The sequence below is a fragment of the Streptomyces sp. WAC03905 genome, from assembly GCF_057371075.1.
In genome coordinates this window covers 7061258-7170161 of sequence record NZ_JBXYDZ010000003.1, presented here as the reverse complement: position 1 = coordinate 7170161, position 108904 = coordinate 7061258, and the positions used below count along the sequence as shown (strand labels likewise).

Annotated in this window: 106 protein-coding genes and 5 pseudogenes (2 of these 111 cut by a window edge); 50 read left to right on the top strand and 61 right to left on the bottom strand. The window is 73.9% G+C overall.

Annotated elements, in window-relative coordinates:
* From AC2RP6_RS34890 to AC2RP6_RS34860, 7 genes are all read right to left on the bottom strand, one after another.
* Window positions 1-110: the beginning of a TcmI family type II polyketide cyclase gene (locus AC2RP6_RS34890; RefSeq protein WP_486449822.1), read on the bottom strand. Its footprint begins 232 nt before the window's first position; 110 of the gene's 342 nt are visible here — the first part of the coding sequence; its start codon is at window positions 108-110; its stop codon lies off the left edge, out of view.
* Window positions 111-137: 27 nt separating this feature from the next.
* Complete coding sequence (locus AC2RP6_RS34885) at window positions 138-617, bottom strand: SRPBCC family protein (protein WP_486449821.1); 480 nt, start codon at window positions 615-617, stop codon at window positions 138-140.
* Window position 618: 1 nt separating this feature from the next.
* Complete coding sequence (locus AC2RP6_RS34880; protein ID WP_486449820.1) at window positions 619-873, bottom strand: acyl carrier protein; 255 nt, start codon at window positions 871-873, stop codon at window positions 619-621.
* A 43-nt stretch (window positions 874-916) separates the two neighbouring features.
* Window positions 917-2155 carry a beta-ketoacyl synthase N-terminal-like domain-containing protein gene (locus AC2RP6_RS34875; protein ID WP_486449819.1) on the bottom strand — a complete coding sequence of 413 codons (1239 nt, stop codon included), beginning with the start codon at window positions 2153-2155 and terminating at the stop codon, window positions 917-919.
* The gene (locus AC2RP6_RS34870) at window positions 2152-3459 is read right to left on the bottom strand and encodes a beta-ketoacyl-[acyl-carrier-protein] synthase family protein (protein WP_486449818.1); all 1308 of its coding nucleotides are present in this window, start codon (window positions 3457-3459) and stop codon (window positions 2152-2154) included. Before AC2RP6_RS34870 ends, AC2RP6_RS34875 begins: the two co-directional genes overlap by 4 nt.
* Window positions 3420-3863, bottom strand: a complete 444-nt coding sequence (locus AC2RP6_RS34865) for a cupin domain-containing protein (protein ID WP_030848318.1) — start codon at window positions 3861-3863, stop codon at window positions 3420-3422. Before AC2RP6_RS34865 ends, AC2RP6_RS34870 begins: the two co-directional genes overlap by 40 nt.
* Before the next feature lie 126 nt (window positions 3864-3989).
* Window positions 3990-5087: a SchA/CurD-like domain-containing protein gene (locus AC2RP6_RS34860; RefSeq protein ID WP_486449817.1), complete on the bottom strand. Its 1098-nt coding sequence runs from the start codon at window positions 5085-5087 to the stop codon at window positions 3990-3992.
* Window positions 5088-5360: 273 nt separating this feature from the next.
* Between AC2RP6_RS34860 and AC2RP6_RS34855 the strand changes: the two genes are divergently transcribed.
* The gene (locus AC2RP6_RS34855; protein WP_486449816.1) at window positions 5361-6995 is read left to right on the top strand and encodes an FAD-dependent oxidoreductase; all 1635 of its coding nucleotides are present in this window, start codon (window positions 5361-5363) and stop codon (window positions 6993-6995) included.
* Between the two features lie 50 nt (window positions 6996-7045).
* Here the strand turns inward: AC2RP6_RS34855 and AC2RP6_RS34850 are convergent, their stop codons facing one another.
* On the bottom strand, window positions 7046-7291 hold the full coding sequence (locus tag AC2RP6_RS34850; RefSeq protein WP_486449815.1) for an acyl-CoA carboxylase epsilon subunit: 246 nt from the start codon (window positions 7289-7291) through the stop codon (window positions 7046-7048).
* A gap of 227 nt (window positions 7292-7518) precedes the next feature.
* Here AC2RP6_RS34850 and AC2RP6_RS34845 point away from each other — a divergent pair, with 227 nt between their 5' ends.
* The gene (locus AC2RP6_RS34845) at window positions 7519-7770 is read left to right on the top strand and encodes a hypothetical protein (protein ID WP_486449814.1); all 252 of its coding nucleotides are present in this window, start codon (window positions 7519-7521) and stop codon (window positions 7768-7770) included.
* Window positions 7771-7863: 93 nt separating this feature from the next.
* On the opposite strand, the gene AC2RP6_RS34840 is transcribed toward AC2RP6_RS34845, so the two are convergent.
* The 3 genes from AC2RP6_RS34840 to polX form a co-directional block, all read right to left on the bottom strand.
* Window positions 7864-8457 carry a GNAT family N-acetyltransferase gene (locus tag AC2RP6_RS34840; protein WP_486449813.1) on the bottom strand — a complete coding sequence of 198 codons (594 nt, stop codon included), beginning with the start codon at window positions 8455-8457 and terminating at the stop codon, window positions 7864-7866.
* A 41-nt stretch (window positions 8458-8498) separates the two neighbouring features.
* Window positions 8499-9047, bottom strand: coding sequence for a MepB family protein (locus AC2RP6_RS34835; protein WP_486449812.1), 549 nt, complete (start codon window positions 9045-9047; stop codon window positions 8499-8501).
* 99 nt (window positions 9048-9146) lie between these two features.
* Complete coding sequence (gene polX, locus AC2RP6_RS34830) at window positions 9147-10874, bottom strand: DNA polymerase/3'-5' exonuclease PolX (protein WP_486449811.1); 1728 nt, start codon at window positions 10872-10874, stop codon at window positions 9147-9149.
* A gap of 193 nt (window positions 10875-11067) precedes the next feature.
* On the opposite strand from polX, the gene AC2RP6_RS34825 reads away from it, so the two are divergent.
* Window positions 11068-11610, top strand: a complete 543-nt coding sequence (locus tag AC2RP6_RS34825; protein WP_486449810.1) for a hypothetical protein — start codon at window positions 11068-11070, stop codon at window positions 11608-11610.
* A 1-nt stretch (window position 11611) separates the two neighbouring features.
* Complete coding sequence (locus tag AC2RP6_RS34820; protein WP_486449809.1) at window positions 11612-12235, top strand: hypothetical protein; 624 nt, start codon at window positions 11612-11614, stop codon at window positions 12233-12235.
* 39 nt (window positions 12236-12274) lie between these two features.
* Here the strand turns inward: AC2RP6_RS34820 and AC2RP6_RS34815 are convergent, their stop codons facing one another.
* The gene (locus AC2RP6_RS34815; RefSeq protein WP_486449808.1) at window positions 12275-14731 is read right to left on the bottom strand and encodes a PP2C family protein-serine/threonine phosphatase; all 2457 of its coding nucleotides are present in this window, start codon (window positions 14729-14731) and stop codon (window positions 12275-12277) included.
* A gap of 126 nt (window positions 14732-14857) precedes the next feature.
* Between AC2RP6_RS34815 and AC2RP6_RS34810 the strand changes: the two are divergent.
* The 4 genes and pseudogenes from AC2RP6_RS34810 to AC2RP6_RS34795 all read left to right on the top strand — a co-directional run bounded on the left by AC2RP6_RS34810 (window position 14858) and on the right by AC2RP6_RS34795 (window position 17925).
* Window positions 14858-15695 (top strand): annotated as a pseudogene (locus AC2RP6_RS34810) (class II glutamine amidotransferase).
* A gap of 142 nt (window positions 15696-15837) precedes the next feature.
* The gene (locus tag AC2RP6_RS34805; protein WP_486449807.1) at window positions 15838-17025 is read left to right on the top strand and encodes a carboxylate-amine ligase; all 1188 of its coding nucleotides are present in this window, start codon (window positions 15838-15840) and stop codon (window positions 17023-17025) included.
* A 42-nt stretch (window positions 17026-17067) separates the two neighbouring features.
* Window positions 17068-17313 carry a hypothetical protein gene (locus tag AC2RP6_RS34800; RefSeq protein ID WP_486449806.1) on the top strand — a complete coding sequence of 82 codons (246 nt, stop codon included), beginning with the start codon at window positions 17068-17070 and terminating at the stop codon, window positions 17311-17313.
* Between the two features lie 9 nt (window positions 17314-17322).
* Window positions 17323-17925, top strand: coding sequence for a hypothetical protein (locus AC2RP6_RS34795; RefSeq protein WP_486449805.1), 603 nt, complete (start codon window positions 17323-17325; stop codon window positions 17923-17925).
* Window positions 17926-17963: 38 nt separating this feature from the next.
* Here AC2RP6_RS34795 and AC2RP6_RS34790 read toward each other — a convergent pair whose 3' ends face one another.
* Window positions 17964-19070 carry an NAD-dependent epimerase/dehydratase family protein gene (locus AC2RP6_RS34790; protein ID WP_486449804.1) on the bottom strand — a complete coding sequence of 369 codons (1107 nt, stop codon included), beginning with the start codon at window positions 19068-19070 and terminating at the stop codon, window positions 17964-17966.
* A gap of 237 nt (window positions 19071-19307) precedes the next feature.
* Here AC2RP6_RS34790 and AC2RP6_RS34785 point away from each other — a divergent pair, with 237 nt between their 5' ends.
* The 3 genes from AC2RP6_RS34785 (at window position 19308) to AC2RP6_RS34775 (ending at window position 21852) form a co-directional block, all read left to right on the top strand.
* Window positions 19308-19694, top strand: coding sequence for a PRC-barrel domain-containing protein (locus tag AC2RP6_RS34785; RefSeq protein ID WP_486449803.1), 387 nt, complete (start codon window positions 19308-19310; stop codon window positions 19692-19694).
* Between the two features lie 9 nt (window positions 19695-19703).
* A complete protein-coding gene (locus tag AC2RP6_RS34780; RefSeq protein WP_486449802.1) occupies window positions 19704-20714 on the top strand; it encodes a glutathione S-transferase family protein in 1011 nt (336 codons plus the stop codon).
* A gap of 94 nt (window positions 20715-20808) precedes the next feature.
* Complete coding sequence (locus AC2RP6_RS34775) at window positions 20809-21852, top strand: LacI family DNA-binding transcriptional regulator (protein ID WP_486449801.1); 1044 nt, start codon at window positions 20809-20811, stop codon at window positions 21850-21852.
* A gap of 42 nt (window positions 21853-21894) precedes the next feature.
* Here the strand turns inward: AC2RP6_RS34775 and AC2RP6_RS34770 are convergent, their stop codons facing one another.
* Window positions 21895-22551 carry a DUF4360 domain-containing protein gene (locus AC2RP6_RS34770; RefSeq protein ID WP_486449800.1) on the bottom strand — a complete coding sequence of 219 codons (657 nt, stop codon included), beginning with the start codon at window positions 22549-22551 and terminating at the stop codon, window positions 21895-21897.
* 269 nt (window positions 22552-22820) lie between these two features.
* Here AC2RP6_RS34770 and AC2RP6_RS34765 point away from each other — a divergent pair, with 269 nt between their 5' ends.
* Window positions 22821-24623 carry a galactose oxidase early set domain-containing protein gene (locus tag AC2RP6_RS34765; RefSeq protein WP_486449799.1) on the top strand — a complete coding sequence of 601 codons (1803 nt, stop codon included), beginning with the start codon at window positions 22821-22823 and terminating at the stop codon, window positions 24621-24623.
* A 27-nt stretch (window positions 24624-24650) separates the two neighbouring features.
* Here AC2RP6_RS34765 and AC2RP6_RS34760 read toward each other — a convergent pair whose 3' ends face one another.
* From AC2RP6_RS34760 to AC2RP6_RS34745, 4 genes are all read right to left on the bottom strand, one after another.
* A complete protein-coding gene (locus tag AC2RP6_RS34760) occupies window positions 24651-24992 on the bottom strand; it encodes an alpha-amylase (RefSeq protein WP_486449798.1) in 342 nt (113 codons plus the stop codon).
* Between the two features lie 132 nt (window positions 24993-25124).
* Window positions 25125-25703, bottom strand: a complete 579-nt coding sequence (locus AC2RP6_RS34755) for a HutD/Ves family protein (RefSeq protein ID WP_486449797.1) — start codon at window positions 25701-25703, stop codon at window positions 25125-25127.
* The gene (locus tag AC2RP6_RS34750) at window positions 25700-26089 is read right to left on the bottom strand and encodes a DUF4180 domain-containing protein (RefSeq protein WP_486449796.1); all 390 of its coding nucleotides are present in this window, start codon (window positions 26087-26089) and stop codon (window positions 25700-25702) included. The genes AC2RP6_RS34755 and AC2RP6_RS34750 overlap by 4 nt, the downstream gene beginning before the upstream one ends.
* Window positions 26090-26100: 11 nt before the next feature.
* Window positions 26101-26538: a MarR family winged helix-turn-helix transcriptional regulator gene (locus AC2RP6_RS34745; RefSeq protein WP_486449795.1), complete on the bottom strand. Its 438-nt coding sequence runs from the start codon at window positions 26536-26538 to the stop codon at window positions 26101-26103.
* A 153-nt stretch (window positions 26539-26691) separates the two neighbouring features.
* On the opposite strand from AC2RP6_RS34745, the gene AC2RP6_RS34740 reads away from it, so the two are divergent.
* Window positions 26692-28206, top strand: a complete 1515-nt coding sequence (locus AC2RP6_RS34740) for an MFS transporter (RefSeq protein WP_486449794.1) — start codon at window positions 26692-26694, stop codon at window positions 28204-28206.
* A gap of 80 nt (window positions 28207-28286) precedes the next feature.
* Entirely contained in the window at window positions 28287-28805 is a 519-nt protein-coding gene (locus tag AC2RP6_RS34735) for a mycothiol transferase (RefSeq protein ID WP_486449793.1), read from the top strand.
* Between the two features lie 30 nt (window positions 28806-28835).
* Here AC2RP6_RS34735 and AC2RP6_RS34730 read toward each other — a convergent pair whose 3' ends face one another.
* The 3 genes and pseudogenes from AC2RP6_RS34730 to AC2RP6_RS34720 form a co-directional block, all read right to left on the bottom strand.
* Window positions 28836-29252: a hypothetical protein gene (locus AC2RP6_RS34730; protein ID WP_486449792.1), complete on the bottom strand. Its 417-nt coding sequence runs from the start codon at window positions 29250-29252 to the stop codon at window positions 28836-28838.
* A 173-nt stretch (window positions 29253-29425) separates the two neighbouring features.
* On the bottom strand, window positions 29426-30088 hold the full coding sequence (locus AC2RP6_RS34725; RefSeq protein WP_486449791.1) for an NADPH-dependent F420 reductase: 663 nt from the start codon (window positions 30086-30088) through the stop codon (window positions 29426-29428).
* A gap of 122 nt (window positions 30089-30210) precedes the next feature.
* Window positions 30211-31571 (bottom strand): annotated as a pseudogene (locus AC2RP6_RS34720) (ferredoxin--NADP reductase domain-containing protein).
* A gap of 217 nt (window positions 31572-31788) precedes the next feature.
* Between AC2RP6_RS34720 and AC2RP6_RS34715 the strand changes: the two are divergent.
* From AC2RP6_RS34715 to AC2RP6_RS34705, 3 genes are all read left to right on the top strand, one after another.
* Window positions 31789-31980 carry a DUF5302 domain-containing protein gene (locus AC2RP6_RS34715; RefSeq protein WP_030654357.1) on the top strand — a complete coding sequence of 64 codons (192 nt, stop codon included), beginning with the start codon at window positions 31789-31791 and terminating at the stop codon, window positions 31978-31980.
* A 175-nt stretch (window positions 31981-32155) separates the two neighbouring features.
* Window positions 32156-32569, top strand: coding sequence for a rodlin (locus AC2RP6_RS34710; RefSeq protein ID WP_486449790.1), 414 nt, complete (start codon window positions 32156-32158; stop codon window positions 32567-32569).
* 141 nt (window positions 32570-32710) lie between these two features.
* The gene (locus AC2RP6_RS34705) at window positions 32711-33628 is read left to right on the top strand and encodes a glycoside hydrolase family 19 protein (RefSeq protein ID WP_486449789.1); all 918 of its coding nucleotides are present in this window, start codon (window positions 32711-32713) and stop codon (window positions 33626-33628) included.
* Window positions 33629-33646: 18 nt separating this feature from the next.
* On the opposite strand, the gene AC2RP6_RS34700 is transcribed toward AC2RP6_RS34705, so the two are convergent.
* The 3 genes from AC2RP6_RS34700 to AC2RP6_RS34690 form a co-directional block, all read right to left on the bottom strand.
* Window positions 33647-36415: a helix-turn-helix transcriptional regulator gene (locus tag AC2RP6_RS34700; protein WP_486449788.1), complete on the bottom strand. Its 2769-nt coding sequence runs from the start codon at window positions 36413-36415 to the stop codon at window positions 33647-33649.
* Between the two features lie 235 nt (window positions 36416-36650).
* Entirely contained in the window at window positions 36651-38417 is a 1767-nt protein-coding gene (locus AC2RP6_RS34695) for a S8 family peptidase (RefSeq protein ID WP_486450554.1), read from the bottom strand.
* Between the two features lie 444 nt (window positions 38418-38861).
* On the bottom strand, window positions 38862-39629 hold the full coding sequence (locus AC2RP6_RS34690) for a DUF1838 family protein (RefSeq protein ID WP_486449787.1): 768 nt from the start codon (window positions 39627-39629) through the stop codon (window positions 38862-38864).
* 202 nt (window positions 39630-39831) lie between these two features.
* Between AC2RP6_RS34690 and AC2RP6_RS34685 the strand changes: the two genes are divergently transcribed.
* The 3 genes from AC2RP6_RS34685 (at window position 39832) to AC2RP6_RS34675 (ending at window position 42272) form a co-directional block, all read left to right on the top strand.
* Complete coding sequence (locus tag AC2RP6_RS34685) at window positions 39832-40839, top strand: DUF1996 domain-containing protein (RefSeq protein ID WP_486449786.1); 1008 nt, start codon at window positions 39832-39834, stop codon at window positions 40837-40839.
* 99 nt (window positions 40840-40938) lie between these two features.
* Window positions 40939-41550, top strand: a complete 612-nt coding sequence (locus AC2RP6_RS34680; protein WP_486449785.1) for a sigma-70 family RNA polymerase sigma factor — start codon at window positions 40939-40941, stop codon at window positions 41548-41550.
* Window positions 41547-42272: an anti-sigma factor family protein gene (locus tag AC2RP6_RS34675; RefSeq protein WP_486449784.1), complete on the top strand. Its 726-nt coding sequence runs from the start codon at window positions 41547-41549 to the stop codon at window positions 42270-42272. Before AC2RP6_RS34680 ends, AC2RP6_RS34675 begins: the two co-directional genes overlap by 4 nt.
* Window positions 42273-42692: 420 nt before the next feature.
* On the opposite strand, the gene AC2RP6_RS34670 is transcribed toward AC2RP6_RS34675, so the two are convergent.
* Window positions 42693-43424 (bottom strand): DUF7873 family protein, encoded by a 732-nt coding sequence (locus AC2RP6_RS34670; protein ID WP_030654325.1) that lies wholly within the window; start codon window positions 43422-43424, stop codon window positions 42693-42695.
* Window positions 43425-43628: 204 nt separating this feature from the next.
* Between AC2RP6_RS34670 and AC2RP6_RS34665 the strand changes: the two genes are divergently transcribed.
* The 4 genes from AC2RP6_RS34665 (at window position 43629) to AC2RP6_RS34650 (ending at window position 46878) form a co-directional block, all read left to right on the top strand.
* The gene (locus AC2RP6_RS34665; RefSeq protein WP_486449783.1) at window positions 43629-44558 is read left to right on the top strand and encodes an ATP-grasp domain-containing protein; all 930 of its coding nucleotides are present in this window, start codon (window positions 43629-43631) and stop codon (window positions 44556-44558) included.
* The gene (locus AC2RP6_RS34660; RefSeq protein WP_486449782.1) at window positions 44555-45358 is read left to right on the top strand and encodes an ATP-grasp domain-containing protein; all 804 of its coding nucleotides are present in this window, start codon (window positions 44555-44557) and stop codon (window positions 45356-45358) included. The genes AC2RP6_RS34665 and AC2RP6_RS34660 overlap by 4 nt, the downstream gene beginning before the upstream one ends.
* Window positions 45359-45459: 101 nt before the next feature.
* Window positions 45460-46314, top strand: a complete 855-nt coding sequence (locus AC2RP6_RS34655; protein WP_486449781.1) for a DMT family transporter — start codon at window positions 45460-45462, stop codon at window positions 46312-46314.
* A gap of 105 nt (window positions 46315-46419) precedes the next feature.
* The gene (locus AC2RP6_RS34650; protein WP_486449780.1) at window positions 46420-46878 is read left to right on the top strand and encodes a hypothetical protein; all 459 of its coding nucleotides are present in this window, start codon (window positions 46420-46422) and stop codon (window positions 46876-46878) included.
* Here the strand turns inward: AC2RP6_RS34650 and AC2RP6_RS34645 are convergent.
* The gene (locus tag AC2RP6_RS34645) at window positions 46875-47147 is read right to left on the bottom strand and encodes a hypothetical protein (RefSeq protein ID WP_486449779.1); all 273 of its coding nucleotides are present in this window, start codon (window positions 47145-47147) and stop codon (window positions 46875-46877) included. The two genes, AC2RP6_RS34650 and AC2RP6_RS34645, sit on opposite strands and share 4 nt — an antisense overlap.
* A gap of 351 nt (window positions 47148-47498) precedes the next feature.
* The gene (locus tag AC2RP6_RS34640) at window positions 47499-48629 is read right to left on the bottom strand and encodes a DUF2330 domain-containing protein (RefSeq protein ID WP_486449778.1); all 1131 of its coding nucleotides are present in this window, start codon (window positions 48627-48629) and stop codon (window positions 47499-47501) included.
* 85 nt (window positions 48630-48714) lie between these two features.
* Between AC2RP6_RS34640 and AC2RP6_RS34635 the strand changes: the two genes are divergently transcribed.
* From AC2RP6_RS34635 to AC2RP6_RS34625, 3 genes are all read left to right on the top strand, one after another.
* Window positions 48715-49230 carry a hypothetical protein gene (locus AC2RP6_RS34635; RefSeq protein ID WP_486449777.1) on the top strand — a complete coding sequence of 172 codons (516 nt, stop codon included), beginning with the start codon at window positions 48715-48717 and terminating at the stop codon, window positions 49228-49230.
* A gap of 236 nt (window positions 49231-49466) precedes the next feature.
* Window positions 49467-49670: a hypothetical protein gene (locus tag AC2RP6_RS34630; protein WP_486449776.1), complete on the top strand. Its 204-nt coding sequence runs from the start codon at window positions 49467-49469 to the stop codon at window positions 49668-49670.
* An 11-nt stretch (window positions 49671-49681) separates the two neighbouring features.
* Window positions 49682-51103 (top strand): hypothetical protein, encoded by a 1422-nt coding sequence (locus AC2RP6_RS34625; RefSeq protein WP_486449775.1) that lies wholly within the window; start codon window positions 49682-49684, stop codon window positions 51101-51103.
* Between the two features lie 7 nt (window positions 51104-51110).
* On the opposite strand, the gene AC2RP6_RS34620 is transcribed toward AC2RP6_RS34625, so the two are convergent.
* Together AC2RP6_RS34620 and AC2RP6_RS34615 are read right to left on the bottom strand one after the other, a co-directional pair.
* Window positions 51111-51842, bottom strand: coding sequence for a response regulator (locus tag AC2RP6_RS34620; protein WP_486449774.1), 732 nt, complete (start codon window positions 51840-51842; stop codon window positions 51111-51113).
* Entirely contained in the window at window positions 51839-52747 is a 909-nt protein-coding gene (locus AC2RP6_RS34615; RefSeq protein ID WP_486449773.1) for a sensor histidine kinase, read from the bottom strand. The genes AC2RP6_RS34620 and AC2RP6_RS34615 overlap by 4 nt, the downstream gene beginning before the upstream one ends.
* Before the next feature lie 146 nt (window positions 52748-52893).
* On the opposite strand from AC2RP6_RS34615, the gene AC2RP6_RS34610 reads away from it, so the two are divergent.
* From AC2RP6_RS34610 to AC2RP6_RS34595, 4 genes are all read left to right on the top strand, one after another.
* Window positions 52894-53604 carry an ABC transporter ATP-binding protein gene (locus AC2RP6_RS34610; RefSeq protein WP_486449772.1) on the top strand — a complete coding sequence of 237 codons (711 nt, stop codon included), beginning with the start codon at window positions 52894-52896 and terminating at the stop codon, window positions 53602-53604.
* The gene (locus AC2RP6_RS34605) at window positions 53601-55910 is read left to right on the top strand and encodes an FtsX-like permease family protein (protein ID WP_486449771.1); all 2310 of its coding nucleotides are present in this window, start codon (window positions 53601-53603) and stop codon (window positions 55908-55910) included. The genes AC2RP6_RS34610 and AC2RP6_RS34605 overlap by 4 nt, the downstream gene beginning before the upstream one ends.
* A gap of 86 nt (window positions 55911-55996) precedes the next feature.
* The gene (locus tag AC2RP6_RS34600; RefSeq protein WP_486449770.1) at window positions 55997-56410 is read left to right on the top strand and encodes a hypothetical protein; all 414 of its coding nucleotides are present in this window, start codon (window positions 55997-55999) and stop codon (window positions 56408-56410) included.
* 70 nt (window positions 56411-56480) lie between these two features.
* Window positions 56481-58052 carry a condensation domain-containing protein gene (locus AC2RP6_RS34595; RefSeq protein WP_486449769.1) on the top strand — a complete coding sequence of 524 codons (1572 nt, stop codon included), beginning with the start codon at window positions 56481-56483 and terminating at the stop codon, window positions 58050-58052.
* A gap of 28 nt (window positions 58053-58080) precedes the next feature.
* Here the strand turns inward: AC2RP6_RS34595 and AC2RP6_RS34590 are convergent, their stop codons facing one another.
* The 3 genes from AC2RP6_RS34590 to AC2RP6_RS34580 form a co-directional block, all read right to left on the bottom strand.
* A complete protein-coding gene (locus AC2RP6_RS34590) occupies window positions 58081-59301 on the bottom strand; it encodes an RNA polymerase sigma factor (protein ID WP_486450553.1) in 1221 nt (406 codons plus the stop codon).
* 68 nt (window positions 59302-59369) lie between these two features.
* Window positions 59370-59726: a YciI family protein gene (locus AC2RP6_RS34585; RefSeq protein ID WP_030654218.1), complete on the bottom strand. Its 357-nt coding sequence runs from the start codon at window positions 59724-59726 to the stop codon at window positions 59370-59372.
* A 150-nt stretch (window positions 59727-59876) separates the two neighbouring features.
* Window positions 59877-60146, bottom strand: coding sequence for a hypothetical protein (locus AC2RP6_RS34580; protein WP_486449768.1), 270 nt, complete (start codon window positions 60144-60146; stop codon window positions 59877-59879).
* A gap of 115 nt (window positions 60147-60261) precedes the next feature.
* On the opposite strand from AC2RP6_RS34580, the gene AC2RP6_RS34575 reads away from it, so the two are divergent.
* The 3 genes from AC2RP6_RS34575 to AC2RP6_RS34565 all read left to right on the top strand — a co-directional run bounded on the left by AC2RP6_RS34575 (window position 60262) and on the right by AC2RP6_RS34565 (window position 61617).
* Window positions 60262-60600: a thioredoxin family protein gene (locus AC2RP6_RS34575; RefSeq protein WP_486449767.1), complete on the top strand. Its 339-nt coding sequence runs from the start codon at window positions 60262-60264 to the stop codon at window positions 60598-60600.
* Window positions 60601-60667: 67 nt separating this feature from the next.
* The gene (locus tag AC2RP6_RS34570) at window positions 60668-61021 is read left to right on the top strand and encodes a DUF1304 domain-containing protein (protein ID WP_486449766.1); all 354 of its coding nucleotides are present in this window, start codon (window positions 60668-60670) and stop codon (window positions 61019-61021) included.
* A complete protein-coding gene (locus tag AC2RP6_RS34565) occupies window positions 61018-61617 on the top strand; it encodes a TetR/AcrR family transcriptional regulator (protein WP_486449765.1) in 600 nt (199 codons plus the stop codon). The genes AC2RP6_RS34570 and AC2RP6_RS34565 overlap by 4 nt, the downstream gene beginning before the upstream one ends.
* 109 nt (window positions 61618-61726) lie before the next feature.
* Here the strand turns inward: AC2RP6_RS34565 and AC2RP6_RS34560 are convergent, their stop codons facing one another.
* Together AC2RP6_RS34560 and AC2RP6_RS34555 are read right to left on the bottom strand one after the other, a co-directional pair.
* Window positions 61727-61933, bottom strand: coding sequence for a cold-shock protein (locus AC2RP6_RS34560; protein ID WP_486449764.1), 207 nt, complete (start codon window positions 61931-61933; stop codon window positions 61727-61729).
* 169 nt (window positions 61934-62102) lie between these two features.
* On the bottom strand, window positions 62103-62471 hold the full coding sequence (locus tag AC2RP6_RS34555) for an HGxxPAAW family protein (protein ID WP_486449763.1): 369 nt from the start codon (window positions 62469-62471) through the stop codon (window positions 62103-62105).
* Window positions 62472-62579: 108 nt separating this feature from the next.
* Between AC2RP6_RS34555 and AC2RP6_RS34550 the strand changes: the two genes are divergently transcribed.
* Both AC2RP6_RS34550 and AC2RP6_RS34545 read left to right on the top strand, forming a co-directional pair.
* Window positions 62580-63101 (top strand): MarR family winged helix-turn-helix transcriptional regulator, encoded by a 522-nt coding sequence (locus tag AC2RP6_RS34550; protein WP_486449762.1) that lies wholly within the window; start codon window positions 62580-62582, stop codon window positions 63099-63101.
* A gap of 43 nt (window positions 63102-63144) precedes the next feature.
* Window positions 63145-64639 (top strand): annotated as a pseudogene (locus tag AC2RP6_RS34545) (DEAD/DEAH box helicase).
* A gap of 35 nt (window positions 64640-64674) precedes the next feature.
* On the opposite strand, the gene AC2RP6_RS34540 reads toward AC2RP6_RS34545, so the two are convergent.
* From AC2RP6_RS34540 to AC2RP6_RS34520, 5 genes are all read right to left on the bottom strand, one after another.
* Window positions 64675-65436, bottom strand: a complete 762-nt coding sequence (locus AC2RP6_RS34540; protein ID WP_486449761.1) for a GNAT family N-acetyltransferase — start codon at window positions 65434-65436, stop codon at window positions 64675-64677.
* A 32-nt stretch (window positions 65437-65468) separates the two neighbouring features.
* Window positions 65469-65957 carry a hypothetical protein gene (locus AC2RP6_RS34535; protein ID WP_486449760.1) on the bottom strand — a complete coding sequence of 163 codons (489 nt, stop codon included), beginning with the start codon at window positions 65955-65957 and terminating at the stop codon, window positions 65469-65471.
* Entirely contained in the window at window positions 65954-66226 is a 273-nt protein-coding gene (locus tag AC2RP6_RS34530) for a hypothetical protein (protein ID WP_486449759.1), read from the bottom strand. The genes AC2RP6_RS34535 and AC2RP6_RS34530 overlap by 4 nt, the downstream gene beginning before the upstream one ends.
* 93 nt (window positions 66227-66319) lie before the next feature.
* The gene (locus tag AC2RP6_RS34525) at window positions 66320-66829 is read right to left on the bottom strand and encodes an SRPBCC family protein (RefSeq protein ID WP_486449758.1); all 510 of its coding nucleotides are present in this window, start codon (window positions 66827-66829) and stop codon (window positions 66320-66322) included.
* A 97-nt stretch (window positions 66830-66926) separates the two neighbouring features.
* Window positions 66927-67952, bottom strand: a complete 1026-nt coding sequence (locus tag AC2RP6_RS34520) for an NUDIX domain-containing protein (RefSeq protein WP_486449757.1) — start codon at window positions 67950-67952, stop codon at window positions 66927-66929.
* 361 nt (window positions 67953-68313) lie between these two features.
* Here AC2RP6_RS34520 and AC2RP6_RS34515 point away from each other — a divergent pair, with 361 nt between their 5' ends.
* A complete protein-coding gene (locus tag AC2RP6_RS34515) occupies window positions 68314-69465 on the top strand; it encodes a DUF418 domain-containing protein (RefSeq protein WP_486449756.1) in 1152 nt (383 codons plus the stop codon).
* Between the two features lie 20 nt (window positions 69466-69485).
* Here the strand turns inward: AC2RP6_RS34515 and AC2RP6_RS34510 are convergent.
* Window positions 69486-70425 (bottom strand): annotated as a pseudogene (locus AC2RP6_RS34510) (DNA polymerase III subunit beta family protein).
* Window positions 70426-70760: 335 nt separating this feature from the next.
* Here AC2RP6_RS34510 and AC2RP6_RS34505 point away from each other — a divergent pair.
* Window positions 70761-71798 (top strand): helix-turn-helix transcriptional regulator, encoded by a 1038-nt coding sequence (locus tag AC2RP6_RS34505; protein WP_486449755.1) that lies wholly within the window; start codon window positions 70761-70763, stop codon window positions 71796-71798.
* Window positions 71799-71822: 24 nt separating this feature from the next.
* On the opposite strand, the gene AC2RP6_RS34500 is transcribed toward AC2RP6_RS34505, so the two are convergent.
* From AC2RP6_RS34500 to AC2RP6_RS34485, 4 genes are all read right to left on the bottom strand, one after another.
* Entirely contained in the window at window positions 71823-72176 is a 354-nt protein-coding gene (locus AC2RP6_RS34500; RefSeq protein ID WP_486449754.1) for a UBP-type zinc finger domain-containing protein, read from the bottom strand.
* Complete coding sequence (locus tag AC2RP6_RS34495; RefSeq protein ID WP_486449753.1) at window positions 72173-73699, bottom strand: ATP-binding protein; 1527 nt, start codon at window positions 73697-73699, stop codon at window positions 72173-72175. Before AC2RP6_RS34495 ends, AC2RP6_RS34500 begins: the two co-directional genes overlap by 4 nt.
* On the bottom strand, window positions 73696-75372 hold the full coding sequence (locus AC2RP6_RS34490) for an NAD(P)/FAD-dependent oxidoreductase (protein WP_486449752.1): 1677 nt from the start codon (window positions 75370-75372) through the stop codon (window positions 73696-73698). Before AC2RP6_RS34490 ends, AC2RP6_RS34495 begins: the two co-directional genes overlap by 4 nt.
* Window positions 75373-75535: 163 nt before the next feature.
* The gene (locus AC2RP6_RS34485) at window positions 75536-76027 is read right to left on the bottom strand and encodes a hypothetical protein (protein ID WP_486449751.1); all 492 of its coding nucleotides are present in this window, start codon (window positions 76025-76027) and stop codon (window positions 75536-75538) included.
* Window positions 76028-76161: 134 nt separating this feature from the next.
* On the opposite strand from AC2RP6_RS34485, the gene AC2RP6_RS34480 reads away from it, so the two are divergent.
* Window positions 76162-78006 (top strand): RNA ligase family protein, encoded by a 1845-nt coding sequence (locus tag AC2RP6_RS34480; protein ID WP_486450552.1) that lies wholly within the window; start codon window positions 76162-76164, stop codon window positions 78004-78006.
* On the top strand, window positions 77993-80887 hold the full coding sequence (locus AC2RP6_RS34475) for a poly(A) polymerase (RefSeq protein WP_486449750.1): 2895 nt from the start codon (window positions 77993-77995) through the stop codon (window positions 80885-80887). Before AC2RP6_RS34480 ends, AC2RP6_RS34475 begins: the two co-directional genes overlap by 14 nt.
* 36 nt (window positions 80888-80923) lie before the next feature.
* On the opposite strand, the gene AC2RP6_RS34470 is transcribed toward AC2RP6_RS34475, so the two are convergent.
* Window positions 80924-81841, bottom strand: a complete 918-nt coding sequence (locus AC2RP6_RS34470) for an NADP-dependent oxidoreductase (RefSeq protein ID WP_486450551.1) — start codon at window positions 81839-81841, stop codon at window positions 80924-80926.
* A 180-nt stretch (window positions 81842-82021) separates the two neighbouring features.
* Window positions 82022-83098, bottom strand: a complete 1077-nt coding sequence (locus AC2RP6_RS34465) for an RNA ligase (ATP) (protein ID WP_486449749.1) — start codon at window positions 83096-83098, stop codon at window positions 82022-82024.
* Window positions 83099-83301: 203 nt separating this feature from the next.
* On the opposite strand from AC2RP6_RS34465, the gene AC2RP6_RS34460 reads away from it, so the two are divergent.
* A complete protein-coding gene (locus AC2RP6_RS34460; protein ID WP_486449748.1) occupies window positions 83302-84045 on the top strand; it encodes an SDR family NAD(P)-dependent oxidoreductase in 744 nt (247 codons plus the stop codon).
* 39 nt (window positions 84046-84084) lie between these two features.
* Here AC2RP6_RS34460 and AC2RP6_RS34455 read toward each other — a convergent pair whose 3' ends face one another.
* Together AC2RP6_RS34455 and AC2RP6_RS34450 are read right to left on the bottom strand one after the other, a co-directional pair.
* Entirely contained in the window at window positions 84085-84861 is a 777-nt protein-coding gene (locus tag AC2RP6_RS34455) for a peptidoglycan-binding domain-containing protein (RefSeq protein ID WP_486449747.1), read from the bottom strand.
* Between the two features lie 316 nt (window positions 84862-85177).
* Complete coding sequence (locus tag AC2RP6_RS34450) at window positions 85178-86308, bottom strand: MFS transporter (RefSeq protein ID WP_486449746.1); 1131 nt, start codon at window positions 86306-86308, stop codon at window positions 85178-85180.
* A gap of 476 nt (window positions 86309-86784) precedes the next feature.
* On the opposite strand from AC2RP6_RS34450, the gene AC2RP6_RS34445 reads away from it, so the two are divergent.
* Window positions 86785-87237: a hypothetical protein gene (locus tag AC2RP6_RS34445; RefSeq protein WP_486449745.1), complete on the top strand. Its 453-nt coding sequence runs from the start codon at window positions 86785-86787 to the stop codon at window positions 87235-87237.
* Window positions 87238-87239: 2 nt separating this feature from the next.
* Here the strand turns inward: AC2RP6_RS34445 and AC2RP6_RS34440 are convergent, their stop codons facing one another.
* Window positions 87240-87557 carry a hypothetical protein gene (locus tag AC2RP6_RS34440; protein ID WP_486449744.1) on the bottom strand — a complete coding sequence of 106 codons (318 nt, stop codon included), beginning with the start codon at window positions 87555-87557 and terminating at the stop codon, window positions 87240-87242.
* A gap of 90 nt (window positions 87558-87647) precedes the next feature.
* Between AC2RP6_RS34440 and AC2RP6_RS34435 the strand changes: the two genes are divergently transcribed.
* A complete protein-coding gene (locus AC2RP6_RS34435; protein ID WP_486449743.1) occupies window positions 87648-88118 on the top strand; it encodes a hypothetical protein in 471 nt (156 codons plus the stop codon).
* A gap of 396 nt (window positions 88119-88514) precedes the next feature.
* Entirely contained in the window at window positions 88515-89042 is a 528-nt protein-coding gene (locus tag AC2RP6_RS34430; RefSeq protein WP_486450550.1) for a GNAT family N-acetyltransferase, read from the top strand.
* Here AC2RP6_RS34430 and AC2RP6_RS34425 read toward each other — a convergent pair.
* Window positions 89033-89998 carry a helix-turn-helix transcriptional regulator gene (locus tag AC2RP6_RS34425; RefSeq protein ID WP_486449742.1) on the bottom strand — a complete coding sequence of 322 codons (966 nt, stop codon included), beginning with the start codon at window positions 89996-89998 and terminating at the stop codon, window positions 89033-89035. The two genes, AC2RP6_RS34430 and AC2RP6_RS34425, sit on opposite strands and share 10 nt — an antisense overlap.
* 104 nt (window positions 89999-90102) lie before the next feature.
* On the opposite strand from AC2RP6_RS34425, the gene AC2RP6_RS34420 reads away from it, so the two are divergent.
* Complete coding sequence (locus tag AC2RP6_RS34420) at window positions 90103-90513, top strand: DUF3224 domain-containing protein (protein ID WP_486449741.1); 411 nt, start codon at window positions 90103-90105, stop codon at window positions 90511-90513.
* 105 nt (window positions 90514-90618) lie between these two features.
* Here AC2RP6_RS34420 and AC2RP6_RS34415 read toward each other — a convergent pair whose 3' ends face one another.
* Window positions 90619-93351, bottom strand: coding sequence for a CBM96 family carbohydrate-binding protein (locus tag AC2RP6_RS34415; protein WP_486449740.1), 2733 nt, complete (start codon window positions 93349-93351; stop codon window positions 90619-90621).
* A 123-nt stretch (window positions 93352-93474) separates the two neighbouring features.
* A complete protein-coding gene (locus AC2RP6_RS34410) occupies window positions 93475-94098 on the bottom strand; it encodes a helix-turn-helix domain-containing protein (RefSeq protein ID WP_486449739.1) in 624 nt (207 codons plus the stop codon).
* A gap of 65 nt (window positions 94099-94163) precedes the next feature.
* On the opposite strand from AC2RP6_RS34410, the gene AC2RP6_RS34405 reads away from it, so the two are divergent.
* The gene (locus tag AC2RP6_RS34405; protein ID WP_486449738.1) at window positions 94164-95720 is read left to right on the top strand and encodes an MFS transporter; all 1557 of its coding nucleotides are present in this window, start codon (window positions 94164-94166) and stop codon (window positions 95718-95720) included.
* Here the strand turns inward: AC2RP6_RS34405 and AC2RP6_RS34400 are convergent.
* A complete protein-coding gene (locus AC2RP6_RS34400) occupies window positions 95644-97593 on the bottom strand; it encodes a glycoside hydrolase family 5 protein (protein WP_486449737.1) in 1950 nt (649 codons plus the stop codon). The two genes, AC2RP6_RS34405 and AC2RP6_RS34400, sit on opposite strands and share 77 nt — an antisense overlap.
* Window positions 97594-97847: 254 nt before the next feature.
* Between AC2RP6_RS34400 and AC2RP6_RS34395 the strand changes: the two genes are divergently transcribed.
* The 3 genes from AC2RP6_RS34395 to AC2RP6_RS34385 all read left to right on the top strand — a co-directional run bounded on the left by AC2RP6_RS34395 (window position 97848) and on the right by AC2RP6_RS34385 (window position 99925).
* The gene (locus tag AC2RP6_RS34395; RefSeq protein ID WP_486449736.1) at window positions 97848-98156 is read left to right on the top strand and encodes a hypothetical protein; all 309 of its coding nucleotides are present in this window, start codon (window positions 97848-97850) and stop codon (window positions 98154-98156) included.
* A gap of 278 nt (window positions 98157-98434) precedes the next feature.
* Window positions 98435-98896, top strand: a complete 462-nt coding sequence (locus AC2RP6_RS34390; protein ID WP_385912743.1) for a Crp/Fnr family transcriptional regulator — start codon at window positions 98435-98437, stop codon at window positions 98894-98896.
* A 585-nt stretch (window positions 98897-99481) separates the two neighbouring features.
* A complete protein-coding gene (locus AC2RP6_RS34385) occupies window positions 99482-99925 on the top strand; it encodes an SSI family serine proteinase inhibitor (protein WP_486449735.1) in 444 nt (147 codons plus the stop codon).
* Window positions 99926-100033: 108 nt separating this feature from the next.
* Here the strand turns inward: AC2RP6_RS34385 and AC2RP6_RS34380 are convergent, their stop codons facing one another.
* From AC2RP6_RS34380 to AC2RP6_RS34370, 3 genes are read right to left on the bottom strand one after another with little or no spacing between them, the layout of a single operon-like run.
* Window positions 100034-100888, bottom strand: coding sequence for a GNAT family N-acetyltransferase (locus AC2RP6_RS34380; protein ID WP_486449734.1), 855 nt, complete (start codon window positions 100886-100888; stop codon window positions 100034-100036).
* Window positions 100885-101844: an ATP-grasp domain-containing protein gene (locus tag AC2RP6_RS34375; protein WP_486449733.1), complete on the bottom strand. Its 960-nt coding sequence runs from the start codon at window positions 101842-101844 to the stop codon at window positions 100885-100887. The genes AC2RP6_RS34380 and AC2RP6_RS34375 overlap by 4 nt, the downstream gene beginning before the upstream one ends.
* Window positions 101845-101886: 42 nt before the next feature.
* On the bottom strand, window positions 101887-102339 hold the full coding sequence (locus AC2RP6_RS34370) for a hypothetical protein (protein WP_486449732.1): 453 nt from the start codon (window positions 102337-102339) through the stop codon (window positions 101887-101889).
* 162 nt (window positions 102340-102501) lie between these two features.
* Here AC2RP6_RS34370 and AC2RP6_RS34365 point away from each other — a divergent pair, with 162 nt between their 5' ends.
* Entirely contained in the window at window positions 102502-103236 is a 735-nt protein-coding gene (locus AC2RP6_RS34365) for an SIR2 family NAD-dependent protein deacylase (protein ID WP_486449731.1), read from the top strand.
* Here AC2RP6_RS34365 and AC2RP6_RS34360 read toward each other — a convergent pair.
* The 5 genes and pseudogenes from AC2RP6_RS34360 to AC2RP6_RS34340 form a co-directional block, all read right to left on the bottom strand.
* Window positions 103233-103716, bottom strand: a pseudogene (locus AC2RP6_RS34360) (VOC family protein). The gene AC2RP6_RS34365 and the pseudogene AC2RP6_RS34360 sit on opposite strands and share 4 nt — an antisense overlap.
* A 126-nt stretch (window positions 103717-103842) precedes the next feature.
* Window positions 103843-107418, bottom strand: coding sequence for a bifunctional glycosyltransferase/CDP-glycerol:glycerophosphate glycerophosphotransferase (locus AC2RP6_RS34355; protein WP_486449730.1), 3576 nt, complete (start codon window positions 107416-107418; stop codon window positions 103843-103845).
* A gap of 192 nt (window positions 107419-107610) precedes the next feature.
* Window positions 107611-107985 carry a hypothetical protein gene (locus AC2RP6_RS34350; protein ID WP_486449729.1) on the bottom strand — a complete coding sequence of 125 codons (375 nt, stop codon included), beginning with the start codon at window positions 107983-107985 and terminating at the stop codon, window positions 107611-107613.
* A gap of 113 nt (window positions 107986-108098) precedes the next feature.
* Window positions 108099-108464 (bottom strand): roadblock/LC7 domain-containing protein, encoded by a 366-nt coding sequence (locus tag AC2RP6_RS34345; RefSeq protein WP_486450549.1) that lies wholly within the window; start codon window positions 108462-108464, stop codon window positions 108099-108101.
* Between the two features lie 126 nt (window positions 108465-108590).
* On the bottom strand, window positions 108591-108904 hold the final stretch of the coding sequence (locus AC2RP6_RS34340; RefSeq protein ID WP_486449728.1) for a transcriptional regulator. 478 nt of this gene lie beyond the right edge of the window; 314 of the gene's 792 nt are visible here — the last part of the coding sequence; the start codon falls outside the window, past its right edge; the stop codon is at window positions 108591-108593.

Below are 108904 nucleotides of genomic sequence, written 5' to 3'. Positions count from 1 at the left end.
ACCAGGTGCGGCAGTTCACCCGCGTCCGAGTCCGCGAAGAGCTCGGCGATGTCGGGGCCCGAACCCGGCGCCATGCGGGCGACGATGAGAGCGCGGTGCGTGTCGTTCATCCGACTGCGTGCCTTTCGTTCCGGAGGTCAGAGCCGGCTGGCGGCGGGGACGCGGCCGTCGCGATCGCGCTGCTCGATCTTGTCGCGGATGAGCGCCATCTGGATCGGGGAGTTGCGGTTGATGTTGTCGGTCATCCAGGCGTCGTCCACGGGCGCGTCGGGCTTCATCGCGAAGTCCTGGGTCCACTTCATCCGGGTGCCGCCGGGCACCTTGAAGTACTGCCAGTGGATGTCCATGTGGGCGAAGGGGCCCGTCTCCACCCGGCGGGCGCGGACGGTGAGGCCCTTGCGGTCGACGGTGCGCTCCGAGACCCAGCTCCACACCTTCCCGTTCTCGTCGGGGTGCATGGTCAGGCGGAAGGTGGTCGTGTCCCCCTTCTGCTCCAGGATCTCCAGCGAGGCGTACTCGCTGAACAGCTCGGGCCAGCTGGGGAGGTCGTTGGTCATCTCCCAGACGAGCTCCACGGGTGCGTTGACGGTGATCTCGTTCTCGGTGTGTCCTGCCATGTCAGGCTCCGGTCATCAGGCTGTGGTTGACGAGGTCGAGGAATTCCCCGGGGGTCTTGCAGCGGTCGGCGTCGGTGGGCAGGGCCCGTCCGCGCCGGTTCTCCAGCTCACCGACGATGCCGAGCAGGCCCAGCGAATCGAGGCCGTACTCGTCGAAGGACGAGTCCGGACGGCTCGCCATCTCCAGGGGATCGACGGTGATACCGGCGGTCTTCATCAGGGCCGCCAGCTCCTCCACGGTCAGTCGGTCGGACATGTGGATGCTCTTTTCCTTGGGGGGACCGCTCGGGTCCGGCGGACTAGGAGTCCGTCGGGGGGCCCTTGCGGACGACGAGCGCGGAGTTCGACCCCATCCGGCCGCGGCTCAGCACGAGCGCCGTGCGCAGGTCCGCCTGCCGGGCGCTGCCCGTCACCACGTCGAGGTCGTGGCAGACGTCGTAGACGTTCGGGGTCGGCGGGACGACGCCGTGCTCCAGCGCCAGGACCGCGGCCGCGGTGTCGAGGGCGGGAGCGGCGCAGTACGCCCGGCCGGTACCGGACTTGGGCGCCGTGACCGGCACCTTGTGTCCGTGGTCGCCCAGGGCGTGGATGATCGCGGCGGCTTCGGCCGCGTCGGCCTCCGGGGTCCCGAGGGCGTCGGCGAAGACGACGTCGATGTCCTCGGGGGCGCAGCCGGCTTCCCGGAGTGCGCCGCGGACGGCGTGGGCCAGCCCCTCGCCGGCCTCGTCCCGTCGCCGGGTCCCGCTGAACGTCGCGGCGTGGCCCGCCAGTACGGCGCGTACGGTGGCGCCGCGGCGGCGGGCCTCGTCCTCGTCCTCGACGACGAACATGGCGCCGCCCTCGGCGGGGACGTAGCCGCAGGCCTGGTCGGTGAACGGCCGGTAGGCGCGCTCGGGGTCGTCCCGCAGGCTCAGTCCCTCGTACTCCAGCTGGCAGACGATGGAGTACGGCGCGAGGGGCGCCTCGGTCGCTCCGACCAGCATGGCCCGGCTGCCCTGGCGGATCGCCCGGTCGGCGTGCGCGAAGGCGTCGAGTCCGCCCGCCTCGTCGCTGCAGACGACCCCGCAGGGCCCCTTCAGCCCGCGGCGGATGGAGATCTGGCCGGTGCTCGCGGCGTAGAACCAGGCGATCGACTGGTACGGGCCCACGAAGCGCGGCCCCTGCTCCCAGAGGTGCTGCAGTTCGCGCTGGCCGAACTCACCTCCGCCGGAGCCGGCCGCGGTGACGACGCCGAAGGAGAAGGGGTCCCCCTCGTAGTCGGCGCGGCCTAGGCGTGCGTCCTCCAGGGCGAGGTCGGCTGCGGCGAGGGCGTGGTGGGTGAACCGGTCGGTCTGGACGAGGAACTTGTCCTCGACCAGGGACCCCGGTTCGAAGCCCCTGACCTCGCCCGCGACGCGCAGCGGCAGGTGTTCGCAGCCCGCCCTGGTGACGCGGTCCAGGACGCTGGTGCCGGACTGGGTCGCCTTCCAGAAGGCGTCGGCGCCGACGCCGTTGGGGGCGACGACCCCGATGCCCGTGATGACCGTACGGCTGGTCACGAGACCTCCTCCTTCGGCCGGGTCATGACCACGGCGGACTGGAAGCCGCCGAAGCCGCTGCCCACGGAGAGCACGCTGCGCAGTTTCCGGTCCCGGGCGACCTTGGGCACGTAGTCGAGGTCGCATTCGGGGTCGGGCGTCTCGTAGTTGGCGGTCGGGGGGACCACCTGGTGGACCATGGCGAGGACGCAGGCGGCGAGTTCGATGGCCCCGATGGCGCCGAGGGAGTGCCCCACCATGGATTTGATGGAGGTCATCGGCGTCTTGTAGGCGTGGTCGCCCAGGACCTTCTTGACCGCCGCGGTCTCGTGGCGGTCGTTCTGCTTGGTGCCGGAGCCGTGCGCGTTGACGTAGTCGATCTCGTCGGCGGTGATCCCGGCCTGGGCGAGGGCGGTTTCGATGGCCCGGGCCATCTCCAGGCCTTCGGTGGTCAGCCCGGTCATGTGGTGGGCGTTGCCGAAGGTGGCGTAGCCGCCGATCTCGCAGTAGACGGTCGCCCCGCGGGCGCGGGCGCGTTCCAGCTCTTCGAGGACGAGGACGGCGCCGCCCTCGCCGAGGACGAACCCGTCCCGGTCGGCGTCGAACGGCCGGGAGGCGTGGGCCGGGTCGTCGTTGTTCGGCGAGGTCGCCTTGATGGCGTCGAAGCAGGCCACGGTGATCGGCGATATCGGCGAGTCCGAGGCTCCGGCGATGCACACGTCCATCCGGCCCTCGGCGATGGCGTGCACGGCGTACCCGATGGCGTCGAGTCCCGAGGTGCAGCCGGTGGAGACGGTCTGGACGGGGCCGCGCGCTCCCGTCTGCTCCGCGACGGCGGAGGCGAGGGTGGCCGGCGTGAACGCCCGGTGCAGGTACGGGCCGGCCAGCTTGTGGTCGACGTCCCACCAGGAGCCGGACTGGCTCACGGCGACGTAGTCGTGCTCCAGGCGGGTGGTGCCGCCGACGGCGGTGCCGAGAGAGACTCCGGTCCGCCAGGCCTCGTCCGCGGTGAGGTCGAGTCCGGCGTCGCGCACCGCCTCGCGGGCGGCGACCAGGGCGAACTGGATGTACCGGTCCGCGCGGGCCGCCTCCTCCTCGTCGAGGCCGTGCTCGGCGGGGTCGAAGTCGACCTCGGCGGCTATCCGGGAGCGGAACCCGGTCGGGTCGAAGAGGCTGATGCCGCGTGTCGCCGTACGCCCGTTGGCCAGCAGGTCCCAGAAGTCGCGGACGCCGATGCCGCCGGGCGCGACGACGCCCACTCCGGTGACGGCCACCCGCCGGCGGGTCACGAGATTGCTCCCGTACGGTCCGGCGGCTGCTCCCATGCGGTTCCCTCCGGGTTCGGGGCCTGCTCGGTGTCCACGTGTCCCAGCTCGGGGCGCGGGGCGAGGGGGCCCAGGTGGAAGACCATGCGGGCTTCCGTGTCGCCGACGTTGCGGAAGCGGTGGCGCGTGTTCAGGGGCACGAGCAGTCCCTGGTCGGTGCGCAGCGGGTGGGGTTCCCCGTCGAGGTCCACCTCCAGCCGGCCGCTGACGACGTACACGAACTCCTCGGAGTACGGGTGGTAGTGCTCGGCGATCGACTCTCCGGGGGCCATGATGGCCAGGCCCATGAAGCCGCTGGTCGAACCCACCGAGGTCGGGGTGAGGACGGCCCTCAGGTCGCCTCCGCGCCGGCGGTTGGGCGGCGTCTCGCTCAGGTCCACGATGCGTGGGCGCTGTTGGGTCATGGTGGGTGCCTCCTGGCGTGTGGGGAGAGCCTCGACGGAGATCGGGGTGGGGGGGCAGGTCGGTGGGGGCCGGGTTCCGGGCGTGACCGGCGTGCGGTCGGCCGGCCGGAACGGCCCCGGGGAGGATCAGGACTGCGCGGGGGCCCGGCGGTCGGTGATCAGGTTCATGGTGCGGTGCGCGGCGGGACCCCGCCCGCCGGGCGTGAGGACGAGGCGGTCGAGCACCGCGGCCTTGTGCCGGCCCGAGATGCCGTAGACGGTCTCGGGGTCGGCCTCCAGCGGGCCGCGTACGTCGATCAGCCGGACGACGATGTCGTCGCGCTGGAAGATGCTGCTGCTCCGGACGGGGCTCTCGGGGCGGTGTGCGGCCGCCTCGTCCTGCCGGGCGAGGAACCTGGCGAGCGCCTGGCCGCAGCCGGGCTTCGCCGGGTAGAAGACCGCGTGCCGCTGCACCTCGGCGGACTCGGGCTCCGGGGCGGCGATGTGGTGGACGGCCGGGACGGCGGCGCGCATGAAGAACATGCGGGCCGATTCGGGGTCGCCGAGGTCGCGGTCCTGTTCGAGGTAGGGGTTGATGGCCTCCTCCACGGCGCGTACCTCGGGCTGTTCCGAGACGTGCCGCAGGGCTGCCATCAGGTCGCCCTGGACCTCGACCGTCCGGACCACCCGGTTGCCGTGCATGAACAGCGAGGTGCGGCACAGGCGGGTGTGGTCGTCGACGCGGGCCGCCGGTGAGGCGTAGCTGGAGAGGATGGAAGCCACGTCCTTCTCGCTGCCCGGCTTGACCGTGAAGGTCAGGGCGTGGCGCACGATCCCGGCGCCCAGCCGGGGCGTGGACTGCAGGCGTGCCGTGGACGGGCGGGCCGCCTGGTCGTACCCCCGTCCGGTCTCGCGCAGGACGGTGAACTTCAGCGGGCGCATGGAGCGCGCGCACGCGCCCAGCGGCCGCACCTGCTCGGCGTGGTGGTCGCTGTTGACCCAGGCGAGGTACTGCGGGGCGCTCTCCCACTCGCTGGTGATCAGCCACTGCGAGGGGTTCTCGAAGGACTGGCACAGCTGGTCGCTGATGTGGCCCGGTACCGACGCGATGTCGTTGCGGAGCTTTTCGTACGCCTCGAAGAACTGCTGCTGGGTCCCCTCGTGGAGGTCCATCAGAAGGACGACCCGGAGCATGGAGCCGTCGAAGGCTGACTGCGACACCCGTTCGGACAGGGTGGTTGTCATCTACTCACTCCTTCATGAGGGGGTGGAGATCCATCGCGTACGGACCCCTCGTCCGTCACCGGTGGCGTCCGCCCGGGCCGGCGGCCGCCTCGGGGGAACGACGGGCCGGCGCGTCTCAGGGGGAGCCGCTGTCGCTCATCGTCATCCGGACAGGGGCGTACCGCTACATGTCGGGATCAAGCGGGTGACAACCGGCGAATCAACTGGGCCTCATCGCGGATCGGGGGCATAAAGACTCCACTCCCCCACACAGAAAACAGGAGCCCGCAGCTGATGGAAGACAACGCCGATGTTCGCGTACCGGTTCTCGTCGTGGGCGGCTCCCTCGTGGGCCTGTCCACCTCGCTTTTCCTGAGCCGCCACGGAGTGAGGCACCTGCTGGTCGAGAAGCACTCCGGTACCTCCCCGCACCCGCGCGGCCGTGGCATCAACGCCCGGACGATGGAGCTGTACCGCACAGCAGGAGCGGAACACGCGATCCGCCGGGCGGCGTCCGTACTGGAGGGCATCCAGGGCATTCTGCAGGCGACCTCGCTGACCGACGCCGCCGGCCACAACTGGCTGATCAAGTCGATCGACCCGTCGGGGGCGCTGGCGCGGTTCAGTCCGACGCAGTGGTGCCTGTGCAGCCAGAACAACATCGAGCCCGTGCTGGCCGAGCAGAGCCGCGCGCAGGGCGCCGACATCCGCTTCGGCAACGAGCTGATGAGCTTCGACCAGGACTCCACCGGGGTGAACGCGGTGGTGAAGGACCGCACGACGGGCGAGCACATCACGGTCCGCGCGGACTTCCTGATCGCGGCGGACGGTCCGCGCAGCCCCGTCCGCGAGCAGCTGCGGATCCCCCAGACGGGCAACGGCGAGCTGTTCCACAACGTGAGCGTCACCTTCCGTTCGGAACGGCTCGTGAAGGTGCTGGGCGACCTGCGCTTCATCGTCTGCTACCTGATGCGTCCGGGCGCCGACGGGGCGCTGCTGCCGGTGGACAACGACACGCAGTGGGTCTTCCACGCGCCCTGGCACCCCGACCAGGGCGAAACCCTGGAGGACTTCACCGACGAGCGCTGCGTGGACCAGATCCGCGAGGCGGTCGGCGTACCCGACCTGGACGTGGAGATCGGCGGCAAGGCGCCGTGGCACGCGGCCGAACGGGTGGCGGAACGGTACTCGTCCGGACGGGTGTTCCTGGCCGGTGACGCCGCCCACGAGATGTCGCCCACCGGGGCCTTCGGCTCCAACACCGGCATCCAGGACGCGCACAACCTGGCGTGGAAGATCGCCGCGGTGCTGGACGGGGCGGCGGGCATCGAACTGCTCGACACCTACCAGGCCGAGCGGCTTCCGGTGGCCAGGGCCACGAGCGAGCGGGCGTCGGCCCGTTCGGCCGAACACAGCCACCCGGGGTACGCGCCCCCGCCCACCATGGGCGGCGGGCCGGGCAGCGGCGTCCTGACGACGGCGATGGCCTACGCCTACACGCAGGGCGCGCTCGTCGGCGGCGACCCGGCGCGGCCGGTCATCCCGGAGACGCTGCAGTCGATGGGCGACACCGGTACCCGGGCCCCGCACATGTGGCTGACCAGGGCCGGGGAGCGGATCTCCACCCTCGACCTGTACGAGCGTTCCTTCGTGCTGCTCAGCGGCGCGGGTACGCCGTGGCAGGCGGCCGCGGAGCAGGCGTCCCGACAGCTGGGGGTGCGCGTGGACGCGTACGCGATCGGCTCCGGGCCGGGTGCGGACCTGGTCCCGGAGGGCGGCGCGCCGTGGACCGAGGTCCACCGGCTGGGCGCCGACGGGGCCGTTCTCGTACGCCCGGACGGGTTCGTGGCCTGGCGCTCGGAAGGCGCCGTGGCCGACCCCGCGTCGGTGCTGTGCGAGGTCCTCTCGACGGTGCTGCGCCGGGCGTGACGACCCACTCCCCCCGTCCGCCGGCCGTGCGCGCGGCCGGCGGACGGGGTTCAGCGGCAGGTCCAGCAGCCTGCCCAGCAGCCGGCGTGGGGCCGGACGGTACGGCGGCGGCCGGTGCCGCTGCCGGGCCCCCGGCCGGCGCCGCCCGTCGCGCCGCGGTCACGGTCAGGGTCACGGTCGAGGGAGGTCCGGTGCGCGTAACAAGCGACGACGACCGCGATCGCGGCCACTTCCTCCGGGGCGGCAACGCCCTTCTCCACACGCAGCAGGCTCGCTATCGGAACGTCGTTCGACATCGGCACGGCCTCTCTCACGGGGGCTGCGCGTGCGCCCTGTCGCGTCGCGAGGGGCGGACCGGCTCGGCGTCGACGCGGGCGGCACACGGGTGGCTCGGCGCGCTGACGGGACGTGTTCCGCATGCGCGAACCGGCCTGTGGGGTCCTGTCGGAACCCGAGGACTCCTGTCGCGACCGACGGTACAAGCGCCCGGCGGTCGCGGCACGCCGGGATTCCGGCGCCCGGTGTGCTCCCCGGCGGTCCGCTCGGCGGGGCGCTCGTGAAGGGCCACCAGCCGCTGCTCTGCCGGGGCTGCGCCGGCCACTTGTACGCCGTCTGCACGACGGACCACACGGGCGGGAACAAGGTCGGGCAGTGGGAGGTCGATCACGAGATGCCCGTGTCGTGCCCGTTGGCGGGCCTGCTGCCGCTGACCGGCAGGGGCGTGTCCGTCCACGACCTGCCCGGTGCCGATGAGGTCCTCGGCCCGCCGCGCTGAAACGCGCGGCTCATTGGGCCGGCCGGGTGAGTCCTGTCCGCCGCGCACCCGGTCGCGGCGGACGGGCCGGCCGCCCGGGGCGGGCCCCGCCGCTCAGCCCGTCCGGCGGGCGCCGGGGTCGGCGGGGCCGGGCCGGCGGGTGCGCCATTGGTCCGGCGTCGTGCGCCAGATGACGTCGGTCCCCGATTCGCCGGGGGTGAGCGGGCCTTCGGGTGCCGGGACGCGTTCGATCTCGGTGAATCCCAGGCGTCGGGCGACTGCTCCGCTGGCGTGGTTGGCGGCGTCGTGGTGGATCTCGATCCGGTCGATGCCCGGCAGTGCGAAGCCCTGGCCCACGAGGGCCGTGCAGGCCATGGTGACCAGGCCGCGTCCGGTCCGGGCCGGGTGGAGCCAGTAGCCGATCTCCAGGCCGCCCGCTCCGATGCGGCGCATGAGGACGCAGGTGCCGACCACTTCGGCGTCCGCGGTGATGGCGTAGCCGTACGCCTTTCCGGTCTCCCACTCCTGCTGCATCCGGGTGAGGAAGTCCGCGGTCTGTCGGCGGCCGGGGTCGGCCGCCCAGGGCAGCCACGGCACCAGGTGGTCCAGCGACTCGTGGATCGCCCGGTCGAGGGCGTCGAGGTGGCCGGGGCGCCAGCGGATCAGGTCGACCTGGTCCGCGCGGAGGATTTCGGCGGGCGTTTCCATGCACCGGATGCTCTCCCGGCCCGGCTCCCGGCCACAACGGATTATGGGGTCGGCCCGGGGTGGTAGAGCGCGTGGGCGCGGGCCGTGTCCACCGGCGCCTCCCCGGACAGCCGGAAAAAGTGTTCCACCTGCCAGGCCTGTGTACGGCCCGCCTGGCGGCTGGTGGTGGCCACCCACGGTGGATAGACCCGGAACGCCCGCTTCCCGCCGTCGCCGTTCGTCGACAGGACGCCCCGTGCGCGGAGCACGTCCCGCGGGAAGACGAACTGCCCGAACCGCTCGTCCTCGCGGGTGCCGATGACGAACAGGTCGACGGGATCGGCGGCGTCGAAGGGCGCGATCGGCCCCTCCGCCGACCTCTTCCACACGGTGACGAACTGACCCGCCTTCGCCGGGGTCGTCCGGGCCACCCGGAAGCGGACCGCGAGCCCGTCCAGGGTGAATGCGCAGGCCCCGTAGTCGGCGCTCTCCGCCTCGGGCACGGGCGGCGTACACGTGAACCCGCACGGCTCGTACACCAGTTCCCTCGCCCGCAGCAGGTCGCCGGGGATGCCCGGCTCGCACGACCACGCTCCGCGTTCCCTCGCCATGCCCCCATCCTGCCAGGTTTCGAACGCATGCCCGAACATGAGCGGCGAGTCCGTGACGGGGAAAGGGCGAGTCCCTGACGGGGAAAGCCTGCTTCCCGGTCAGGCCGCCTTCCCGGCCAGGAAACGGCGCAGCCTCGTCAGCGGCCAGGCATTGATCACGTCGTCCGCCGTCAGCCAGCCGCGTTGCGCCGTTCCCACGCCGTACCGCATGTAGGGCAGGTGCGTGGTGGCGTGGGCGTCGGAGTCGACCGCGAACTTCACCCCGTACCGCTTCGCCCGCAGGACGTCCTCGTCGCACAGGTCGAGCCGCTCGGGGTGGGCGTTGATCTCCAGGGCCGTGCCCGTCCGTGCGCACGCCTCGAAGACGGCGTCGAAGTCGGCGTCGATGCCCGGGCGTTTGCCGATCCGACGGGTCGTCGGGTGGCCGATCACGGACACGTGCGGGTTCTCGCAGGCGCGGACCAGGCGGCGGGTCAGGTCCTGTCTGCTCTGGTTGAAGTGCGAGTGCACCGAGGCCACGCAGATGTCGAAACCGGCGAGGAACTCGTCGGGCCAGTCCAGCGAGCCGTCCGGACCTATGTTGAGTTCCGTGCCGTGCAGGAGCCTCATCCCGCGGCGTCTTCCGTCGAGTTCGCGCACCCGCTCGCGCTGGGCCAGCATCTTCTCCTTCGTCATGCGCTGCATGGCGAGGTCCGGGGCGTGGTCGGTGACCGCGTAGTACGCGTATCCCCGGGCGGCCGCGGCGGCGACCATGTCCTCCAGCGGGGCGAGTCCGTCCGTGAGGTCGGTGTGGGTGTGCAGATCGCCGCGGATGTCCTCGTCCGTGAGGAGGTCGGGGAGTTCGTCGCGCAGCCCGGCCGCGATCTCGCCGCGGTCCTCGCGCAGCGTCGGGGGTATCCAGGGCAGGCCGAGCCGTTCGTAGACGGCCTCCTCGCTCTCCGAGGTGACGCCCTCGCCGCTCTCGGCGTCGAAGAGCCCGTACTCGGAGAGCTTCAGGCCCTGGCGCACGGCGAGTTCGCGGGTTCGGATGTTGTGCGCCCTCGACCCGGTGAAGTACTGCAGGCCCGCTCCCCAGGAGGCGGGCGGGAGGACCCGCAGGTCCACCTGGAGGCCCGTGGCCGTCCGCACGGAGGTCTTCTTCGCGCCGCGTGCGATGACCTCGGCGACATACGGGAGGGACGTGAGGGCCTCCATGAACGGGGCCGACCGGCCCGCCGCCACCAGGATGTCGATGTCGCCGATGGTCTCCCTCATGCGGCGCAGCGACCCGGCGTAGGTGCACCGGACGCAGCCGCGGACGGCGGACAGCTCGGCGACGAGCTGCTCGGCCGCGTCCATGGCGGCGCCGAGGAGGATCCGGCCCTCGCCCGCCTTCTGCAGCAGGGCGATGCCGTGCAGGATGTTGCCCTCGGTCCGCTCGCCGAAGCCCTTGAGGTCGCGCAGCCGCTCCTGGTGGACGGCGTCGAGCAGCTGGTCGACGGAGGTGATGCCCAGTTCCTCGTAGAGGACCATGGCCTTGCGCGGTCCGAGGCCGGGGATCGCGATCAGCGCGCGCACCCCGGACGGTACCGAGGCCCTGGCCTCGTCGACGACGGACATGCGGCCGGTCCGCAGGAACTCCAGGATCTTGTCGGCGACCGACCGGCCGACGCCCGGGATCTCGCGCAGCCCCTCGACGTCCAGGGTCGCGACGTCCTGCGGGTGGCCGCCGACGGCGCGGGCGGCCTTCTCGTACGCGCGCGCCTTGAAGGCTTCCCCGCCCCGGATCGCGATGAGGTCCGCGTACTCCTGGAGCATCGCCTCGACCTGGTCGTTGGCTCGGGCCATGCCTCCAGGGTGCCCCGCGGGCACCGGACGGGCACGCCGGCCGGGGGATCGGACGACCCCGTCGGGCAGCCGGCTCTGGCGGCCGCGGGGGCAGCCGCGACCCGGGCGTGCCACGGCCGCCCCGGGTTTGCTCGACGGGAGCGCGGGCAGCCGCGAGACACACAGGCGAAGGCCCCGGAAATGGAGTGCGGACATGTCTACAACCACACTCGTAGTGGTGATCGTCATCGCGGCGGTCGTGGTGCTCGCGCTCATCGCGACGCTGTGGCTGTCGGCCCGGCGACGGCACCTGCGCGAACGCTTCGGCCCCGAGTACGAACGCACCGTGCAGCAGGAGGGCGGCGCGATGGCCGCCGAGCGCGACCTGCGGGCCCGCGAGCAGCGGCACGACCAGCTGGACATCAAGGAACTGCCCGCCGAACGGCGGCGCGAGTACGCCGAGGCCTGGAGCAGCGTCCAGGAGCACTTCGTGGACCGCCCGGAGAGTTCCGTGGCGGAAGCGGACGCGCTGGTCTCCAGGCTGCTGGACGAGCGCGGCTACCCCACCGCCGGGTACGAGGACCGGCTGCGCGACCTGTCCGTCGAGCACGGGCGCACCCTCGACCACTACCGGGCGGCGCACGACGTGAAGGAACGCAGTGGCGGGGGCCGGGCGACGACGGAGGAACTGCGCGGGGCGATGGTGCACTACCGCGCTCTGTTCGAGGAGCTTCTGACGGACCAGAGGAGTCGTTGAGATGCGTATACGAGGAGACCAGGAGGCCCGGGACACCGGATCCGGTCCGAGCACGGAAGACATCATGAACTCGGGCGCGGCCGAGGAACGGCAGTCCCCGGTGTACCCGGGTGAGGCCACTTCCCGGTCGGCGGACGAGTCGGCCGGGCCGGCGGACACGGCCGGGACGGCGGGCATGGCAGGAACGGCGGGTATGGCGGGAACCTCGGAGGCGGACGGGTCGACCGAGCGGTACGGGTTGTCCGACCCGAACGGATCGACCGAGCGGTACGGGTCGTCCGACCGGGACGGGTTGTCCGACCGGGACGGGTCGTCCGACCGGGACGGCGCCCCCGGCCCGATCGCCGCCGACACCGAGGAGCCGTTGCTCGGGACGTCGGAGACCGAGGAGTACCGCAAGAAGTGGAGCGAGATCCAGGGGCGGTTCGTCGACGACCCGCAGGACGCCGTGCGGTCGGCGGACACCCTGGTGGCGGAGGTCATGCAGGCCCTCGCCGGCAGCTTCTCCACGCGCAAGCAGGGCCTGGAGGGCCAGTGGGGCCGCGGTGAGCAGGTGGCGACGGAGGACCTGCGGGTCTCGTTGCAGCAGTACCGCTCCTTCTTCAACCGGCTCCTCAACACCTGAACCCCGCACCGGGGACCATGTCCCGGGCGACGCCGCACCTCACTCGGCGTCGTCCGGGACGTGGACGTCCAGGACGCAGATGTCGTCCAGGTTGCCCGCACGCTGCGCCGCCAGCGTGCGGGCGAGTTCGCCGTCCACGCCCTCCTGCAGCAGCTGCCGGGCGGTCTTCGCGAGTCTGTCCAGCCCGAGGTCTATGTCCTCGCCCGGCCGTTCCACCAGCCCGTCGGTGTAGAGCAGCAGGTGGTCGCCGGGTTCCAGGTCGATGACGGCCTGCCGGTACACGGAGTCGCGGGCGGCGCCCAGGAGGCAGCCGGTGGGCTGCGCCAGGAAGTCGGCGCGGCCGTCGCGGAGCAGCAGCGGCGGCAGGTGTCCGGCCCGCGCCCAGGTCAGGCGGCGGACCTCGGGCTGGTAGCGGCCGATGACCATCGTCGCGGTCGCGGACGGCTCCGTATCCGTGTGCAGCAGCAGGTTGTTGAGCCGGCGCAGGACGTCGATGAGGGGCGATCCGGTGGTGGCCATGCCCTTGGCGGTGAACCTCAGCTGCGCCATGGTGCCGACGGCGGGCAGGCCGTGGCCCGCGACGTCCCCGACGACGAAGAGGGCGCTCCCGTCGGGCAGTTCGATGGCGCTGTACCAGTCGCCGCCGACGTTCACCCCGCTGTCGGAGGGGATGTAGGCCACCTCGACGCAGAGTCCGGCGAGTTCCACGGACTGTTCGGGGATCGGCAGCAGCGTCGCCTGGAGGTGGGCGGCGAGGGCGCGTTCGGCCTGCAGCATGCCGGTCTGGACCAGGACGGCCCGCTCGCTCTCGCGCAGGGCGAGTTCGGCGTCCCGCAGTGCGGTGACGTCCTGGAAGAATCCGTGCACCTCGACGGGGGTGCCGTGGGCGTCCCTCTGGGCCTCGACGACGACCCGCAGGTGCCGCACGCCGTCGGCGGTGCTGATCCGGAACGGCTGGTCCAGGGCCTGCTGTCCCAGCCGCAGCAGCCGGTGGACGGCCGCGGCGACGCGCGGCTGGTCGTCGGGCAGGACGTGGCGGGGCAGTTCCTCCAGCTCGATCGGCCCCCTGGCGGGGTCCCGGTCGAAGATGGCGTAGACCTGTTCGGACCAGACGATCCGGTCCGTCGCCAGCTGCCAGCCGGCCCAGCCGAGGTTGCCCAGCCGCTGCATGTCGGTCAGTCTGCGGGCCTCGCGCTCGCTGATGTCGTGGCGGATCCAGGACACGACCAGGCGCTCTCCGAGCCGCGTCGCCCGGACGGAGTAGACGGACTCCTGGGGAAACCCGGCGCCCGTCTCCTGATAGGTGAAGGGCTCCCCCTCGTAGACGGCTCCGGTGGCCAGGGTGTTCGCGTAGCCGTCCCACACCGCGCTGCCGGCCACGGTGGGATAGGTCTCCAGGACCCGTCGGCCCACGAGCTCCTTGCCCCGGCGTCCCCGCACGTCGACGGATTCGGGCGCGGCGCCGTCGATCCGGTAGTCCTCGATCTCCCCGGTGGCCGTACGCAGCGGGGTGAGCAGGACGGCGGGCCCGGCCAGCACGTCCAGGACCGCCTGGACGGACGTGACGTCGTCGGGGACGGCCGGCTCCACCGCGTCGTCGCCGCCGGGGCCGCCGGACCGCAGCTGGGCGGTGCACAGCCGGACGGCCCGGCGCAGCACCGTACGGGTGTCCTGGTCGAAGGGGCCCGGACGGCTCCGCATGAAGCCGATGGCGCTGCGCACGCGTCCACCCGACGGTACGGGGATCCAGGCGCGGGAGGGCCACTGCCCGGGGGCCCCGCCGATCAGCAGGTAGCGGCGGGCGTCCGCCACCGGGTCCTCCAGCCACACAGCCTGTCGCGCGGCGATGGCTTCGAGGGCGGCGACGCCGCTGACCGGGGGTACGTGGCGCCACTGCTCGGCCAGGGACTCGGCGATGCCGGCGTGGCCCGTCAGCTCCAGGCTGCCCGCGGACGTCACGCTGTAGATCATCACACCGTCCACGCCCACCGGATCGCCCAGCACGGCCCGCAGGAGTTCCGCGATGCCCGCCGGGCCGTCCGCCTCGGCGAGGCCCTCGGCCAGCCGGGGCAGCAGGGCCCGCAGGCGGTCGTCGGCCGCCGCGGCGACGCCGTCGTCCTCGCCGTCACCGTCGGCCCCGGTGGCCGGCTGCGGCGTCCGCGGCCGCTGCCCGGCGCCGCCCGGCGCGGAGGCCGCCGCGGGCGGCGCGGCCGCCCTCGGCGTCGGACGGGTCCGGACCTGGCCCAGGGTGAGCCAGCACTCCTCCAGGAGGGTCCGGCCCCACCGGGTCCCGCGCGCGAGCAGCGTCTCGTAGGCCGCGTCGGCCGAAATGCCCGTCTGGGCCATCAGCACGCCCTTGGCACGCTCGATGACGGCGGTGGCCGCGGCAACGCCCTCCAGGTCCGCGATCTCCGAGCGCAGCCTGGCCACCACCTTGGCCAGCGCGAGCACCTCGGGCGAGGCGCCGCCGTCGGCCGGCACGGCGTCGTGCGTCATACCTTGAGGATGGCACGGCGGTGCGGGGGTACGCGCCCCACTGCAGGCGGGGGTGCCCGCGGGCCCCGCGGGAAGCGCGCGGCCCGCCGAGTTACCCTCGGAGAAGCCGCGAAAGGGATGGTGCGCATGTGTCGGTGGCTCGCATACTCGGGTACGCCCGTGCTCCTCGACACCGTGCTCTACCGCCCCGAGCACTCGCTGATCAACCAGAGCCTGAAGTCCCGGCTGGGCGTGGAATCGACCAACGGCGACGGGTTCGGGCTGGGCTGGTACAGCGCCGACGGCAACGGCACACCGGCGGTCTTCCGTGACATCGGTCCCGCCTGGAACAACCGGAACCTCCAGGAGCTGGCCGCGCACGTCCGCTCGCCGCTGTTCTTCGCGCACGTGCGGGCCTCCACCGGTTCGGCCATCCAGCAGACGAACTGCCACCCCTTCCGGCACGGCCGCTGGCTGTGGATGCACAACGGGGCCATCGGGGACTTCGCCCGGCTCCAGCGCGATCTGTGCATGGCCGTCGACCCGGCCCTGTTCTCGTGCATCGAGGGGTCCACGGACTCCGAGGTGATGTTCTACCTCGCGGTGACCTTCGGGCTCGACCAGGACGTCCCCGGAGCGGTGGCGCGGATGGCGGGGCTCGTGGAGCGGCTCGGCAAGGAGCACGGTGTGGCGGAACCGCTGCAGATGACCGTGGCCGTGAGCGACGGGGAGACCGTGTGGGCCTTCCGGTACTCCAGCCAGGGCAGGTCACGGTCGCTCTACTACAGCAGCAGGGCCGACACGGTACGGCACCTCTATCCCGAGCTCCCCCTACCTCAGGGAGGTCTCGGACGACACCCGCATCGTGGTCTCCGAACCGCTGGGAGACCTGCCGGGGGTGTGGAACGAACTTCCCGAGAGCAGCTACGCGGTCATCCCCTCCGGTCCCGAGACGGACTACCACCCCTTCATCCCGGAGTTCTAGCCGCGGTCGCGGCCCCCGAGTGAGGGGGGCTCCGACGGGTAGGCGCAGCACAGGAGGAGGGCCCGGAAGCACGGCAACACCGCCTCGGCCGACCGGTCGCACCCGGTCTCCGGCGGCGCCACCCTCGTCGAGAGGACCCCCGATGTCACTGGCCGTGTCCACGTCCACGCCCCACCGCGGGAGCAGTACTCCCTCGCCGCTCGGTTCGGGAAGCGGCCGCTCCGCCACGGCCGTCGTACCGACCATGGGCGTGGAGGAGGAGTTCCTCCTCGTCGACCGTCGCAGCAGGGCCCCCGTGGGGCGGGCGGCACGGGTCATCGAGGCGGCCGCGGGCAGACTCGGACCACTGGTCCAGCCGGAGTTCTTCACCGCCCAGGTCGAATCCTGCACGAGCCCCACGTCGAGCACGGCCGTACTGCGGGCCGAGCTGGCGTGGCTGCGGGCCGAACTGGTCCGTGCGGCCGACGCCCACGACTGCCTGCTCGTCGGAACCGGTACCGCGGTGATACCGCCGGAGCAGCCGCTGACCATCACCCCGGACGAGCGCTACCGGCGCATGGCGGTCCGCTTCGCGTCGGCCGTCGGGGGCCACGACCAGCCCGTCTGCGGATGCCACGTTCACATCGGCGTGTCCTCCCGGGCGGAGGCCCTGGACCTGGCCAACCGGCTCCGGCCCTGGCTGCCCACCCTGCAGGCGCTCAGCGCCAACTCCCCCTTCGACCGCGGCAGGGACACCGGCCACGCCAGCCGGCGGGCGGTCGAACACGCCCGCTGGCCCACCGTGGGGCCCGCTCCCTTCCTCGACGAGGCCTCCTACGAACGCATCGCCCACGACCTGGTGCAGTGCGGGGCCCTGCTGGACCGGCGGATGATCTACTGGTACGCCCGTCCGTCCGAGCACGTGCCGACCCTCGAGATCCGCGTCGCCGACGTGAACGCCCGCCTCGACACCGTCGTCCTGCTGGCCGCGCTCGTCCGCGGGCTCGCCGGTGTCCTGCTGCCGGAGGGGCGCGAGGGCAGGCCGCCGCCGTTCCTGGAGTGCGGACGGCTGCGCGAGGCCCACCGGCTCGCGGCCGTGCACGGGCTGTGCGGCGAAGGCCTCGACCCGGTCGGCGGAGCCCGGGTACCGGTGTGGGACATGCTGGAGCGGCTGCGTGAGCGGGCCGCTCCGGGCCTCGCCGCGGCCGGCGACCTGCTCCTGGTGGACACCCTGCTCGACCGGCTGCGCGCGGAGGGGGGCGGCGCCGCCCGTCAGTGGGCCGACCACGCCCGGCGCGGACGGCTGAGCGACGTGGTCGACGGCCTGGCGAGGACGACCGCGGCCGCCTGAGACGAGAAGACGGCCGGCTGGGACGAGACGAAAGGAACTGTCATGGACGACCAGGGCGGCGCAGGCGGAGTACCGCTGCACCACGACGACGACGAGGCCCGGCGCCGGGCTCCGCACACCGGGGCCCGCGGCAAGAAGCCGCGCGAGGACGACGGGACCACCCGGGCCGCGGACACGGACGAGGCGAGCCGCCTCGACCGGCCGGCGCAATCCGGTACGCCCGGCCCGGACACCCGCTGGAAGGGACCCGACGACGAGCGGCCCCCCGGCCGCGGCCACGCTCACTGAGGAGGCGGCGTGAACCGGAGCCACAGGCCCCCCACGGGCCGCGCCCCCAGCTTCCTGGCCATCTACCTCAACGACCACCTGACCGGTGCGAACGGCGGCGTCGAGCTGCTGCGCCGGGCCGCCGACGCCCATCGGGACGGTGTCCTCGGCACCTCGCTGCGGTCACTGGGCGAGCAGGTGGCGCAGGACCGGCAGAGCCTGCTCACCCTGATGGCCGATCTCGACGTGCCCGTCATGCGGGCCAGGGCCGCCCTCGGCCGGATCACCGAACGGGTGGGCCGGCTCAAGCTCAACGGCCGGGTCCTGTCCCGGTCCCCGCTCAGCGACGTCCTGGAGCTGGAGGCGATGCGCCTGGGCGTGGAGGGCAAGGCGGCCTGCTGGCGTTCGCTGCGGAGCCTGGCCCGCACCGACCCGCGGATCGACGTCGCCCTGATCGAGGAGCTCATCGGGCGGGCCGAGCAGCAGATCCGCGCACTGGAGGCCATGCGCAGTGCCTGCGCGTCGCAGCTGTTCGCCCGGGAGGCACGCGGCCGGGCCGCGACGCCCCACGCCGCGGAGGCCGTGTCGCGCCGTGGTCACCTGCGGGGGCTGCCGAGGACCGGCCCGGCCTGACCGGGCCCGGTCCTCCGGGAGAACAACGGCCCCGCGCCTCAGGCCCCCCGCCCGGACCGCGCGAAGCGGCGGGCGGGCCCGCGGTCCGGGGCGAGCGGGGCGGTGTCCATGCCCGCGCCCGTACGGAGGCCGTCGAGGAACTCCTCGACGGCCTCGACCGCGGTGCGGCGGGGTTGCCAGGACAGCTCGCGGCGCGCCCGCGAGGAGTCCAGCAGCGGGAGCCGCAGGACGGCGTCGAACAGGTCCGGCGACGCCGGGACCAGGTGCAGCCGCCAGGCCGCCGCCAGGGCGGCCCGTACGGGCGCCGTCGGCACGGGCAGGCTGCGGGCGTCGAGGATCCGGGACAGGACCTCCGCGTCCAGCGGCGGGTCGGCGGCCAGGTTGAAGGCTCCGCGGACGGGAAGGGCCGCGGCGGCCCGGTAGGCGGCGGCCGCGTCGTCGGTGTGCAGGGCCTGGAAGCGCAGCCCGGCCAGGTCGGGCACGGCGGGGAGCAGTTCGGGGCGCAGGAACCTGCTGGGGAGCAGCCGGCCCGCGAAGATGCGGCGCTGCTCGGAGGCGGCCTGCCGCTTGAAGAGGAAGCCCGGCCGCATGCGGACGACCCGGATGTGGGGGTGGGCCCGTTCGTAGGTGTCGAGGACCCGTTCGAGGTAGGCCTTCTCGCGGGTGTAGGCCGCCTGCGGCCAGCCGTGGGTGGGCCAGGACTCGTCGACGGTGCGGTCCTTCGGTCCCGGTGAGTAGGCGCCGACCGACGACGCGTGCACGAGGGCGGGGACGCCGGCGGCCGCCACGGCGTCGAAGACGCGGATGCTGCCCAGGACGTTGGTGCGCCAGGTCTCGGCGGGGTGGTGGGTGGGCTGGAACTTCCACGCGAGATGGATGACGGCGTCGGCGCCGGCGAAGAGGGGGGCCAGGTCCGCGCCGCCGGGCTCCACGTCCACGGCGTGCCAGCGCGTCTTCGGCGGCCGCCGCAGGGGCGTCCTGCGGGCCAGTCCGAGCACGGATCCGACCGAGGGGTCCTCGGCGAGGGCTTGCACGACACTGGTCCCGACGTTGCCGGTGGCCCCGACGACCACGACGTGGGAGCCCTCCCCGCGCCGTTCGGCTCTGCGTCCGGCGTTCTCCTCCGCCGGTGCCTGGTGCGTCATCGTGTCGGCTCCTCTCTGCGGAGGGCGGTGGGGCGCCTCGCCGGCCGGGCCGGCTCGGACGCCTCCTGGGCCTGCGGAGCGCCTACCCCTGCCGCCGCACCGCATGCGCGGGCCGGGCCGGGCGGGCCCGCGCGGGAGCGCGTCCGCTCCGGCATGCTGGGCGTGAGCCGGTCGTTTGTGGGGAGGCGCCCGGGTGCGACTTCCGTTCCGGCTCCCGGGGCGGGCGCGGGTACGGGCATGCGCAGGGGTACGGAGAGAGAGGCGAGAGCCGTGACCGACAAGGACATCTGGGGCTACCACGAGGACGCCGGCCATCACAGCGGGATCGATCTCGTCGGCTACAAGGTCGAGGCCACCGACGGACACATCGGAAAGGTGGACAGGCATTCGGCCGACTTCCGGGCCTCCCACATCGTCGTCGACACGGGAGTCTGGATCTTCGGCAAGCACGTCCTGCTGCCGGCGGGCACCATCGAACGAATCGACCAGGCCGAGGAGAAGGTCTACCTCGCCCTGACGAAGGAACAGATCAAGAACGCGCCCGACTACGACGAGGCCAAGTACGCGGGCGAGCCGAACTTCATGGACAAGTTCGGCCACTACTACGGCCAGTCCCACATGTAGGGGTTGCCCATGCGGTACGTGAATCCCGGCAGCGAGTACGCGCGGGACAGCCGCTACCTCACCACCCGGATCACCGCCGACGGGCAGGAGGGCTTCCCCGTGGAGCCCGGCCGCTACCGGCTGGTGGTGTCGCGGGCCTGCCCCTGGGCGAGCCGGGCCGTCATCGTACGGCGGCTCCTCGGGCTGGAGGAGGCGCTGCCGATGGCGGTGGCCGGCCCGACGCACGACGAGCGCAGCTGGACCTTCGACCTGGACCCGGGCGGCCGTGACCCCGTGCTCGGCATCGAGCGGCTCCAGGAGGCCTACCTCGCCCGCGACCCCGGCTACGACCGGGGCATCACGGTGCCTGCGATCGTGGACGTGCCGACCGGGGAGGTCGTCACCAACGACTTCGCCCGCATCACCCTCGACCTGTCGCTGGAATGGACGGCGCACCACCGGGAGGGGGCCCCTGACCTCTACCCGCGGGCGCTGCGGCCGGAGATCGACGCCGTGAACGAGGTGGTGTACCAGGAGGTGAACAACGGCGTCTACCGCGCGGGTTTCGCCGGGTCGCAGGAGGCCTACGCGTCCGCGCACGGTCGTCTGTTCGCTCGCCTCGACCTGCTCGCCGAGCGGCTCGCGGGGTCCCGGTACCTGGTGGGCGACACCATCACCGAGGCGGACGTACGGCTCTTCACCACCCTCGTGCGCTTCGACGCCGTCTACCACGGCCACTTCAAGTGCAACCGGAACAAGCTGTCCGAGACGCCGGTCCTGTGGGCCTACGCGCGGGACCTGTTCCAGACCCCGGGTTTCGGCGACACCGTGGACTTCGACCACATCAAGCGGCACTACTACCTGGTCCACGACGACATCAACCCCACCGGGATCGTGCCGGCCGGCCCGGACCCGTCCGGCTGGCTCGCGCCCCACGGCCGGGAGGCACTCGGCGGCCGGCCCTTCGGCGACGGCACCCCGCCCGCGCCGGTGAGCGCCGGGGAGAGGGTGCCGCCCGACCACACGCCGCTGCCCACCTGACGCCTTGCGGTGATCACCCGTTACCCTTCTGTTCGGCCGGGCCCGACGCTTTCGGATCTTGCCGGGCCCGCCTGTTGATCATGGAGGAATTCACGTGCCCGAACCGCGTTCCGGCAGCCGTCCCACCCTGGAGGCCGTCGCGGCGCTCGCGGGCGTGTCGAGGGCCACGGTCTCCCGCGTGGTCAACGGCGGCGACGGGGTCCGCCCGCATCTGGCGGACCGGGTGCAGACCGCCATCCAGGAGCTGGGCTACATCCCCAACCACGCGGCGCGCACGCTGGTCACCCGGCGCACCGGCGCCGTCGCGGTGATCATCCCGGAGCCCGAGGCGCGGATCTTCTCGGATCCCTTCTTCTCCCGTCAGATACGCGGTATCAGCCGGGAGTTGACCGCGCACGACACCCAGCTGGTGCTGCTGCTGGTCGAGGACCACTGCGACTACGACCGCATCGAGCGCTACCTGGCCGGCGGCCACGTCGACGGGGCGCTGGCCTTCTCCCTGCACACCGACGATCCGCTGCCGGCGATCGCCCGCCGCCTCGGCATGCCCATGGTCTACGGAGGCCGCCCCGGCTGGACGGCCGGGCCCGGGGAGCAGGACAGGGTGACGTACGTCGACGCGGACAACCGCGAGGGGGCACGGGAGGCCGTACGGCACCTGCTCGGTCAGGGCCGGCGGCGGATCGCGCACATCTGCGGCCCGCTGGACCAGACCTCGGCGGCCGACCGGCTGAGCGGCTACCACGACGTCCTGCCGGCCGCGGCGCCGGAGCTGGTCGCCGTGGGCGATTTCACCGCGGCGGGCGGGGCGCACGCGATGGCCGAACTGCTCGACCGGGACCCTTCGATCGACGGGGTGTTCGCCGGCAACGATCTGATGGCGACCGGTGCGCTGCGCGTGCTGCGGGAGCGCGGCCGGACGGTTCCCGGCGACGTGGCGGTGGTGGGCTTCGACGACGCCGAGCCGGTGGCGGAGAGCGCCGACCCGCCGCTGACGACGGTGCGTCAGGACATCGAGGGCATGGGCCGGATGATGGCGCGGCTGCTGATGGAGCGGCTGGGCGACGGCCGCGGGGGCCGGGACGTGCCGGGCCCGGTGATAACGGACACGGCCCTGGTGCGGCGCGCGTCGGCGTGACCCGGGGTCCGCGCGGGAGGCGCGTTCCCCGGGTCCGTGCGGTCAGCGCGCGGGGCACTGCTTCCAGGAGAAGTGGTAGACGCTGTTGATGCTCCCGTCCGTGGAGTCGAGAGCCATGAAGCTGGTCTTCGACGGGTCGGACGTGCCGACCTCCGCCCGCAGTTCGGTGTTGATGTTGAAGTTGCGCTGCTCGCCGCAGGGCGACCAGGCCAGGGCCTCGATGCCGGTGGTGTCGGTGGCCTGCCAGTTGTCGTCGAGGGCGCCGTCGAACCGGTGGGTGCGGTAGGCGGTCTGGCTCATGCCCTGGAAGTAGTAGCTGGCCTTCTGCGTGCCGACGGCGCCCGGCTGGAGGCTGCCGAAGCCCCGGTAGTCGACCCGCGCGATGGCGTAGGTGTAGCCCTGCGGGACGTGCACGACGAGGGACAGCAGGCAGTTCTTGCGGCCCTCGACGGCGGGGGCTCCGCCACCGGCCTGGGCCAGGTATTCGCTGTAGGTGACGGTGAAGGCCGAGTTGTCGGGTGACACGGCGACGGCGGCACTGCCGGGACGGCAGCCCGATCCGTTGACCGTGGCGACGTCCACGGTCACGCGGTCGGCGGGGGCCGAGGCGGTGGCGGTGGCGTCCGCGGAGGGACCGAGCGTGACGAGCGTGGCGGTCACGGCGGCTGCGGTGAATCCGGTACGGAGCGACTTGATCACACCACCATGGATAGCCGCCCGCCGCCGACGGGGCCGGCCGACGGGTGCGCGGTCTCACCTTGACGGCCGAAACGGTTCACCGCAGAAACGATAAGTCGGCTCATTTCGACCGGCCGAACGGCCCCAAGACGCCCTCGAAAAGCCCCCGTCGAGCCAGGTCGCAGCGGTTCTCACCTGCTCTTTGTCCTAGTATCGCCAGGTTCTTTCAGGTCATCAGCGGGCTCCGGCACCGACTTCGGCTGCGGGGCCCTCCTGCGGTCAGGAGTCCCATGTCCCGCGCATCACGGTCGGCCGTCCTGTCGGTGCTGGCCCTCGCCGCCGCCCTGGCCGTACCGGCGGCCGGGCCCGCGCCGGCGCGCGCGCTGGCCCACCACGCGGGCGACGAGGCCACCGTGCTCGGCGAGGACCACGCACGCGCCCACGCCCGGCTGCGCCGTGCCGCCCTGGGCACGCAGGGGTATCCGCAGGCGAAGCGGACGGCCGGCCTGGCCGCACTGGGGAAGTCCCAGCGCGAGGTCAACGCCCGTTTCGACGCGGCCCGGTTCGGCCGCTTCACGCAGTTCTTCCCCTCCCCCGACTTCGGCGTCCATGTGGCCCTGCTGCCCACCGGCAAGGTGCTGCTGTTCTCCTTCGAACGCGTCGAGGCCGACCCCACGAAGGAGACCGGGCCGACGAACACCGTCGGCCGGACCAACGCCGGCCGCGCCTGGCTCTGGGACCCCGCCAGGGGCACGGGAGCGCGGGCCTTCACGAACGTGCCGCCGCCGGTGGTCCTGGTGCCCGACGGCACCTTCTCCCCCCGTCCGGCGCCGTTCTTCTGCGCCGGGCACTCGTACCTGCCCAACGGGATGGTCGGGGTCTTCGGCGGCAACGTCGGCGGCAAGGGCGGCAGCGGAGCCAAGCTGTCCTTCGTCTTCGACCCGTGGACCGAGAAGTGGTTCCGCAACAGCGACATGGCCGTCGGCCGCTGGTACCCCTCCGTGGTGACCGGGGCCGACGGCCGGCAGATCATCATGTCCGGCCAGTCCGAACGCGGCACGGGCACCCCCACGCCCGTGGTGGAGCGCTTCCCCGCGCTGGGGCACCCCGTGCCCTGGCGGCCGTACGACATCCCGGCCGGCGTGCCCGCCGAGCGGCTCCGCAGCGACGCGCCCTTCCGCAACGACTATCCGCACCTCTTCTCGCTGCGCGACGGAATGATCTACGGCCTCGGCCGGGACGCCGACCAGCAGTGGCTCTTCGACCCGGTCCAGGACGTACGCCGCGACCTGCCGCGGCGGCCCGCCGACTTCCGCGGCTACGGATCGGCCGTGCCGCTGCCGGCCGGCTTCCGGGGGCCGGACTCCGTCCTGGTGCTCGGCGGTGACCCGCGCGACCCGCACACGTACCGGTTGTCCGGCGGGCGCTGGACCACCGAGGAGCCGAGGGCCTTCGGCAGGACCCAGGACGGCACCCTGATCCTGCCGGACGGCAGCCTGCTGACCGTGAACGGCGCCCTCGACACCCGGGACTACGGACACGGCCCGTTCAACCCGGAGGCGGACCTGAAGTACCGGCAGATCGAGGTGCGCGACGCGAAGGGCCGCTGGAGTCTGGGGCCCGCGCAGCGGCTGCCGCGCGGCTACCACTCCAACGCCCTGGTCCTGCCGGACGGCCGGATGATGGTCACCGGCGACGAGCTCCAGCAGATCGCCAACGACCCCGACATCAGGGACGGTATGGACGGCAGCATCGAGCTGTACGAGCCGGCCTATCTGCACCGGGGAGCCCGGCCGGCCCTCGACCGGGTGCCGGCGGGCGACCTCGGCTACGACGCCGCCTTCCAGGTGTCCAGCTCGACGGCGAAGGACGTCGGGCGCGCGGTCCTGCTGGCCCCGACCACCGTCACCCACTCGGTGAACACCAGCCAGCGCCACCTGGACCTGCGGCTCACCGGCATCCGGGGCGACCGGATCACGCTGCGGACCCCACCGACCGCCGCCGACGCCCCGCCCGGGTACTACATGCTCTTCCTGCTGGACGCCGAGGGCGTGCCCAGCACCGCGCGGTGGATCAGACTCGGCACCCGCTGAGCCCGCCCCCGGCCGGATCCCGTGGACTCAGGAGCCGTGAACGGGAACGACGGTGGGATCGCAGGTCCGCAGCGCCGTGACGTAGTTGCCTCCCGTCCCGTAGCCGGAGAAGGTCGCCCGGCCGCCGGATTCGATCACGCGGCACGGCGCCCACTGGCCATTCGTGTACTCGACCGTGACGGAGACGGTGGCGCCGCAGTCGTTGTGGACATCGGTGTAGCGCCAGCTCTGGACGTACTCCACGCACTCGGGAGCCGGCGAGCCGGTGGTCGCCCAGGCGGCCGGGGCGGAGGCGAGGGCCAGGTAACCCGCCGCCGCGGGCACGGTGACCATGAGGAGGGAACGCGGTATGCGCGTGTGGTGTGCCATGCCGCGCATCTTCGGCCCACGAGGGCATCCATGCAAGTTTCTGAAAGCATTTTCAGACAAGCCCCGCATGCCTGCAACATCCCGCAGTTCAGCGGGGGTTCCGATGCGTGCAAGCAAGTGCCGACGAGCGCCTCAGCGCAGGCGCACCACAGCGGCGTGACCTGCGGTGCGGACGGTACCGGCGAAGGCGCCCCGGACCAGGGCGGCGTCGTGGAGGCCGAGGGCGTGACCCGGGCCCCACGGCGCCCCGAGCGTCACCGTCCCGTCCAGGGCGACCACCAGCAGGGTCTCGCCCGCTTCGGCGGCGACGGCGAGCCGTCCCCGTACGACGGCGGTCTCGGCCGTCGCCGCTCCGCGGCGGTGCATCACGTTGAAGTTCACGACCGGGCCCGAGACGAGCCGGCAGTCGGTCGGCTCGTCCCCGGCGAAGTCCTGCGGCGCGAAGCGCTCGTCCACGATCCGGTGGGCGCCGCCCACCACGAGGTCCATCCCGGCGCCCTCGGCGAGCGTGAGGGTGCGGTCGATCCCGGGGAAGGCCGAGAAGGGGCCGTCCGCGGCCACTTCGGCCAGGCTCGCCCGCCAGCGGAAGGAGTCCATGCCGGCGCCCGCGGGCCACGCGGCGATCTCCCGGGTGACTCCCCCGCCGTTCTTCCACACCGTGGCGGGGCGGTCGGCCGCGCGCAGGACGTGGACCTCGCCGCCGCCGTTCACGCGCCGGTCCCGTTCCCGGTCCGCACTGCGGTCAGCCGCTCGCGCAGCTCCCAGGCGTCGGCGAGGAACCACGTCCGGCGCCCCCGGTTGCACTCGCGGACGAAGTCCCGCAGCGCCGTACTGGCTTCGATGTGACGGGAGATGTCACCGAGGACGACCACGCCCACCCGGTACTGGACGAACTTCTGGATGATGCCACCCGCGACCCCGGTGCTCAGCCGGAAGAACGACTCGTCGAGGCGCTCCACGGGGATCACGGCCCACTCGGCACCCTGGTAGGAGGCATTGCCGATGCAGTCGAGGGCCTCGCGTTCGCCCGCGATGGTCTCGCCCTCGGCCCCGCACATCAGGACGGGCACGTCATCGATCGCCTGAAGGGTGTCCACGGGGGTCGAGACTAGCTCCTCTCCATCGACGGGCGCAGGCGGGCCAGCAGGCCGTAGAGCGTGGCGCTCTCGGCTTCGTCGAGGCCGTCGAGCGCGCCGTGCGCCGCCTGCATCGCCTCGCGTACGCGGCGGATGACCTGTCGGCCCGCGTCCGTGGCCACCACGTTCTTCACGCGCCGGTCGGCGGGGTCCGGCTCGCGGCGCACCAGCTCACGGGCCTCCAGCCGGTCCACGATGCCCGTCACGTTGGAGGCGTCACACACCAGCAGGACGGCGAGGCCCCGCATGGGCACCGGGCCGTCCAGCTGGGCGAGGACCCGGGCCTGGGTGGGGGTGAGGCCGTGCTGGGCCGCGGCAGCGGCGAACTCGCGCCACTGGGCGGTACCGATGGCGGCGAGCAGCTCCAGCAGCTCGACCTTCGTGGGGGTCTGGGTGGCGGTCTCGCTCATACCCCGAGCCTACTCAGAATGCTTGACATTATCAATTGTTTACTTGACGACCTCAAATATCGACCTCTACCTTCGATCGAGTTACTTGATGACATCAAACATCGCCGTTCCGAAGCTCTGCAGCTCCGAAACACGAAGAAGGTCCCCGCAGCCATGAGCACCCCCTCCCCAGCCGCCCCGGCCTCCGGACAGCGCAACGAGACGGTCATCGTCTTCGCCCTGAGCCTCGCCGCGATGGTCGTGTCGATGATGCAGACCCTGCCGGTCCCCATCCTCGGCCTGATCCGCGACGATCTGGGTACCTCGACCGCCAACGTGAGCTGGGTGACCACCGCGACCCTGCTCTCGGCGGCCGTCTTCACCCCGCTGCTCGGCCGCTTCGGTGACCAGCACGGCAAGAAGCCCACCCTGGTCGCCGTCCTCGGCGTGATGGTCGCCGGCTCCGTCCTCACCGCGCTGGCCTCCTCGCTGCCGCTGCTCATCGTCGGTCGCGTCCTCCAGGGGGCCGCCACGGCGATCTTCCCGCTGGCGCTCTCGGTGCTGCGCGAGGAAGTCCGGCCGCAGAAGCTGCCCGGCGCGATGGCGCTGGTCAGCGGCACGCTCGCGTTCGGCAGCGGCCTCGCGCTCGTGGCGACCGGACTGCTCACCTCCGGGCCCGACGCCGACTACCGCAACGCCTTCTGGATGGCGACCGGCCTCGCGGCGCTCGCCCTGCTCGCGGTGGTCGTCCTCGTTCCCGCCACCCGCACCAAGACCGGCGGGCGCACCGACGTCCTCGGCGCGCTGACCCTCGGTGCCGCACTGCTGCTGCTCCTGCTGGCGATCTCGCAGGGCCACGAGTGGGGCTGGACCTCCGGCCGTACGCTGGGCAGCTTCGCCGGCGCCGCCGTCATGGCCGCCGTGTGGGTCGTCACCGAGCTCAAGGTCCGCGAGCCCCTGGTCGACATGGGGATGTTCGTGCACCGCCCCGTCCTCATGGCCAACCTGTCGGGTCTCCTGGTCGGCTTCGGAATGTTCGCGAGCTTCCTCGGGGTCTCGTACCTCGTGCAGATGCCCGAGGCCCTCACCGGCTACGGCTTCGACGCGTCGATCCTGCGCGCCTCGGTGGAGTTCCTGCTGCCCAGCGCGATCGTCTCGCTGCTCGCCTCGCCCGTCGGCGGCCAGATCGTGCGGCACCGCGGCCCCCGCGTGGCCCTGGGCGTGGCCGCCGTACTGGGCGCGGTCGGCTTCGGATGGCTCGTCCTGGACCACGGCCACGCCTTCTCGGTGATCGGATCCGGCCTGGTCGTCGGCGCTGCCGTCAGCTTCGGCTACGCCGCCATGCCCGCCGTGATCATGTCGAACGTTCCGCCGCACCAGAGCGGCATCGCCAACGGCATCAACTCGATCTCCCGCTCGACGGGCAGTGCGATCGGCAGTGCCGTCGTGACCACGATCCTGGCGTCCAAGACCATCGAGCACCTCCCCGCGGGCGTTCCCCCGCTGCCCGCCGAGTCGGGCTTCACCCTCACCTTCGGGATCGGGGCCGTGGCCTTCGCCCTGGTCGGGGTGATCGGCTGGCTCGGACTGCGCGGCGGACGGCCCGTCGCCGCCCCGGCCCCGGCGCCGACCGCCGCGGACGCGCCGGCAGCGGTCGCCGAGCCCGCCAAGGCCGACGCCGCCGGCTGACCCCGCGACCGCCGGCCCGGCGGCCCGCCCCCGCGTGTCGTTCGCGCCGGGCGGGCCGCCCCGCCTTGCATGGTGGGTGCATGAAGGCTACGGACGTCATCGCGGACGGGTTCGGTCGGATCCGGGAGGTCGTGCACGAGGCGGTGGAGGGTCTGCCGGCGGAGTTCCTGGACGCCCGCGTCGACCCGGAGGCGAACTCCATCACCTGGCTGGTCTGGCACCTGACCCGGATCCAGGACGACCACGTCGCGGCCGCCGCGGACCTGGAGCAGGTGTGGCTGACCGGGGGCTGGGCGGACCGGTTCGGGCTCCCCCTGCCCGCCGCGGCCACCGGCTACGGCCACTCCGCACGCCAGGCGGGCACCGTCCGGGTCGACTCGGGCGAGCTGCTCCTGGGCTACTTCGACGCGGTGCACGAGCAGACCCTGGGCTTCGTCCGGGGGCTGGCGGCCGCCGACCTCGACCGGGTGGTCGACGAGCGCTGGGACCCGCCGGTCACCCTCGGGGTCCGCCTGGTCAGCGTGCTCGCCGACGACCTCCAGCACGCCGGCCAGGCGGCCTACGTACGCGGCGTGCTGGAGCGGGGCCGGGGATCCTGAGCCCGCGGGTCCGGTCCCGCCGGACGCGGCTCAGAACGGGTCGATCGCCGTGCGGCCCGTGGTGGCAGCGCAGACGTCCCAGTGGTCCCCGGCGCGGCGCAGCTCCAGGAGCACCGCGACCGGGTCGCCACCGTCCGGCGTGAGGTCCACGTTGACGGCGGCGCTGTCGCCGGTCTCGGTGGAGGACACGATGTCGTGCCCGAAGCGGGGTGCGAGGCCGTGCAGGGTGTCCGCGGGGTCGGGGGCGCCGCCGGGGCAGCCGCTGTCCGGTCCCGCAACCGGTGCGGGCCCGCCGCCGCCCACCGCGTCGAGGTACTGGTCCACCGCCCGGTGCAGCGGGCTGCGCCCCACGGCCCCGGCCCCGGTGAACACGACCACCATGACGATCGCGGCCACCAGCAGCGGCAGCCCCACCGCCAGAGCCACCAGTCCTCGGCCTGTCCGCACAGCCCCGTCCTTTCGCCCCCGGCCGGTCGCTCCCGGTCCGGCCTTCCCCGTATGCCCGCACAGACGCCGCGGCACCGCCGGCCGTTCCCGCCCCCGGCCCGGACCGTCCGGTCGCCCGGACGGGGTGCGCACGGCCCGGAGCCGGGGCCGGGGGGAGGCGCGGCGCAGGGCGGTCAGCCGCGGAATTCCTCCGTGCGGACCGGAGAGGCCTCGGCGAGCGCCCGGGTGACGCCTTCGACGCCGTCGCGGAGTCCGTAGACGGGCGTGCCGGGCTGCTGCCGCCAGGAGTCGTCGAGGCCGCCGGAGTCGACCGAGTCGAAGCCGAGTTCCCCGATGAGGTCCCGTACCGCCTTCTTGGCCGTCTCGTCGTCGCCCGCTACGGGCAGCGCCATGCGGTCCGGGGCCCCGGCCGGGCGGTGCCGGTCGAGGATGTCCTGGGCGTAGGTGCCGTTGAAGGCCTTGATCACGGGGTGACCGAGCTGCCGCTCGGTCCAGCGGCTCTCCGTCAGGCCCTCGTCCTCCACGCCCGCGATCCGGCCGTCGCGCCGGCGCGGGTAGTAGTTGCCGGTGTCGATGACCACGAGGCCCGGGGCCGCCGCGTCGAAGAGGCCGGCGGGCAGGTCCGGCACGTTCTTGTACGGGATGGTCACGACGACGATCTCGGCGCCGCGCGCGGCCTCGGCCACGGGGACGGGGGTGGCGCCGGTCTCCTCCGCGAGGGCGGTGAGGGTCTCGGGCCCCCGCGAGTTGGCCACCGCGACCTCGTGCCCGAGGGCGGTGAGCCGGCGCGTGAGGTTGCCGCCGATGTTGCCCGCGCCGATGATGCCGATCTTCATGAGCTCTCCAGTGCCTGCGGGGTCGGTGTCGTGCTCGACTCCAACTCCCTTCGGCGGCTGGGCATTCCGCTCCGGAGGACGCCAAGGGGGCGGACACCCGTTCGGGTGTCCGCCCCTGGGGGTCAGGCTCCGCTCGCGTCGAGCATGTCCTCGCGCTCCACGATCTTCACGCGCGCACGGCCCTGCGGCTCTCCGAGCGCCTTCTCGGCCGCGTCCAGCCGGTACCAGCCCTCCCACGTCGTGCAGCGCACGCCGCGCTCGGCGAGGAAGGCCTCCACCGCGGCCGGCTCGGGCGACGCCGGCGTACCCAGGCGGCCCTCCGCGTGGTCGGCGAGCAGGTTCGCGACGGTCTCGTTCGCGTCGCCCTTGGTGTGGCCGATCAGACCGATCGGACCGCGCCGGATCCAGCCGGTGACGTAGATCGACTGCATGGGGCCGCCGGCGTCGATGACGCGGCCGCCCTCGTCCGGGACCGTGCCGGACTCGACGTCCCAGGGCAGCTTCGGCAGCTCGTCGGAGAGGTAGCCGACCGCGCGGTACACGGACTGCACGTCCCAGTCGGTGAACCGGCCGGTGCCCTTGACGTTGCCGGTGCCGTCCAGCTCCGTGCGCTCGGTCCGCAGGCCCACGACCTTGCCGTCCTCGCCGAGGATCTCGGAGGGCGACTCGAAGAAGTGCAGGAACAGCTTGTGCGGGCGGTCGCCGGTGTCGCGGATCGCCCAGTTCTCCAGGGTCTTCGCGACCATGTCGGTCTGCTTGTTGCCGCGCCGCTCGGCGATCGAGCCCTCGTCGTAGTCGATGTCCTCGGGGTTGACGATGACCTCGATGTTGGGCGAGTGGTCCAGCTCGCGCAGCTCCATGGGGCTGAACTTGGCCTGGGCCGGGCCGCGCCGGCCGAAGACGTGCACCTCGACGGCCTTGTTGGCCTTCAGGCCGTCGTAGACGTTGGCCGGGATCTCGGTGGGCAGCAGCTCGTCGGCGGTCTTCGCGAGGATGCGCGCGACGTCCAGGGCGACGTTGCCGACGCCGAGCACGGCGACCTTCTCGGCCTCCAGAGGCCAGGTGCGCGGTACGTCCGGGTGGCCGTCGTACCAGGAGACGAAGTCGGCGGCGCCGTAGGAGCCGTCCAGGTCGACGCCGGGGATGCGCAGCTCGCGGTCGGCCGTGGCGCCGGTGGAGAAGATCACAGCGTCGTAGAAGGACCGCAGCTCGTCGAGGCTGATGTCGCCCGGGTAGTCGACGTTGCCGAAGAGGCGGACCTGCGGCTTGTCGAGCACCTGGTGCAGAGCGGTGATGATGCCCTTGATGCGCGGGTGGTCGGGGGCGACGCCGTAGCGGATCAGGCCGAAGGGGGCGGGCATGCGCTCGAAGATGTCTATGGACACACCGGGCTCGACGGCGGCCTCGGACTTCAGCAGCGCGTCGGCGGCGTAGATGCCGGCCGGGCCTGCTCGACGATTGCTACCCGCAGAGGGCGAGGCATGGCAGGGGTTCCCTTCGAGCGACGGCAAGGTGGATCAAGGTGGATCAAAGGGAACCCTAAACGAAGGTAAGCCTAACCCAGCACCCGGTGTCGGTTTATGGCCCCATAACCACATCTTATGACTCCCCCAAGCGAGACTTGGGGTCTGCGGGAACTCGCTGGTCAGCCCGTACCGCGACTGACAGACTGGGTCGGCTTGATCACTCCAGGAGGACGAATGGCTGACGAAGCAGGCACACCGCAGGACGAGTCCCCGGCCGAAGCGGCCAAGCGCCGGTTCCGGGAGGCCCTGGAGCGCAACGCCGCGAAGGCGCACTCGCAGCAGTCCCACCAGAACCGGGCCAAGGTCCAGGGCTCCAGCAGCGCCGCGAGCGGCAAGAACAAGAAGGTCCGCCGCAAGAGCGGCTGACACCCGGGACGCCGGCCGGGCCCGGCCGCACGGAGGCGGTGGGCCGGGCCCGGCCCGGCGGACCATTGGGCCACACGGGTGAGGGGGCATAACCCCGGGCACCGTCAGCAGTTGATCAGCGCGTCCCGCCGTGGGCAGCTATCTCACGCGACAGTGCGACCGAAGGATCCCCCAGATGCTCAAGAAGTTCATGGCCACCGCCGCCGCCACCGCCGCCGTGCTCGGCGCGGGTGCCGCCGCCGCCTCGCCCGCGATGGCGATCGGCAACGACAACGGCGTCAACACCGTGAACGGCAACGACGCGGCGCAGATCTACGGCAACCAGGAGACCCGCGGCAACATGAGCCCGCAGCTGGCTCCGATCCAGGGCTCCCTCAACAAGCTCTGCGTCGGCCTGCCGGCGAAGGTCAACGCCCAGTCCCTGGTCGCGGTCCTCGCCAACGTCGGCGTCCAGGACGTCAACGTCCTGTCCAACCCGCAGAACCAGCAGTGCGCCGAGAACTCCACCCAGGCCAAGGGTGACGAGTCCCTCTCGCACATCGCCAGCAACATCCCGGTCCTCTCCGGCAACCTCTCCGCCGGCAGCTGATCGGATCTTTCGCGCCGGTGTCACGCGTCACGCGTGGCACCGGCGCTTTCCTTTGGTCTAGACCTTGACAGGTTCAGACCATTCCGTTTCAGTGGGCGTCATTGCCCCCACGGCAAGTCCCCCCACCGAAGGAGCAGTTACGTGATACGTGCGCTTCGCCGCCGCGCCCTCGGCCTGGTCGCCGCCGCGGCCGTCACGGCCGGTCTCGCCATCGCCCTCCCCTCCTCCCCCGCCGCCGCGGCGGCTCCCTGCGCCTCGCCCTGGGCCTCGTCCGCCGTCTACACGAACGGCATGAGCGCCTCGTACGGCGGCCGCAACTGGCAGGCCAAGTGGTGGACCCAGGGCGAGACCCCCGGCACCACCGGCCAGTGGGGCGTCTGGTCGGACCAGGGCGTCTGCGGCGGCGGTGGCCAGGACCCGGACCCGGATCCCGACCCGTCCGGATTCGTCGTCTCCGAGGCCCAGTTCAACCAGATGTTCCCGAACCGCAATCCCTTCTACACCTACAACGGCCTGGTCGCGGCGCTGTCCGCGTACCCCGGCTTCGCCAGGACCGGGGACGACACCGTGAAGCGGCGTGAAGCCGCAGCCTTCCTCGCGAACGTCTCCCACGAGACCGGCGGCCTCGTCCACATCGTGGAGCAGAACACCGCCAACTACCCCCACTACTGCGACGCGACGCAGCCCTACGGCTGTCCGGCCGGACAGGCCGCCTACTACGGTCGCGGCCCGATCCAGCTCAGCTGGAACTTCAACTACAAGGCGGCCGGCGACGCCCTGGGCATCAACCTGCTCGCCAACCCCTACCTCGTGGAACAGGACCCGGCCGTCGCCATGAAGACGGCCCTCTGGTACTGGAACACCCAGAACGGCCCGGGCACGATGACCGCCCACGCCGCCATGGTGAACGGCGCGGGCTTCGGCGAGACCATCCGCTCCATCAACGGCTCCCTGGAGTGCAACGGCGGCAACCCCGCCCAGGTCCAGAGCCGGATCTCGAAGTACCAGAGCTTCACCCAGCTCCTCGGCGTGACCCCGGGCAACAACCTCAGCTGCTGACGGGCGCCGCGGCCGCGGTCACCGCGTGCGCAGCGCGGTGGCCAGCTGGGCGCGGGAGCGCACGTCGAGCTTCTGGTAGATGCGGGTCAGCCGGGCCTCGACGGTCTTGACGCTGAGGAACAGCTTGGCCGCGGCCTCCTGGTTGCTGGCGCCCTGGCTCACGAGCACCGCGAGGCGCGTCTCGGCGTCGGTCAGGACCGCGGCCGCGGAGGCCAGGGGGCCGGCCCCGTCACCGGGTACCGGCTCCCGCGCCAGTTCGCTCCAGGGGGCGGCTCCGGCCCGTTCGAACACCTCGGCCGCGGCCCGGAGGGCGGCGCGGGCGGGTGCCCGGCGACGGCGACGGCGCTCCACCCGGGCGAGGGCGAGCAGGGTGCGGCCCCGTTCCAGCGGCAGCCGCAGGGCGTCGAAGCGCTGCGCGGTGTCCTCCAGGAGGCGGACGGCGGCGTCCGCGTCGCCCTGTGCGGACAGGCACAGCGCGGCGGCCCGGTCGAGGGCGGCGACGACTCCGGTACGGCCGAGCCCGAGGGCGACCGTACGGACGGGTCCGATCAGCTCGGCGGCCTCGCCGGGCGCGTCGGCGGCGATCAGGGCCTCGGCGAGTTCCCCGTGCCAGCGCAGGATCGACGGGTCCACCACCTGCTGGGCGGCCTCCAGTTCGGCGACCCGGCGCAGGGTGGCGACCGCTTTGGCGGCCTCACCCGTGGCCAGTTCGACGAGTCCGAGCGCGTGCAGGCTGCGGGAGAGGAAGACCTGGTCCTGTTCCTCCTGGGAGGCCTGGATGCCGCGACGCGCGTAGCCCTCGGCGCGCGCGAAACTTCCGCCCATGGTCTCGGCCGTCGCCGCGACGTACCAGGCGGGGCCGGGTGACAGGCCCGCCTCGATGGTCAGTTCCAAGGCGCGGCGGGCGTGGGCCGAAGCGGATTCGCAGCGGCCGCTGCGCAGTTCCACCTCGGTGAGGCTGCGCAGGACCTCGAAGACGTCCTCGGCGGAGCCGGTGCGCTGCACGGCCGGCAGCAGCACCATCAGCTGGCGCCGGGCGTCGTCGAGGCGGTCGTCGAAGAGGGCGTGCCGGACGGCGAGGTACTGCGGCGCGTTGCGCATGCCGAGCGGCACCCGGGGCGCGGGCAGGGCGAGCGCCTCGGCGAGGATCTCCTCCGCCCCGGCGTCGCCGAGGATGCGGCCCATGCGGGCCCGTACGGTCAGGGCCATGGCCTCGGCGGTCTGGTCGCCGCCGAGCGCGGCGAGGGCGCCGGCCTCGGCGGCGGCGTCCCGCGAGCGTACGGGGTCGCCGTCGCTGAGGTTGTGCTTCCAGGCGACCCGGAGCTGGACGGCGGCCTGCAGGGCGGGGTCCCCGGTCGCCTCGTCCATGGCGTACGCGAAGGTCTCGTCGAGCGCTCCGAGGGCCTGGCCGGCGGCGTCGATGACGGCGAGCCGGGCCCGTACCCGGTCGGCGGGCGAGGAGTCGCGGGCCAGGACGGCCCGGGTGGCGCGGCGGGCGAGGTCGGCGCGGCCGGCCCAGCCGGCGTCCTCGGCGGCGGTGACGAGGCGGGCCAGTTCCTCGCCGGCCAGCGAGGACGGCGTGCGTTCGGCGGCGAGCAGGCCCAGTTCGGCGGCGAGGGCCCGCTGACCGCGGCTGCGGCAGACCGCGGCCGCCTCGGTGATCTCCGCGGCGAGCCACTGGTCGGGGGTGTCGACGGCCAGCGCCCGGTGGCGTACGGCCTGGACCGGGTCGTCGACGGCGGCGGCCAGGGCCGCGTGTCCGGCGGCGCGTTCGGGCCAGCCTGCGTCGGCGGCGAGCGCGGTGGGCAGGGCGCCCGCGGTGAACTCGACGGACCCGTCCTCTCCCACCCTGACCAGCGCGGCCCGTTCCGCCTCGGCCAGCTCGGCCTCGGCGTCGGGGCGGCCGGCCCGCCGCAGCAGGGAGACGGTGGGGCGGGCGGCGAGGGCGGCGAGCAGCAGGGTGCGGCGGGCCTGGGCCGGGGCCCCGGCGAGGAGGCGGCGGGCGACCTCGCGGGCCTGCCCGGAGACGGGCAGGGGGTCGGCGTGGTGGGCGTTGCCGTCGCGGGCCTCGGCGGCTTCCGCGAGGGAGCGGCCGAGTGCGAGGGCGAGGCGCGGGTTGCCGCCGCTGGCCCGGTGGATCCGGCCGGCGAGGCGGGCGGGCAGTCCGTGGCGCAGGAGGAGTACGGCGACCTCGTCGGCGCCGAGCGGAGGAACGCGTACGGCGGGGACGCCGGGGCCGCAGAGGGGTTCGCCGACCGGTGCTCCGCCCTGGACGCGTTCGGCGGCCAGGACCCGCACGCGGGGCGGGGTGAGGCGCAGGGCGAAGCGGAGCAGGTCGGTGCTCTCGGCGTCGAGCCACTGGGCGTTGTCGATCACGAGGAGGACGGGTTGGCGGGCGGCGAGGGTGCGGAGCACCTCGACGAGGGCCAGGCGCAGCGCGACGTGGTCGCGGCCGGCCCGGGGGGCGTCGGCCTCGCGGCGCAGGAGGGCGATGGCGGTGCGCTGGGGCCCGGAGAGCTGTTCCACGTCGGCCGCGGGGACGGAGGCGAGGAGCGCCGCGGCGGAGGCCTCGGGTATCCACTGGTCGGCGGCCTCGGGGGCCAGGCGCAGTACGGTCTCGCGGCGGGACTCGGCCGCGGCCGCGACGGCGCGGACCACCTCGGTCTTGCCCGCGCCGGCGGGTCCGGTCAGGAGCGCCCGGCCGTGCGTGGTCAGCGCGCGGTCGACCGCCTTGATCAGTTCCTCGTGTCCGACACTTGTGTCAGCGTGCCCCGTCGCCGCCACCACGCACAGCCACCAGCCTTCCGGTCCCCAGCTCCTGTGCCCTTCCTGTGAGAGGCGAGAATACGAGGTCGGACGGCCGGTGGACCCGCTTTGTGACGCAGAATTCAGTCACAGGACGCGGAAAACCCGGCGGACCTGCCGATACCCGGAGTATCGGCAGGCCCGGGGATTCTATTGGTCCGTACTATCGCTCCGTCAGGCGGAGTTGGTGCCGGACCCCGAGGCGGCGGGAGCCGTCTCAGAAGGTGAGATTCCAGGAGTCGATCCTGCCGGTGTCGCCGCCGGCGTTGTCGTTGACCCGGAGCTTCCAGGTGCCGTTGGCGGCCTCGGAGGAGGCGTTGACGGTGTAGACCTGGTTGATGTTGTCGGTGCTGCCGCCGGCGCGGTTGTGCAGCGTGTAGACGGAACCGTCCGGGGCGACCAGGTCGACCTTCAGGTCACCGATGTAGGAGTGGACGATGTTCACGCCGACCTTGAGGGCGGCCGGGGCGTTGCCGGTCTTCCCGGTGACGGTGATCGGGCTCTCCACGGTGGTGTTGTCGCCGATGGTGAAGTCCGTGGTGTTCTCGAGGGCCGGGGTGGTGGGCGGCGTCGAGGTCACGGCGGCGACGGTCGCGGCGGCGTCGGCGAGGCCGGTGCCGCAGCCTCCGGTGCAGGTGCCGGCGAGCGGGCGGGCGTTGTTCTTGATCGCCGACTCGATCTGGGCCGGGGTCAGCGCGGAGTTCGCCGACTTCAGCAGCGCGGCGAGGCCGGCGACGTGCGGGGCGGCCATGCTGGTGCCCTGGTAGGGCTTGTAGATCTCGGCGCCCGGGGTGGTGGTGCCCGCGTTCAGGGACGAGAGGATCGCGTTCTCGGGGGTGGTGACGGTGCCGGGCGTGTCGGTGGCGCGGCGGGTCTCACCGCCCGGGGCGGCGACGTCGATGATCGCACCGTAGTTGGAGTAGTACGAGCGGTCCCCGGCGCGGTTGCTGGCGGCGACGTTGATCACGTTGTTGCAGCTGGCGGGCGAGTAGCCGGCCGCGTCGGCGTTGCTGTTGCCGGCGGCGACGACGACGGTCGTGCCGCGGGCGACGGCCGCGTTGATCGCGTTCTGGTAGCTGGTGCCGCAGGCGCCGGGGCCACCGAGGCTCATGTTGATGACCTTGGCCGGCGTGGCGTTGGCCGGCACGCCGGCGACGGAGCCGCCGGAGGCCCAGGTGATGGCGTCGACGATGTCCGAGGTGGAGCCGCCGCACTTGCCGAGCACGCGGACGGGCTGGATCTTCGCGCCGTAGGCGATGCCCGCGATGCCCTTGGAGTTGTTCGTGGCCGCGGCGATGGTGCCCGCGACGTGGGTGCCGTGCCAGGACGACGTGCTCGCCTTGGAGTTGAGGCCGCACTCGCCGTCGGTGGCGTTCCAGTCGCCCTCGTCGGCGGGGTTGCTGTCGCGGCCGCCGCCGTCACGGGCGTAGGCGGAGCTGCTGATGAAGTCGTAGCCGGCGACGATGTTCGGCGCGACGTCGGAGTGGGCGACGTAGCCGGTGTCGATCACGGCGACGGTGACGCCGGAGCCGGTGGTGGTGTCCCAGGCGGCCGGGACGTTCATGCCCGCGGTGGACTCGAAGAGGTCCCACTGCTTGGCGTACTCGGTGTCGTTCGGGGTCACGGCCGTGGCGTAGGCGCGGGTGTCGGGCTCGACGTAGGCGACGTCCGGGTCGGCACGGAACTGGGCCATCACGTCGGCGGCCTCGGCGGGAGCGACGGTTCCGCCGAGGTTCACGAGGGCGGCGCCGGTGCCGAGGCGGCGGTCGAACTTCGCCTTCTTGCCGGCCTTCTTGCCCTTGGCGGTGGCGTCGTCGGCGGCCGCGGAGTTGGAGCTGGCCTCGCTGGCGGACGACTTGTAGCCGACGATGAGGTTCTCGACGGGCGCCGTCGGGGCGAGCGCGGCGGCCGGGGCCGCGGCGGGGCCCTCGGAGGCCACGGCCACGGAGGCGGTGGCGGTGCCGGCGAGCAGGGTGACGGACATGGCCACGACGGATATGAGCCTGCGTCTCGTTGCGTGCACGTGTTCCCTTTCGAGGGCCGTTCCCGGGCAGACCGGAGCGGCCGGTCGGTGCAGTGTGGGGGTGGTTCCGGCGGCTGCGGGGCCGGGAGCGAGTTGGTCGGTCTCGCCCCGGCTGCCGCCGCACGCCACGTTGTCCCGGCCGCAACGGCGAGGCAGGGGCAACGGCGGTCCCGGCGGGCCTCCCCCGGCCGGTCGGTCTACACGCCATGTGGGGTTGGAGTGTGTACCGCCCGGTCCGGGGAAGATCGCCGGTGGGCAGACAGTAGGCAACGCGGGGATGAACTGGATACGGGGAAAACCCTTGTCCATCCCTCGCCGGTCCCCCCGGGGGCCCCTCAGTACGGGGTGTGAGCTGGTCTTTTGCGGTGCGCTCCGGGGCTCGTCGGGCCGCGGGCGCCGTGTCGGTCAGGACGCGCCGCGGGTCGGCGGGAAGAGCCTGCGGAAGGAGGTCCAGCTCGTCTCGTTCGGTTCGCTCCACTTCTCCGGTGCGTGGGCGAACTCGGGGTGGTGGTCGGCGATGTACGCGCGGGTGCGTTCGGGGGCCTGCTCGTAGGCGTCGAGCTTGCGGCCGCGGCAGTGGAAGGTGAGGCCTCCGGGACGAGCACCCTGCCGCATCCACGGCAGCCACGGGGACATACGGGTCCACGACATCGTCGCCGGGACGCTGTCCTCGTCGGTGCTCAGGGCGGTCGCGGGTGCGAAGAACTGGAAGAGTTCCAGCGCCCGGTAGGTGTCGTCGGCCGAGTGCTCCGGATACTCCTCGACCGGCAGCGGCGAGGGGTAGGCGAGCGGGATCTCCAGGCTGAAGCAGATCTGGTCGCCGAGGTCGGTCACGGGGATCGGGAAGGGGCGCCACTTCTGGTTGGCCGGGTCGTTCCAGACGTGGACGACGGTCTTGTCCTGCCAGGTCTCCATGATCTCGCGGGTGTCCGGGTCCAGGTAGAACGCGGCCTCGCGGGACAGCAGCCGGTAGCCGCCGTCCTCGTCCGCCACGAGACGGGAGACGTTGAGCCCCTCGAACCCGAAGAGCCGCCGGTAGGGCTCGCCCGGGGCCCAGGAATGCACGTCGCCGGTCCACCAGTAGGTGACCTCGCCGCCGTCGAGTCGGGCGCGGGTACGGGCGAACGCGTGCAGGAGCCCGGCGGGGGTCACGGCTGGTGTCACGGGTGTCATACGTCCACTGTGACCGCTCGTCGCACGGCCGGACAAGCAGCCCCACGGACAACCCCGGCCACTTCACGGCCGGTTGTACCGCCGGGCCGGTGCGCGCGGCTCCCGCCGCCGGCCGGTCCCGCCGGGACCCGCGCACGCGGCGGGCGACCGCGATGCGGATGCCAGGTTGACGGCGGGGTCGCCACCGGCGACGGTGACCGCCATGGGGAAAGAACGCCGACTGCTCACTCTGGTCGTCTGCCTGGTCCTGAGCGGTGGGCTGACCGCCGCGGTGCTCGGCGCCACGCGCGCCGCCGGCCCGCACGCGGGGGCGACCGCCGCCGGCCCCGCACCCTCCGACTACGTGGACATACGCGATGTTCCAGCCGCCCCGGCCGCCGCTCCGGCCCGGCCCGCCGAACCGGACGACAGCTCGCCGGGATCGATGGCGGTGGATTGCGGCCGCAACGAGGGGCGGCACTACAACGAGGACAACCTCGTCGTCTCGCCCGGCCTGCGGGGCGGTGCCCACCACACGCACTCCTACGTGGGCAACCTCTCCACGAACGCCCTGTCCACCCAGGCCTCGCTGGCCGCCGCCGCCACGAGCTGCGCGGGCGGCGACCGGTCGGCGTACTACTGGCCCGTCCTGCGCCGCCTGGACCGGCCGGGGGCCCGGCCGCACGAGACGTCCGCGGGACACGGGAACACGGGCGAGATCGTTCCCGAGGCGTCGGTCCGGGTGGAGTTCCGGGGCAACCCCGTCAGCAAGGTGGTGGCGATGCCGCCCTTCCTGCACGCGATGACGGGTGACGCGGTCGCCCGCACCGCGGGCGACGACGCCCACGTCCGGGCCCGCTGGGGGTGCTCCGGCTCCCCCGACCGCTCCACCACCGACTACCCGCGCTGCCCCCGGGGCGACCGCGTGACCCGCACCCTGGTCTTCCCCAGCTGCTGGAACGGCCTCGACACCCAGAGCGCCGGGCACCGCTCGCACCTGCTGTTCCCCGGCGGCAACGGCGTCTGCCCCACGAACACCTTCCCCGTTCCCGAGCTGCGCGTCTCCCTGGCCTACGAGGTGCCCGCCGGGGTGCCCGTGGCCATCGACTCCTTCCCGGAGCAGCGGCACAGCCCCAGGACGGACCACGCGATGTTCGTGAACGCGATGAGCGAACGGCAGATGGCCGCGGTCGTCGACTGCCTCAACGAGGGCCGCTCCTGCCGGACTTGAGCACCATCCGATGCGCGTGACGCAGGTCACATGAACCGGATCGGCCCCGCCCGCGTGTTCCGACCGCACCACGCAAGCGAGGAAGACGGAGAGGGTGAGATGGCCGGACCACTGTGGCCCCGCACTCGGCGGGGCTCGACCGATGAGGCACTGATCAAGTCGGTGTACGAGGAGCACGGCCACGCCCTGCTCGCGTACGCCACCCGGCTGACCGGGGACCGGGCCACCGCCGAGGACATCGTGCAGGAGACGCTGATACGCGCCTGGCGGCACTCCGAGGTCCTGGTCAACGGAAAGGGTTCGGTGCGCGGCTGGCTGCTCACCGTGGCCCGGAACATCATCACCGACCGGTACCGGGCCAGGGCGGCCCGGCCGCCGGAGGTCTCCGGTTCCTCGGCCGCTCCCCCGGTGGAGGCGGACCACGCCGACTCCGTGGTGGACAGCATGACGGTGCTGGGCGCCCTGGACCGGCTGTCCCCGGAACACCGTGACGTGCTGAAGGAGTTGTACTACCGGCAGCTCAGCGTGGCGGAGGCCGCCGACACGCTCGGCATCCCGGCGGGTACGGTCAAGTCGCGTTCGCACTACGCGCTCAAGGCCCTGCGCGACGTCTTCCGGGACGACGGCTTCCGGGAGAGCGGCACAAGAGACGGAAAACGATCGGGCAGGCCGCCCCAGCAGCCGGCCGGACTGCGTGAGGTGGTGGCATGAACCGGCAGCGGCACGAGGAGGAACTGCTCGGCCCGTACGTGCTCGGCGTCCTGGACGCCGAGGAGGTCCGCCGGGTCGAGGGACACATGAGCGGGTGCGTGCAGTGCCGGGAGGAGGTGGCCGCGTTGCGCGAGATGGAGGCGGCACTGGGCGAGGTGCCCGAGGAGGCGTTCCTCGACGGACCGCCGCAGGGCGGTGACCTGCTGCTCCAGCGCACCCTGCGGCAGATGCGGGGCGAGCGTGCCGGTGCCGCACGCCGGCGCGCGGCGTTCACGGGTCTGGCCGTCGCGGCGTCACTGGCCGCCGTGTTCTGGGCCGGTACGCAGCTGGGCTCCGGCGAGCCGGGAGGCGTCGCACTGCCCGCTCCCCCGTCCCCGACCGCTTCGGCGGACCCCTCGCCCCCGCCCAGGGGGACGACGCTCCACTCGGCGACCGATGCGCGCACGGGCGCGCGGATGACGGTGCAGATGACTCCGGCCACGAAGTGGGTGCGGTTGCGGGCGGCGGTCACGGGAGTGCCGCAGGGGGAGCGCTGCCGACTGATCGTGGTCTCGAAGGACGGTACGCGCACCACCGCGGGCAGCTGGGTCGTGGGCAGCCAGGAGAACGGCGAGGCCAAGGGCGCGGGGCTGGACGGTTCGGCGGCGGTCGACCGGTCGGACGTCAAGGCCGTCATGGTCGAGAACGAGGCCGGCCGGACGTTCGTGTCCGTGCCCGTGTGACGGTCCGCGGACGTGTGACGGTCCGCGGACGTGACGGAGCCCGGGAGCATATCCAGCTCCCGGGCTCCTGTTTGCCACCCAATTGCGCACACCGGCACGTTTAAGAGTCGCGGATCATTCTGAGATCGACGTGTTCTACCTTTGAACTACCGTGCCACGGAGAGGCACAGGAGGGACTTGAACCCCCGTCCATCGATGGTCGTCCACGCTCGGTCGATCCGGTGTTCGGCGGCGAATACTGAGACTGGAGCGAGAATCTGAGATTCAAGGGGCCGCCTCTGCCGACTTGGGCCACCCCGGCACGCAATGCCGGGGGAGGGATTCGAACCCCCAACTGACACCCCTGTTTCAGCTTCAACATCAGTTTCAGCTTGCGCTCTCGCGCACCTCCTGCAGACATACAGGAGGGGTTCGTAGGGGCTACCTGAACAGGTAGCCGAACACCGCGTCCCCGACCCGCTGGTCGGTGACCTCGGCGCTGTTGGCCTCCTCGCGGGCGAACTTGACGGCCTGCTGGAGCTTCTCGACCCGGTCGAGCAGCTCGTTCACCCTGCGGGCGGGCAGCGCGCCGGAGAACTTCACGGTCGTCCAGTACCCGACGGGCACGTCCTCGTAGTAGACCTCGACCTGCGCCGGGTGCTTCTCGGTGGCCTCGGCCTTGACGTGGTTGCGCGGCACCTTCTTCGTGCGGATCGTGCGCACGGGGTCCGTCTTCCAGGAGTCCGTCGAGGGGTCCAGGTTCCAGGACTCGGAGGCGTCCAGCACCGGCAGCTTCCGCACGAAGGTGTGCAGGTCGGTGAGCTGCTTCTCCAGGAAGAGCAGGTAGGGCACGGGCACTTGGGCCAGCAGGACCGTACCGTCCACGACCACGTCCGCGGCGGCGCTGCGGTTGGCGTAGTCCTTGGTGGCCGTCACGTCGAAGAGCCGCGTGAGCGTTCCCGCCGTCGCGCGCAGCACGTCCTCCGCCTTGACCTGCACCCGGGTGGACTCGGGCGGCAGCTGCTCGCCCTCCTCGTCCTTGGGCTGGTACGTCCGCGAGATCCCGGCCAGCAGGGCGGGCTTCTGCACGTCGTGGTGGGCCTGGGTGAGTTCCTGGAGCGACTTGGACTTGACGCCCTTTTCGACTGCGATGATCTGATTCAGCTTCGGCACGCGATCAACCTAGCAGCCGTTTGTCCGATCATTCACCCGGATTTCCGGCGCCTCCGCCCGGTCCGGCAGCGAACCGAGCCGGCCGGGTGGCGCGACAAGGAAGCCCACAGGCGGACCGATCATCACATTGCGGTCCATGACATCCTGTGGCGTCACAACTCGCCGGGCGGATTCGGCGGACGTCCGGGATTTTGGGGAAGGTCGATGAGGCTCTGCTTCCTGGTGGAGGAGCACTACCGCCACGACGGTATGCCGAACGAGGTGATCGGGCAGCTGACCGCGTGGGGGCACGACGTGGACGTCGTGCGGCCGGGCGGCTCGCTGCTGCGCATGACCGAGGCGGTGGACGCGGGTGCCCACGACGCCTGGGTGCTCAAGACGGTGTCGGGCGGCCCGGGGCTGACGCTCCTCGAAGCCGCCGCCGCGGCCGGGCTGACCACCGTCAACGACGCCCGTTCGATCCGGGGGGTACGGGACAAGGCACTGGCCGCCGCCATCGGGCGCAGCCGCGGGCTGCCGCTGCCGACCACGTACGCGGTGGCCCGCCCCGAGCTGCTCGGGGAGGTACCGGCGGCCGAGTACCCCCTCGTCGTCAAGCCCGCCGACGGCAGCTCCGGACGGGCGGTGCACCTGGTGTCCTCGCCCGGGTGCCTGGAGCGGCTGCTGCCCGCGCTGGCGGGCGAGGGCATGCTCATCGCCCAGCCGTACGTGCCCAACTCGGGTACGGACATCAAGGTGTACGCGGTCGGCGGTGAGCTGTTCGCCACCGAACGCTGCTCACCGCTGCACCCGGACCCGTCGGTGCGCGAGCGCCGGGTACCGCTGTCGGCGGAGGTGGCGGCGATCGCCGTCCAGGTGGGGGCGGTGTACGGGCTGGAGCTGTACGGGGTGGACGTGCTGCTCGGTCCCGACGGGCCGGTGGTGGTCGACGTCAACGACTTCCCGAGTTTCCGCCAGGTGCCCGACGCGGCGGCGCGGGTCGCCCGCGCCGTCCTGGGGCTGGCCCGGAACGGCGGTGCAGCGACGGCGATGGCGCCCGCGGCGCTCCCCCACACGCTCCCCCTGTCGATCCCCTCGCAGTCGTCGGCCCAGGTCACCGCGCAGGTCACCACCGCCGCGAGTGATGCCGTATGAGGATCGGCCTGATCACCCCGGAACCGGGACACCCGCTGCTGGCGGACACCACCGCCCTCCTCGCCGCGGAGCACGAGGTGGAAGTGCTCGATCCGGGCACGGCCCTGGACGTACCCCCGCCCCTGGCCGATGTGTACCTGCTGAAGTCGCGGACGCCGCGGGCGCTGGCCCTCGCGCGCGACCTGGAGCGGCGCGGGGCACCGGTGATCAACACGGCGGCGGCCACCGCCCTGTGCCAGGACCGGACGGAGATGGCGGCGCTCGCCCTGCGGGCCGGGCTGCCGTTCGCGGCGACCCGTACCGTCGGCGCCCTGGGGTCGTGGGCGCGGGAGGCACACCCGTCGGCGCCCCTCGTGGTCAAGAGCCGGCGCAGCCGGCGCGGCGACCTGGTCGCCCGCGCCGACGACGCCGCGGGGCTGCGGGAGTTGGCGCGGGTCTGGCCCCGGGAGCCCGTGGTGGTGCAGGACTACGCGCCCAACAACGGCTGGGACCACAAGCTCTGGGCCATCGGCGACCGGGTCTTCTCGGCCCTGCGCCGGTCCGAGCTCTCCCCCGGGGGGCGCGGCCCCACCCGTCCCCTGGCCGCGGACGAACTGCCCGCAGGATGGGCAGATCTCGTGCGCCGGGTCGGAGCGGTGTTCGCCCTGGACGTCTACGGCGTGGACGTCATCGACACCGGCGGCGGCGCCCCCCTGATCGTGGACGTCAACGCCTTCCCCGGCATCCGCGGCCAGTCCGGCGCACCCGCAGCCCTCGCGGCCCTGACCCTGGACCGGGCGGTCGCCGCCGCGCGCCGCTGAACCGCCCTCCGGCAGGTCCGGACGGGGGAATGCGGGCACCGCGACGCCCACGGCCCGGTGTCGCGGCACGGCCGGGCGGCGGGCGCGGTGAGGATCGGGACATGGGCGTCGTCCTGCCGGTCCTCTTCGCGCTGTTCGCGGCTTTCAGCAACGCGCTGGCCACCGTGCTCCAGCGGCGGGCCGCGCTCACCGTGCCGCAGGGCGAGGGCTTCCGCTTCGGCCTGGTCCTGGACCTGTTGCGCCGGCCGGTGTGGGTCGCGGGCATCCTGGCCGTGATCGCGGCCGGGGCCGGGCAGGCCGCGGCGCTGGCCACGGGCGCGCTGGCGCTCGTACAGCCGCTGTTCGTGCTGGAGCTGCCGCTGGCCCTGCTGATCGCCTCCCTGCTGACGCGGCAACGACTGCCGGGAGCGGTCTGGCTGGCCGTGGCGGGTGTGGTGGCGGGCCTCGGGGTCGCGCTCGTGGCCGCCTCGCCCGCCGGCAACCGCACCGACGTGCCCGCCGAGCGGTGGGTGGTGGCGCTGCCCGCCTGCGCGGTGATCGTGGCCCTGCTCGCCGTCGCCGGTCTCCGGCGCCCGCCCGGTCGTGCGCGGGCCGCCTGCCTCGGCGCGGCCACCGCCGTCTGCTACGCGCTCACGGCCGCCCTGATGAAGTCCTCCGTGCACGTCCTGGAGGACCGGGGCATCGGCGGTTTCCTGACCAGCTGGGAGACGTACGCGTTCGGCGTGAGCGGCATCTGCGCGCTGCTGCTGCTCGAACACGCCATGCAGGGCGGCCCGCTGGTCGCCTCGCAGCCCGCCCTGACCCTCGGCGACGCGAGCCTCAGCATCGCGCTGGGCGTGGTCCTGTACGAGGAGCACCTCCGGTCGGGCTGGTGGCTCCTCCCGCAGCTGCTGGGCGTCGCCCTGGTCTGCGCGGGGGTGTTCGCCCTCTCCCGTACGGGCGAGGACGCTCCTTAGGACGCGTGAGCAGGGGGTGGCCCTGGGACGGCTCCATGCCCGGAGGGCGGCGGGCGGCCGTAGGATCGGCCGGACGGACGGGCCGTGCGGGGAGGGTGGGTGGTGATGGTGGGCTTCAGCGAACGCCTTGCGGGCCGGGCCGGAGCAGGGGGTGACGCCGGGCGCGGCGTACGCAGCGTCACCGGTGCCGTGGTCGTGGCGCTGGCGGGGGCGCTGGCACTGGGCGGTTGCTCGGGCGAGGCGGCCGGTGCGAAGCCGGCAGCGCCGGTGCCCGCCTCCACTCCGGCCACCGCTCCGCCGGCTCCCTCCCCCTCGGAGCCGGCGGCCGTGCAGCCGTCCGCCGCGCCCTCGGCGCCGGCCGCCGGGCCGGGGCCGTCGGCCACCGGCGGGCCGGTACCGCAGCGGACGGCGCCCGGTGCGCCGGCCGTCCCGCAGAACCCCCACCGGGGCTCCGACCCGCCCCCCGCGCCCGACCGGCCGCCGCTCCCCACCTGGAAGCCTTCGCCCTTCGACCCGAAGGACCCGTCGATCCCGAACTACACGGTCCCGCCTCCCATGCGCTAGCGAGTGTCCGGCAGCGGGGACCGGGCGTGCGCGCCGGAGAGCAGGTGGCCCGCGCCCGGGACGAAGGCGTCCGAATTCAGGGCCCGGAGCAGTTGGTGGGCGGTGCAGACCGCAGCGGACACGACGGGCTTGCCCAGGAGCTGTTCGGTCTCCTCGATCGCGCCGAGTGAGGGCATCTGCACCCACGCCGAGAGCACGACCGCGTCCGCGTCCGAGTGGTCCAGGCCCGGGCGAGGCCCGGCAGGCGCCCGGGTCGTGGGCGGCGACATCGAGGTTGTCCGGGATCTCCAGGGCCTCGTCGTCCAGTACCTCGATTCCCTCGTGGGTGAGGTAGTCCACGACGGTCCGCGTGAGCGGCCGCATGCACGGCGCCAGCAGGGCGATCCTGCGGGCGCCCCCTGGGCGAGCGTCCGCTGACGCCGGGCCAGGTGGCGCTCGGGAACCGGATGAAGCGTTACTGGGGCGCGTTCGCGCGTTTCGGCGCCCCGGTCGTGCCGGGCCAGGCCGTGTGGCCGCCCACGGGCGCGGGCGCCGGTGGCGTTGCCGGTGCCGGTGCCGGTGCCCGCGACGCGGACGACCCGGGTGACCGGAGGAACGGGCACCGGCGCATTCGCCCTCGGCTACGCCCCGGAGTCCCCGCGCGGCATGTGCGCCGACCTGGCGGCCGGCCCGCGGCGGGCGCCACCGCGACGGCGACTGCGGCGGATCAGGGCGTAGGCGGTGGAGCCGAGCGCCGCGAGGGCCGCCGCGACCGTCAGGAGCCAGACGGGGATGCCGCCCACCGTGAGCAGTTCGTTGCGGTAGACGGCCCGGCGGTACGGGGTGTCCTTCGCCGTCGCGCGCAGTTCGTGGTCCGCGTCGATGCGGCCCGGATCCGGGAACTCCTGGTCGATCGCCGTCAGGAACACCGGCTTCCCGTCGGCGAGCGCGGCGAGCGGGGCGCCCTTCGGCTCGATGGTGCCCGCGAAGGTCACCTTCGGCGCGGAGCCGCCGATGGGGGTGGCGGGTTCCATCCGGTGGTCCGCCAGTACGTACAGGCCGAGTGACTGCGGTGTCTTCGCCATGCGGGACAGCCGCATCGGGTAGACCAGCCGGTCACTGTCGAAGCGGATCCTCAGCGGGTCCAGGTCGCCGCGGAGCACCTTGCCCTTTCCGGCGTCGCGCGGGGCGAGGCGTATCGCCACGTACTCCCAGTGCTGGTCGACGTACGGCTCGACCTCGGTGGCGAGGCGGTCGGGGAGCTCGAAGCCGTTGCTCTCCAGCCAGTTCCCGAGGGCGTCGGGGTCGGTGGCGGTCAGCCGGGCGACGTCGAAGTCTCCGAGCTGCTCGCGGCCGACGACGCCGACGGGCGGTGCGGCGCCCGGGGCGGGGGCGCCCGCGCTGTCGCCGTCGAGGTCGGAGAAGGGCCAGTCGCCGTTGCGCGGCCAGAAGTAGCTGCGGGTCCTGCGCTCGGGCCGGGTCAGCTCGCGCAGTTCGTCGAACATGTCGCCGTCGCCGAGCTCCACCGTGGCCCGGCCCGGTACCGGCATGATCCATGCGGCCCGCTGCGCGTTCCCGCCGACCGTGAAGCGCATGACGATCTGTTCCGTGCGCCCGTCCCAGCGCACGACGGAGGTCTCCCGGTGGACGCCGATGGCGGTCCGGCCGTCGGGGATCATCGCACCGCAGCCGCAGGCGTAGGCGGGGTCGACGAGCGCACCCACCTGGGTCGCGAGCAGGGCGAACAGCAGAAAAAGGATCCTTCGTTTCATCCACACGGCGTCTCAGACGGCCGTCCGTGTGATCCGGTTCCGCCCCCTCTCGCTGCGCGATCCGGCCTGGCTCATACTGTGGCGCATGAGGGGGAGTGAGAAGCAGCCGCACGCTCTGCGGCGCCTGAGCGCGCTACCGCGCAGTCCGATGGTTCCGGACTCCGTGATGGCGGAGATCGCACGGCACGACTGGGAGGGCATCGAGTGCGGCTGCGGCCGCTCGGCGGGTCATCTCGTGGACGCCGTGCGCGACGCCGCGGAGGGACATCCCGCGGCGTTCCACGCGCTGGAGGGGCATGCCTTCTTCGCGCAGCACCTGAAGCCGCCGGCTCCGGCGGTGTGTGCCGTGCTGATGGCGGTGTGGTCCGCGCGGCCGCCCCGGCGGGCCACCCGCGAGGCACTGCTGTGGACGCTGCTGGCGCTGCTGTGCACGGTGGACGACGGCGGTACGCACGAGGCCGGGCTGCACGGGCAGTGCGCCGCCTTCATCCGTACCGGGGTGGACGGCTTCCGGCTGGAGCTGGCGGCCGTCCCGGCCTCCGGCACGGCGGCGTACGCGGAGGGCATCCTGGAGATCCTCGGCCTGCCGGCGTCGTCCTGACCGGGTCACGCGGTCTCGGCAACCGCCCCGGGCAGCCGGTCGGCGACGCGGCCGAAGGTGAAGCCCAGGGCCCCGGCCCGGCCGTTGTCCAGGGCGTAGGCGCGGTCGTATGAGCAGGGCGAGGCGGCGGCACCCGCCCCGACGACCCGGTACCGGAGCCGCCGTCCGAGCCGTTCCCGACCGCGGCCTGGAGCGGCGAGGAGCAGACCTGGTCGACGACCACTCCGACTCTGCCGTTGGCCGGCTCCGCGGAGTCGGTCGCGGTTCGCGTCGGACCCCCGCGCCCGTTCCGGCACATCGGCCTGGTGCTGCCGCGCCGCCGTCGCACGGACCCCCGTACGGAGGTACTGGCCGAGGCCCTGGCGACGGCCGCCTCCTCGGCCCACCCGACTCCCGCCGGCCCCCGCCACCCCACCACACAACCCGGAGCCCACTCCTGAACCCCCTCGTCATGGGCCTTGCCACCCGCCCTGCGCTGCCGCCGGAGCTGGTCGACCGGCTGGTCGCGCTGACCGTGGCGGATCCCGACCCCTGCGACATGCTGGTGTGGACCCTGGCCGTGCGCGCGGACCTCACTCCCGCCCAGGTGGCGGCCCTGGCCTCGCTCGACGAGGACACCGCCGCACATCTGGCCCGCGCCGGACACCTGGCCGCCGCCGACGTCGACCCTGCGGTATCGCCGCCGGCAGCGCTCGCCCTCCTCGACGAGGGCCGCGGCCTCCCCGAGTGGGCGCGGCGGTTCGCCGCCGACCCGGACCCGGACCTCCGCCGGCGGCTCGCCTCCTGCCCCGGGCTGTCCCCGGAGGTCGAGGAAGCGCTGGCGGCCGACCCCGACCCGGAGGTGGCCGCCGAAATCGCGCTGTGGACGACGTCCACCCCGGTGGCGGCCCGCCTCGCCCGCCACCCGCACGCCGAGGTCCGGCACGCGGTGGCCTCCAACGAGGCCGTTCCGGCCGCCGCGCTCGCCGCCCTGCTCGTCGGCGACGGGCCGGAGCCCGCCCGGTGGGCGCACGGCTCGACCGTCCACGCGACATGGCAGCGGGCCCTGTCCAACCCGGCCGCTCCCCCGGACGCCGTGGCGGCCTTCGCGGAACACCCCTCCCCACTGCTGCGGCGGGCCGTCGCCGAGCACCCCGGTCTGCCCGCGCGCGTCTACGCCGGCCTCGCCGAGTCTCCCGAGCCCGTGATACGGGCCGCCCTCGCGCGGAACCCGGGGACCGGCCCCGAGGTGAGCCGCCTCCTGGCCGCCGACCCCGACGCCGAGGTACGGCGGGCCGTGGCACAGCACCCCCGGGTGCCGTTCGACGTCCTGGCCCGGCTGGCCCCCACGACCCGGCTGGGTCCGCATCCACTGCCGCGGATCTCCGCCGCCACCGCGGAGGAGCTCATCGAGGCGGCCGCGTCGGCGCTCGGGAGCGTACGGAAGCTCGTGGCGCACCGGCACGACCTGCCGGCCCAGGTGCGCGACGCACTGGCGGCCGACCCCGACGCCTCCGTGGCCAAGGCCGTGGCCCCGCACCCGGGCCTGTCGGCGGGGCGGCTGCGGGCCATGGTGGCGTTGCACGGCCGACAGGTCCTCGCGGGGGTGGCGGCCAACCCGGACGCGCCCGGGGACCTGTTGGCGGAGCTGGCCCGGCACGTGCCGTCGGCGCGGCGGGCTCTGCGGGAGATCGCCTCGCACCCGAACGCGACCGCCGAGGCCCTGCTGCACTGCCTGGCCGACGGAAAGGCGCGGGTACGTGCCGCCGCCCATCCGGCCCTCCCGGCGTCGGTCGTCGCCGCCCTCCTCGCCGACCCTGACCCGGCGGTGGTCGAGGCGGCCGTCGGGAACCCCGCTCTGCCGCTCGACGTCGTGGCCGGCCTGGTGCCGTGAGGGCCCGTCAGCTCGGGCCGGGCCTGCCGGTGGGGGTGCCCGGAGTCACGAGGCCCGTCTCGTAGGCGAGGACCACGGCCTGCGCCCGGTCACGCAAGGACAACTTCGCGAAGATGCGCGCCACATGGGTCTTCACGGTGGCTTCGCTGAGGGTCAGCTCCCGCGCCAGTTCCGAGTTGGACAGCCCTTGGCCCATCAGGGTCAGCACCTCGCGCTCGCGGGGCGTCAGGGCGGCCAGTTCGCGGTGGGTGTCCCCCGCCGTGACGCGGTCCCGGGCGGCGGCATTCGGGGCGCAGCGCTCCACCAGGCGCCGGGTGATCGACGGGGCGAGCAACGCGTCACCGGTGCCGACGAGGCGGACGGCCGCGGCGAGGTGCTCGGGGGTGACGTCCTTGAGGAGGAAGCCGCTGGCGCCCGCGGCGAGGGCCGCGTACACGTACTCGTCGAGGTCGAAGGTGGTCAGCATGATCACCCGGCAGTGCGGCGTCTCGGCGAGGATGCGCCGGGCGGCTTCCAGGCCGTCCATGACGGGCATGCGGATGTCGAGCAGGACGACGTCCGGACGCAGCCTGCGTACCTGCGCCACGGCCTCCGCGCCGTCGGCGGCGACGCCCACCACGTCGATCCCGCGGGCCGTCAGGATCAGTCGGAAGCCGGTGCGGACCAGGTCCTGGTCATCGGCGATCACGACGCGGGGCGCCGGCCCGGCGGCCGCGCCGGGGGCGGCGGGGCTGGTCACGGCCGGTCCAGGGGGAGGCGGGCGCGGACCCGGTAGCCTCCGCCGAGGCGGCGGCGTGCGTCGAGGTCTCCGCCGTAGACGGCGACCCGTTCGCGCAGGCCGAGGAGGCCCCGCCCGGTCCCCTCGGCCTTCGGCCCGGTCCGGCGCGCGGGTCCGGGCCGGGACCCGTCCGCTGCTCCCGCTGCTCCCGCTCCTCCCGCTGCTCCGGTCCCTGCTGCCGCTCGTCCCGCGAGGACGCTCGTTCCGCCGTTCAACACCTCCACGCGCAGGGCGTGTTCCGCGTACCGCACCGACACCTGTGTCCTGCCTCCCTCTCCGTGTTTGAGGGCGTTCGTGAGCGCCTCCTGGATGATCCGGTACGCCGTGACGTCGATCCCGGCCGGGAGCGGGCGGGGGTCGCCGGACACGCGCACCTCCACCGGGAGGCCCGCGAAGGCGAAGCGGTCGACGAGCGCGCTGAGCCGGGCCAGGCTCGGCTGCGGCGACAACCGGGTGGCGGCGTCCACCTCGGTCCCGTACGGGGCGTCCGCGCCGTCCTGCGCGGGTGCGAGCAGGCCCAGCAGGTGCCGCAGTTCGGTCATGGTGTTCCGGCCGGCCTGCTCCACGGCGCCCATCGCCGCCGCGGCCTCCTCCGGCATGGTGGCGAGCACCTCACGGGCCGCCCCGGCCTGGACCACCATCAGGCTGACGTTGTGACTGACGATGTCGTGGAGTTCGGCGGCGATCCTGGCCCGCTCGGCGTCGACCGCGCTGCGGGCCGCGTTCTCCCGCTCCCGCTCCAGCAGCCAGCCGCGCTCCTCGAGCGCCGCCCGGTGGCCGCGCCGGGCGCGGACCAGCGCCACGCCCAGTGCGGCGGCCGCGGCCGCGCAGAGGCAGCTCGCGATGACGGCGGCGAACAGCCCCACCCGCAACTCCCCACCCGTAGCCGGTCCATGCCCGTGATCGGCTCCATTGTGCCGGACGGGTCTCGTACATCCCCAGGATGACCTGCCCCGGCCTTTACATCCGGGGGCTGACGTCCCGCCCCCGGCTCCCGCCCTAGGTTCGGGGCATGACAACCGATCATGGCAGTTCACGGCAGGCCGTCGTACGACTGGGCGGCGTGCACAAGGAGTACGGCGACGCGAAGGCCCTGGACGGCGTCACCCTGGAGATCCGCGCGGGCGAGGCGGTGGCCGTCATGGGTCCCTCCGGCTGCGGCAAGTCCACGCTGCTCAACATGGTGGCCGGGCTGGACCGGCCGACGTCGGGCACGGTCGAGGTACAGGGGCAGGACCTGGCCGGCCTCAACGAGACCGGGCTGGCGCTGTTCCGGCGCCGGCACATCGGCATGGTCTTCCAGTTCTTCAACCTCATCGACGACCTGCCCGCCCTGGACAACGTGGCGCTGGCGGCCCAGTTGACGGGCGTCCCCTCCCGGCAGGCGCGGCGCCGGGCCCTGGAGCTCCTCGACGAGCTCGGCGTGGCCGACCGCAGGAACAGCTATCCGGCGACGCTGAGCGGGGGCGAACGTCAACGCGTGGCCGTCGCGCGGGCCCTGATGAACCGTCCGGCGATCCTGCTCGCGGACGAGCCGACCGGAGCCCTCGACAGCCGGTCGGGAGAGCAGGTGATGGACCTGCTCATCGACCTGAATCAGATCGGCCAGACACTGCTGATCGTCACGCACGACCCGGAGTTGGCCAGCCGATGCGCCAGTCGCCTGGTCGAGGTCGCCGACGGCCGGATCGCCCGGCAGAGCGCGCTGGAGGCGACCGCATGAGCGCCGTGTGGCGGGCCTCCCGCGCCGCTGTGAAGCGCCGCAGGCTCCAGACCTTCGTCATCGGACTGGTCGTGCTCTGCTCCACCACGACCGTCCTGCTCGCGCTGGGGCTGCTCGACGCCGCCTCCGGCCCTTTCGACAAGGCGTACTCCGCCCAGCGCGGGGCCCATGTCGTGGCGACCTTCGACACCTCGCGGGTCACCCCGGAGCAGCTGGCCCGGACCGCCCGGCGCCCGGGCGTCGAGGCGGCGGCCGGGCCGTTCGGGCAGGGCGTCGTGGACGTTGCCGACGGCCGGCTCTGGATGCCGGGCGGTTCTCTCACGGTGGTGGGCCGGGCCGATCCGGGAGGGCCGGTCGACCGGGTGGAGGTTCTGGAGGGGCGGTGGGCGACCGCTCCCGGGGAGATCGTCGTCGCCTGGCCGTCCGGGGGCACTCCGGGACCCGAGCTGCTGGGAACCGAACTGGCGGCGCCGGGGGGTGCGCCGCTGCGCGTCGTGGGCTTCGCGGCCAGCATGTCGAAGTCGGCGGAAGGGTGGGTGTCGCCCGAGCAGATGGCGGCGATGGGGCCCGTGGGCGCGCAGATGCTGTACCGCTTCACGGACGCCTCGACGGAGGCCGGGTTGCGGTCCTCGGTCGCCACGGCGACCGCCGGACTGCCCCAGGGGTCGCTGACCCACCAGCAGAGCCACCTCACGCTGAAACGGGCCTTCTCGGCGCTGGCCGACACCTACCTGCCGTTCATGACGCTGTTCGGTGTCCTGGGCCTGCTGGTGTCCGCCCTCATCGTCGGCAACGTCGTCAGCGGCGCGGTGGTTTCCGGGTACCGCCACATCGGCGTGCTGAAGGCCCTGGGCTTCACCCCGAACCAGGTGGTCGCGGTGTACCTGACGATGATGGCCGTGCCGGCCGGCGCCGGCTCCGTCCTCGGCACTCTGCTCGGCACCTCCCTGGCCGAGCCGATCCTCAAGGTCGCGTTCTCCGGCATCGAGACCGGAAGGGCCTCGGTCGGCGGCGTGGGCGCGTGGGTCTCGGTCGCGTGCCTGCTCGGCATGCCCTTGCTGGTGCTGCTCGCCGCTCTGGTCCCCGCCCTGCGGGCCCACAGGCTTCCTGCTGCCCGGGCCATCAGCGCGGGCGGCGCCCCCGCCGCGGGCCGCGGACTGCGCGTCCAGCGCGCACTCGGCGGAAGCCCGCTGCCGCGCGCCGTCAGCCTGGGCCTGGGACAGCCTTTCGCCCGCCCCGGCCGCACGGTACTGACCCTGGCGGCGATCGTTCTCGGAGTGACCACGGTGACCCTGGCGACCGGGCTGACCAGCACCATGCTCGCCTTCGACGAGGCCGGGCGGGGCAGCGGCGGCCCCGTCGTCCGGGTGGAGGCGGGGGCCCCGGGCAACGGCCGGCCCGCCCCCGGACTCACCGACGACCAGGTCGAGGAACGCCTGCGGTCCCTGCCCGGTGCGCAGCACGTACGGGCCCGCGCGCTGGCCCAGGTGCGCATGACCGGGCAGTCCCGGTCGGTGTTCGCCGACTTCTACCGCGGGGACGACCCCTCGCAGTCCGGGCGGATCGCCCGGGGCAGGCCGGCGACGGCGGACGGCGAGATCGCGGCCGGGCCCGCCTTCCTCTCCCAGCGCGGCCTGCGGCTGGGTGACCGGGTCACCCTGGCGCTGGAGGGCAGGCAGGTCACCGCGACGGTCGTCGGCGTGCTCGTCGACGGAAACGCACGCGCGCTGGAGGCCGGCTGGCCGACCCTGGCCCGACTGTCACCGCACACCCGCGCCGTCGAGTACGAGGTACGTCTCGCGCCGGGCGCCGACGCCGCGGCGTACGCCCGGGCGGCCGAGGCCGCCGACCCGGGCCTGCGGGCGACGGTGCCGGACTCACGCAACGCGGGCACCACCACCGTCGTCGCGTTCTCGTCCGTGTTCACCGTCCTGTTGAGCGTGGTGGCGTCCCTCGGCGTCTTCAACACCGTCCTCCTGAGCACCCGGGAGCGCCGGCGGGACCTCGGCATGCTCAAGTCCATCGGGATGACACCGCGGCAGGTGGTGCTGATGACCGTCACGTCGGTGGCGGGGGTGGGGGCGGTCGGCGGACTGCTGGGCATTCCGCTCGGGATGCTGGCCCACCGGCTCGTCGTGGACAACGTCGGGGTCGTCGCCTTCCCCGACGCGATGAAGAACATATGGGACGCGCCGCAGCTGTCCGGACTGCTGCTCGCGGGTGTCGCGATCGCCGTCACGGGTGCGCTGGTACCGGCTCGGGCCGCGGCCCGGACGACCATCGCGACGGCCCTGCACACCGAATAGCAGGGCGAATTGGGGATGCGTCCGGCGCGTGGGGCTTCGTAGGCTGCTCCCCGCGACGGACCCCGACACCCCCGGAAGGACCGCGGATGCCCCGCAACCCGAAGAAGGCCCGACGCCTCGTCGTGGGCGGGGACACCTACACGTGGTCGGTGCGCCACTCCCACGGCAGCCCGGGCGGCGGCGCCCGCGACTGCTGCGAGTCGCTGACCGTCCACCTGGCCGGGGCGCGGGGACACCTGCGCGTCGTCTTCCGCGAAGGGCCGGGCAGGCTGGTCCCGGCCGGGTACCCGATGGTCTCCGGCGAGGTGTCCCTGGCCGTCGGCGCATCGCTGTACCTGCACGAACCCGGCACCGTGCGGGCCCTGATGGAGGAGGCCCGGGCCTGCGGATGGCGTCCCGACGGCCCCTCGGGCCTGGAGGTCGACGGCTGGACCCTCTTCGAGGGTGCCCTGCGCAGACGGCCCGCCCGCGTCACCGCCCGGCCCGCCCCGCAGGGGTGATTCCGTCACCTCACCGGGCCGGGGGTCGTTAGGGCCTGGGGGTTGACTCGGGGGGCGAAGGGATGGCGGTATGCGGCAGTTTCCTCTGGAGATGCACCACGTGGCACCCGGGAGGGTGGTCGAGTGGCGGCTCAGGTCCACCGCGGCGGACGCCGTCGGGCCGGACCACGTCGGGCCGGAGGCCGTCGGGCCGGACAACGTCGCGCCGGACGCCGACGGGCCGGACCACGTCGCGCCGGACGCCGACGGGCCGGGCGACCCGGCGAGCCGGAAGGCGTCCTTCAACCAGGACAAGCACTTCACCGTCGCCGAGGAGAGCCGGGCCGCCGACGACCCCGTCGCCTCGTGGGTCGCGGTCACCTTCGAGGTGACCGGTCCGCTCGACGAACCGGCCCTGGCCCGGGCCCTGCTCACCTTCGTCCGGCGGCACGAGGTGCTGCGCTGCGCGTTCCGCAGGCTGGCCGGGGAGCTGGCGTGCGAGCCCTTCGCCCCCGCCACGCTCAGCCTCGACCCCGAGCCCGTGGGCACCTTCGACGACGCCGGCGTGCTGTCCGACTTCCTCGTCGAGCGGTTCAAGCGGAGCATCGACACCCTGTCCTGGCCGCTGTTCATCATGGGGGCGGTGGTCCGCGAGGACTCGGCGACGGTCTACCTCGCCTTCGACCACATCGTCTGCGACGGCATGTCGATGCCCATCGTGGCGCGCGAGGTACTGACCGCCTACGAGGCCCTGCGCGCCGGCGGGACCGCCGAACTCCCGCCCGCACCCAGCTACCTGGACTTCGCCGACGAGCAGCGCCGCCGCTACCTGTCCATCGACGCCCGCGACGGCCGACTGGACTACTGGAAGGCCTTCATGGGGCCCGCCGGCGAGTTCTTCCCGCGTTTCCCCCTCGACCTCGGCGTCGAGCCGGGGCGGATGTACCCCATCGTCAACGAGGCCTCCATGCTGCTGGACGCCGGTGAGGCCGAGGTCTTCGAGAAGACCTGCCTGGCGGCCGGCGGCAAGCCGTTCATGGGCGTGCTGGGCTCGGTGGCCGTGTGTCTGCGCGATGCCGGCGGACCGGGCGTCTACCGCGGCCTGATGCCGGTCAGCGAGCGCGGCCGGGGTACCTGGACGAACTCGGTGGGCTGGTTCGTCAACACCCTGCCGATCGAGTTCGACGCCTCCCCCGGCCGGGACTTCGCCCAGGTGCTGGCCTCCGTGCGGGCCGGGTTCGGCGAGATGATGACGCACCTCGACGTGCCGTTCGTCCGGGCGTGGGAGCTGCTGGCGCCCGAGGAGTTCGCCGCCCGCTCCTGGCCGTACCCGGTGAACTTCTTCTCGTACATCGACATGCGCAAGTGCCCGGGCGCCGAGCGCCACGACGAGTGGCGGCCCACCACGCACGTGTGGTCGGCGCGGGCCAACGGCGCCTGCTCCTGGTTCCAGCGGGACACCGACGGCCTGCACATGAACTCCATCTACGTCGACACCCGCGCGGCCCGCCGGACCATGGGCGACTTCCAGGAGGCGCTGCGCCTGACGGTCCGGGAGGTCGCCCGGACCGGTGGTTTCCGCCGGCCCGTCGCGCTGACGCCGCAGCGCCGGCCCGTGCGGGGGACCCCGTCGGACGTGGCCGCGTTCGCACGCCGCGGCTGAGCCGCCCACGGGCGGCCCGGTCCCGGGCTCAGAGGCGGGCCGCGCGCCGCAGGAGCAGGGTGCGTTCCTGTTCGTTGCGGGTGAGCGACGCGGCGCGCTCGAACTCCGCCCGGGCCTCGCGCGGCCGGCCGAGGCGCTCCAGCAGGTCGCCCCGGACGCTCGGCAGCAAGTGGTAGGCGCTCAGGGCCGGTTCCCGGGCCAGGGCGTCGACGAGCGGCAGGGCCGCCGCCGGCCCCTCGGCCATCGACACGGCCACCGCCCGGTTGAGCTCCACCACCGGAGAGGGGGTCAGCTGGACCAGCCGCCCGTAGAGGGTGGCGATCGCGGCCCAGTCCGTGTCCTCGTAGCGGACGGCGGCGGCGTGGCACCCGGCGATGGCGGCCTGGAGGGCGTACGGGCCGCTGCCGGCGCGGCTCATCGCCCGGGCGCCCCTGGCGATGAGCAGGCGGTTCCACCTGGCCCGGTTCTGGTCGGCGAGCAGCACCGGTTCGCCGTCGGGGCCGGTGCGGGCGGCGGTCCGGGACGCCTGGAACTCCAGCAGCGCGGCGAGGCCGTGCACCTCCCCCTCGTCGGGCATGAGGGCCTCCAGTACGCGGGCCAGGCGCAGGGCGTCCTCGCAGAGGGCGGGCCGGACCAGGTCGTCGCCGGAGGTGGCGGAGTAACCCTCGTTGAAGATCAGGTAGATGACGTCCAGGACCGAGGAGAGGCGTGCCTCGCGGTCGGCGCCGTACGGGACTTCGAAGGGCACCGCGGCCTTGGCCAGGGTCCGTTTCGCGCGCACGATGCGCTGGGCGACGGTGCTCTCGGAGGCGAGGAAGGCGCGGGCGATCTCCTGGGTCGTCAGTCCGCCGAGCAGGCGGAGGGTGAGCGCGATGCGGGCATCGGTGGCGAGGACCGGGTGGCAGGCGGTGAAGACCAGGCGCAGCAGGTCGTCGTCGATGTCGTCGGGCTCGGCCGGTTCGGCCGGCGGGGGTTCGTCCTCCAGGGTCCGGCCGACCTCGGCGAGTTTGCGCGCGTACGTCTCCTTGCGGCGGACGAGGTCGATGGCGCGGTGCTTGGCGGTCGCCATGAGCCAGGCGCCCGGGCGGTCCGGGACACCCGACTCCGGCCATTGCTCCAGTGCGGTGACGAGGGCGTCCTGTGCGATCTCCTCGGCGATGCCGACGTCCCGCACGATGCGGGTGACGCCGGCGATGATCCGCGCCGACTCGATCCTGAACACCGCTTCGACCGCCCGGGCCGTATCCACTGCCGTCACGGCCACCCATCAGAGCAGCCGTGACGAGGCAGGGCAAACGCGGGCGCGAGCCGGCCGGGTCACATCTCCTGGATCTCCCGGACCTCGGCGCTGACGTTCCATTCCGCGGGGTGGATCTCCAGGAAGCGCCGGGTCCACTCGATGGCCTCGGCCTTGTCCTTGCACTGGCTGAGGGAGTAGCCGCCGACGACCTCCTTGGTCTCGGTGAAGGGGCCGTCGGTGTAGCTGATCTTCCCGCCGGACCAGCTGAGACGGGTCGCCTCGGAGGTGGGGAGCAGTCCTGCGGTGTCGAGCATGACGCCCGCCTTGGTGATCTCCTCCAGCAGGGCGCCCATGCGCTGCTCGAACTCCGGGGGGAACTCGTTGGGGGGAAGGTCCTGCTCGTTGATGCGGATCATCGTCAGGAAGCGCGGCATGGTGACTCCTCGGTCGCGGGGCGGGGTCCTTCCCCGCCTCTCACCCTTGCGTCGAACGGGAGGCGCCCGGATCGACAGCTCTCCGGAAATGTTTCGGGGAATTCTTCCCGGCGGCCACCGGGGGGCCGCCGTGGCCCTGGTGGGGCCGGGTCAGCGGCTGTCGCCGGTCCAGTCCCAGTGGCCCGGGTCGCCGGCCCTGCGGCGGTAGTGGGCCCGGCCGCCGGCTCCGTAGCGGCCTATCTCCGTGGGGAGGCGGGCCTCCTCGTCGAGCCGGTGCGCGCTCCAGCCCGTGATGTCCAGGAGGAGCCCGTCGAGCGGACCGCCGACCAGTTCGCCGTAGACGTGGCCGGATCGGGGGCCGGGGTCGGGGTCCTCGTGGTCGGCGCCGTAGACCCGGCGCCGGAGCATCCTGTCGTCCATGCTGATCAGCTTCACAGGCGGCACTGACAACGGCCCGTCGGCCGCCCGCCCGGTCGGCGGCGATGATGGGTGCCGCGCTCCCGGCGGAGGGGCGCCCGGACGAGGAGCGAGACGCATGGCACGTGGGGTGCACCGGCCGCAGGAGGACGAGGAGTTCGATTTCGTCCTGTCGATGACGACGGGGCCCGTCCTGGCCTACTTCTGCGGCACCTGGCCCAAGGCGGTGGAGGCCTGCAGGGCGATGGACGCGGTCGTCGGTGAGCTGGCGCGGGAGTACGGGACGCGGTTCACCGCCGTCCGCGCGGACATCACCCGGTGTCCCGGGGCGACGAAGCGCTACGGCGTGACGGGTGCGCCGACCGCGGTCCTCGTCGTGGCGGGCGAGGCGGTGGCGAGCCAGGCGGGCCCGATGGACCGCGAGGAACTCGGGGCGTTCCTGGACGCCCATCTGTGACGGAACGACTTCCTGTACAGTTGTCCAGGAAATTGCTTCGCACCCCTCCGGAGAAGTGGAGACGGCCATGCAGACGGTCGCTCAGATCCTGATCGGCCTGGTGGCCGCACTGCACGCGTACTTCCTCGTGCTGGAGATGTTCCTGTGGCAGCGGCCGCCGGGCCGGGCGCTGTCGGGGTTCGATGCGGCCACCGCCCGGCTGACGGCGCCGCTCGCCGCCAACCAGGGCCTCTACAACGGCTTCCTCGCCGCCGGCCTGGTCTGGGGGCTGGTCATCGACTCGCTCGCCACGCAGGTCTTCTTCCTCGTCTGCGTGATCGTGGCCGGCGCGTTCGGGGCCGCGACCGCCAACCGCCGGATCCTCTTCGCCCAGGCGGTACCGGGGGCCCTCGCGCTCGGCGCCGCACTGCTGGCCGCATGACTCCGCAGGCACCGCAGCCGCCGGCCCGTCCGGAGGACCCCCGCACGGCCCGGACCAAGGCGCGGCTGCGCGAGAGCCTGCTGGCCGAGTGCGCGGACCGGCCGCTCGCGGAGGTCAGCGTCTCGGCGGTGGTCCGCCGGGCCGGCGTCGGCCGCGCCACCTTCTACCTGCACTACGAGGACCTCACCGCGCTCGCCGTCGACGCGTGCGCGGACGTGGTGCACGCGGCGGTGGACGCCCTGCACGCCTGGCAGACCGACTCCTCGCCCCTCCCCCCGGCCCGCCCTCCGGCGGCCCTGGCCGAGTTCCTGACGGGGGCGGCCCGGCGGGCGCAGCTGCACCGGACCCTGCTGCTGCCGGGCGGTGGCGGACCCCTCGGCGACCGCTTGCACCGGGAGCTGCGGGCCCGCGCCCACGCCGAACGCGAGGCGGTGGGCGCCCCCCGGTCCGAACTCGTCGCCTCGGCGGTCGCCGCGACCTTCACCGGGGTGCTCGCGGACTGGCTTCACGGGGAGATCCCGGCGGATCCGGCCGCACTGGCGGACGACCTGTGGGCCCTGCTCATGTCGCTGCACCGCGCGGTCGGCCGGCGCTAGGGGACGGGCCCGCGGGGCGGATCGGGCGGATCGGGGCGGGAGCGGACGCGGAGAACCCCGCCGGGAAGCGGCGGGGTTCTCGTTCTTCACGGCACGGCGCGTGGTGGGACTACCCGAGGGTGACCACGTTGTCGGCCTGGGGACCCTTGGGGCCCTGGGTGACGGTGTAGTCGACCCGTGCGTTCTCCTCCAGCGACTTGAACCCAGTGGTCTGGATCGCGGAGAAGTGCACGAACACATCAGGACCGCCGTCGTCCTGCTGGATGAAGCCGAACCCCTTCTCCGAGTTGAACCACTTCACGACACCTGTTGCCATCTTGCTGATCCTTCACAACGGTCCACTGCGGGCCGCACACGCGGCCGTCTCGATCCTGCCCAAAGGCGTCCCGGAGCACACGCCGGACGCGGCCAACCGGGGCGCGTCGCGCATTCGAACTTGCGGCCGCCTTGTCCGCGATACGGGGAGCCGCCGCTCCCGTACGGGCTCAGACCCCCTCTTCGACGGTCGGCAGCGCGGCCGCCGGACGGGGTCCGGCGACGGCGCCGGCGGCCCGGCGGGGGCCGGCGGCCCGGCAGCCCAGACAGTCGGCGTGGCCGGTGCGGGCGGTGGTGTCGCGGACGCGCCAGTCCCACTCGGCCTCGGGGCGGGGGCCGCTCGGTTTGCCCCACCCGGCGAGGTGCAGCAGCCAGGTGAGGAGTCCGGCCAGGGCCACGACGCCGAGGCCGATCAGGATCCCGGGCGGCCAGGCCGCGCACACGGCGGCCCCCGCCCCGGCGAACCCCAGGAGGGCCACCGTGGTTCCGGTCCAGCCGGCCACCGTGTGGCCGAGATCGACGTGACCGTGCGCGCTCATGGTTCTCCCTGGTCGAAAGGGTCAGCAGTAGGCTCGGACAAAGAGATGCTTATTTCGCAAGGTAAGTATCTCACTAGCTAAGTAACTTAGATGCTAAGGAGTATCAGCGTGCAGGGCAAGTCCCGCCCCGCGGCCACCGCCGCGGAGGCGCTTTCGCGCATGGACCAGTTCGTCGCGCTCGGCATCGTCGGCCAGCAGGAGGTGGCGCAGCGGCTGGGACTCAACGTCACCGACCTGACCTGTCTCGGGCACGTCCTGGGCGCCGGGGAGACCCCCCTCGCCGCCGGCGACCTGGCCGAACTGGTCGACCTGACCACCGGCGCCGTCACCGGCGTGCTCAACCGGCTGGAGAAGGCCGGCTACGCGCGGCGCCGGCCCGATCCCACCGACCGGCGCCGGGTGCGGGTCGTCGCGGAGCCGGCCGCGGCGGCCCGGGTCTTCGCCGTCTACCAGCCCTTCTACGACCGGCTGGGGGCGCTGTTCGCCGACTACACCCCCGACGAGATCGCGGTGATCGCCGACTGGTTCGAGCGCGCCGCCGTCGAGGTCCGCGCCCACTGCGCCCAGGTGCGCGCGGGCGAACTGGACGCCCCGGCGGGTCCGCCCCCCGCTGGTACCATGGGCGGTTGACCATCTCCTTTCCTTCTTCCCCCCGTACTTCGAAAGGTCCTGCATGAGGAACCCGTCAGCTCATGGGCGCTTCGGTGTGAAGGGTGGTGCCAAGGCCGGTTCCGGTTCCAGGAACTCCGCCAAGGCCCCCCGGAGCCTCGGGCCGCAGGGTGAGTTCGCGATGCCCCGGCCGAAGTCGCCGGCGCTGGCTCCGGTGGATTCGTTCGCCGAGCTCGACCTGCCCGTGGAGCTGACGGAGACCATGGCTTCCCTTTCGGTGACGAAGCCGTTCCCGATCCAGGCCGCCACCCTCCCGAACGCCCTCGCCGGGCGTGACGTCCTCGGGCGCGGGCGGACCGGCTCCGGCAAGACCCTCGCCTTCGGCCTGGCGCTGCTCGCGCGCACGGCGGGACAGCAGGCGGAACCGAAGCGTCCGCTGGCGCTGGTGCTCGTACCGACGCGCGAGCTGGCGCAGCAGGTCACCGAGGCGCTGGAGCCGTATGCGGCGGCGCTGCGGCTGCGGATGGCCACGGTGGTCGGCGGCCTGTCCATCGGCCGTCAGGTGAGCGCCCTGCGCACCGGTGCCGAGGTGGTCGTGGCCACCCCCGGGCGGCTGAGCGACCTGGTCGGACGGCGCGACGTGCACCTGGAGCGGGTACGGATCACCGTGCTCGACGAGGCGGACCAGATGTGCGACATGGGCTTCATGCCGCAGGTCACGGAGATTTTGGACCAGGTGCACCACGCGGGTCAGCGGATGCTGTTCTCGGCGACCCTGGACCGCAACGTCGACCAGCTGGTCCAGAGGTACCTGAAGGACCCGGTCTCGTCGTCCGTGGACCCGCAGGCGGGCGCCGTGACGACCATGGACCACCACGTGCTGCACATCCACGCGGCCGACAAGGTCTCGGCGGCGACCGAGATCGCGGCCCGCGACAACCGGGTGCTGATGTTCCTCGACACCAAGCACGGGGTCGACCAGTTCGTGAAGCACCTGCGGGCGATGGGCGTACGGGCCGAAGGCCTGCACAGCGGCAAGTCCCAGCCGCAGCGCACCCGGACCCTGGCCCAGTTCAAGGCGGGGGCCGTCACCGTGCTGGTCGCGACGAACGTCGCGGCGCGCGGCATCCACATCGACGACCTCGACCTCGTCGTCAACGTCGACCCGCCGGCCGACCACAAGGACTACCTGCACCGCGGTGGCCGTACCGCCCGGGCCGGCGAGTCCGGCCGGGTCGTCACCCTCGTCACGCCGAACCAGCGCCGCGACATGGTCCGGCTGCTGGCCGACGCGCGGGTCCGGCCGACGATCACGCAGGTGCGCTCCGGTGAGGCGGCGCTCAGCAGGATCACCGGGGCGAAAGCCCCTTCCGGAGTGCCGCTGTCCGGCTCCGCGCCGACCGACGCCAAGGGCAGGCCGTCGGGGACGGAGCTTCGGCTTCCGCGGTATCGGCACCCGGCCGGGCCGGCCCGGGAAGGGCAAGGAGTCCCGCAAGACCCTGGAAGCCCGTCAGCAGGCCGAGGCCCGGCGCGCGGCGAGGGTCCGCCGCGGCATCTGAAGCCGCCGGGCGCGGCGGGCCGCGCCGGCCCGCGGTCAGTCGCGTTCGAAGGCGTGGGAGTGGCCGATGACGCGGAAGCCGCGGCGCTCGTACCAGTGGCGCGGCCAGTCCGCCGCGTCGGCGGTCAGGAAGCGGGTGTCGCAGCCGGCCTCCGCGGCCATGTGCAGGGCGGTGGTCAGGACGGCGTCGGCATGGCCGCGGCCGAAGTGGGCCTCCGCGGTCATCAGGTCCTCGATCTGGGCCGTCCCGGTGGCGGCGTCGAGGTACAGGTCGGCCCAGGAGGCGACCTCGCCGCCCTCCGTGCGCGAGCCGATGAAGCGGACGTCGTCGGCGCCGCGCAGGCGCGTCCCGCGCCGCTCGACGAGCTGGCGCACGACCTCGTCGTCGACGTCCGGGAGGATCCCCCGCCACCGGGTGGTCAGCGGGCCGCGCAGGTCGTCGAGGGCGACCTCCCGTGCGGCCGCGCGGGCGGGCGCCGGGCCGGCGTGGAGCATCACCAGATACGTGGAGTGGGTGTAGCCGGCGCGGACCAGCGGTCCGGCGCACGCCCGCGCGGCCGCGTCGTCGAACACGGAGACCAGGCGGTGCGGGAGGTGGCCGAGGGCCTCCTCCACGAGGCCGGGGAGCGCCTCGGGGTCGACGGCCGCGTCGATGACGACCTGGTTGTTGGCGCGGGACTGCGCGAAGGCGTCGTCGTACGCGGCGAACCCGCCGGGCAGCCCGACGGTACGGACAGCCTGGCGGCGGGCGAAGGCGGCCATGAAGCGGTTGGCGCGGATCAGGTGCGGGCTGGTCATCGGGGCAGCGTAGGCCGTCGTGCCGCGCCGGGTCACTCGGATTGCGGGGCGGCGGGCCGTCGGCGCAGGCGCTCGGCGGCGGCGTTGCGGACGCGGCGGGTGCGGGCGTCGGCGGCGAGCAGCTCCAGGGCCTCGTACGAGGCGAGCAGCCGGACCGCGGTGCGCTGGCACCAGTCGGAGGCGTCGGTCAGCTCGGCGGCGGACCAGGGCTCGCCGCGGGTGACGGCCTTGAGCAGGGTCCACTCCCGCAGCCGGCGCTCGGGGAAGGCCCGGCCGGCGAGCACTGCGGACATGGCTCGCGCCCAGACGGTGAACCCGTCGTCGGCGAGCAGGCCCGCGGCCCGGCGGTCGAGGTGGGTGACGACCGCGCTCTCGGCCATCACGCGGTCGGGGTCGCGCAGGACGGCGGCGACGACCTCGGCCTCGGCGCTCTCGCCGGGTGTCGCGGCGAGGGCTTCGAGGTGGCGGGCGTAGCGCCAGTGCTCGGGCGGCGTGCCGGGGTCGACGTCGGGGAGGGTCACGGGGCGACGTCCTCGCGGACGCGTCCCGCCCAGCCGCCGTCCCCGATCGGCTCCCAGTCGGTCCGTACGGTCCGCCCGTGGTACCGGTACGCGATGTCGGCCACGGTCGCCGCCGCCCTGTCCTTGGCCTGTGCCGCGTCGACGGACGGGTCGGCCCGGCCGCAGCCGACGCCCGTGATCGACGTCGCCCAGCCGCCCGCCACCGGCAGGACCAGGACCCCGGTCGGCATGCCTATGACGGGTCGCCGTTGTTTCGTGCCTTTCCGCATGGGATCCATTCCACACGACGGCCGTGGCGGGGCGGTGGTCAGGGTGCCGCCGGAGGGCCGGACGGTGGGCCCTCGCCGTGCCGGCGCTCCCGATCAGGCTTCGGCGGCGCCGGCCTCCCCCTCCGGTCCGGGGAGCGGGGCGCCGGTCTCCAGGAGGGTCTTCAGGCTGGACGCGAGCATCGGCCAGGCCTGCCCGCACATGCCGATCAGGGTGCCGCCCGGCTCGAAGCCCTCGTGCCGGATCGTCAGCCGCGCCAGGGCGTCGCCGACCGGCTCGATCTCGTACGTCACCTTCGTGCGGGGCTCCTTCGCCAGCTCGGACCGCAGCTCCTCGTCGATCCCGGCCGCGGCCGCCCACTGCGGGCTGAAGGTGTGCCAGGTGTACGAGAGCAGGCGGTCCGGGACGCAGCCGAGGACGAGCTGGCCGGGGTCACTGGTGCGGGTCCCCCGCTCGACCCAGTCCATCGGGGAGCCCACCGCCCAGTCGGTCTCGAAGCTCAGCCCCCAGTACCGGCGGGTGAACGCGGGGTCGGTGAGGGCCTGCCAGACCCGGGACGGATCGGCCTGGATGTAGAGGGTGTAGGTGATCGCACTGTCGCTCATGGGCCCATGCTGCGGGACCGCGGACCGGGGACGACGGATTTCACGGCCACGGCCGTGACGGGCGGCCGGGGCGGTGACCGGCGGTCCCGCCGGGCCGTCACCAGCGCAGGCCCTCCTCGGGGAGTTCGGCGAGCGGGGTGCGGGCGGGAGCGGGCAGGTGGAGGCGGGCGCGGGCCGCGTGGACCGCGGCGATCTCGTCCTCGCCGGCCGGGCCCCAGTCGCTCAGCTCGCGGACCTGTTCGGGCGTGGCCAGCAGGCGCGCGTACGCCGGGTCCGTGGCCGGCGGCAGGCCGGTGAGGCGGGCCGTGACGCGGGCGTGCACGCCGTGGTCGCCGGTGCGGTAGCCGAGCGGTGCGGCCCCCGTGGCGCTCGCGGCGGCGGGGGACGGGAGGTGGGCGGCGCCGGTCGCCCGGGCGATCAGGAGCAGGACCCGGCCGTCGGGGGCGAACAGCCAGCCGGACAGGTCGCGCACGGGCCGCTGCGCCGGGACCGGGCCGCCGTGCCAGGCGCCGCGCTGCGGGATCCGGCGGGCGCGCAGCGCACCGAGCCGGTCGAGGGCGGTCGGTGCGGTGGGGCGGCCGTCCTCCAGGAGGGCGGCGCCGGAGCCGTTGATGCGGGCGCGCAGCGCGGACAGGGCGCGGCGCGCGTCGCCGGGGTCCATCAGGGCGGGCAGGTCGGCCGGCTCCGCGAAGTGGATGCCGGTGATCTCCTGCGCCGGGAGCCGGACGGCGCCGATCCGGTCCGGTGTCCAGGTCCCCCCGTCGTAGACGTGCAGGATCTCGCCGGGGAACCCCATCTCAGGAGGGAAGCCGGGGGTGTCGGCGGGGATCCAGTCCACGGCCAGGCCGCGCGGGTAGCGGCCGTCGACGCCGAGTTCCTCGCGCAGCTCGCGGGCGGCGGCGGCCGACGGCGCCTCGCCGGCGTCGATCGCTCCGCCGGGCAGCAGCCGGTCGGCGCGGTAGTCGACGCTCTGGACCAGGACCCGGCCGTCGGTGTCGGTGACGAGGACGACGGCGGCGGTCCAGACGGCTGCCCGGGAGGCGCCGTACTCCTCCGGGGTCATCCAGGTCCCGGCGCCGCACTCCTGGTCGTCGGTCGCGCTGTGGTCGGTCAGCTGCGGCATCGGGACTCCGTTCGCCTGGGCGGACCCGTGCGGACCCGCCGCCTGTGCAACAGCTGGTACGGCCCGCGGGTTACGGCGGTCCGCGCAGCCGGGAAGGGGGGACACGTTTTGCCACCGCTATACCTCCTTATTACCTGGTTATGTCGGCGTTGGTACGGTCCGGGAGCGGGCTGGCGGCATGAACACCGCCGGTCCGACCAACTTCACAGCGGGAACGGCGGCGGGAACAGCGGTGGGCACAGGGGCTGGTACGGGGGCTGGTACGGGGGCGGGTGCGCGGACGGGATCAGGTCCCGGGACGGGGGCCGCGCCGGGCGGGCGGACCGGCGGCGGCTCCGGCCGGCTGGCCGGGGTGGACGCCGTGCGCGGCATCGCCGTCCTCGGCATGTTCGCCGTGCACGTGGGGCCCGGCCCGCAGCCCCGTGGCGCGGGGTATCTGCTCGTCGCCGCCGACGGGCGCGCCCCGGCCCTCTTCACGCTCCTCGCGGGCTTCTCCCTGGTCCTCGCGCAGCGCGCCACGGATCCGGCGCGGCGCCCCGAGGGATGGGCTGCGCGGTGGCGCCCGCTGCTGATCCGCTGCGCCGTCCTGGCCGTACTCGGCCTGTACCTGGCCTCGTTGTGGCCCGGGATCCTCGTCATCCTCGCCTTCTTCGCCGTGTACTTCCTGGCCGCCGAACCCTTCACGCGGCTCTCCGCACCGGTGCTCACCGCCGTGGCGGGCGCGTCGGTGGTGGTGGGGCCGTTGCTGTCGTTCCTGCTGGGCCCGTTGTTCGGGTACGGGGCGTCGGGCCGCGGTCTGGTCCCCGAGGCCGCGGACCTGACGAGCGGGCCGGGTCTGGCGGGGGTGGTGTGCGAGCTGCTGCTGACCGGGGCGTATCCGCTGGCCACGTACTTCCCGTACGTGCTGGCCGGGATGGCCCTCGCCCGGCTGTGCGACGTGCGGGAGCGGGCGACGGCGTGGCGGATGGCCGGTTGGGGCGCGGTGGCGGCGATCGCCGGGTACGGCTCCGCCTGGCTGGCCGGTCACGCGTTCGGCACCCGGCAGCGGCTGCTGGAGGCGATAGCGGTCCACCACCCGGAGGCGATGGCCGCCGCCGATCCCGTTCGGGCGGTGCTGGACAGCCAGTTCGGCGCGGTGCCGAGCACGTCCTGGGACTGGCTGCTGCTGGCCGACCCCTACAGCCAGACCCCGCTGGAGACCCTGGGCAACGCGGGGGTGGGGTGCGCCCTGATCGGCCTGTGCGCCCTGACCGCGCGGTACGCGATCGGCGCCCGCCTGCTGCGGCCCCTCACCGTGCTGGGGGCGATGGCGCTGAGCGCGTACGTCGTCCACGCGCTGGTCCTGGCCGGCCCGGCGCACGGCGCGGCGTCCTGGTCGGCGTGGATCGCCTTCAGCGCCACCGCGCTCGGCCTGACCTGGGTCTGGCAGCGGCTCTGGGCCGGCAGCCCGCTGCGCCGCGGCCCGGTGGAGCACGCCCTGCGGCTGGCCACGCGGGCGGGTGTCCGGGCGTAGCGGGGGCGTGCGGGCGCCGGCTACCCGTCCAGGCGGACGGGCATGAGGATCGAGAAGGCGTCCTCGGTGTCGGTCCGGCGGATCGCCAGCGGCGTCGTGGGGGCGCCCGCCTCGACGACCAGCTCGTCACGGCCGGCGCTCGCCGGCGCGGACCGGTCCGGTTTCCACGAGGTGCCGGAACTGCGGGGCGGCGACGCGCGCGCGGCGCCCGGCGGGCAGCCGTACGAGGCGGCGGTAGTCGGGGAAGTCGTGGTCGAGGCACTGGCCGGCCGCTTCGTGGCCCTCCGTGCGCAGGGCCACGCGGTCACCGTCCACGGTGAGCCGGACGGCCGCGTCGTCACCGAGCAGGGCCCGCATGGCGTCGGTGAGCCGGGACGGCACGAGGACCTGGACGCGGGGTCCTGCGTACCCGGCGGTCGAGGCCCGTGCGACGGCCATCCGGTAGCGGTCGGTGGCGACGACGCGCAGGTCGTCCCCGTCGATGTCGAACAGGACGCCGCCGAGCACGGGCAGTTCCGGATCGGTGCCGGCGGCGAACCGCACGGAGTCCAGGGCGTCGGCGAGATCGGGTGCGCGGACGGTGAGTCCGACGGTGGCGGTACGGAGTGAGGTCATGGGGTTCTCCCTGCGTTCGAGAAGCGCTCGGACCGTGGAGAACTCGCCGCGGGCGGCGGACAGTCCGGTTTCGAGCCGGTGCAGATGCGCCTGGAGCAGGCCGCGCACCAGATCGGTGTCGGTGCCGGACCAGCCCGCCAGCACCAGGCGGATGTCGGCCAAGGGCATCCCCGCACGGCGCAGCCGGGCCAGTACCCGTGCCTCGTCGAGCTGTTCGGGGCCGTACCAGCGGTAGCCACTGGCCGGATCCACCCGGGCCGGCACCAGAACGGCGGCTCCGTCGTAGAACCGGAGGGCGCTCACGCTCAGTCCGCTGTCCCGGGCCATCTCGCCGATGCTGCGCATCTCGTTCTCCACACCCGGAACTCTGCGCCCTCCACCAGGTCGAGGGTCAAACAGCGCTCCGCGCGCGGGGATCCCGAGCCCCCCACCCCCGTGGGGGGGCTCCGATCCGGACGGGACCTCCCGTGCGTCCCGTGGTGCCGGGGCAGCCGCGAGAACGATCACAACGCTAGGGCCGGACGGCGGGTCCGGCCCATGGCAGCAGACGTCAGCAAGGGGACCGAACGCGCCACGGGGAACCCTTCACGCCATCGGGGACGTCCGGACCCGGACGGCGGCGTCGGGATCGTCGGGATCGTCGGGATCGTCGGGTCATGCTGCGTCTATGCTCAGCCCCTGTGGTCTCGCACGCGCACCAGGGAACGACCTCCTCCGCCCTCACCCGGCTGAACGTCCATGCCGCACGTCTGCTCGGCGTACCCGCGGCCGGTTACGCGCACCTGCTGGGCATGGCGCCCGAGCACCTCGACGACGACCTCTGCCGGCCGCCCGTCATGACGAGCATCCGCATCGCGGAGCTGGCGACCGTCCACGCCCCCTGGACCGAGGTGTCCTTGCTGATGGCTGGTCAGTCGGCCGTCGGGAGCCTCGGGGTGTGGGACTACCTGATCACCTCCGCGCCCACTCCCCTCGACGGCATCCGGGACGCCGGGGCCCATCTCGCCACCGTCCTGGACACCGGCACGGATGACCTGCGGATCACCGAGGACGGCGACCGGGTCGTGCTCAGCCACTTCAACCGGGCCGATCTGGCCCACGAGGCGGCCTGCGCAGTCCGGGCCTGCGCGCTCGGCCTGTACCTGCGCCGGCTGAGTGAGGCCGCGCAACGGCGCCTCGTGCCCCTCGGCGTGGCGCTGGCGGCCGAGGCACCCCGGCGGCACGACGCGCTGATCGAGCTGTTCGGCACCCGCGCCATCGAGTTCGGGGCCCCGGTCAGCTCCCTCACCCTGCGCAGGGCCGACCTGACCGCTCCCGCACCGCACGCACAGCCCGGGTTGTCGGCCGTGCTGCGACGGCATGCCGAACACATCCTCGCCACCGCGGTCCCGCTGCGCGACTGGCTGGACCTGTTCCGCGGCGCAGTGGCCTGCGTCCAGGGCGAAGGCGCACCGGACCTGGCCACCGTGGCGCGGCGGATGGCCGTCAGCCCGCGGACCCTGCAGCGGCGCCTCGACGAGCACGGCACGACGTGGAGCACCGAGGTCGAGGCGGTGCGCCGGGACCGCGTCTCGCGGCTGCTGCGCACCACGGACCTGAGCGTCGAGGCGATCGCGGCACGCAGTGGCTACGCGGACGCCCGGGCGCTGCGCCGGGCGGTCCGGCGCTGGTACGGGACGACGCCCGCGGCCCTGCGCCGGGCCGCGAGCCCGGCCTGAGCGGCACGAGGGCCGGCGGGCGGGTCAGCGGTGCAGGCGGCGGGTCCAGTCCTCCGGCACCCGGTCGGCCGGTCCCGGGGCCGGCTGGTCCGCCGGGTGGTCGCCGGGCGGGGCCAGCCGGGGTCCGGACTCGTACATCTCGCTGCTGTCGTAGTCCCAGAACCACTGCTCGCCCGGCTCGAAGCTCTGCACCAGGGGGTGCCCGGTGGCCTTCCAGTGGGCGGTGGCGTGCTGGGCGGGCGAGGAGTCGCAGCAGCCGACGTGGCCGCACTGGGCGCAGCGGCGCAGGTGGAACCACCAGCCGCCCACCTCGTCGCAGTCGGCGCAGCCGGTGCCGGTCGGCGGGACGCTCGGGTCGAGTCCCTTGATGTCGGTCATGCGGGCTCCTCGGCGCTGTCGGGGGCGGTTCCGTTCTCGGGGTCGGATCCGTTCGTGGGGTCGGGCTCGGGGTCGGATCCGGGCTGGGGTTCCGGTGCGGCGGTCAGCGGCAGCAGGACCTGGAAGCGGGTGTCGCCGGGGGCGGACTCCACCTGGAGGCTGCCGTGGTGCTTGTTGACGACGATCCGCCAGGAGATGTCCAGGCCCAGGCCGGTGCCCTCGCCTACCGGCTTGGTGGTGAAGAAGGGATCGAAGATGCGGCTGCGGATGTCGGCCGGGATGCCGGGGCCGGTGTCACGGAACTCCACCAGCAGCCGTTCGCCCTCGCGGGCCGTGCGGACGGTCAGGGTGCCGTCGCCGCCGGTGCTCGCGATGGCGAAGACGGCGTTGTCGATGAGGTTGGTCCACACCTGGTTGAGTTCCGCCGGGTAGGCGGGCACGTCCGGGAGGGAACGGTCGTAGTCCTTGACCACCCGCACCCGGGAGCCGAGTTTGCCGGACAGCATCAGCAGGGTGCTGTCGAGGAGTTCGTGCACGTCGACGACCCGGTTCGGGGCGCGGTCGAGCTGCGAGTACTGCTTGGCGGCGTCGACGAGGTGGGAGATGCGGGTGGTGGAGTCGTCGATCTCGTCCATCAACAGCTCTGTCTCGACCGTGTAGTTGAGCCATCCGATGGCTCCGGGGAGGATGTCGTCGGCCACGGCGGCGGCGACCTGGTCCAGCCAGTCCACGTCCAGTCCGGCCTGGACGAACGTCGGTGCGATCCGCCAGCCCTCGGTGATGCCGTGGTCGTCGAGCCAGTCGGCGAGTTCGTCCTCCCGGTCGGCGGCCTCCAGCGGGCTGAGCGCCGTCGCCTTCGCGACGCGTTCCACCGTGCGCTCCTGGACCTCGATGAGGTCGGCGATGGCCTCTCGGGAGTAGTCGCCCTGGGCGATGACGGCCAGCTTGTGCCGCATCTTGCCGACGCGTTCGCGCAAGGTCGCGGTGGCCCGGACGGCCGCCGCGGCCGGGTTGTTGAGCTCGTGGGTGAGTCCGGCGGACAGCGACCCGAGGGCCAGCAGGCGTTCGCGCTGCCCGATGGCCCGCTGGGTGTTCTTCGCACCGAAGAAGAGACCCTCCAGCAGGTGGGCGGCCATCGGGAACCACTGCTGCATGAAGTCCGAGAACGCCTGCCCGGGCAGCACGAAGAACCGCGTCGGCTCGGTCACGCGCATGGAGTTGGTGTACGTCTGGGGGACCCGGTCGCCCAAGTAGGCTTGCATGGCCCCCGCGTACACGCCGCGCTGCGAGGTCCGGCTCACCTCGACGTCGTCGCCGCCGACCCGGCGGGACAGCACGACGGTGCCTTCGATCATCACGTAGAAGCACGTCGCCGGATCGCCCTCGGTGTAGACGGGGCCCGGCTCGAAGCGCTCCACCCGGCCCTCGGCGCACAGCTGCCCGAGCTGCTGCGGGGTGAGCTTCTCGAACAGGAACAGGGAGGCGATCTCCTGCGGATCGCAGTGCACGAACGCTCCGCTCATGACTGCTCCAGGTAGCGGTGGACGAGCATCACGGCCATGGCTCCCTCTCCGACCGCGGAGGCGACGCGCTTCGCCGACTGGGCGCGCGCGTCGCCCGCGACGAACACGCCGGGGATGTTGGTCTCCAGGTGGTACGGCGGCCGGTCCAGCGGCCATTCCGCGGGCGGCCGCCCGTCGGGCGTGAGGTCGGGGCCGGCCAGGATGAACCCGCGGTCGTCGCGCAGTACCGTGCCGTCCAGCCAGTCGGTCAGCGGGGCCGCGCCGATGAAGACGAACATCCACTGCGCGTCGACGAGTTCCGTGGCGCCGGTGTCGACGTCCCGCAGCGCCAGCTGTTCGAGGTGCTCCTCGCCGTGGGCCGACTCGACGACGGTCCGCGGTCGCACCGAGATGTTCGGTGCCTCCTCGATCTGCTGGATCAGGTAGTACGACATGGACGCCGTCAGGGAGTCCCCTCGGACGAGCAGGGTCACCGACTTGGCGCCCCGGGACAGGTACATGGCGGCCTGCCCGGCGGAGTTGGCACCGCCGACGATGTACACGTCGTGGCCCTGGCAGGAGGACGCCTCGGTGAGGGAGGAGCCGTAGTACACGCCGCGGCCGGTCAGGTCGTCGCAGCCCGGCGCCATGAGCTGCCGGTAGGAGACTCCGGTCGCCAGGATGACGCTGTGCGCGGCGACGGACGAGCCGTCGGAGAAGCGCACGACGCGGGCGGGGCCGTTGAGCTCCAGTCCCGTGACCTCGCGCGCGGTGAGGATCTCGGCGCCGAACCGGCCGGCCTGGCGGCGGGCGCGCTCGGTGAGCTGGGCTCCGGACACTCCGTCGGGGAAGCCGAGGTAGTTCTCGATGCGGGAGCTCTGCCCGGCCTGCCCGCCGGTCGCGGACCGCTCGACGAGTACGGTCCGCAGCCCCTCGGAGGCCCCGTACACGGCGGCGCCGAGTCCGGCCGGGCCGCCGCCGATCACGACGAGGTCGTAGAAGTCGGCGGCCGGTGTCGTCGCGAGCCCGACGTGGGCGGCGAGGTCGGCCGCCTCGGGCTCGATCAGCACGGCGCACTCGGGGGTGACGACCAGGGGCAGCCGCCTGCCGTCGGCGCCCGCGGCCTCCAGCAGCCTGCGCCCCTCGGGCTCGTCGGAGGAGTACCAGCGGTACGGCACCTGGTTGCGGGCCAGGAACTCCCGTACCTGCGAGGAGCGCGCCGACCAGCGGTGCCCGACGACCTTGGTGGCGGGCACCGGGCGGTAGTCGCTGGCCCGCCACGCCGTGAGCAGGTCGTCCACGACCGGGTAGAGCTTCTCCTCGGGCGGGTCCCAGGGCTTGAGCAGGTAGTGGTCGAGGTCGACGACGTTGATCGCGTCGATGGCCGCGCCGGTGTCGGCGTAGGCGGTCAGAAGTACGCGCCGCGCGCCCGGGTACACGTTCAGGGCCTGTTCGAGGAACTCGATGCCGTTCATCTGCGGCATGCGGTAGTCGGCCAGGATGACCGCCACCAGGTCGCCCCGCAGCTTCAGCTCGCGCAGTGCCTCCAGCGCGGACTCACCGGACTCCGCGCGGACGATCCGGTAGCCGGCCCCGTAGTGGCGCCGCAGGTCGCGGGCGACGGCGCGGGAGACCCCGGGATCGTCGTCCACGGTCAGGATGACGGTCCGTGCTGGTTCGGCGGCCTGTGCCATGCGTCTCCCACGAGCGGCCCGGTCCGGCGGCGCGGCGAGCCGTCCGCGCCGGTTCCCGCCCATCGTATGTTCGATCGACCGGATCCGCTCCGGTTCGTCACGGAGCGTGCACCCCCGCTGCACCCCGTGCTCCCGCCGGTCGGTTCCGGGACGCCCGCCGGAGTCACCCGACCGTGTGATCGGCGGGGCCGGCGCGGCGCCGGTGCGGCAGGGTGGTCGGCATGCAGCTGCGCCGGTCCCTGCCCCTGACACTCGCCGCGCTCGTGATGGCCTCCGGATGCGTGACGGTGCATTCCGCGTCCGCACCGGACGTCCCCCGCGCGGCGCCCGTGCCGACCGGCGGCCGCGGGCAGCCGCTCCGTGAATCCGCGGCCGCCGCCGGACCGTTGGTACCGCTGCCGACGACGGAGACGAAGGAGACGGAGGAGACGGAGGAGACGGAGGACGTCGCTCCGGAGGTGTCCGGGGCCGGGCCCGCGTCGGTTCCGGCGGCGGCGCGGCGCCGGGCGGCCGCCGGAGTACGGCCGCCCCGGCCGGGGACCGCCCCGCGCCGGGCCAAGGCCCCCGGGACCGGCGAACCGGCGGGGAGTGCCGGTCGGCGGGCGGCCGCCGCACCGGCGAAGTCCCGTACCGCTCCCGTGCGTTCGTACGACATGACTTCCCTGTGCGAGGCGGCCAGGGGAACGGTGTCGCCGGCCATCGTGGCCCTCTGCCGCTGAATTGGGTGGATCCGCCCGACACCGGATACCTAGAGTGACGGCTGACCCCGTCGTCGAGCCGGAGCGGATCATGCGCACCCACTACCCCCGTACGCCCCACCTGCCCTGGTCACCCGGGGCGTCGGCGGACGACGTCCGGGCCGTCGGGCTGACCGGCCTGGCCGGACGCGAGGTCGTGGTCACCGAGAAGCTCGACGGGGAGAACACCACCCTGTACGCGGACGGACTCCACGCCCGCTCGCTCGACTCCGGTCACCACCCCTCCCGGGCCTGGGTCAAGAGCCTCCAGGGACGCATCGGGCCCGGCATTCCCGCCGGATGGCGCGTGTGCGGGGAGAACCTGTACGCCCGGCATTCGATCCCGTACGAGGACCTGGACAGCTGGTTCTACGGGTTTTCGGTGTGGGACGGCGAGCACTGCCTCGACTGGGACCGGACCGTTGCGTTCCTGCGGGGCCTGGGGGTGCCCGTGCCCCGCGTGCTGTGGCGCGGCACCTTCGACGAGCGTGCGCTGCGCAGGCTGAAGCTCGACACGGCCCGGCAGGAGGGCTATGTCGTGCGCACCGCCGCCGGCTTCTCCCGTGCGGACTTCGCCCGGTGCGTGGCCAAGTGGGTGCGGGTCGGCCACGTGCAGACCGACCAGCACTGGATGTACGCGGAGGTCGTGCCCAACGGGCTCGGTCCGGCCGCCCCGTTGTGGGCGGTGCGCTCGGGCGCCGAACCGGATGCCGCGGCCCTGGCGGCCGCCGTGGGCGCGGACGCGTCCGAGGACGGGCGAGGGATCGGGAACGGGAAGGGGGACGGGACCGGCGACGGGAACGAGGGCCGGGACCGGGGCCGGGACCGGGACGCGGTCGCCGAGGTGACCGCCCGGATCGACGCGTCGGGGCGGACCGGCGACGACCGGCTGGCCGGAGTGCTCGCCGCACTGCTGCGCCGCGCGCCACGGGCCCGGGTCGCCGCGTCGCTGGCGGCGGGGCCGGCCGGGATGGGCCTGGCACGGCGGGTCGGCGACCTGCTCGGGCTCCACCCGTACCTGCAGCGGCCGTTCCCCGACGCGGACCGGAGGGCCGGGCTCGTGCGGATGGCCGCGGCGGCCGATCTCGGGGTGCTGCACGCGCTCGCCGGGGCGCTGGCCGAGGGACCGGAGGCGCGGGAGTACGTCGCCTGGTCCGCCCTGTGGGCCGAGGAGGCGGGGCTGCTCGCCGGTCCCGGTCCGCTGGAGTCCCTGCGCGATGCGCTGCGCGAGTCCCTCGCCGGGCTGGACGCGGACGCGGCGGACCGCTGCTGGGCGGAGGCCCGGCGCGCTTTCGCGCACGGCCGGATCTCCGGGTCCTCGGTGGAGGAGGCCGTGGCGGCCACGTGGCAGTGGCGCGACGGATCGTTTCCCCGGCTGGTGCAGCTGTGCGGCCCCTCGGGCAGCGGGAAGAGCACCTTCGGCCGCGGGCTGCCGGGCGTGGACGCGTACATCGGTCTCGACGACCTCCGCACCGCCCGGGGTTCGCGGGCGGACCAGCGGGCCAACGCCGAGGTGCTGGGCGAGGGGCTGGACCGGCTCGACGCGGCGCTGGCCCGCGGCGGGACGGTCGTGTGGGACGCCACCTCCCTCACCGACCAGCAGCGCGGGCTGGCCGGTTCGGTCGCGCGCCGCCGCGACGCACTGGTCACGCACGCCGTGGTGCTGGTCGAGGAGGCGGAGCTGGTGCGCCGCAACGGCGTGCGCCCACACCCGGTGCCGCCGCAGGTGCTGACCTCGCAGCTGCGCCGGTTCAGCCCGCCGTACGCGGGCCGGGCGCACCGGACGTGGTACGTCGGCGCCGGCGGCCGGGTGGACGACACCGCGGGCACCCTGGGACCCGCCCCGGTGGCCGCGGGCGGCGACGGAGACGGAGGCGGCGGCGATGCGCACCAGTGAGCAGCTCTACCACCAGGTCCGCTGGGACCCGCGCTTCGATCCGGCGCGGTTCGTCCTCGGCCTGCTCCGGCGCGGGGCGGCGCCCAAGCGGGTCCCGCTGCCCTCCTTCGTGCCGGGCGGCGACATCCCCTGGCACCGGGTGCTGTTCGTCGAGGCCGACGGCGAGCTGGTGTGGGACCGGGCCACCGGGGTGGACCTGATCGACGTGACGACAGCCGGCCGGGTACGGGAGCCGCGCCTGCTGCGGGCCCCGTTCTTCACCGCCCGGACCCCGTACGCGTGGGATCCGGCGGGAGGCGGCGCGTGGCGTCCCGCCGAGGCCGGCCCCGCGGACGCCGCCGCGGCACCGTCCTCCGTGCGGCTGCTGACCTGGAACACGCTCTGGGACCGCTACGACGCCCCGCGCATCGCCACCGCCCGGCGCAGGCCGCTCCTGCTGGAGGACCTGGCCGTCGCGGACGCCGACGTCATCGCGCTCCAGGAGGTCGAGCCGGAGCTGCTCGCCATGCTGCTGGCGGCGCCGTGGGTGCGGTCCGGGTACACCCTGGGCACGGATCCCGGCGGCCGGGACGTCGCCGAGTGCGGGCTGCTGGTGCTGAGCCGGCTGCCGGTGCGGGAGGCGGGCCTGCACTCCTTCCGCGCGCACAAGGCGGTGACCGCCGTGACGGTGGGCACCGCGGCCGGGCCGCTGGTCGTCGCCGCCACCCACCTGACCAGCGACCACACCGAGAACGGGCACGAGCGGCGGGAGGCCGAACTGGCCCGGCTCGCCGAGGGTCTGGGCGGTGTCGAGGCCGGCGTGGCCCTGCTGGGCGACTTCAACGACGGCCGGCACGGCACCGGGGGGCCCGCCCCCGCGCTCGGCCTGCGGGACGCGTGGTGCGAGGTGCACGGAGCGGCGGACGACACACCGACGTTTGATCCCGTGGCCAATCCGCTGGCCGCGGTGGGTTCGCTGACCGGGCGCGCCGGCCGGCTGGACCGCATCCTGCTGGGCTCCGCCCCGTTCCGGGTGACGCGGGCGGCGCTTCGCGGCGACTCCCCCGCGCCCGACGGCCTGTTCGTCTCCGACCACTACGGGGTGGAGGCGACGGTGGAGTTCGGTCCGCCGGGCGCGGGGCCGACGCGGCTCGACGTGCCGGCGACGGTACGGACGGCGGTGGCGTGGCTGCCGCCGCGTCTGCCGGACGCCGTGGGCGAACTGCGCCGCGCACACGACCCGGCGCACGGGCGCTGGCCCGCGCACGTGAACCTGCTGTTCGGTTTCGTGCCGGAGTCCTCCTTCGCGGAAGCCGTTCCGCTGCTGGCCGAAGTGGCCGCCGGTACCGCGCCGTTCGGGGCCCGGCTGGAGGGCGTGCACAGCTTCGGGCACCGTGAGGAGGCCACGCTCTGGCTGGACCCGGCGGCGGCCGGGGAGGCGCCGTGGCAGGAGCTGCGGCGCGCGCTGGCGGAGCGGTTCCCCGGATGCCGCGGGCGTTCCGACGAGCCCCGGGGCTACACCCCGCACCTGACGCTGGGACGCAGCGGCGACCCGCAGCGGGCGGCCCGGGAGTTCGCGGCGCGCTTGGCCGGAGCGGTGTCCGCGCGGGTCGGGGAACTGGCCGTGCTCTCGCGGCGCGGGGACGGGCCGATGCGGGTCCGTGCGACGGTGGCGCTGGGCACCGGCGAGGTGCGCTGGACGCCCGAGCCCGTGGGCGGAGCCCCGGCCGGTGACCTGCCGGCGTCTGGTGCGGCGTCGGCGCCCGGGGACGACGGTGCCGGGTCGGTCACCGCGCGCCTCCGTGCCGCGCTGCCCGGCGCGCGGGTGGACGTGGCCGGCTCGCGCCGGATGGGCTGCGAGCTGCCGGGCGCCGATCTGGACCTGGTGGCGGCGGTCCCGGGAGCGGCCGGCCTCGCCCTGGTGCGCGACCGGGTGGCGGCCGCGCTGCCGCGGGCGCGGGGGCTGCGCGAGGTGCCGGGGGCCCGGGTGCCGGGCCTGCGCTTCGGGGTCGGGACGCTGTCCGTGGACCTGGTGGTGGTCGCCACCGGCGGGCTGGATCCGCAGGAGGCGGTGGCACGGCGGGCCGAGCTGGGTGAGGCGGCCGCCGTCGCGCTGAGCGCGGTGAGCGACGCCGACGCCGTACGGGGTGCCGTGGGCGCGGAGGATCGTGCCGCGTTCGCCGGGCTGGCACGGCGGGTGAAGGCGTGGGCCCGGGCCCGTGGGCTGGACTCGGCGCCGTTCGGGGGCCTGCCGGGACTGGCCTGGTCGGTCCTCGCGGCGCGCACCGTCCAGGAGGCGGGGGCGCTGCCGCCCGAGGCCCTGGTACGGGAGTTCTTCGGGCGCTGGGCCGCGTGGGACTGGCGCGAGCCGGTCGCGCTGACGGCGCCGGCGTCGGCACCGATGGCGGGGGCGGGCGCCGGGCCGGTCACGGTCCTCACCCCTTCGGAGCCGGTGCGCAGTTGCACCGCCCAGGTGACACCGGGCTTGCGGGACCTGCTGGTGCAGGAGCTGTACGGGGCCTGGGAGCTGCTGGAGTCGGGGGCCGCGGTGGACGTCCTGACGGCGGCTGCGGCCGCGCCGGCGCCGCACCGGCGGCACGCCGCCTGGGCGGTGGTGACCGTACGGGCGGCCGAGGAGCGGTTCGAGGAGGTACGGGGCCGGGTGCGCGGGCGGCTGCGGACCCTGCTCGGCGCGCTGGAGGAGGCCGGGGTCCACGGCGTGCACGCATGGCCCCGGCCGTTCGAGGCGGCGCCGGGCCTCGCCCGGTACGCGATCGGGCTGGGGGCCGTCCCGCCGGACGCCGCCCGGCTGGCCGCGGTGGCCGGCCCGTGGGAGGCCGGCCTGCACGGGGTCGAGGTGTCCTGGGCGGCGGGCGGTGAGGTACCGGACCTGCCCCGCTGAACCACGGGCGGGCCGGATCAGCGCGGCACGGCCGGGTCAGACCTCGATGATGATCTTTCCGGCGGTGTGGCCGCCCTGGCTGAGCTCGAAGGCGGCCGCCAGTTCGGCCAGCGGGAAGGTCCGGGCGACGGGCACCTTCAGCTGTCCGCTGTCGGCGAGCCGGCCCAGTTCGGCCAGGTCGCTGCCGACGGGGCGGACCCAGATCCATTCACCGCCCGAGCCGAGGACGCTGGGGTCGGCGATGGAGGCGTGCCGGCCGTCGTCGTGGAGGACCTCGCGGGTGACGCCGCCGACCCCGCCGACGAAGTCCGCGACGACGGTGGGCCCCTCGGGCACGAGGGCGCGGACGCGTTCGGCGAGCCCGTCGCCGTATGCCACAGGCTCGGCGCCGAGTTCCCGCACCCGGTCGTGGTTGCGCGGGGACGCCGTACCGATGACGCGGGCGCCGAGCGCGCGGGCGATCTGCACGCCGAGGGAGCCGACGCCGCCGGCGGCGCCGTGGATGAGGACGGTGTCGTCCTTGCCGGTGTGCAGGCGGGTGAGCAGCTGGTAGGCGGTGAGCCCGGCGAGCGGGAGTCCGGCCGCCTCGGCCCAGCTCAGCGCAGCGGGCTTGTGCGCGAGGGCGCGTACGGGCACGGTGACGAACTCGGCGAAGGTCCCGCCGTGCACGTAGTCCTTGCGGGCGTAGGCGATGACCTCGTCGCCCTCGGCGTACTCGGGGACGTCGATGCCGACCTTCTCGACGGTGCCGGCGACGTCCCAGCCGGGGACGACGGGGTAGACGACGTCCATCAGGGGGTCGAGCCCGCCCGCCATGATCTTCCAGTCGACGGGATTGACGCCGGCGCACTTCACCCGGACGAGGACCTCGCCGGGGCCCAGCTTGGGCAGCGGCAGGCGGGTCTCGGAGAGCACCTCCGTCCCGCCGTACGTCTCGTACGCCATCGCCCGCATGGTTTCCTGGTTGCCCCGGCCCGACTCGGACATGTCCCCGACCTCTCCGTGTGCTGATGGGATCCACCTGCCCTCATCCCACCACGCACACGGCCGGACGGCCCCCCGGACACGACCGCCCGGCCCCCGACCGCACGGTCAGGGGCACACCGGGAAGGCCGCCGGGGGCCGCCGGGCGGATCACTCGTATTCCGTGCCGCCCTTGCGGGTCAGGTAGGCCGGGCTGATGGCCTTGGCGATGGCGCGGCCCCCGACGACCGGGCTGTAGCGCTCGGTGGCCGGGCGGATGACCACGCCCTCCCGCAGGTGCGCGGCGCGCCCGGACACCGTCTCGCGGCCGGTCGCGTGTTCCAGCACCGTGTCCAGGTCGTACGGGCCCTCGTACAGCTTCGGCACCAGCGGGAGTTCGCCGTCCCGCAGGACGGCCGAGGGGTCCAGCCAGCGGATCTGGCCGTCGATCTCGGCGCAGACGTCGAAGACGGCGTATCCGGGCGGGCCGTCGGCGGTGCGTGCGTCCGTCCCGTAGGCCAGGTCCTGGACGCCCGCGCCGTACACCTCGCCGAAGATCGCGATGCGGGTCGCGCCGAGCCGGTCGGCCAGCGCCTCGGCGACGGACGGTACGCCGTGGCCGTGCACGGCGCGCCAGTAGAGGTTGCGCTCGTCCTCCTTGAGGGCGAGTCCCTTCGCGCCGAAGCCCTTGGAGGAGACGATGGAGCGGCCCCCCTCGACGACGTACGTGTAGAGGCCGGCCGTTCCGTGCAGCTTCTCGGTGAGGACGACGGGCTCACCCGGCTCGAAGATGTGCGGATAGCGCTGGAGGTTCTCGATGTCCACCCACGGCATCAGGTCGGCGGCGGCCTCGACGTCGCCGCTCATGGTGGTGGGGACGGGCGGGGCCCATTTGGTGATGCCGAGCAGCTCCGCGAAGTCCGTGCCCTCCTCGGCGGCTCGGACGAGGTCGACGCCGGACAGCGCGCGGGGCCGGCACACCAGGCCCTGCGAGAGTTCGCCGCGCAGCCGGACCGCCTTGACCCGGTCGGCGGAGCCGCCCGCGAGCCGTCCGGTGAGGCCCAGCTCCTCGATCAGCGCGGCGGGCAGCACGGCCTGTTCGGGTATGTAGAGCGCGAAGTCCCCGGTGCGGTAGGCGCCCTTGGCGACCACCGCGCGGTAGAGGCCCACCTGGGCCAGTTCCAGCGCGTCGGCGTTGGGGTGTTCGTGGACGGTCAGTTCTTCGGCTGTGACGCGCAAGGTCGACATGGTGGGCTCCAACGGGTCGTCATGGACGGTACCGACGCGCGGACTTGCGGCCGCACAGTCGTGCGGCGCATCGGTGACGCCACTGTCCGTCCCGGCATTTCCGCTGGTCCAGCGATTATCCCGGTGTTAGCCTGCCGCACCGTGCGACGCGACGGGCGCCCGCACGCGCCCGCTCCCCGTACCGCGTCCCACTGGAGGTCCACATGTCACGTCGTCCGGTCACCGTCGTCACCGGCGGCAGCAGGGGCATCGGCGCGGCGACCTGTCTGCGGCTGGCCACCGACGGGCACGATCTGGTGCTGGGGTACGTCCGCGACGAGGCGTCGGCCGATGCGGTCGCCGGGCGGGCCCGGGCCGCCGGTGCCCGGTGCGTGACCGTGCGCGCCGACACCTCCGAGGAGTGCGGGGTCGAGCGGCTCTTCGACATCGCCGGCGCCGAGTTCGGCACGGTGACGGGTCTGGTCAACAACGCCGGTGTGACGGGGCCGCTGGGTACGCTCGCCGACGCCCGGACCGAGGACCTGCGCCGGGTGGTCGAGGTGAACCTCCTCGGGTACCTGTTGTGCTGCCGTCGGGCGGCCCGGGACATGACGGAGTCCGGGGGCGGGGCGATCGTGAACGTCTCGTCGGCGGCCGCCACCCTGGGCAGCCCCGGGGAGTACGTGCACTACGCGGCGACCAAAGCGGCCACCGACGCGCTGACGGTGGGGCTCGCCAAGGAGCTGGGCCCGTACGGGATCCGGGTGAACGCCGTGGCGCCCGGCACCATCGAGACCGACATGCACGCCGCCATGGGCGACCCCGACCGTCCGGCGCGCATCGGGGCCGAGACCCCGCTGGGGCGGCCGGGCCGGCCCGAGGAGATCGCGGGGGCGGTCTCCTGGCTGCTGTCCGCGGACGCCTCGTACACGACGGGGACCGTGCTGCGCGTGGCGGGCGGCCGCTGACCGGCCGGGCGGCCCGGAACGTGCCGTAGCGGACACCCCCTACTCCATGGCCGCCTGGGTGTGGGGGCCGTAGACGCCCTGGGGGTCGCCCTTGATGGACCGGTCGCGCTGGAGCTGGCCGACGCCGCGTTTGGTCTGGCCGTCGTAGACGCCGGTGACGGAGACGTACGTGAACCCCTGCCCGTGGAGCATCTCCTGCAGGGCCCGTACCTCGGGTCCGCTGTCGCCCATGCGCAGCGTCACGTACGTCTTCGACGTCGGCGGGGCCGACGGGCTCGGGGTGGCGCCCCGCTTCGCGTCGGGGCTCGCCGTCGCGTCGGGCGCGGCGGTGGCCGAGGCCCGGGCCGACGGGTCGGTGGACCGGACGGACGGCGTGGGCCGGGGGGATTCGCCGTCGGCGTCCGCGCCGCGGGCCGGGAGCGCCGGCACGGACAGGTCGGCCGGTGCCTCCGCCCGGGGCGGCTGCGGGTCGGGCCCGGTCATGAGGAGCACGAGCGCCCCGGCGGCCGCGAGCGCGAGCACGGTGGCCACGGCCGCCGGGAGCCGGCTGCGGCGGCCGGTGGTGGTCTCGTCGCCGGTGGTGTCGCCGCCGGTGCGCACGGCCGCGCGGCGGGCCGGCACGGTCACCGGTACGGGGACCGTGGCGTCGGCGCCGTACGCCGAACCGTGCCGCGGGCCGGGGACGGCGTACGGCCCGTGCTGCGGCCAGGGGGGCGCGTCCGCGCGGGGCGGCGGGCCCGAGGCGGCGACGTACGGGCGGACGAACAGGGCGTCGTCGGGGGCGACGAGCCCGCTCTCTTCAGGATCCTGGGACATGGTGGTCTCCCGGCAGGGGCGGGGCCGGCGCGGCGGTGCGGTGCCGGCCCCCGCCCGGCCGGTCAGGCTCTGCGCCGCCGGGCGGCGGGAGCCCGCTCCGCGCCGGCGCGGCGGGCGCCCGACCTGCCGGGTACCGCAGAACCGCCGGTTGCGGGCGGGGCGATCGGTGAGCGAACCGGTAGGGACATCTGCGGTACTCCGGGGTGCGGCTCGGACTGTGGTTCTTGATCGGGCGCACTCTCGCCGTCCGGCCCGTGCCGGGTCAAGCCGCATGTCCGATCTGCTCCGGTCCACCCGGTCTGTCGGGTGCGATCCGTCAGCCGGGGCGGTCGGGCCGGCGCCGGAGCGCCGTGGCCCGGACGGTGAGGGCGGACAGGAGCATCAGGGCGGCTCCGCCGAGCGGGGCGGCGGGCACGGAGAGGCCGTCGACCGCGAGGCCGCCGAGGAGCGCCCCGGCAGCGATGGCCACGTTGAACATGGCCACCATCAGCGAGGAGGCCGCCTCCGTGGCGGCCGGGGCAGCCTTGATCATCCAGCCCTGCACGCTCACCGAGACCCCTCCGTACGCGAGCCCCCACGCGAGCAGCAGCGTCGTCCCGGCGACCGGCCCCGGCAGCACCGCGATCAGCGCGAGGACCACGGCGAGGGCGGATCCGATGACGAGCAGCGTCCGGTACGGGTCCCGCGCCCCGGCCAGGAAGTTGCCGGCGACGCCCGCGACTCCGTAGCCGAGCAGCAGGGTGCTGACGAAGCCGGCCTCGATGCCGGAGACGTCCTGGAGGATCGGCCGTACGAACGTGTAGGCGGCGAAGTGGCCGGTGACCACGAGGAAGGTGACGAGGACCCCGGCGCGGACGGCCCGGTTGCGGCGGAGCAGGGCGGGCAGTTCGGGGAAGGTGATGTGCCGGGTCGGCGGCAGCGGGGGCAGCAGCAGGACCAGCGCGGTCAGCGTGACGAGGCCGAGGGCGCCGACCGCGGCGAAGGCGGTGCGCCAGCCACCGAGTTCGCCGAGCAGGGTTCCGGCGGGGACGCCGAGCACGGAGGCGGTGGGGACGCCGCCGAAGACGAGCGCGGTGGCCCGGCCGACGTGGCGCTCGGGGACGAGCCGGACGGCGAGTCCCCCGGCGACGGCCCAGAACCCGCCGACGCCGACACCGACGAGCAGGCGCGCCGCCAGGAGGACCGCGAAGCCCGGTGCGACGGCGGCGACGAGGTTGGCCACGGCCGTCAGCGCGATGAGCACGCACAGGACGAGCCGCCGGTCGAGCCGGCCCGCTCCGACGGTGACGAGCGGCGCGCAGAAGCCGGCCACCAGTCCGGGCACGGTGACCATCAGCCCGGCGGTCCCGTCGGAGACCCCGAGGTCCGCCCCGACGGGGGTGAGCAGGCCGACGGGCAGCAGCTCGGAGGTGATGAGGCAGAAGATGCCGAGGGAGACGGCGCACACGGCCGCCCAGCCCCTCCGGGGAGCGGGGTCCGGCCCGGCGGCGGCGCCGGGACCCGGCCCGGCTCCCGGTCGGCCGGGTACGGGCCCGGTGACCGCGGGCGGCGCGGCTTCGGAGGACCGTCGGGAGCTCGGGGGACCGTCCCGGTTCCGAGGACCGCCGGGGCTCGGGGGACCGTCCCGGTTCGGAGGACCGTCCTGGCTCGGGGGACGGCGCGGGGTTGCCGGGCGCGGCGGCTTCGGTCATGGATCGGTACTCCGTACGGGTCGATCGGCGGGCGGGGACCGGGGCGGGTCCGGCGGATCACGGCCGGGCACGTCCTGGGCCGCACGGGGCGCCGGAGGTCGCGCCTCCCCCGCCGCCCGCACGTGCGGGCCAATCTCCCACATGCCTCGGCCGTGCCCGTCGGCGCCCTGTGGTCACCCGGATGCGTGAGGCGGGGAGCGGGACGCGGCGGGCCGTACGGCAAGGTGGTCGCATGCAGTTACGCCGGGCCCTGCCCCTCTCCCTCGTCGCGCTCCTGGCGAGCGCAGGCTGTGTCTCCGTCGGCCCGCAGGAGCCGGCTCCGGCCTCGGCCCCGTCCCCCGTACGGGGAGCCGTGCCCGCGGCCGGGGCGCCCGGGACGGCCGCGCTGCCGGCGTTGCCGGCGATGCCGCTGGGCGAACTGCCCGCGCCCGTACCGTCCGGGCCGGTCCCGGACGCCGGCCGGGTGCCGGCCGCGGATCCGGACGGGGCTCCGGCCGCACCCCGTGAGCGGGCGCACGCGAAGCAGGCGGTTCCGCCGCGGCGGACGCGGCTGCCCGGGTCGGCGACCGCTCACCCCCGCCGGCGCCCGGCGGCGCCGCCGAGCGGTGACGAGCTGTGCGCGGCCGCGGACGGCGTCGTACCGCCGTCCATCGTCGACCTCTGCCTGCGGCAGTACGGCCGCTGACCTCAGCCGCCGTGGACCCGGCCCCGGGGACGGGTGCCGCAGGCCCGGGCGCAGCGGCGGGCCGTGTCGCGGCGGGCGGTCCGCAGCCGGTGCAGGGTGTCGTGCCCGCGCCGCTTCCACTCCCCGCGCGGCAGCGCGGCCCGCTGGCCACCGCCCGCGATGAGGGCGTTGACGGGGGTCATCGGGTCGGCGGCCATCGCCTTGGCGAACAGGACGCCCACCACGAGCGGGACCAGGGCCACGGCGAGGGCCGAGCCGGCGGTGGTCACGTGCTGCATGCGCGGGCGGACGGTCGCGCTGCGCGGGGCGTCGTCGGTCATGGCCCCATTCGACCAGCGGCGGCGCCGCGGGGAATCGGGGCGGATACTCAGGCCGTTGGGCATGAGGTACTCAGACGGGCGGGTGGTGGGGTGGTGACGGATCCGGGAGGGGGCTTCGAGCCGGCGACCGGCGACGGCGGCGAGGTGCCGTCGGGGCGGCGGGAGGCGGAGCTGCGCACCGCGTACGAGGGGCTGCTGCAGATCCGCCGTCTGGTGAACGGTCCGGCGGGGGCGGCGGTTCCCGCGGCGTGGGAGGTGCGGCAGCCGTCGCGGGCGGTGGCCCTCGTACTGGAGGCGGCGGGGGTCCCGCCGTCGGGACTGGACGCGGAGGGGCGCCGTACGCGGACGGGATACCGGGTCGCCGCCGGGCCGGGGCCGGTCGGCGGGCAGCCGGGGCGGGTGGAGGTGACGTGGGTCGGCCCGCCGGGCGGTGGCGCGGCGGCGGAGGAGCAGGAACGGCTGACGGCCTGCGCGGCCGTGCTGGAGGAGCTGGGCTGGGTGTGCCTGCTGTACCGGGGCCCGCGCGGGCGGAGGTTCCTGGAGGTGGAACCCCCGCGCTGACGGTGTGCCGGCCCGGGCGCAATCCGGTGGCCCCGGACCGGGACGCGGGGCGAGACTGGCGCGATGGGCATGCTCGAAGCGCAGGCGGACCGGGTGGGCCGCGGCGAGACCGTGGAATTCAGGCCGACCGGCGGCTCGATGACCCCGCTCGTGCACAGTCGGCAGCGAGTCCGGGTCGCGCCGGCCGATCCGGCGCTGGTCGAGGTCGGGGACATCGTCCTGGCACGGGTGGCGGGCACGGTCCACCTGCACCTGGTGTCCGCGGTGGACGGCCCGCGCCGGCGCGTGCGGATCAGCAACAACCACGGCCGTGTCAACGGCTGGACGAGCCACGACCGGGTGCTGGGGATCTGCGTGGCCGTCGACGACGTGCCCCGGCCCGGGGCGGCGGCGAAGGTGCGGCGTGCCCCGGTCCGGCCGACCGCACTGGCCACCGCGCGCCTGGACCTGCTGCCGCTGCTGCCGGAGCACGCAGACGAGATGGCGCGCGTCCTCGCCGACCCGGCCCTGCACGCCTTCACCGGCGGCGCGCCCCTGTCGCGGGAGGCGCTGCGGGCCCGCTACGAGCGGCTCACCGCCGGCTCCCCCGACCCGGCGGTGGTGTGGGGCAACTGGGTCCTGCGCCTGCGCGCGACGGGGACGCTGGTGGGTACCGTCCAGGCCACGATCGTCCGGGGGGACGACCTCGCCGAACTGGCCTGGGTCGTCGGTGTCCCCTGGCAGGGCAAGGGCTTCGCCTCGGAGGCCGCCCGGGCGCTGGCGGCCTGGCTGGAGGAGCTGCCCGTCGGCCTCCTGGTCGCCCACGTGCGGCCCGGCCACGCCGCCTCGGCGGCGGTCGCCCGGGCCTGCGGGCTCCGCCCGACGGGGCACCGCCGGGACGGCGAGGTCCGCTGGCAGTCGGCCGGGGGCGGCTCTCAGGCGTAACGGTCGGCGAGGGCGGTCACGGTGTCGGCGAGGGCGCGGCGCAGTGCGGGCGGGCCGAGCACCTCGGCCTCCGTGCCCAGGCGGAGGAGGTCGCCGACGGCGACGGCCTCGGACTCGACCGCGAGGCTGATCCGGATCCAGCCGTCCGCGTCCGGTGGACCGGCGTCGGCGAGGGCGCGGGTGCCCGCCGCGCCGAACTGCATCGGGAGCAGCGTCCGGCCGCGCGGGGAGAGGCGCAGGTCCGCGGTCTGCCGGTACAGGGCGGCGTCGAGCCGCCGGGTGGACTCCTGCCAGTAGGCGGCGAGTTCGAAGCCGTGAGGCCGTTCGAAGCCCTCGTCGGCGGTGTCCACCGTGAGGAACCGGGCTACGCGATAGGTGCGTACGGCGTCCTCCTCGACCCCGGCGACGAGGTACCAGATGCCGCCCTTGAGGACGAGTCCCAGCGGGTGGAGTGCGCGTCGCACCTCGCCGCGCCGGCGGCGGTAGTGGGCGTGCAGGACGCGCTGGTCCCAGACGGCCCGGGCGATCCGCGCGAGGTGGGGGACGGGGTCGGCGTCCCGGAACCAGGCGGTGGCGTCGAGGTGGAAGCGGTCCTGGATCTGCCGGGCCCGGCCGACGAGTTGGGCGGGGAGCGCGGCCTGGAGCTTCAGCTGGGCGGCGGCCAGGTCGGCGCCGAGCCCGAGGTCCTGCGCGGGTCCGGGGGCTCCGGCCAGGAAGAGCGAGCCCGCCTGGGCGCCGGTGAGTCCGGTGAGGCGGGTGCGGTAGCCGTCGGCGAGCCGGTAGCCGCCCGCGGGGCCGCGGTCGGCGAGGACGGGGACGCCGGAGGCGCCGAGCGCCTCGATGTCGCGGTAGACGGTGCGCACGGACACCTCCAGCTCGGCGGCGAGTTCGGGGGCGGTGGCCCGGCCGCGGTTCTGGAGGAGCAGGAGCAGGGAGAGGAGCCGGTCGGCGCGCATGGGGCCATTCTCCCCGTACCTGACAGGAGGTGTCAGGTACGGCTGCCAGCCTGGGTCCCACAACGCCGGGCGGAGGTGCCGTCCGGCCGACCGGGAGGACCGTCATGCCCACGCCCGTGGAGACCCGTGGCCGCTTCACCTTCGCCGACTGGGAGGAGAACGCCGTCGGAGCGTCGGCGGCGAGCCCTCGGCTCGCGCACGCCCGCGTCGCCAACACCTTCACCGGCGGGGTCGAGGCGGCCGGCACCCGCTGTGCCTACACGATCGCCTACACCGGTGAGAACACCGGGAGTTACAGCGGTATGGAGCTGCTGTCGGGCAGTGTCGACGGCCGTAGGGGCAGCTTCGTGCTGGAGGAGCGCGGCACCTTCGACGCGGGCGGCACCGTCTGCCGCTTCGAGGTGGTGCCCGGCTCCGGCACCGGGGACCTCGTGGGCCTGACGGGCTCGGGCGGCTTCACCCACCGCCACGGGGACACGTCCGTCGCGTACTCCTTCACCTACGCCCTGGCGTGAGCCCGGGGGCGGGCGTCGCACGCCGGCGTCACGGCCGGCCCCGGGCACGCCAGAGGGCGCGGACCGGCGTGGTCCGCGCCCCCGGCGCCGCCCGGCGGCCTCGGGTCACGGCGCGCCGAAGGTGAGCGTCAGCTGCGGTGTGCCCTCGTTGGCCTGCGCTTCGGAGGACCACAGCCACAGGGCGTCCGTGCCGGAGCTGGTCAGTGCCAGGCTCAGGCTGCCGCCGAGTGACGCGGTGACGGACCCGGTCGTCAGCGCCGCGGTGTGCACCGCGGAACCGTCGGGGATCCCCGGGTAGGCGCCGAGGGGCGGACCTCCCAGGGCGGGGCGGTTGGTGTACGTCGTCGCCGCTTCGCTCCACGAGCCGGTCACCGGGACGACCGAGACGGTGTCCGTGGTGCCGGCGCCGCTCATGGTGCTCGTCCTCACGCTGAGGGTCGCCGACTTCAGCACGGTGCCGGCGGGCGCCGCCGGCACGTCGAAGCGCAGGTAGCTGGCGTAGAACGAGGTGCCGCGCACGGCGAGCGAGGACGACGTGCCGTAGGTGGTCCCGGGGGCCCCCGCGTTGGCGTAGGTGTCCTCGGCGGCGGTGACCTGGACCACCGAGTCGGCGGGGGCGCCGGCCAGGGCGTAGTGGTTCTGCACCTGCGCCGCGCTCAGCACGGTCGGGTAGACGGCGCTCTCGTCGAGCTGTCCCGCCCAGACGTCGCTCGTCGGGCGGTCGGGCCAGCCGTTCAGGTTGTCGCCGCCCGCGTGCCAGTAGCCGGAGTAGTTCTCGTGGGCGGTGACGGCCAGGGCGCCGCGCTGGACGCCGTCGACGTAGAGGGTCATCCCGCCGAGACCCTGGGTCGCGACGGCATGGTGCCACTGGTTGTCGTTGTAGGCGCCGCCGGTGGTGACGGTGCGGGTGGCTCCGGTGTAGACGCCGAAGACCAGCCGCCCGTCATTGGTCATGTAGAGGTGCTTGTCGTACTGGCTGCTGGTGCGGTCCTGGTTGCTGCCGAAACCGAAGAGCTTGCCGCCGCGGGTGGTGTTCGTCCTGAACCACGTCTCGACGGTGTAGGTGCTGCCGATCGTCTGCCGCCTGTCGGCGTGGACCCGGGAGTCCGTACCGTTGAAGCCGATCGCCGTGCTCGCGCCGGAGACGGCTCCGGGCGTCTGCCGCAGGGCGGGGGCGTTGAAGTGCACGCCGTTCTGGTTTCCTCCGGCCGAGCTGTCCGCGACGTAGGGCAGGACCGGGTCGTCGTAGCGCCAGTACAGCTGGGCTCCGTCGGCGCGGACCTGGTTCGGATAGCCTTCGGTGCCGGTCGGGACGGTCACGCTCGCCGTGGCGGACGGGGCACTGGTGTTGCCGGCCGCGTCGGTGGCCGTCACCCGGTAGGTGTAGGTCTGGCCGGGGGCGACGGTGGTGTCGGTCCAGGAGGCCTGCGGGCGCTTGAAGAACAGCGAGTCCGCCGTGACCGTGGCGATCGGCGTGGCCGCTCCGTTGCGGTGGATCCGGTAGGTCAGCGTGCTGTCGTCGAGGTCGAGGCTGGTGCGCCAGCGGACCTGTACCTCGCCCGGCTTGAAGGCGGCGGCGCTCGCCACGGGCACGGTGGGCGCGCCGGTGTCCCCGGTGGAGGAGAACCGGGTCAGGCTCTGCTGCGCCGCGCCGTTGACGGTGGTGAACTCCCCGCCGACCCAGAGGTATTCCACTCCGTTCTTCGCGCCGACCGTCATCACGCGCGGGCCGATGCCCTCGCCGATGCCGTCGTTGGTGTCGGGGGCCCAGCCGAGCTTTCCGGTGCCGGTGGTGGGCTGGGCGAGCAGGTGGTGGCGCTGGCCGTCGGGGAACTCCCCCACGCTGGAGCAGTCGTGCGCGTGCGAGGCGCTGTAGAGGACCCCCTCGTGCGGCAGCACGGCCTGGGTGGCGCCCAGGCAGGTGTCGCGCCAGCGCTGGCCGAAGCCGGGGAGGTCGAGGGCGATCCGGCCGTCGAAGACACCGCCGCCGGTGCCCTCGTTGGCGGTGTAGAAACCGGTGGCGTCGGTCGCGACGTCCTTGACGACGGAGTTGGTGTCGATGAAGCCGGGATAGGACTTGGTGAGGGCCCCGCTCGCGGCGTCGACGACGGCCAGCGCGTGGCTGTTCGTACCGTTGACGGTGAAGAAGTCCCCGCCGAGGACGACGTTCTCGCCGTCGGGGGTGACCTCCACGGCGCGTCCGGGCTCGTCGGCGTCGGCGGTGAAGGGCTTGAGCGCCCCGTCGGTGGCGCCGACGGCGGCGAAGCGCTGGCGCGGCTGGCCCGCGACGGTGAGGAAGTCGCCGCCCGCGTAGACGGTGTCGCCGGTGACGGCGAGGGCCCGCACGGTGGCCGCGAAGGCCGGGCGGAACGCGGTCTTCACGGCGCAGGTCGCCACGTCGATGGCGGCGAGGCTGGAGACCGGGGTGCCGTTGACGGCTCCGAAGTACCCGCCCGCGTAGAGGGTGGACTTGTCGGGTGAGAGGGCGAGCGCCCGGACGGTCGCGGTGCCGGACCCGACGGTGAAGGACAGTTTGCAGGAGGTCGGCGCACCCGTGGCGGCGTCCAGCGCCACGAAGTTCACGGCCTGCTGCTCGCTGCCGGCGCCGCCCGCGGGCGGGCGCACGGCGGAGAAGGTGCCGCCGGCGAAGACCTGCCCGCCGGCCTCGGCGAGGGCCCAGACGACGCCGTTGGGCTGCCAGGTCGACAGTGCGTCGGCGGTGAAGGCGACGGGCGGCGTGAGTGCCGCCGCCTGTGGGGCGAGGGCGAGTCCCAGCCCTGCTCCGGTTCCGGTCAGGGACAGGGCGAGAGAGACCGCCAGTCCACGGGATCTGCGCATGAACCCCCCAGTTCGGTGTGCGGTGCGACCGTGGGGCACGGTCGGCGGGTCATGGCCGGAAACCGCCGTACTTACGTACACGACCATGCTTACGGCGCACCCTAGAGCGAATCCGCGACCGGTTCACCCTTCTTGACGTTTTGGATGCCGAACCGCACGGGGCTTGGCACGGACGTGCATGCGCTCCCCCTGCCGCCCGAACAGGCTGAGGATCTCCACGGGACGGCCGTCCGCGCTGGTGAACCAGTGCGGCAGCCGGGTGTCGAACTCGGCCACCTCTCCCGGGCCGAGGACGAGGTCGTGCTCGGCGAGCACGAGCCGCAGCCGGCCGTCGAGCACGTACAGCCACTCGTAGCCCTCGTGCGTGCGCGGGTCCGGCTCCGCGCCGCGGTCGGGGATCAGCATCTTGAACGCCTGGAGCGGGCCGGGGCTGCGGGTGAGCGGTACGACCGTGCCACCGCCCGGCATCGTGCGGGGCTTCAGCCGCACCCGGGGGTCACCGACCTCGGGGGCGCCGACGAGGTCGTCCAGGGGGACGCGGTAGGCGCCGGCGAGCGGCAGCAGCAGTTCCAGGCTGGGACGGCGCTGCCCGGACTCCAGGCGGGAGAGGGTGCTCCTGGAGATGCCGGTCGCCTCGGAGAGCGCGGCGAGGGTGAGACCGCTCCGGGCGCGCAGGCGCCGCAGGCGGGGGGCCACCTGGTCGAGGACCGCCTGGTGGGAGGGGGTGCTTCCATGCGACCATTCCATCCCGGCGTCCCGGAATCGGCAACAAGGTTTGCCGCATGAGCACGGTGGGGCGGACCGTCCTCCGCATGACACCACCCAGAGCCCCCGGCACCACTGCCGGTCCCGGACCGGCCGCCGTCCGGCCGGCCGCCTTCCGGCCCGCACTCGCCGGCCTGTCCCTGTCCATGCTGCTGTCCGCCCTGGGCACGAGCATCGCTCCCGCCGCCCTGCCGACCCTGGCGGACGGCTTCACGGCCCCCTTCCGGTCGGTCCAGTGGGTCGTGCTGGCCCATCTCCTCGCCGTCACCGCCCTGGTGGTCGGCGCCGGACGGCTCGGGGACCTCTTCGGGCGCCGCCGGCTGCTGATGGCCGGGCTCGCCCTGTTCACCGTCGCCTCAGGAGTGTGCGCGGCCGCGCCGACGCTGTGGCTGCTGATCTCCGCACGGGCGGTCCAGGGCGTCGGAGCGGCTTTCATGATGGCCCTGACCATGGCGTTCGTCGGAGAGGCGGTCCCGCAGGAACGGACGGGCCGCGCCATGGGCCTGCTCGGCACGATGTCCGCGGTGGGCACGGCACTCGGGCCCTCGCTGGGCGGCGTTCTGATCGCCGGCTCCGGCTGGCGGGCGGTCTTCGCGGCCCCCGTCCCGCTGGGCGTCGCCGCGCTCCTGCTCGTCGCCCGCCACCTGCCCGCGGACCGGCAGGCCGCCGGGACCGGCCGGGACCGCTTCGACGGCGCCGGCACGCTGCTGCTGTCGCTGACGCTGGCCGCCTACGCCCTCGCCATGACCCTGGGCCGTGGTGGTTCAGGCGTCCTCGGTGCGGCGCTGCTCACCGCCGCCGCCCTCGGCGCCGGCCTCTTCGTCCGGGCGCAGGCCCGTGCGGCATCACCGCTGGTGCCCCGGGCGGTCCTGCGTACCCCCGGTCTGCCCGCCGCCCTCACCACGAGCGCGCTCGTCTCCACCGTGATGATGACGACGCTCGTGGTCGGACCGTTCCAGCTGTCCTGCGGGCTCGGACTCGACGCGGCCCTCACCGGGCTCCTCCTGTCGGTCGGCCCGCTGGTCGCGGCCGTGACCGGGGTGCCCGCCGGGCAGCTCGCCGACCGCGTCGGCGCGGCCCGCGCGACGCTCCTGGGCCTCACCGCGATGGCGGCCGGCGCCCTCGCCCTGTCCGTGGCACCGGCGCGGCTGGGCGCCGCCGGCTACGTCGTCCCGCTCGCCGTACTGACCGCCGGATACGCGGTGTTCCAGACGGCGAACAACACGGCCGTCATGGCGGAGGTGCCCGCGGACCGGCGCGGAGTGATCTCCGGCACGCTGGGCCTGGCCCGCAACCTGGGGCTCGTCACCGGCGCCTCCGTCATGGGCGCGGTGTTCGCGCTGGCGGCGGCCGCGGGGGACGTCGCGTCGGCATCGCCCGCGGCGGTGGCCACCGGCACGCGGACGGCCTTCGCGGCGGCGGCGGCCCTGGTCCTCCTCGCGCTCGCCGTGGCGGCGCGCGGCCGCGCCGGGTCCGTCCCGTCGGACGAGGGACCCGGCACGGCCGGCGCTGCGCCGCGGACACGGCTCAGGGGGCGTCGGGGCCCGGCAGAGGACGGCAGAGCAGGGCGGCCGGGGACGGGCGCGCGGCGAACCGGGTCGTGAAGGCGATGCCCGCCGCGTACTCGGTGGGCAGGCACTGGCCCTTGTGGTTCCCGAGGGCGAAGTCGCCGCCGGGGCCGCCCGGCGGTCGGTTGTCACCGCGGTCGAACCAGAGGGTCCGGCCGCCCGCCGGGAGGGCCGTACGGGCCGGGGCGCACAGCGCGGCCGAGACCCGCTCGCCCCGCAGGCTGTATCCGGTCATGAACCGGCCTTCCGGGCACTGGAACTTGGTGTAGCCGGTGGCCCAGTCCCCGCCCGCCGGGACGTACCGCTCGTCGCGGACCACGGTGTGCCCGCCGCCCGGGGCGCGCAGGCCGGAGCCGGTGCACAGGCCGCGGCCGCCGGTGTGGGAGAGGCCGGCGAGGCGCGCCCCGTCGGGGCAGACCGCCTTGCGGGCCCCGCTGTCCCAGTCGCCGCCCGCCCGGGTGAGCAGCGAGGCGTTGTGGTCCCGGTGGTCGGTGGTCAGCTGGTACCAGGTGGTGCCGACGGGTACGGGGCCCGTGCGGCCGGGCGCGGCGAGGAGCCCGGACCAGCGCGGGGTGCGCCAGTCCCCCGCGTCCAGGACGCCGGAGCGGCGCCCGGCCGCGTCGTAGCGGAGCAGCGCCCAGCTGTCGCCGCCGGGGACGCCCTGGGCGGTGGTGCTCCAGCCGACGAGGGGCCAGTAGGCGAAGTCCGCGTCGTGGCGCGCGAGGTGTCCGGTGAGGCGGTCGAACCAGGTGCGGGGGGCGGCGCCCGTCTCGTCGGCCCCGATGCCGAACTCACTGATCCAGACGGGTGCGGTGAAGTGGGCCCCGGTTTCCGCGGAGACGAAGAAGGCCTGGTCGTAGAGGGTCTGTTCGAGCTGCTCCGCGGTCATGTCCTGGTAGCGGAGGTCGCTGGTCTCGCCGATTCCACTGGCCCCGCTGTGCCGGGGGCCGGTGTAGCCGTAGAAGTGGGCGGCGTAGACGAGCTTGTTCGAGACGACCAGGGTGTGCGAGAGGGTCCGTGCCGGAGTGAGGGTGGGCCGTCCGTGCGGGAAGCCGTCCACGGGCAGGCCGAACCAGTTGATGCCTTCGATCACGATCAGCAGGTCCGGGTTGGCCTCGGTGAGGATCCGGTCGGCGGCCTCCTGGGCGGCCGCGTGCCAGTCGTGGTGGTCGCCGAGGCCCCAGTTGGGGTCGTCCCAGACGTCGCGGCGGACCTCGTTGTAGAGGTCGGCGCCGACCACGCGCGGGTTGTCGCGGTAGCGGCGGGCGAGGAAGACCCAGTCGTCGGCCCACTGGGCGGTGGAACGGCCGCTGTTCCAGCGTTCGTTGCCGTCGAGTCCGCAGCACCAACGGGTGGTGACCGTGTGGTTGTTGAGGATGACGGCGAAGCCGGCGTCGGTGAGGGCGGCGACCACGGCGTCGTAGACCTGGAGCGGTGTGCGGCCGCGCAGCGCCGGATTGGCGGCGACGGCCGCGTCCGGGACCGGTGTGGTGGTGCGCAGCATCTCGTTGGAGAAGGGCAGCCGGACGCTGTTGAGCCCCAGGGCGCGGAAGTCGGCGAGCAGGGTGGGCAGCGGGACCCGGTCCAGGCCGAGCGGGATGCCGTTGGCGTTCTGGCCGCTGTGGTGCGTGGCGGGGTCGTTGCGGTCGCCGGAGCCGTTCCAGGAGCCCTGGGCGCCGTCCCAGTTGCCGGAGCGCAGGCGGAACCGGTTGCCGTGTCCGTCGACGATGTACCGGCCGCGCGTGGAAAGCGGCGGGGTCCAGGCTTCGGCGGTGACGGCTGCGGGTGCCTCGGCCGCCGGGGATGCCGGGGCCGGCGGGGCCGTCGGGTGTGCCGGCGCGGCCTGGGCGGGCAGGGCGCCGGCCGTGAGCAGGAAGGCGCACAGGGCGGCGCGTAACAGGGTTCTCATCGTGCTCCCGCCGGGTTCGGCCGCCCGGTCGGGCGGCTGGCGCGGGTCAAGTTACCGGCGGGTCGCTTCGGAGGGAAGTCGATCGTCCGCACGCTTTCGGCGGGTCCTGCCGCCACGGCGGCCCGTGCGGACCCACCGGATCCGGCCGCCCGGGCCCGCTCACGCAGGGTCACCCTGCGGAAACGGCCCCGCGTGGCGCCGCGCGCCTCTACCGTGCCCTGAGGGACGGGGCTCGGCGGCGGAGGGCGGGGCGGATGAACGAGGAAGAGGACATGCGGCTGGCGGGGATGACGCCGGAGATCTCCCGTCGCACCCTCGTCATGCTGCGCGGTCTCGCGGGCCTGGAGCCGCCGGAGCAGGTCCCGGAGGAGGCCATGGTCGTGGCCGACGCGGTCCTGGCCGAATACGGCACCGACGGCCTGCGGGTCCTGGTGATGACACTGGCGGCCTGGGCCACGGCGCAGATAGAGAACGTAGCCGAGCTGAGCGGGCGCAGCCACGAGGCCGTGCTGGACGCGATGGAACTGGCCTGCATGGAGGCGAACGCCGAGGACCAGCCCTAGGTCCTGTCGTCAAAGTGGCGCCGGTCAGGCCCGCGGTGTCCGGTGCCGTGCATCGCAAGGCGGAGGGGCGCCCGAGTACTGGACGTACGTGGGCGCCCCGACAACGCGGCGAGGTGCGGTGCCGGGCGCCGCGGGCCAGGTGCAACTTTGACCACAGGGCCCAGGGGGTGTACGGGCGGGCCGGGAAGAAAGGGGTGTCGCGGGCCGGTCCGGATCGCGTCGCGTCGGCGACACTGGGAGCAGCAGGAGCGTCGCGGGGGGTCCGATCGGAGGCCGTCGTGAGCACACCTTCCCCCATCCGCATGGCCGCAGTGTTGTCCACGGAGCACCGTGGGCGGCTGATGGCGCAGGCCCATGAGGTGAATTTCCCGGAGAACGCGCGGATCTTCGACGAGGGCCACCGGGCGGAGTCCTTCTGGATCGTGCGCTCGGGCACGGTGACCCTGGAGGTGCCGGTGGCCGGCCGACGGCCCGCGCAGGTGGAGAACCTCGGCCCCGGTGAGCTGGTCGGTTGGTCCTGGCTGTTCCCTCCGTACGTGTGGCAGCTCGGCGCGGAGGCGATGACGCCGGTGCGCGCGTACGAGTTCGACGCGGCGGCCGTCCGGATGCTGATGGACGCCGATCCCGCCTTCGGGTCCGCGGTCGGGCACTGGGTCGGACGCGTGCTCGCGATGCGGCTCCAGCAGACGCGCACCCGCTTGCTGGACCTGTACGCCCCGCGCCTGGGCGCGACCGGCTAGGGAGTGTCCGGCGGATCATGGCCGGCCCCGGCCCGCCTTGATCCGCCGGACACCCCCCCCAGGCGCCCCCGGACTGCTGGGGTCCGCGCCCCCTCCGGGCTTGCTGCGCGGGCGCTCCCAGGGGTGTGACGAGGACCGACGGGAAGTCCGCCGGGGCGGCCCGCCGCTGCGGTTGCGCCGGCCGCCGCCGCGGGAGAGCGCCGGCCCGGGCGACCTCGACCCGTACGTGCCGCCGGCCGACCGCGGCCGACCGCCGGCGCTGCGTTCCGTGGGCGCTCGGCGGACACGTACTGCTGCGGGGGGGGCGCCGACGAGGGTGGGTCGAAGCCGCTCGGGCCGGTGGCGCCCGGCGTCGTTTCGGGCGGGTGAGCGGGGGCCGGCGCATGTTTCGGGGAGGTCTCCCGGTCGCTGTTCGGCCGATTCGGCCGTGCGCTCCCGCACAGGTCACGCCCCCGCCACGGCTGCGGTCTGCACTCATCCGTACACGATCGGTGACGGAAAATGAGGGCCCGAACGGGCGTTCGCGACTCCCGTGGGCAAGACTCTGTCCGCTATCCGAAACAACAACCCGAGGGAGTGTTCGCAATGCGGTCCATCGCAAGGGGTCTCGGACTCGGTTCCGCCGCCATGGCGCTCACCGCGCTCACCGCGCTGGCCTGGCCCGGAACGGCCGGCGCGGCGCCGGCCGGTACGCAGAGTCTGTACGCGCCGTCCGCGCTGGTGCTCAGCGTGACGGCGGGCCCGGACGCCGACACCGGCACGGCGCTGCGGGCGGTGACCCTCGTCTGCGCGCCCGGGCCCGGCGGGACCCACCCGAACCCGGCAGCCGCGTGCCGCGAGTTACGCGCCGCCGGTGCGCAGCTCGACCCGCTCGCCGCGCCCGCCGCCGACGCCGTGTGTACCAGGGAGTGGAACCCCATGTCGGTGTCCGCCGACGGGGTCTGGCAGGGCCGTCGGCTCCACTACACCTACACCTTCGCCAACCCCTGCGGCCTGCGGAACAGCGCGGGCGTGCTCTTCGACTTCTGAACCCGCGTGACGCGCGACGGGCCGGGCGACGCCGTGCGACCGCCGCCCGGCCCGTCCGCAGCGCCCGGGTCTGCGTACCGGGGGGCCCCGGCCCGACGGAGGCTTTGCTCAGCCCAGTTCGAGGCTGGTCACACCGAACAGCTCGGCCAGGGCGAGGTCCGGCACCGGCCCGGTGTACATCCGGGCGGCCTCGAAGGTCGGGCGCATGCCCAGGCCCTTGAAGAGCGCGGTCGCCTCCGGGTTGGCGTCCGGGACGTCCACGGCCACCGGCCCGCCGGACGCGTGCCGCGCCAGTCGCCGCAGCAGGGCGGCCGCCACCGCGGGAGTGGCCGCGTACAGGGGGCCGATCCGGTGGGCGGCACTGCACGGACGGATCACGCCCAGGCCCTCGATCCGGCCGTCGCGAACGGCCGCCAGGGCGGTCCGTCCCGGCAGCCCGGTCCAGGCGGACAGGAAGGCGTCCCGCGGTGCGGGGAAGAACCGCCGGTCGTAGGCGGCGAGCAGGCCGAAGGGGAGCGTGGCGGCGTCGACGATCTCGACGCCGCCTCCGTCGTCCGGGGTGTCGCCACCGTGGGGCACGCCTTCGAAGCGCACGTTGTTCCAAGCGGAACGGAAACCGGACGTACGGTAGTTGCCCTGCTGTTCGACAACACCGTCCAGGCCGACGAGCCGCCCGTCGAGGCGTTCCATCCCGGCACGCCAGAGGCGGATGCCGTAGCCGCGGCCGCGGAAGGCCGGGCGGGCGATGTAGAGGCCGATAAAGCCGAAGCCGGCCCCGTAGCGGACGGCGGAGATGCAGGCCACCGGTTCCCCGTCGAGCCGGCCGACGAGGAAGCCGCCGGGGTCGGCCACGGCGAAGGCGAAACGGTCCGAGTCCCCCGGGTTCCAGCCCTCCTCGTCGGCCCAGCCGCGGATCATCTCCATGTCGGCGGCACTGGCCCCGGTGATCTCGAATCCCGTCATAGCGGTGTTGTACCAGATGCCGCGGGGGCCCGCAGGGGTGCCTGACCGGCCGCCAGGATCCGGACGAACGCGTCGAGAGCGGCCCCCTGGCGGAGGTCGCTCACCTGCCCGTCGCCCACCTCGACGACGCGCCAGACACCGTCGGCGCGCAGGGCCAGATCGGTGGTCACGAAAGGACATCCGAGGGCCTCGACGGCCTCGCGGACCGGCCCGAGGTCGGGGATCACGACCTCGGCGACGGGGCTGTCGGGGTGGGCGGTCACCAGCCGCGGCTCCGCGTCCCGCCACCACACGCGCACCTCGGCGGCGGCGGCCGCGCCCGCCTCCGTCCGCGGTGCGACGAAGTCCTCGAAGGTCCTCAGGACCACACCGCCCGCCAGGAACTCCTCCTGGAGCGCCACGAACCGGCCGACCACCCGGTGCAGGGCGGCCGCGTCGCCGAGGTCGGGCACGTAACAGGCCTCGTCCCACTCGTGCTTGCGCGACTTCACGTAGTCCTTCACGACAGCGGCACCGGGCGGCAGGCCCGCGGCGAGGGCCGTGAGCCGGTGCGGGTCCGGCGTCCGGCCCGGGTCGGTCGGCAGCCAGGCGCTGGCCGGTGTGAGACCGTCGAAGGTCCGGTACCAGCCGGGGAGTTCGTGGGCCCGGCGGTACTCCTGCACGGTGACGGCGAGCCGGCCGCCGCGGCGGCGCAGGGCGGCGTCCAGCGCCCCGTACCGGTCCGCGGGGACCATCCAGCCGCGGTACCAGAGCGCACCCGCACCCTCGGGCACCCGGCCGAGGGCCCGCTCGGTCTCACCGGCGAGCAGCGCATCGTGATCCACGAGCAGCACCCTGCCCCCGGCGGCGCGCAACTGCCGGGCCTCCGCCGCGAAATGGGCGTCGACCCGGCGCTCGTCCAGAGGATCGCGGCAGTACAGCACGGCGGCGGTCACGTCGTCGTTCGTCGCGGGCATGCGCCCACCCTACCCAGGCAGTGTCGCGCCCGGACGGCGGAATCAGCCCGCGCAGATCACGTCGTCGATCCGGATCGGCTTGGAGTCGAGGCGTACGTACGCGGTGAAGGTGTCGGTCGTGTCCCCGCCCCAGTGGGTGGTGACGGTGGCCCAGCCGACCCCGGCCGCCTGGGCGACGGTGACCGGGCCGATGCCGATGTCCTGGGGGGCGTTCTGTGCGCAGAGCAGGACGTCGGACTGCGTGTGCGCCTGTCTGTCCAGGAGGACCTGCGAGACGTGGTGGCGGCGGTCGTGCACGGACGGCCCGTGCTCCCCGTAGAAGCGCGCGAGGAAACGGCCGATCTGATCCGCGGTGTGCCCCTGCGGGGCGGCCGCGGGGGCCACCGCCGCGGATGCGGCGACGGCGGACGCGGCGACGGCGGGCACGGGCGCCATGACCGGCAGGGCCGACAGGGCCAGCAGCAGGGCACCGAGGCGGTGGGGCTTCAGCATCATGTCCGCTTTGTACCCGCCCGGCCGGTCCACCGGGAAGGCCCGGCCCGGATCTCACTCCTGTGGGGGTCGGGATTCACCGCAGGAACGCCCCTGCCTCCCCCGGGCGGTCGGCGCACGGTAATGGGGTCGCGGGCGGGCCGCGGTCCTCCGTAGGGTCGGCGCATGGGAAAGCCGCTCGTCGCAGTGTTCAGTGGGGCCGGGATGTCCACCGACTCCGGAATTCCGGACTACCGGGGGCCGCAGGGCCTGTGGCGTCGTGAGCCGGACGCCGAGAAGCTCGTGACCTACGAGTACTACATGGCCGATCCTGAGATCCGGCGGCGCTCCTGGCTGATGCGGGCCGAGATCGGCGCGCTCGGAGCACGGCCGAACGCCGCACACGTGGCCGTGGCCGAGCTGGAGCGCGGGGGCACGCCGGTCCGGGTGATCACCCAGAACGTCGACGGGCTGCACCAGCTCGCCGGGATGCCCGCGCGCAAGGTGTTCGAGCTGCACGGCACCGCCCGGTCCGTGGTGTGCACGGCGTGTCATGCCCGGTCGGAGATGGACGAGGCACTGGCCCGGGTCGCCGCCGGTGAACCCGATCCCGCCTGCATGGCGTGCGGCGGGATCCTCAAGGCGGCGACCGTGATGTTCGGCGAGCGGCTCGACCCCGTGGTGCTGGGGCAGGCGATGGCCGTGGCCAAGGGCTGCCAGGTCTTCATCGCCGTCGGGTCGACCCTGCAGGTGCAGCCGGCGGCCTCGCTGGCCGGCCTGGCCGCGGAGGCCGGGGCCCGCCTGATCATCGTGAACGCGGAGGAGACCCCGTACGACGGCCTCGCCGACGAGGTCGTCCGCGAACCGATCGGCACCGCCCTCCCGGCCCTGCTGACCAGGATCGCCCAGGACACCCTTTAGGGAGTGTCGGCGGCGCGGCGCATCTCGGCGACGTCCAGCTTCTTCATCTTCATCATGGCGGCCATGGCACGGGACGCGCGTCCCGGGTCGGGGTCGCTGACGCAGCTCGACGGCGCCCGGCGGGATGACCTGCCAGGACACCCCGAACTTGTCCTTGACCCAGCCGCAGGCGGACTCCTGGCCGCCGTCCTTGGTCAGCGCGTCGTAGTAGTAGTCCGCCTCGGCCTCGTCGACGCAGTCGATCTGGAAGGAGATGGCCTCGGTGAAGGGGAACTGCGGTCCGCCGTTGAGGCCGACGAACCTCTGCCCGTTGACCTCGAACTCGACGGTCATCACCGAGCCCTCCTGGTCGGGGTTCGCCTGCGTGTAGCGCGCGATCCGCCCGATGCTGCCGTCCTTGAAGACGGACAGGTAGTAGTCGGCCGCCGCTTCCGCGTCGCCGTCGAACCACAGACACGTGGTGAAACCGTTGCCGCTCATCTCTGCCTCCGGACCGTTGTGCGGGCGGTGGACACCGCCTCCGCACATACAGACCGGCCCCGGGCCCGAAAGTCATCGGTGGGCCCGGGGCCGGTCCTCATGGGGCCGGGAATTCGACCGTACGGCCTACTTCGCGGGCTCCGCGCCCAGCGCGAGCATCCGCTCGACGACGCGCTCGGCGGCGTCGCCCTTGTCCAGGTCGCAGAACTCCTCGCGGAACGCCGCCCGCGCCGCGGCGTACTCGGCCCCGACCGCGTCCGCGTCCCGCACGGCCGCGATCAGGCTGTCCGAGTCGGCCAGCAGCGGGCCGGGCGCCTTCGCCTCCAGGTCGAAGTTGAAGCCGCGCAGCGTGCCGCGGTAGTGCTCCAGGTCGTACGTGAAGAGCAGGATCGGCCGGTCGGTGAGCGCGAAGTCGAAGATCGCGGAGGAGTAGTCCGAGATCAGCACGTCGGCGACGAGCAGCAGGTCGGTGGCGTCGGGCCAGCGGGACACGTCGACGACGAAGCCGTCGCGGACGCCCTCGCGGACCTGCTCGGTGACGTGGTGGTGGCCGCGGATCAGCAGGACGTGGTCCTCGCCCAGCTCGCGCCGGGCCCGGTCCAGGTCGATGCGCTGGTCGAGCTTGTAACCGCCGCTCCAGCCCTCGCAGTTCTCACGCCAGGTGGGCATGTAGAGGACGACCTTCTTGCCCTCGGGCAGGCCGAGCCGGCGCCGGACCTCGGCGATCCGCTCCGCGTCCGGCCGCACCAGCGCGTCGGTGCGCGGGCTGCCGGCCTCGATGACCTCGCCCTCGTAGCCGAGGGCCCGCTTGAGCAGGGGCGTGGCGTAGGAGCTCGGGGAGGCGAGCAGGGTCCACTGCGCGCTGTCGTGCGCCAGGCCCTCCAGGATCTCCGGGCTCGTGTAGTAGTCGTGCACGAAGTCGTGGCCGATCTGCTTGATCGGCGTGCCGTGCCAGGTCTGGACGACGACCTGGCCGGGGCGGCGCTGGAACAGGGCCGGCACGCTGTCGTTGGTCACGACGTACCGGGCGCGGGCGAGGACCTCCCACCACTCCACGCTGCCGTACTGCACGGCGCGGGCGGTCGCGGGGACCTCGGCGCGGCCGTCGCGGACCAGCCAGATGTGCTCCAGCTTCTCGCCGCGGCGCAGCAGTTCCTCGTGGATGGCGCGGGGTGCGTCACCGGCGCCGTGCCCCTGGAAGGTGTCGTAGACGACGATGTCCTTGACCGGCAGGGCGCGCTGCGCCGGGTAGGTCTCGAAGCGGGCGACGCGCTGGGCGTAGCGGGAGCGGTCGTGCGGGCTCAGCAGCGGGTCGGCGACGAGCACCATGCGGTCGTGGAAGCGGGTCTCGATCCGCATCCGGCGGCCCTGCACGGTGAGCGGGTGCGGGCCGGCGAAGAGCAGGCCCGGTGCCATCTGCACGGGCGCGCCGCGGTCCACGCCGAGCAGGCCGGCCGTGGTGCCGCCCTGGGCGGCCGGGCGCAGGGTGGGCCACCAGCGGCCCTCGGGGAGCGTGGTGCTGCCGGCGAACGGCTCGGGGAGCACGGGCCGGAAGGTGCTCTCGAAGGCGTCGCCGTCGCGGGTGACGGGGTAGGTGAACTCCATGCCGTGCGCGTTGTGCAGGACGAGTTCGTGGGGCTCGTCGGTCGGCGCGACGAACCGGCCCCGCAGGGTCAGGGTGCCGTCCTGGACCTCGACCGCGTCGACGAGGGGCGGGGAGGGCTGCACGGAGAGGGTGAGGTGACCGGTGTTGCCGCGCTTGACGAAGAGGGCGCGGCCCGCGGTTTCGCCGGGCAGGGACACGGCCAGGCCGTTGAAGCCGCCGCGCTCGTCGTGGGCCAGGCGGTGCTCGGTGCCGTCGGCGCCGACCACGGAGAGGCTCCACGGCTCGGGGGCCCATTCGCCGGGCTCGCAGGCGGCGTCCGGTACGGCGGCCAGGTCGGCCAGCGCGACGCGGGCGGTGAAGGGGGTCCGGCCGCCGGTGGCGGCGCCCTTCTCCAGCGGGAAGTCGACGGTGGCGCCGGTGGGGACGTGGACGGCCTTGAGGCGGGCGGCGTCGACCCCGGCGGAGAGCTCGCCGATGATCTCGACGGCGTCGTCGCCCGCGGGCCGGGCGTCCAGGGCACGGGCCCGGGTGACCTCCACCTGGATGGTCAGGGCGCCGGAGACGGCCGGGACGATCCGGACGTCGGGGGCGACCCAGAACGGGGGCGGGTTCTGGCCGGTGTCGTGCTCACCGCCGCGGAGGCGGGCCCGGTGCAGGCCGCCGGCGCCGGTGACGGCGATGGACGTCGTCCACGTCCCGTCGTTCCACTTGCCGCCCGACTGGAAGATCGAGGGGTCGACGACGGCGGTGAAGCCGGCCCAGTCGGCGTGCCGCAGGGCGAGGTGCGGGGACTTCACGGTGGCCATCGGGGAGGCGACCGTACGGGTGCTGACGACGGAGCGGCGACGCTTGCCGCCCTCGCGGAAGATCAGCATCTTGCGGGAGCCGAGCCGGCTCTCCGCGCCCAGGTGGCCGGGCAGGGCGTAGCCGCGCAGCAGCAGCTTGCCGTCGGACCAGGCCGCCTGCTCCAGGCGGCTGACGACGCGGCGCTCGCGCGTGCCGAGGGTGAGAATCTTGGCGGGGACCGGCGGGCGGCCCTGCAGGAAGGGGTAGTCCGCCTGGGGGCGGGCGAGGCCCTTGACCGGCACGCTGTAGCTGTAGTCGCGCTGGTGGTTCAGGAGTGCGATGAAGTCCTCGACGCGGCCTTCGCCGGCGAGGTACGCCTTGAGGCGGTCGGCGACGGTCAGGTCGGGCCAGGGGCCGGTGCCGATCTCGCGGACGAGGCCGCCGACCTCCTTGACGAACGCGGCGCGGAAGTCGGGACCGCCCTCTGCGACGTACTTGTAGATGAGCGGGAGTTCCTCGCTCAGCACGTTGTAGTCGTAGTCGCGCAGGTAGCGGACGTACTTGGGGCCCTGCTTGGCCTTGAGGGACTCGCGGACCAGACGGACGGACTTCACGCGGTCGATGAGGGAGACCGGGTCGGTGGAGCGCTGGGTGATGGAGCGCTCTCCGGTCTCGCGGACGCGCCAGTGGTAGACGCAGTCGCTGAGGATGTCGACGCTGGAGGCGAAGTAGTGCGCGGGGATGCTGACCGGGGCGTCCTCGTAGAGGATGCCCTCCGGGTACTGGAAGCCGTGCTCGTCCCAGAAGGTGCGCCGGTAGACCTTGTTCCAGGCGGTGCGGTCGGTGACCAGGGCCGGGAACTTGGAGATGTGCGTTTTGAGCTGGGTCTTGGCGAAGGCGGCGCGGTGGCCCCACGACTGGTTCATGCCGACCGAGCGGAAGCGCTTGACGTTGCCGCCGGCGAAGTCGGAGCCCGTTTCGTCGAGCGCGTCGATCAGCCGCTGGTAGGCGTAGTCCGGCATGGTGTCGTCGCTGTCGACGAAGGCGAGGTATTCGCTGTCCGGGTGGATGTGGCGGGCGCCGGCGTTGCGTGCGGCGCCGAGGCCGGCGTTCTCCTGCATGACGACCCGGAAGCGCTTGTCACGCGCCGCGAAGGCCTTGGCTATGACGGCGCTGGTGTCCGTGGAGCCGTCGTCCACGAGGATGGCCTCGAAGTCGCCGAAGGTCTGAGCGGCGATGGATTCCAGGCACTCGTCGAGGTAGAGCTCGACGTTGTAGACGGGGACGACGATGCTCAGGCGCGGGGGCATGGGTGGCGGTTTCTCCAGCGTTTTTTTGCTTTGTCGATGATCAGCTCACAGCATCTTACTCTGTAACAGAGCTATAAACTCCACCCATATGGGGCATAGGGCGCTGATCGCCGGGGCGGACGGCAAAGAATTCAGCCGTCCGCCACTTCGACGCTGCGGATGGGACGTGACCCGTCCCGGTCGGTGAACCGTTCAGATCTCCAGTTCTGCTTCGATCTTCTTCAGCTGATGGCGTGCCATGGCGAGGTTGGCCCGCTTCTTGTCGAGGGCCAGGTACAGGAAGAAGCCCACGGAGCCGCGGCCCTTCATGAGCCGGATCAGGTGGTACTGACTACCGAGGGTGATCAGGATGTCCTCGATCTCGTCCTTGAGGCCGAGGAGCTCCATCGTGCGCACCTTGGCGCGCACGACGTCCGTATTGCCGGCCGCGGCGACCGCGAGGTCGAGTTCCTTGCCGCCGCCGATGGTGCCCAGGGCCATGCCGCTGCCGTAGTCGACCAGGGCCGCGCCGATCGCGCCCTCGATGACGGTGGTGGCTTCCTTGAGCGCGGTCTCCACGTTGACCATGAGAGTTCCTCTTTCTGTTTTCTGTTTCGCTGTAGCTGGTTGTTGTTTGCGTGTGACTGTCGGTAGTTGTCCTGAATGCGACGGGTCCGCCCTGCGGTCGGACCGTGCGCGGATCAGGCGGGCGCGGTGCCGGGGCCCCGGCGCGCGAGGGTGTGCTCGATCAGTTCGGCGATGCGCAGGCTGGAGCGCCGGGCCTCCAGATGGAGCCGTCCGACGTTGACGCGGGGTTCGGCGGTCAGGGTGAGGACGGCCGCCACGCCCGCGGCGTAGGTGGCGACGTATCCGTCGGCGCCGCGCACGAGCAGTTCGCGGAACGCCCCCTGGCCCGTGCTGTCGCTGAGCCGCTGGGCCACGCCGAGGGCCGCGGCGGTCAGGGCGGCCACGGCCTCGGCCTCGGCGGCGGCGCTGTCCTGGGCGAGGACGAAACCGTCGGTGCTCGCGGCGAGGGCGCCGGTGAGCTGGGGTACGCGGGCCCGCAGCCTGCGGAAGCTCGGCGAGTATCTCGGCCTCCGCCTCGGGCGGGAGCGTACTCATGTCGGCCTTTCTCCTTTCGGGCTGCCTACGCTCGGAGCGGTCGGCGCGCAGGGCCGGTCGCAGCGGGAGCCTCACAGGCTTGCCTCCAGTGCGTCGCGTAACCGGCGGAGCAGCGCCACGTCCGGGGATTGGGCCTGGGTCATCCAGTCGGGCAGGGGTACCTCGACCGGCGGGGGGGCCGGGCTGTGCGGCGTTTCGACCAGTCCGGCGGCCGCGAGGCGGCGTACGTCGAGCAGGGTGTGGAAGGCGGGCCGGCCGAGTACCCAGGCCAGGTCCGCCGGGGTGCGTAAGCCGTCGGCCTGGTCCAGCAGCATCCGCTGCCGGGCGGTGACGGTCTGACCCGGCGCGGCGGCTCGGGGCACCACCGGGGCGGTGTCGAGCAGGG

Coding starts and splice junctions, on each gene's coding strand:
- AC2RP6_RS34400 (WP_486449737.1), bottom strand. CDS start 97,593: ATGAGAACCCTGTTACGCGCCGCCCTGTGCGCCTTCCTGCTCACGGCC.
- AC2RP6_RS34840 (WP_486449813.1), bottom strand. CDS start 8,457: ATGGAAACGCCCGCCGAAATCCTCCGCGCGGACCAGGTCGACCTGATC.
- AC2RP6_RS34780 (WP_486449802.1), top strand. CDS start 19,704: ATGCGGTACGTGAATCCCGGCAGCGAGTACGCGCGGGACAGCCGCTAC.
- AC2RP6_RS34525 (WP_486449758.1), bottom strand. CDS start 66,829: ATGAGCGACAGTGCGATCACCTACACCCTCTACATCCAGGCCGATCCG.
- AC2RP6_RS34690 (WP_486449787.1), bottom strand. CDS start 39,629: ATGACACCCGTGACACCAGCCGTGACCCCCGCCGGGCTCCTGCACGCG.
- AC2RP6_RS34460 (WP_486449748.1), top strand. CDS start 83,302: ATGTCACGTCGTCCGGTCACCGTCGTCACCGGCGGCAGCAGGGGCATC.
- AC2RP6_RS34350 (WP_486449729.1), bottom strand. CDS start 107,985: ATGGTCAACGTGGAGACCGCGCTCAAGGAAGCCACCACCGTCATCGAG.
- AC2RP6_RS34540 (WP_486449761.1), bottom strand. CDS start 65,436: ATGACCAGCCCGCACCTGATCCGCGCCAACCGCTTCATGGCCGCCTTC.
- AC2RP6_RS34385 (WP_486449735.1), top strand. CDS start 99,482: ATGCGGTCCATCGCAAGGGGTCTCGGACTCGGTTCCGCCGCCATGGCG.
- AC2RP6_RS34455 (WP_486449747.1), bottom strand. CDS start 84,861: ATGTCCCAGGATCCTGAAGAGAGCGGGCTCGTCGCCCCCGACGACGCC.
- AC2RP6_RS34440 (WP_486449744.1), bottom strand. CDS start 87,557: ATGACCGACGACGCCCCGCGCAGCGCGACCGTCCGCCCGCGCATGCAG.
- AC2RP6_RS34800 (WP_486449806.1), top strand. CDS start 17,068: ATGGACGACCAGGGCGGCGCAGGCGGAGTACCGCTGCACCACGACGAC.
- AC2RP6_RS34710 (WP_486449790.1), top strand. CDS start 32,156: ATGCTCAAGAAGTTCATGGCCACCGCCGCCGCCACCGCCGCCGTGCTC.
- AC2RP6_RS34645 (WP_486449779.1), bottom strand. CDS start 47,147: ATGTCGCCGCCCACGACCCGGGCGCCTGCCGGGCCTCGCCCGGGCCTG.
- AC2RP6_RS34530 (WP_486449759.1), bottom strand. CDS start 66,226: ATGCGGAAAGGCACGAAACAACGGCGACCCGTCATAGGCATGCCGACC.
- AC2RP6_RS34805 (WP_486449807.1), top strand. CDS start 15,838: ATGTCACTGGCCGTGTCCACGTCCACGCCCCACCGCGGGAGCAGTACT.
- AC2RP6_RS34820 (WP_486449809.1), top strand. CDS start 11,612: ATGCGTATACGAGGAGACCAGGAGGCCCGGGACACCGGATCCGGTCCG.
- AC2RP6_RS34600 (WP_486449770.1), top strand. CDS start 55,997: ATGCCCCGCAACCCGAAGAAGGCCCGACGCCTCGTCGTGGGCGGGGAC.
- AC2RP6_RS34815 (WP_486449808.1), bottom strand. CDS start 14,731: ATGACGCACGACGCCGTGCCGGCCGACGGCGGCGCCTCGCCCGAGGTG.
- AC2RP6_RS34580 (WP_486449768.1), bottom strand. CDS start 60,146: ATGGACGACAGGATGCTCCGGCGCCGGGTCTACGGCGCCGACCACGAG.
- AC2RP6_RS34490 (WP_486449752.1), bottom strand. CDS start 75,372: ATGGCACAGGCCGCCGAACCAGCACGGACCGTCATCCTGACCGTGGAC.
- AC2RP6_RS34565 (WP_486449765.1), top strand. CDS start 61,018: ATGACTCCGCAGGCACCGCAGCCGCCGGCCCGTCCGGAGGACCCCCGC.
- AC2RP6_RS34410 (WP_486449739.1), bottom strand. CDS start 94,098: ATGGAATGGTCGCATGGAAGCACCCCCTCCCACCAGGCGGTCCTCGAC.
- AC2RP6_RS34880 (WP_486449820.1), bottom strand. CDS start 873: ATGTCCGACCGACTGACCGTGGAGGAGCTGGCGGCCCTGATGAAGACC.
- AC2RP6_RS34685 (WP_486449786.1), top strand. CDS start 39,832: ATGGGGAAAGAACGCCGACTGCTCACTCTGGTCGTCTGCCTGGTCCTG.
- AC2RP6_RS34785 (WP_486449803.1), top strand. CDS start 19,308: ATGCGCAGGGGTACGGAGAGAGAGGCGAGAGCCGTGACCGACAAGGAC.
- AC2RP6_RS34500 (WP_486449754.1), bottom strand. CDS start 72,176: ATGACCGACATCAAGGGACTCGACCCGAGCGTCCCGCCGACCGGCACC.
- AC2RP6_RS34560 (WP_486449764.1), bottom strand. CDS start 61,933: ATGGCAACAGGTGTCGTGAAGTGGTTCAACTCGGAGAAGGGGTTCGGC.
- AC2RP6_RS34855 (WP_486449816.1), top strand. CDS start 5,361: ATGGAAGACAACGCCGATGTTCGCGTACCGGTTCTCGTCGTGGGCGGC.
- AC2RP6_RS34570 (WP_486449766.1), top strand. CDS start 60,668: ATGCAGACGGTCGCTCAGATCCTGATCGGCCTGGTGGCCGCACTGCAC.
- AC2RP6_RS34635 (WP_486449777.1), top strand. CDS start 48,715: ATGAGGGGGAGTGAGAAGCAGCCGCACGCTCTGCGGCGCCTGAGCGCG.
- AC2RP6_RS34415 (WP_486449740.1), bottom strand. CDS start 93,351: ATGCGCAGATCCCGTGGACTGGCGGTCTCTCTCGCCCTGTCCCTGACC.
- AC2RP6_RS34380 (WP_486449734.1), bottom strand. CDS start 100,888: ATGACGGGATTCGAGATCACCGGGGCCAGTGCCGCCGACATGGAGATG.
- AC2RP6_RS34610 (WP_486449772.1), top strand. CDS start 52,894: ATGACAACCGATCATGGCAGTTCACGGCAGGCCGTCGTACGACTGGGC.
- AC2RP6_RS34375 (WP_486449733.1), bottom strand. CDS start 101,844: ATGCCCGCGACGAACGACGACGTGACCGCCGCCGTGCTGTACTGCCGC.
- AC2RP6_RS34465 (WP_486449749.1), bottom strand. CDS start 83,098: ATGTCGACCTTGCGCGTCACAGCCGAAGAACTGACCGTCCACGAACAC.
- AC2RP6_RS34885 (WP_486449821.1), bottom strand. CDS start 617: ATGGCAGGACACACCGAGAACGAGATCACCGTCAACGCACCCGTGGAG.
- AC2RP6_RS34860 (WP_486449817.1), bottom strand. CDS start 5,087: ATGACAACCACCCTGTCCGAACGGGTGTCGCAGTCAGCCTTCGACGGC.
- AC2RP6_RS34850 (WP_486449815.1), bottom strand. CDS start 7,291: ATGTCGAACGACGTTCCGATAGCGAGCCTGCTGCGTGTGGAGAAGGGC.
- AC2RP6_RS34470 (WP_486450551.1), bottom strand. CDS start 81,841: ATGCGGGCGATGGCGTACGAGACGTACGGCGGGACGGAGGTGCTCTCC.
- AC2RP6_RS34765 (WP_486449799.1), top strand. CDS start 22,821: ATGTCCCGCGCATCACGGTCGGCCGTCCTGTCGGTGCTGGCCCTCGCC.
- AC2RP6_RS34355 (WP_486449730.1), bottom strand. CDS start 107,418: ATGCCCCCGCGCCTGAGCATCGTCGTCCCCGTCTACAACGTCGAGCTC.
- polX (WP_486449811.1), bottom strand. CDS start 10,874: ATGGCCCGAGCCAACGACCAGGTCGAGGCGATGCTCCAGGAGTACGCG.
- AC2RP6_RS34865 (WP_030848318.1), bottom strand. CDS start 3,863: ATGACCCAACAGCGCCCACGCATCGTGGACCTGAGCGAGACGCCGCCC.
- AC2RP6_RS34595 (WP_486449769.1), top strand. CDS start 56,481: ATGCGGCAGTTTCCTCTGGAGATGCACCACGTGGCACCCGGGAGGGTG.
- AC2RP6_RS34680 (WP_486449785.1), top strand. CDS start 40,939: ATGGCCGGACCACTGTGGCCCCGCACTCGGCGGGGCTCGACCGATGAG.
- AC2RP6_RS34660 (WP_486449782.1), top strand. CDS start 44,555: ATGAGGATCGGCCTGATCACCCCGGAACCGGGACACCCGCTGCTGGCG.
- AC2RP6_RS34790 (WP_486449804.1), bottom strand. CDS start 19,070: ATGACGCACCAGGCACCGGCGGAGGAGAACGCCGGACGCAGAGCCGAA.
- AC2RP6_RS34740 (WP_486449794.1), top strand. CDS start 26,692: ATGAGCACCCCCTCCCCAGCCGCCCCGGCCTCCGGACAGCGCAACGAG.
- AC2RP6_RS34365 (WP_486449731.1), top strand. CDS start 102,502: ATGGGAAAGCCGCTCGTCGCAGTGTTCAGTGGGGCCGGGATGTCCACC.
- AC2RP6_RS34575 (WP_486449767.1), top strand. CDS start 60,262: ATGGCACGTGGGGTGCACCGGCCGCAGGAGGACGAGGAGTTCGATTTC.
- AC2RP6_RS34695 (WP_486450554.1), bottom strand. CDS start 38,417: ATGTCCGTCACCCTGCTCGCCGGCACCGCCACCGCCTCCGTGGCCGTG.
- AC2RP6_RS34480 (WP_486450552.1), top strand. CDS start 76,162: ATGCGCACCCACTACCCCCGTACGCCCCACCTGCCCTGGTCACCCGGG.
- AC2RP6_RS34650 (WP_486449780.1), top strand. CDS start 46,420: ATGGTGGGCTTCAGCGAACGCCTTGCGGGCCGGGCCGGAGCAGGGGGT.
- AC2RP6_RS34445 (WP_486449745.1), top strand. CDS start 86,785: ATGCAGTTACGCCGGGCCCTGCCCCTCTCCCTCGTCGCGCTCCTGGCG.
- AC2RP6_RS34520 (WP_486449757.1), bottom strand. CDS start 67,952: ATGCCGCAGCTGACCGACCACAGCGCGACCGACGACCAGGAGTGCGGC.
- AC2RP6_RS34420 (WP_486449741.1), top strand. CDS start 90,103: ATGCCCACGCCCGTGGAGACCCGTGGCCGCTTCACCTTCGCCGACTGG.
- AC2RP6_RS34405 (WP_486449738.1), top strand. CDS start 94,164: ATGACACCACCCAGAGCCCCCGGCACCACTGCCGGTCCCGGACCGGCC.
- AC2RP6_RS34665 (WP_486449783.1), top strand. CDS start 43,629: ATGAGGCTCTGCTTCCTGGTGGAGGAGCACTACCGCCACGACGGTATG.
- AC2RP6_RS34825 (WP_486449810.1), top strand. CDS start 11,068: ATGTCTACAACCACACTCGTAGTGGTGATCGTCATCGCGGCGGTCGTG.
- AC2RP6_RS34475 (WP_486449750.1), top strand. CDS start 77,993: ATGCGCACCAGTGAGCAGCTCTACCACCAGGTCCGCTGGGACCCGCGC.
- AC2RP6_RS34675 (WP_486449784.1), top strand. CDS start 41,547: ATGAACCGGCAGCGGCACGAGGAGGAACTGCTCGGCCCGTACGTGCTC.
- AC2RP6_RS34870 (WP_486449818.1), bottom strand. CDS start 3,459: ATGGGAGCAGCCGCCGGACCGTACGGGAGCAATCTCGTGACCCGCCGG.
- AC2RP6_RS34725 (WP_486449791.1), bottom strand. CDS start 30,088: ATGAAGATCGGCATCATCGGCGCGGGCAACATCGGCGGCAACCTCACG.
- AC2RP6_RS34585 (WP_030654218.1), bottom strand. CDS start 59,726: ATGCCGCGCTTCCTGACGATGATCCGCATCAACGAGCAGGACCTTCCC.
- AC2RP6_RS34655 (WP_486449781.1), top strand. CDS start 45,460: ATGGGCGTCGTCCTGCCGGTCCTCTTCGCGCTGTTCGCGGCTTTCAGC.
- AC2RP6_RS34485 (WP_486449751.1), bottom strand. CDS start 76,027: ATGTCGTACGAACGCACGGGAGCGGTACGGGACTTCGCCGGTGCGGCG.
- AC2RP6_RS34835 (WP_486449812.1), bottom strand. CDS start 9,047: ATGGCGAGGGAACGCGGAGCGTGGTCGTGCGAGCCGGGCATCCCCGGC.
- AC2RP6_RS34735 (WP_486449793.1), top strand. CDS start 28,287: ATGAAGGCTACGGACGTCATCGCGGACGGGTTCGGTCGGATCCGGGAG.
- AC2RP6_RS34640 (WP_486449778.1), bottom strand. CDS start 48,629: ATGAAACGAAGGATCCTTTTTCTGCTGTTCGCCCTGCTCGCGACCCAG.
- AC2RP6_RS34370 (WP_486449732.1), bottom strand. CDS start 102,339: ATGATGCTGAAGCCCCACCGCCTCGGTGCCCTGCTGCTGGCCCTGTCG.
- AC2RP6_RS34625 (WP_486449775.1), top strand. CDS start 49,682: ATGGGCCTTGCCACCCGCCCTGCGCTGCCGCCGGAGCTGGTCGACCGG.
- AC2RP6_RS34425 (WP_486449742.1), bottom strand. CDS start 89,998: ATGCGCGCCGACCGGCTCCTCTCCCTGCTCCTGCTCCTCCAGAACCGC.
- AC2RP6_RS34605 (WP_486449771.1), top strand. CDS start 53,601: ATGAGCGCCGTGTGGCGGGCCTCCCGCGCCGCTGTGAAGCGCCGCAGG.
- AC2RP6_RS34745 (WP_486449795.1), bottom strand. CDS start 26,538: ATGAGCGAGACCGCCACCCAGACCCCCACGAAGGTCGAGCTGCTGGAG.
- AC2RP6_RS34760 (WP_486449798.1), bottom strand. CDS start 24,992: ATGGCACACCACACGCGCATACCGCGTTCCCTCCTCATGGTCACCGTG.
- AC2RP6_RS34715 (WP_030654357.1), top strand. CDS start 31,789: ATGGCTGACGAAGCAGGCACACCGCAGGACGAGTCCCCGGCCGAAGCG.
- AC2RP6_RS34395 (WP_486449736.1), top strand. CDS start 97,848: ATGAACGAGGAAGAGGACATGCGGCTGGCGGGGATGACGCCGGAGATC.
- AC2RP6_RS34555 (WP_486449763.1), bottom strand. CDS start 62,471: ATGAGCGCGCACGGTCACGTCGATCTCGGCCACACGGTGGCCGGCTGG.
- AC2RP6_RS34495 (WP_486449753.1), bottom strand. CDS start 73,699: ATGAGCGGAGCGTTCGTGCACTGCGATCCGCAGGAGATCGCCTCCCTG.